Below are 113391 nucleotides of genomic sequence, written 5' to 3'. Positions count from 1 at the left end.
CTGGCCAGCGGCAGCCCGTCGAACTGCGGCGGCGCGAAGTTGCCCCGGTACAGGAGCCCCCGGCCCAGCTTCTTGCCCCGGGCCAGACAGTCCACCCACGCCATGGTGAACTCGTAGTCCTTCTCCGACGCGCGGGCCACGTCGAGGAACCCATCCAGGTTCCCGAACGGCACCGTCTCCTGGAGCACGTACGGGTTGCTGATGGGCGTGAGCTGCACCTCGGCCCACGTGACGAGCCCGGTGAGGCCCAGGCCGCCAATCGTCGCGCCGTACCAGTCCGGATGCTCATCCGGCGCGCACACCCGGCGGCTGCCGTCCGAGCGCAGCAGCTCGAAGCGGCGCACGTAGCGGCCGAAGGAGCCACCCCGGTGGTGGTTCTTCCCGTGCACGTCGTTGGCGATGGCGCCGCCCACCGTCACGAACTTGGTGCCCGGTGTCACCGGCAGGAACCAGCCGCGCGGAGCAGCCAGGCGCAGAATCGTGTCCAGCGACACGCCCGCTTCGCAGCGGACCACGCCGGTGGCCGGGTCGAAGGCGATGAAGCGGTCGAGCCCCGAGGTGAGCAGCAGCGTGCCCCCCGCGTTGAGGCACGAGTCGCCGTAGCTGCGCCCCAGCCCGTGGGGCAGCACGCTGCCGTCCTTCCGGGGCAGCGCATCCGTGTGCCACACCAGGGCGTGCGTCTGTTGTTCGACTTGGGGGTAACGCCCCCAGGACTCCCGTGACTTCATCGCGCCAGACCTCTCACGTGGCGGCCCATAGCACCAACGCACACACGAGGCCTACTGCGTAGCTCACCCGGTCCCTCAGGGCGAAGACGAGCGGATCCTCGTTCACCAGCCCGCGGTGGGCCAGCAGCCACACCCGGCCCACCCAGTACAGCATCACCGGGCAGATGAGCCACAGCCGCTCCGGGTGAGCGTACAGCGCCGTCACTTCATCGGAGGTGATGTAGAGCGCCAGCACCAGCACGGACACCTGCCCCGAGGCCGCGCCCAGGCTGGCGAGCTGCTCGTAGTCCTGGGCCAGGTAGCCACGGCCGTGCGCGGACGTCTCGTTGGACAGTCGCAGCCGGCGTACCTCGCTCAGTCGCTTCACCAGCGCGAGCGAGAGGAAGAGGAACATGCTGAACATCATCAGCCAACTGGACGTGGGCACGTTGACCGCCAGCGCGCCGCCGAAGATGCGCACCGTGTACAGCCCGGCCAGCACCAGCACGTCCAACATCACCACCTGCTTCAGCCGCAGCGAATAGGCCAGCGTCAGCACGTAGTAGGCGCCCAGCAAGGCGGCGAAGGCGGGCGGCAGCAGCAGGCACACCGCGGCGCCGGCCAGCAGCAGCACGGGGGCCAGCATGACGCCGGTGCTCACGGGGAGCGTGCACGCCGCGAAGGGGCGCTTCTTCTTCGTCGGGTGGCGCCGGTCGGAGTCCAGGTCCAGCAGGTCATTCAGCACGTACACGCTGGAGGCGCACAGGCTGAAGGCCGCGAAGCCCAGCAGCGCCTGGAGCAGCTTGTCCGGCTCGGTGGCCTTGTGGGCGGCCAGCAGCGGCACGAAGACGAGCGCGTTCTTCGCCCACTGGTGCACGCGCAGCGCCTTCACCCAGGTGCGGAGGCGGGTGGCTGGGCGCTCGAAGACGCGGTGGACGGCGCGGCCCAGGCCCTGTGCTTGTTTCAGCACCCCGGCTGGCGCGTGGACCACGATGATGTGGCGGCATTCACGCCATAAGGGCAGGTCCACCGCGTCGTTGCCCGCGTAGTCGAAGGTGCCCAGCAACTCCTTCAGCTTCGCCAGCTTGCGTGCGCCGGACAGGTTCACTGTCGCTTCGCTGGCGACGACGTCGGAGAAGAGGCCCAGGTGCGCCGCCACGGCTTCGGCGATGCGCCGGTCCGCCGCGGTGGCCAGCACCAGCCGGCGGCCTCGGGTTTTCTCCTCGTTCAGGTACGCCAGGAGCTCTTCGTGGTAGGGCAGGCTGGCGGCGTCCAGGGCCGCGCGCCGGGCCACCTCTGCCTTGAAGAAGGCCTTGCCCTTGAGCACCCAGAAGGGGGCCAGCAGCAGCAGCCAGGGGGCACGCTTGAAGAGGACCAACAGGTTCTCATGCAGCGTATCCGTGCGCACCAGCGTTCCGTCGAGGTCGACGGCGAGCGGTACGTCCGGAGAGTCCTCGGGAATGGGTGTTTGGGGAAGCATGGGCAACGATGTGACGGAGGCCATCGGAGGGCGGGCAGGGTAGCGCAGACGCCCTTCGCGTGGAAAAGCCACATCTGGGGAAGCCTGCTAGAACTGCGGTCGGGTAGACGCTCAGTCCAGTCGGGCCACCAGGAGCGTCTGCAAGGGCAGGTGCCGGATGGGGCGGCTGGTCTCGATGCGGAAGCCCGCGTCGTCCAGGAAGCCTTCCACCTCGGCGGGCGTATAGGCGGCCGCGCCGGAGGTGAGGAAGTAGTGCAAGCCAATCAACGGCGCCGCACTGGTGGGCGTGTCGGCATTCTCACGCAGATACTCCAGCACCGCCAGCGTCCCCCGGGGCGCCAGCGAGGCGCGCACCCGTCGCAGCAGGGCCACGTTCTGTGCGGGGGACAGGTGGTGCATCACCTGGAAGAGCATCACCCCGTCGTACGGGCCGCCCAGCTCCGCGGTGAGGATGTCGCCTTCGCGGTGGGTGACGAGGTGGCTCAGCCCCGCCGAGGCGATGATTTCCCGGCCCACGCGGGCGCTGCCTTCCAAATCCAACACCGTGGCCTTCAGGCCCCGGTTGCGCAGGCACAGCTCGGCGGCGAACCAGCCGTGCGCGCCGCCCAGGTCCAACACCTGCTTCGCACCCCGGGGCAGGGGGATGGCCGCAACGACTTCCGGAGCCGCCAGCCGTGCCATCTGGTGCATGGCGTGGATGTAGTCGCGCCAGCGCGCGTCGTCGGGCGCGAAGCCGTGGATGTCCACCGCCTGGCCGGTGCGCACCACGCCCTCCAGCCCGTTCCACCAGTCCCACTGCGCGTAGTTGAACTCCAGGAAGGCGCCCACGTAGCGGGGCGAGCGCGGGTCCAACCATCGCCTGGCGCGAGGGGCCAGCCGGTAGCGGCCACCGCGCTGACGCTCCACGGCCTCGCACGCGATGAGGGCCTCCAGCAGCGTGCGAGTGCCCTCCTGGGACAGCTTCAGCCGCGCCGCCAGCGTCTCCGCCGACACGGGCCCGTCCGTCAGGGCTTCATAGACGCCCAGCCGCACGCCGGCCATCAGCGTCCGCGACGCCATCATCCCGAAGAAGGCATGGGCCACCGGCTGTGGGGCCAGGTTGAACCAGTCCGCCACGCGCTCCAGCAGGTTGTCCGCTTTGAGCCCCAGCCTCATGCGTGTGCTCCTAACGCCTGCGCCTGTAGCCGCCCACAGCGGCCAGGCCCACGACGAGGAGCGCGGCCTGGCCACCCAGCACGCAGCCTTGCTGGTCTGCCTTGCGCACGCCAGTGTAGCGGCAGAGCCCGTCATCGCAGGAGAAGCGGGGGGAGCAATCCCGGCTGCTACGGCAGGACGTATTCACCCTGCCTGTACCGTCTTCCCCCTCGGGGTTGTCCCGGTCCGCGCCGCCCTCTCCCACGGAGGCGTCGGGGAGGCCCGCGTCGAGCCCCCCGTCGGACTGGGCCATGGCCCCGAGGGGCAGCAGGAGGGGAAGGCAGGCCAGCAGGTGACGCAGGTGGGAGCGGAAGGGGAACATCGAGGGCGTCACCCTAACCGCATGGAGGGTCGGATGCATCTTCCGCGGTGGCTGGAGCACCCGGGGGCAGATTGTCTGACCCTTCCCTTCGCATCTGGTACGGTACGCCCCGCGATGGCACCCCGAATCCTCGTCGTCGATGACAATCAGGAGCTGTTGTCCCTCCTCACGCAGCTCTTCGAGGAGGCGGGCTACGAGGTCATTGGTGCGAGCCGCGGCAAGCAGGCGGTGGAGCTGGCCAAGGCCCAGCCCCCGGCGGCGGCCGTGCTCGACATCCTGCTGCCCGACATGATGGGGTACCACCTCGCGGACGCGCTGCGTAAGGACAACCCCCAGCTCCCGCTCCTCTTCATCACCGGCGTCTTCAAGGGTGGCAAGCACGCCGTCGAGTCGCGCACCAAGTACCAGGCCGCCGGCTACTTCGAGAAACCCTTCGAGGCTCAGAAGCTGCTCGAGGCGATGACGAAGGTGCTGCCTCCGGAGAAGCCCGCCGCGGCGGCCGCGTCGCTCCAGGACGCCTTCGAGGTGGAGCTGGACATCGACGTGGAGGAGGAAGGCCCGCAGGACGCCATGGAGCTGACCGGCCGCATCAAGGTGACGGGCGGCGGCAACATCACGGCGGAGATTCGCGGCGCCAACCTCACGGCCAGCCCCATGCAGAAGGTGCCGGCCACGCAGGTGCGCCCGCCCACGCCGGGCCGTCCGCCGGACCCGCCGCCCGCGGGCGCGCCGGGCAGCCGCCGTGGTGAAATCCGCGACAACCTGCCTTCGCTCCTCACCGCCTTCTATCTCTCCCGCGAGACAGGCGAGCTGGGCGTGCAGAAGGGCAAGGTGAAGAAGGTCGTCTACTTCGAGAAGGGCACGCCGGTGTTCGCCCTCTCCAACCTGCTCGCGGACCGCTTCGGTCAGTTCCTCGTTCGCGTGGGGAAGATCAAGCCGGAGCAGCTCCAGGACGCGTCGGCGGTGGCCGCGCAGTCCAACCGCCGCACCGGTGACGTGCTGGTGGAGCGCGGGCTGCTCAAGGACACCGAGCGCCTCTACTACGTGGGCCAGCAGGTGAAGGCCGTCATCTACTCGCTCTTCGCGTGGGATGAAGGCACGTACGTGCTGAGCTTCCGGGAGAAGGCGAGCGCGGAGTCCATCAAGCTGGACGTGCACCCGGCCAACCTCATCGTCCGGGGCATCAAGAAGCTCTACAAGCCGGAGCGCCTGCGGCGCCTGCTCCAGCCGGAGGACCGCCTCATCCCCGCCGTGGCTCCGGCCTACCAGCTCAACGAAGTGGAGCTGGAGCGGTGGGAGGCGGAGCTGCTGCCGAAAATCGACGGCAACCGCACCGTGGCGGAGCTGCTGGCCTTCGCCAACCGCCCCGAGCACGTCGTCTACGGCTTCCTGGTGGCGATGATGTCGCTGGGCATCCTGGACAAGCGCGGGTAGCCGCCGCGCCGTCCGTCCCCGCCGTCCTGGGCGGGGACTCCGCGCCGGGGCTCAGCCGCCGACCAGCCGCGAGCCAATCCAGAACAGGCCCAGCGCGCCGGAGCCCACGGCCACCACGCGCTGCACCCAGCGGGTGATTTGCGCGTTCAGCCGGGCGATGCCCTCCGCGAAAATCAGCCCCACCACGCCCATGCCGATGAGAATGCCCAGCGCGAAGCCGGGCAGGTACATCCACGCGGCCGCGCTCATGCTGCCACCCACCAGCAGCGGAGGCAGCGCCAGCAGCAGCGAGCGCACGCCGCTGACGGCCATCAGCGCGCCAGCGGTGGTGCTCACCGTGTGCACGTGCTGATGCGGCTCCTGGGTGTGGCCAGGCAGGTGCGGGTGTCCGTGGTCCAGGCTGCTGGGGAACAGCAGGGCGGCCACCGCGAGGGCCACCAGCACGGCGCCGCCGAAAATCTCGGCCCAGCGCTCGAAGGTTTCTGAGAGGCCCACGCCCGCCAGGATGCAGAGCGCGGCGATGCCGCCCAGCATGACGGCGTGTCCCAGCGCGAAGCGCACGGCGGTGGCGATGGCGGCGCGGCGCCGGCCTCCCCCAGGGTTCCGAGGGTGGCCATGGCGGCGCAGTGGTCCGGGCCCACGGCGTGGAGCATGCCTTGGGACAGGCCAAGCAGGAAGGCGAGGAGAATGGGCTGCACGACGCGGCACCCTAGCCGTGCTTCAATCGGGAGGCCAGCAGGAGAGGAGAACCGACCCTTCATGAGGATGATCACCCGACGGCTGTCCGCCGTCATGCCGCTCGCGCTCTGTCTGCTTCTGTCGCCTGGCTGCGACAAGGGACCCGATCAGCTCCGGGACGCAGAGAAGTCCTACCGCGACCTGATTGACCGCCGCGTGTCCCCCCTGGACCCGGCATGGGACCCCGTCATCAACGCCTTCGAGGCGATTCCCAAGGACTCCAAGGTCCGCCCGGAAGCGGAGCAGCGGATCGCCGCCATCCGTCGCCTGCGGGGAAAGCTGCCGCCGCGCCCCTGGCCACGCCGGGCGCCACGGGCCCTGGGACGTCGGACGTGGATACCAAGCGCGCCGCGTGTGAGGCCCTGGCGATTCGGCTGGGCCAGACGCCGGAGGGCGCGGACCGGGAGCCCTTGCACCAGGCCCTGACGGACTGCCGGACGGAGCTGGTCCGGCTGGAGGCCCACAGCCATCCGCCCGGGGAGCATGGTCATGACCATGGCGGTGAGCCGGGGCACCCCGCGCACTAGCGGGACGCTGTCGCTGGGCGTTGAGTGGCGCGGGCTTTGTGGTTAATGAGCCCGCATGCCCATGCCCCAAGCAGGTGACCAGGCCCCCGCCTTCCAACTCGCCGACCAGGATGGAAACCCGGTATCGCTCGCGCAGTTCGCGGGCCGGAGTGTCGTCCTCTACTTCTACCCGAAGGACGACACCCCCGGATGCACCGTGGAGGCGTGTGGCTTCCGTAACGAGCACTCGGCGCTGGAGGCCGCGGGCGCGGTGGTGCTGGGCGTGTCCGCGGACAGCACCGCGAGCCACCGGAAGTTCGCGACCAAGTTCAACCTGCCCTTCCCGCTGCTGGCCGACGTGGACCACACGGTGTCCGAGGCCTACGGCGTCTGGGGGGAGAAGTCGCTCTATGGCCGCAAGTTCCTGGGCATCACCCGGGCCACGTTCCTCATCGGCCCGGACGGCGTGCTGAAGCAGGTGTGGCCCAAGGTGAAGGTGAACGGCCACGTCGCCGAGGTGCTGGCCGCGCTGAAGGGCGAAGCTCCGGCGGCGGACAGTGCCGTGAAGAAGCCCGCCGCGAAGAAGGCGCCCGCGGGGAAGAAGGTGGCCGCCGCGAAGAAGGCTCCGGCGGGCAAGACTGTCTCAGGGAAGTCCGCCGCGACCAGGAAGGCGACGGCGAAGAAGGCAGCTCCGGCCGCCAAGGCACCCCGTGCGGCGAAGAAGGCCGCGACCGCGAAGAAAGCCCCTGTGGCGAAGAAGCCTGCGGCTGCGAAGAAGGCCCCGGCCGCGAAGAAGTCCGCGGCGGTGAAGAAGGCCGCGCCCGCGAAGAAGTCCGCGGCTGCGAAGAAGGCCTCCAGGAAGTAGCGCTCCGGGCCTGGGCGGCCTTGGGAGGACGTCGGCCCAGACGTCTTCCAGCAAGCAATCCGCCATGGGGACCTGAGGCTCCGGGCGAGGAAGCGGCCCGCGACCTCGACGTGGGCTTCCTCGACGAAGAAGAAGCCCTCCGCGGGGCGGGCGCCGGGAGCGCCGAAGATGGCTGCTCCCGGCCGCCGCTGGGGCTATATGTGGGGTTCGGGCGGTCCGTCGTCATGCGGACATGGAGTCACCCCGTGGTGTCCATGCCCGGCGTGCCCCATCTTCGGGAAGTACGAGCAACCAGATTGAAGGGACTCGGAGGAGTCGACATGCGCGAGCGGAATATTCGGCGGTGGGGTTCGGCGGCGGCATTGGTGGCGGGCGCGGTTCTGGCCGTAGGCTGCCGGGGGCTTCCGGAGACCGGTGGCAGTCAGCCGGATGAGCCACGGGGCAGCCTCGTCGCCCAGCGCGGTGACCAGCCCGATGCGATGAAGAACATCGAGGGTGGCAACACCAACAAGCCGCTGCCGCCTTGGACGCTGCCGGCGAACCGGGGCTACAACGGCACCATCGACCAGATTGGCTCCAGCATCGACCCGCGCACGCCGAAGAACGACGGCACCCAGGGTCGCTCCATCGTGGACGACGCCGGGAAGATGATGAACGACCGGTACCACGCGGAGGGCGGCGCCGCGTACTCGCCCGCGGCCCATGGCTTGGGTGGTGAGGACGGCGCCACGCTGGGCGGCAAGCGCGGCGGCCACTACAGCGGCTACAGCCCGCTGGGCTGGCAGGACCGCAGCGGCCCCTACCGCCGCTGAAGTCACACCGGGGCGGTCTCGTGCCGCCCCTTCCAACTGCTCCCGGTGCAGGGCGCCGGGAGCGCGTGGCACCCCGGCCCCGCGCCTTCAGCGAGAGGCCAGCATCACCTCGGTCGGGTCGCGGCCGGTGAAGGTGCTGACGAGCCCCTCGGCCAGCGCGTGATGCTCCGGGCTCCCCAGCAGGGCGAGCCGGTCCTCCGCCGGGTGCGCGAAGCGGGCACTGAGCGCGTCCAGTCGCCGGTGCGCCTGCGCGATTCGCTCCCGTGACACGCGACCGGACTCCACTGCCTTCACCAGGGCTTCGATGGCGCGGCGCTGCACGTCCGCGTTGTGGCACACCAGGAACAGGTCCACGCCCGCGAGCGTGCCCTGCACCGTGGCCTCCTCCACGGAGTAGTGGCCGGCAATGGCCTTCATCTCCAGGTCGTCGCTGACGAGCACCCCGTCAAAGCCCAGCTCCTCGCGCAGCACACCCTGGAGCACGCGCTGACTCATGGTGGCGGGCACCCCCGGGTCCAGCGCGTCGAAGAGGACGTGCGCTGTCATCAGGGACGCAAGCCCCGCCTGGGCGAAGGCGCGGAAAGGCACCAACTCCACGCTGCGCAGCCGCTCCAAGTCGTGCGGCAGCCGCGGCAACGTCAGGTGGCTGTCGGTGGTGGTGTCGCCGTGGCCGGGGAAGTGCTTGCCACACGAAGCCACGCCGCCCGCCTCCAGTCCCCGCGCGAGCGCGATGCCCAGCCGCGCCACTTCCTCCGCCTCGCGGCTGAAGCTGCGGTCGCCAATGACGGGGTTGGCCGGGTTGGTGTCCACGTCCAGCACCGGCGCGAAGTCCCAGTCGAAGCCCAGCGCGCGCAGCTCATACGCCAGCAGCCGGCCCACGCGCTCCACCTGGACCGCGTCGCCGCGCTGCCCCAGCTCCCGCATGGGCGGCAGCGCGGTGAAGGGCGCGCCGCGAAGCTCGGCCACGCGGCCGCCCTCCTGGTCCACCGACAGGATGAAGGGCCGGCCTGCGCGTGTTTTCAACGCGTGGCACAACGCGGCCGTGTCCGCGGCGCTGCCCACGTTGCGCTTGAAGAGGATGGCGCCGTAGATGCCGTCATCCATCAGCGCGGCCAGCTCGCTGTCGATGTGAGTGCCGGGAAAGCCCACCATGAAGAGGCGGGCACAGTCGCGGTAGAGGCTGGAGGAGGTCGTCACGGCGCGCAGTCTGGCAGAAGCCAGGGGCTGGGCGCTCGGGGGGAACGCGGTTCTCCTGGAAGCGTCGGCTGCCTGTCAGGCCTCAGGCCGGTGAGGCGCGCTACTGGAGGATGGCGCTCTGGGCGAAGCGCTTCACCATCACCAGCAGCTCGTCCAGGGAAAAGGGCTTGGGGAGGAAGGCCGCGCAACGCAGGTGCTTCCAGTAGTCCGGCGGGCTGGCGCTCATCATGACCACGGGGATGTCACGCAGCAGGGGATTGCGCTCCATGGCCTCCAGCAGGGCCGGGCCGTTCATCACCGGCATCATGTAATCGAGCAGCACCAGGCAGGGGTGCTCCTCGGCCATCCGCTCCAAGGCCTCCTTCCCATTGAGCGCGATGGCGGTCCGGTAGCCTTCGTCGCTCAGGAGGTCGCGCATGGCCTCGACGATGCCGAATTCGTCATCGACGATGAGGATGGGGCCCATGCTCAAGGCTCCTGGCGCCCGCCGCCGGGATGCCGGGGCTCGGACCACGTGGTCGACCGTGGCACGCCGGTCATCATCGCCTCGACATCCGTGAAGGCACCCATCACCTCCATCCCCTTCGTGCTGATGCACAGCTCGCGCAGGGACGTGTCGTGCGGGCTGTTGCGCAGCTTCAGCACCGTGACGAAGCGGCGCAGCCGGGAGTCCAGCTCGGCCTGGCGGAGGAAGAGGATGTTCTCCGCCACCATGGAGATGCCCTTCATCGGGAAGGTCACCTCCGGGCCAAACACGGAGACCGATTCGACGGAGTAGAGCAGCGTCACGCCGCGCATGCGGCACTCGTTGACCAGCGCGGCCAGGAAGCGGGACACCCGGGCCTGCCGGATGGCCGCCCTGCGGAGCGCGTCGTAGCCGTCCAGGAAGAGCCGGCGCACGCCGTGCGTCCGGATGATGTCCAGCAACTGCACGCCGAGCTTGTCCAGCAGGTTCTCCGTGGGCGGCCGGAAGCTGACCTCGAAGTCGCCCCGGTCGATGAGGGGCTTGAGGTCGAGCCCGATGCCCGCCGCCTGCACCACCATGCGCTCCGGGGAGTCGTAGAAGGCGAAGTAGTGGACGCGCTCGCCCCGCCGGGCGCCTTCCGCGAGGAAGTTCAGTCCCAGCAGCGTCTTGCCGCTGCCCGACGGCCCCAGGAGGATGGTCGTCGAGCCCTGGGCCACGCCCCCGGTCAGCATCGCGTCCATCCCGGGGATGCCAAACGCGCACCTCGCGTCCTGCGGCGGCCCCGGCGGAGGCCCGGACTCCGCGAGCGTCTCCAGGCGGGGATAGATGATGATGCCGTCCTGGGTGATGTCGAAGCTGTGCTTGCCCAGCAGATAGGGGCTGCCCCGGAATTTGCGCACGAACAGCTCGCGCACGGCACGCGCGCCGAACATGCGCTGCCGGAGCAGCATCAACCCATCCACCATGGTGTGCTCGGCGCGCAGGCCTTGTCCGCGGCCGGTGGTGAGAATCAACGTCGTGCAGCCCATGAGGCCCGTCACCACCTGGAGGCCGTGGATGAACTTCTTGATGGCCTGCTGTGACGGCGCCACCTCCTCCGCGGCCACCAGCCCATCCAGTACGAGCAACGTGGCCTGGTGGTTCTTCGTCTCCTTGCGGATGAGCTCCGCCAGCGCGTCCAGCCCCCCCTGCTCCAGCACCGTGAAGGCGCTCAGATAGGTGATGGCGTTGGGCAGCAGCGTGGGGTCGAAGTAGGACAGCGAGGAGAGGTTGCCGACCAGCTCCGTGTGCGACTCCGCCAGCAGCGTCAGGTAGAGCACGCGCCCGCCGTGGCGCTTCGCGTGGTGGAAGCACACCTGGTTGGCGAAGATGGTCTTCCCCGAGCCCGGAAGGCCCATCAGCATGTAGGTGCGGGCCTTGCGGAAGCCTCCGTGCAGCACGGTGTCGAGGCCTGGAATGCCCGTGGAAATCCGCTCAGCCACGCGTGGAGTGCCTTCGGTCATTTCGCGTTCCCTTTCCTGGGCCCGGCCCGGGTGTGGCCCCGCTGGAATGATGGGAGCAGTGCGCTCGCCTTCTCAGGGGAACACTTCTTGCCACAGCGCCTCTTCCGAGATGCCGCTGAATCGCGCGGGCCCCAGCGGCATTCAACAGAGGTGGACCGTCTCAGAAACTCCGCTGCACGGTCCGCGCGGCGCCACCCGTGGGGCCAGCGCCGCTCGCGATGCGATACCAGCTCACGCCATCCGTTGAATAACGGAACCCGAATGCATAGGCGCTCCACGGCGTATACGCGAGCGGTTCCGCGGCGAGGTTCCAGCGGTACCGGTAGTTGTTGCCCACCCGGCCCTGATAGGCCAGCCACCGGTGCTGCGTGGCCGCGCCGTCCACGCTGAACTCCACCTGCGCCTGGATGAGCTCCGGACGCGCGGTGGCGGCGTCCGTCACGCCGGGCACATACACGTCCGCGTCCACGAACTTGCAGGCGCGCTCCATGACGTAGCTGTCGATGACGATGGGGTCCGCCAGCCCGTCGCGGTGCTCGCAGTCTCGCGCGAAGCTGCCGCCCCAGTCACCGGCCCACACCACGGCGGAGGGCGACTGCGCCTCCACGGGGAAGACGTAGTTCTGGCCGTAGTTGCTGTCGTACTTCGGCGCGCAGGTGCGGCCGGAGGTGAAGAACCATGTCTCCACGCTCGTGGCGTCCGAGGGCACCGTCACCTCGAAGGGCTTGTTCACGAACGAAGTGCTGCCCGTGGCCTGCTTCACGCTGCCGCTGAAGAGCTGGCCGCTGGGGAGGAAGCGGACATAGGCCAGCGTGTCCCACGCCTGCTGGCCGGCGTAGGTGCTGTGGTGGCAGTCCGTCATCCGGTACAGGTCGTAGTCGACGACGAGCGTGCCGCCGCGGACGATGGCGCCGTGCTGCGAGTGCGTCCAGCCGTTGAGGAAGCGCACCGTGGCGGTGGGCGTGGTGAGCGGCGCCTGCTGTGACTCCGTGGTGCTGGCAGACGTCTCCTCCTGCTGCTGAGGCGCTTCGCCACAGGCCGCCATCAGCGGCAACGCGAGGGCCAGATGCTTCCAGACAGACGTCTTCATGCGGGGTTCTCCAGGAAATTTGGATACCGCCACTTAGCAGGACTTCCTGGCGCATTCGCTGCCGGCCGCTCGCCCTGTCAGGGAGCGTGCGGTTTCGCTCCTTCAGGCCGCCACCGGCGGTGGCGAGCACAAGGGTGGACAGCATGGCCAGTCCGCTGCGGCGGGAGGGCATGGAGGCTCCAGGCGGGGTTGGTGATTTCAGGTAAAGCTTGATTTTCCACGGGAGGTGCGCCGGGCAAGCCGGTGCGGGCGGCCGGGAGAGGTCGGCGGCTTCACTTGTCCTGCCTTCGCTGGGTGTGACATGGGGCCTGCAGAACCCGAGGCTCCTTCCGTGCCTCCGCTCATCGAGGCCCCGAATGGACTTTTCCGCGCTCGCGCTATCTCCCCCCCTGCTCCAGGTCCTGGAGGAGCTCGACTTCAAGACGGCCACGCCTATCCAGGCGCAGAGCATCCCGGTGCTGCTCCAGGGCAGGGACCTGGTCGGCCAGGCGCAGACGGGCAGCGGCAAGACGGCGGCCTTCGCGCTGCCGCTGCTCCAGAAGGTCCAGTTGCAGCACCGCAAGGTGCAGGCGCTGGTGCTGTGTCCGACGCGTGAGCTGTGCGCGCAGGTGGCGGGCGAGATTCGCAGGTTGGGGCGGCGGCTGCCCGGGCTCCAGGTGCTGGTGCTCGCGGGAGGCCAGCCCATCCGCCCGCAGCTGGAAGCACTGGAGAAGGGCGCGCACCGGCGGTGGGAACGCCGGGCCGGGTGCTGGATGTGCTGGACCGCGAGGCGCTGGAGACGCGGCAGCTGTCCACGGTGGTGCTGGACGAGGCGGACCGGATGCTCGACATGGGCTTCCGCGAGGACATGGAGCGCATCCTCGGGGCCATGCCGCCGCGGCGGCAGACGGTGCTCTTCTCCGCCACCTTCCCGCCGGACATCGAGGCACTCAGCCGCGCCTTCCAGCGTCAGCCCGTCCGCGTCACGGTGGAGACCACCACCGCGGGGCCCGACATCCAGCAGGTGCGCTACGACTGCGAGCCGGAGGAGAAGCAGGCCCTGTTGCTGCGCATCCTCCGGCACTACCAGCCGGCGTCCGCCATCGTCTTCTGCAACCTCAAGGCGACGGTGGTGGAGTTGAAGAAGTCGCTCTCCGCGTCGGGCGTCAGCGTGGACGGGCTCCAGGGGGATTTGGAGCAGTTCGAGCGCGACCGGGTGATGGCGAAGTTCCGCAACCAGAGCACGCGGGTGCTCATCGCCACGGACGTGGCGGGACGCGGCATCGACGTGGAGGCGCTGGATGCCGTCATCAACTTCGACCTGCCCATGCAGGCCGAGCCCTACGTGCACCGCATCGGACGCACCGGACGGGCGGGGCGCGCGGGCCTGGCCGTCTCCATCGTCACGCCTCGGGATGGCCGCAAGGTGGACGACATCCAACTGGCCACCGGCGTGAAGCTGGAGCGCGGGGACGTGGAGTCACTGCCCTCGGCGGATCCTCGCAACGCGGTGTCCTTGGAGTCGACGTGGGACACGCTCTACATCTCCGCCGGACGCAAGGACAAGATGCGGCCCGGGGACATCCTGGGCGCGCTCACGGGCGAGGCGGGCGGGCTCGACGCGACCGACGTGGGCAAGATTGAAATCCAGGACCACGTGGCCTACGTCGCCGTCGCCCGGCGCGTGTCGCGGGTGGCCTTCCAGCGGCTGAGCGAGGGCCGCATCAAGGGCCGCCGTTACAAAATCGAGCGCGTGAAGTAGCCCGGGCGTCTACGCGGCGCCTCGCAGGGACATCTCCTCGCGGAAGGCCTGGATGACCTCTTCCTCGGTGGGCAGCTCGCCACAGCGCTTCTCCATCAACTTGGAGAGGACGGCGACGTAGGCCTCGCCGAACAGCGTGGTGAGCGCGGTGGCGGTGGTGGCGGAGATGAGCGCGCCAATCGCCGTGCCCGGGCCGGGGACGAGCTTCAGCAGGCCGGAGACGATGGACTGGCCGGTGAAGGTGGCGCCCAGGCCGGTGATGCTCGCGCCCACCAGCGTGGAGAGGAAGGCCTCCGTCAGCGGGAGGCCGAAGACGCTACTCACCCCCGCCAGCATTCCGACCTGCGTGGGGACGAGCAGGGCGGCGTCGGCGAAAGGGATGGGGACGGCTCCAATGAGGCCGGCGGCGGCCGCGGCGCTGGCGACGATGCCGTGCGCGCGCTTGCGCTTCTGGCTGATGCTCACGCGCTGGGCGGCGGCGAAGGCGTTGCGCTGGGCTTCGGGGACCAGCTCCATGGTGAGCTCGATGAGCTCCACCAGGCCCTTGGGCTGGAGCGTGTGGCCCTCGTCGTCCGTCTCCTGGAGCGCGCGCACGCGCATGACGTTACGGGACATGGGCAGCAGCTTCTGCACCTCCGCGCGGAAGCCCTGGTCGCTGCGCGCCTTGGTGACGACGACCACCACCGGCATGTGCCGCGCGAGCATCTCCGCCGCCTTCAGGTCACCGTCCTCCACGCGGCGCGAGTCCTCGCTGATGCACAGCCAGGCGCAGTGCAGGTGGCGCGTGGCGTCCGCGTCCTTCGCGCGCGCGGCCACCAGCTCCTCCAGCAGCTTCAGCGTCTCTTGAAAGGCGCCCAGCTCCAGGCCGCGGGTGTCGAGGATGCTGACGGGGATGCCGTCCTTCGTGTACTCGCGCGTCTCCTTCGTGACGGGGCGGCCCTGGCCGGTGTCCGCGATGCGGCCGTGGAACACCGCGTTGACCAGCGTGCTCTTGCCCACGCCGCTGCGGCCCGCGATGACGATGTTGACCCGGCCGCGCTTGCGGAAGGCCTCTTCGACCTGCTTGCGGATCTCCTCCGCCAGATGGATGTCCATGGGCTGCCGCTGCCTCCGCTGTTGAGCCCTCCCGCGTTGACGGGAGGGGGCTTCAGCGTAGCGGAAAGGCCGCGCGGGTCGACGATGGACCCACGCGGCGCGGAAGGCTCCTGGACCCAGGACGGACGGACATCCAGGCCCTGCCCGTGGCGACGTGTGCCTGCCTGAGGGCAAGAGAGCGAGAGAGCCCTCGTGGCCCGCTCACCGTGACGCGAAGGCCGCAGCCTTGGGGGTGCCAGGGCGGCGGCGACGTCGCAGTGCTTCATGCGCCGTCGGTGGGGGCACTGACGCCACCTGCACCGCGACCGGCTCCAGGGACGGCGTGGCGGTGGGCACGGGCGGGGTCCGCATGTGTCGCACCCAGGCGCGGAGGCCCTCGAAGCGGAAGCGTTCGTCGAACGGACGGAGCAGCAGAATGAGCGCGCCGCACATGACGAGCACGAAGCTGATGAGCCCATGGAACACGGCGATGCCCAGGTGGAAGCTGATGCCCAGGGGCAGCAGCACGCGGCGCAGGGACGGGTTCAGCAGCGGGCCCAGCGCGAGCCCCAGCTCCAGCAGCAGCACGGACCAGGTGAGCAGCGCCACCACGGGACTGCTCAGGACGGGGAGCATCACGCCGGCCAGCCAGTCCGGTGCACCGACGCTGGGGTCCAGCAGCCAGTAGTACAGGGCCGTGCCGTCCACCCACTCCATCACCTTGAACTTGCCGACGGAGGCGTGGAAGTAGATGCCCGCCACCTGGAGGCGGAGCATCACCCAGGCCGACCGGGCGATGAGCCGCTTCGCCTCGTCGTTCCCCATGGATTCGCGGGGCGCGTCCCAGTGCCAGCGCCGGTCATCCGTGAGCGCCAGGGGCAGCATCAGCAGCGCCAGGATGGCGGCAATCTGGTCACCGCCGTCCGTCAGCGACGCGGACCACGGCATGCTGACGGCCACCCACCAGTGCACCAGTCCCGTGACGCGCGGGCGCCAGCCGGAGGCGACGACGAGCAGCAACAGCACCGCCGCCCACCGCGCCACCTCCAGCCAGCCGGAGGAGCACGCAGAAGAAGGACGCCGCGCGGATGCCCTCGCAGACGGGGGCCTCGGGGATGCCCGCGACGGGCCGGAACAGCGTTGTGGTGTCGCTGAAGGCCAGCGTGCCACCCGTCCCCAGCGCGACCAGCGTGCGCGCCAGGCCATAGGTATTGCTCCAGGGGGAGGGGCCCGCCACCCAGGCGCGGGCACGGTTTCCAAGCACGGTCAGCATTCGACGTCCAACCTCAGGACCTTCGAGGGCATGGTGATGGGCTTCCCCTGGTTGGTGCGGCTCCAGGCCCAGGGAACGGCCCGCTGGAAGACGATGCCCAGTTGGCCGCAGTACGTGGGCCGCGGGCTGGTGTTGCGGAGCGTCTTGGCCACGGGGGCGCGCTCCAGGCAGGCGGAGGGGGCTTCCTTGCAGTCCTCCCGGGGAAGGGTCGCTGTGTCGTGGAGGAGCAGCCCCAGTTCCACGCCCTGCGCCCGCGCGGCCCGGTTGATGCCGAAGGCGTTCTTCCACTGGAAGTTGGGCGTGTCGCTTCCCCAGGTCCACTGGCCGTCCGCGGTGCGGAGGTAGGGCAGCATCCGGTCATCACGCGGGTCGCGGGTGAAGAAGGCCCACCCCTCTGGCAGCAGCAGCTTGATGTTGAAGTGCTTCTCGAAGGGCAGCTCGATGGGGTTGTAGGGCAGCGCCGCGTGCAGGGCGTAGACCGTGAGCGTGGTCCAGCCCAGGATGAGTCCCAGGGCCAGCAGGCCCAGGCGGCGCGTGGGGGAGGTCTGGGGAGAGGGAGGAGTGGACTCGGTCACGGCCGTGCTCGGGGAAGAGGAAGAAGGGGAGTGCCCACCGGTGAGGGCGATGGACACTCCCCGGAGTGCTCCGACTACTCAGCGGCGGCGAACCGCTTCGCCAGCATGTCCACCCACACGTCACGCTGGAGCTGGCTGGACTGCGGGCCTTCCATGACCGGGGTCATGTCGATCTGGGTCAGGATGAGGATCAGCACGATGGCGACGGCCACGGCCGTCTCCACGTACAGGTACAGGCCCGCTTCGACCTGCTGCAGGGCGGCGGCGTTGATTTCACCCGCCTGGCCCGCGTCCTTGCGCAGCGCGTTCGCCGCTGCAACCGTCAGCTCCCGCGTGTCCGTCAGCAGCTGGTCGATGACCAGGTGGTTGCCGCTGCGCAGGTCGTTGCCGAAGCGCTCGAAGAATGCCGGGTCCAGCGCGCTCATCTTCGCGATGACGGCCTCGGCGGCCTCTTCGCGCTTGGCCAGCGTCTCGTCGCCCAGCTTCGCCTTGATCTCCGGACGCTGCCAGAGGTCGTCGAAGTAGTGCGCCGCGGGGCCCAGGCCGAAGGCCATGCCCTTGAACAGGTTCTGCCCGGACAGGGCCTGGTTCTGGGTGATGCCGGCCGACGGGCCGCTGCTGCCATCCGCGGGACCGCAGCCGATACCGAAGGTGGAGAAGGTCATGAAGGCCGTCACGGCCGAGGTCAGCTTCAAGGTGGAACGCTTCAAGGTGTGCTCCAGGGCAACGGGGTGTTTGCCCGCGAGGCACGCCGGCCGGCCGGGTGCGTCACAGGCAAGTCACGATTTTTGGTTAAGCTGGATTTGTGTGCAATCCATAGAATTACTTAAAATTATACGCTCGCGTATCAGTTTCGTGGATGTCGATTATTTCAATTTGAGTGCGCTAGGCGGACCTGGCGGGTCTGGTTCCAGGCTTGGTTCCAGGCATTCCTCCGTCAGAGCGGCCAGCCAGGACAGGGGGCACACACACGAGCGCCGCTCCCGCCTTGCCGCATCGGTGCGCGGACCCCACCCCTTTACCCACAAAGGGGCAGAACTCGCATGCGCGCACGCAACGCGTTCGCCGGCGTCGTGGAGGAGGCGGGCCCGGGCCTGGTGACGGCTACTTGCGCAGCAGCGTGCCTTCGAAGAAGAACGCCAGGCACGCGGCCAGGATGAGCCAGGTCCACAGCGGCACCGTCGGCTTGTCCGCGTCACCCGTGGAGGCCTTCACCGTCTCTTCTCCGAAGTAGGCGGTGAGGGTGTCCGTCGGCACACGTCCCAGGTCGCTCTCGGAAGGATCGAGCACGGCGGCGAAGGACAGGTCCGGCTGCACCTTCCCGTCCGCGCCCAGCACCGAGTACACGCCCGGCTCCGTCACCGGCCCGGCGACCAGCGTGCCTTCCGGCTGCTCCTTCACGGTGACCTCGGTGCCGTCCGGCGCGCGCACCGAGGACACCTTCTGGGCCCCTCCGGGCGCAGCGTGGCGCTTTCGCCCACGCGCACGCGCACCTCCTCGCGCTCGTCCAGGGAGCCGGTGAGGTACGCGGCGAAGCGCTGCATCAGCGGCAGGAAGGAGGTGCGGATGGAGAAGTCGCTCCAGTCGCGGTCCACCGTGCTGGTGAGCAGCGCCACGCGCCCTTGCCCTTGCGCGCCACGGCCACCGCCGGCGCGCCGTCCTCATACGTGGCCAGCACCTGACTGGCGCCGGCCGCGCCCGGGGAGTCCGCCTCCAGCAGCATGTACTTGTAGAAGCGCGCCCCCACGAGCCCTTCCTCCGCCTGCCCCGTGAAGGGCGAGAAGAGGACGTGCTCCACGGAGACCTGCGCCAGCCGCGCGCTCTTGGTGTCCGCGTCCGGGTCGTCGCGCTCGGCGCTGGTGCGCACCAGGCGCAGCGGACGCGGCAGCACCGGGCCCAGCCGCTGGTTGTACGCCTCCGGGTTCACCCGGTCGCCCATGCTGATGAAGAGGCCGCCGCCGTTCTCCACGAAGGCCGCCAGCTTCTGCGCCTCGTCGGCGCTCGGCGCGGGCACGTTGAGCAACAGGACCAGGTCGTAGGCGGAGAAGTCCTCGCGCAGGCCCACCTCCGCGTCGCGCGTGGCCACCTCCACCGGTGAGCCCGGCGCGGTGAGGGCCGCGTCCACGAAGAAGGCTTCATCCCGGTAGCGCGTCGCGTGGGGTGAGCCATTCACCACGAGCGCCTTCAGCGCGCGGGGCACCGGCAGCACGAACGAACGCCGGTCATCCTCAATCAGCGCGTCCGGCGCCAGCGTCACCTGCCCCAGCACCGTGCCGCCCTGCGGGAAGCGCACGGTGAGCGTCTTCTGCGTCGTGCCGCCCGGGGGATGTCCACGAAGCCCTTGGCCAGCGTGGACTCGCCCACGCGCACCGCGGCCTCCAGGTCCTTCACCGGCTCCGCGCCGAAGTTGCGCACCGTGAAGGTGAACTGGAACGTGCGTGGGCCGGCCTGCAGCGCGGGCTCCACCTTGAGGTCGACGATGGCGCGGTTGTTCAGCACCTCGTGGCCCTCGGCCGCGTCGCGCAGCACCACCTCCGGCTTCACGGGGGCGCCCGTGGGGCCCTTCACCGTGGGCGGCGGCGCCTCCAGTCGGAAGGCCGCGGCCGTCATGTCGGAGACCAGCACCAGCCGCTTGGCCGGCATGGGGTTCTCCTCCAGCGCGCGGGCCGCCATGTCCAGGCAGCGCGACAGGTCCGCGGTGCCGTGGGTGGCCTTCGCTTCATCCACCAGCGAGCGCAGACGGCCGCGGTCGAAGCCCGGCGGCGGCGGCGCGGCGGGGGACTGCGTGCACACCAGCACGGTGGCGGGCTCTTCGGGCAGCAGGTCCTTCAGCGCGTCGCGGGCCTCGTCGCGGGCGCGCTCGAAGAGCGGCGTGCCGTCCGACCAGCGCATGGACAACGATGCGTCCAGGATGATGGCCGTGGCCGCGGGGCCCTTCACCACCTGCGCGGCGGCCGCGTCACGCGTCAGCTCGGGGCGCGCCAGGGCAATGGGGATGGCCAGCAGGATGAGCGTGCGCAGCGCGTACAGCAGCAGGCGCTTGAGCTTGAGGCGGCTGGCGGTGCGCTTCTGGCTGCGCATCACGAAGGCCAGCGGCCCGAAGGGTGTGGCCGGGGACGGCGCCGGTCGAACAGGTGCACCAGCAGGGGGATGAGGGCGCCCAGCGCGCCCAGCAGCATCCACGGATTGCCGAAGGTCACCGGCGCCTCCCGCGCCGCGACAGGTACCGCAGCAGCACGTCATCCAGCTTGTCGTCCGTGCGCACCAGGTCGTAGTCCACGTCCGCCTCGGCGCACGCGGCCTTCACGTTCGCCAGGAAGCCGTTGAACTCCTCCAGGTAGCTCTCCTTGATTTCGCGCGGGTTCACCTCGATGCGGCCCTGGCCCTCCATGTCGATGAAGAGCGTGGGGTCGTCGAAGGGGAACGTCAGCTCCGCCGGGTCCACCAGGTGGAACACGGACACGTCGTTCTTCCGCTGGCGCAGCGCGAGGATGCGGCGCAGGGCGTCCTGATTCTCATCCAGCAGGTCCGACAGGACGATGACGCTGGAGCGCCGGGGCAACACCTCCGCCAGGTGGTCCGCCGCGCTGCCCAGGTCCGTGGTGCCGGTGGGCTCGGTGTGCTCCAGCGTGTCCAGCAGCACGTTGAGGTGCCCGGCCGACGCGCGCGGCGGCACGTCCTTCCACTTGCCGCCCGCCATCAGCGCCAGGCCCGCCGCGTCCTGCTGGCGCACCAGCAGGTAGCACAGCGCGCCCGCCAGCGTGGTGGCCACGTCCAGCTTGCTCAGCGCGCCGCTGCGGTAGCCCATGGAGGCGGACGCATCCACCACCATGACGGCGCGCAGGTTCGTCTCGTGCTCGAAGCGCTTGACGTAGTACTTGTCGAACTTGCCGTAGGCCTTCCAGTCCAGGTGGCGGAGCTCGTCGCCGGGGGCGTACTCCTTGTGCTCCGCGAACTCCACGCTCTGCCCCTGATGCGGGCTCTTGTGGAGGCCGGACAACACGCCCTCCATCACCGCGCGGGCGCGCAGCTTCACTCCCTGGAGGCGGGCCAGTGTCTGGGCGTCGAGCAGCATGGCGCGGGCTTGGCTAGCCCTTCACCACCGTGAGGAGCTGGTCGATGAGCTTCACGGAGGTGATGCCCTCGCTCTCCGCGGTGAAGTTGGGCAGCACGCGGTGGCGCAGCACGGGGCGGGCCAGGGCGCGCACGTCCTCGACGGTGGCGACGAAGCGGCCGTGGAGGATGGCGCGCGCCTTCGCGGCCACCACCAGGTACTGGCTGGCGCGGGGGCCGGCGCCCCAGGACGCATTCTTCGCGATGAAGTCCAGCGCGCCCGGCTCCTTGGGCCGCGTGTGGCGCACCAGCTCCACGGCGTAGCGCACCACGTGGTCCGGCACCGGCACGCGGCGCACCAGCTCTTGTAGCGCGAGGATGCGCTCGGGAGACAGAATCTTCTCCAGCTTCGGCTGCGGACCGCCGGTGGTGCTCTTGACGATTTGCACCTCTTCGTCGGCGGTGGGGTAGCCCACGTCCACCAGGAACATGAAGCGGTCGAGCTGGGCCTCGGGCAGCGGATAGGTGCCCTCCTGCTCGATGGGGTTCTGCGTGGCGAAGACGAGGAAGGGCAGCTCCAGCGGGTACGTGCGGCCACCGGCGGTGATGCGGTACTCCTGCATGGCTTGCAGCAGCGCGGCCTGCGTCTTCGGCGGGGTGCGGTTCACCTCGTCCGCCAGGATGATGTTCGCGAACAGCGGACCCTGGAGGAAGCGGAAGGTGCGCCGGCCGGTGGTGCGGTCCTCTTCCAGGATGTCCGTGCCGGTGATGTCCGACGGCATCAGGTCCGGCGTGAACTGGATGCGGTTGAAGGACAGGTTGAGGACGTCCGCCAGCGTGGAGATGAGCAGCGTCTTGGCGAGGCCCGGCACACCCACGAAGAGGCAGTGGCCGCGGCTGAAGAGGGAGATGAGGAGGTGCTCCACCACCTCGCGCTGACCGACGACGCGCTTTTCAATCTGGGCGACGATTTCGTTGCGGGCCTGGGCGAGCTCCTCGACGGCACGGAGGTCGTCGCTCGAGGCGTCGGGCACGGGCAGAGAGTCGGGGGCGGCGCTTTCCATGGAAGGGTTCTCTTAATTCGTGGGCGGCGCTGGGACCAAAGGATTCCGCCACCCCTGCGCCAAGGCGTGCGCTGCCAACCGTTCGGGGGGAGACCTATTCCGCTGCCGCACACCCCGGCACGCTGGGGCACATGGGCGCGCTGATCGCCTGGATGCCCCCCTGCCATGTGACAGTGCCCCTGGGCTGGGGGGGAATGCCGGGGGCTGGACACGCTGCTTAGGTTCCCAGGGCCTCGCTTCCGGTGGACGGGAGCAGGCTCCTTGGAGCGTGTCATGGGGTCATTTCGGCGTGGTGGGCGTGGCAACCTCTGGACGGGGCTTCTTCCAGTCGCCCTGCTGTGGGTGGCGGGTGGGTGCGGCGGGAGCAGCGGGGACGGGGGACCCTGGCCGAAGCGCCGCATGACGGCGACGAAGCCACGCCGGGCGTGGCCGTGGCCCCCACGGCGCCGCAGGACTCCAACGGCGGGCTCCCGCAGCGTCCGGTGCCGACGGCGGCGTCGCCTTGGAACCAGGTGGTGGGTGGGCCCCAGGACGACGTCGGGACGGGCGTGGCCACGGCTCCCTCGGGAGATGTGGCGGTGGTGGTGTACAGCACGCCGCGCCAGGACGAAGAACGCGAACCCGTGGAGGGCGAGAAGCTGGCGCTGACGCTTGCGCGTTACGCGGCGGATGGGGCGCCGCGCTGGTCGCGTGAGTGGGCGCGCAACCGCTTCTCCGACACGCGCGTGGCGGCGAGCGAGGCGGCGACGTTCCTGTCGGGTAATGCGTTCCTCTACTCGGCGGACTTCGGACTGGGTGAGGCGCAGGACGGCTTCCTGGTGAAGTTCGACGCGGCGGGTTCGCCGGTCTGGCAGCACCGCGTGGGACAGAAGGTCTACGCCATCGCCGCGGACGCGCAGGGCGGCGTGCTGGCCGCGGGCGAGGAGTGGGAGGGGAGTTCATCGAGGACCCCGTGCTCACGCGCTACGCCGCGGATGGCGCCGTGCTGTGGTCGCGGCGCTTCCATGGCGCCAACATGGACACCGCGCTGCACGCGGCGGCACTGGCGCCTTCGGGACAGTCGATTCTGGCCGGACAGCTCGTGGACGCGCTGGAGGTGGACGGCCAGACGTTCGGCGCGCCCGGTGTGCGCGGCTTCGTGGTGCTGACGTTCGATGCGTCCGGGCGCTTGCTGTGGGGCAAGGAGCTGCCGGGTGTGAAGGGCCGCATCACCTCGGTGACGGCGGCGGCGGATGGCACGCTCGTGGCGGCGGGTGACTTCATCGGTCTGCTGGTGTGGGGGATGCGTCGCTCGGTTCCTCCGGGGCCTTCGTGCTGACGGCGGGCGCGGATGGCAGCGCGGGTTGGGTGCGCCAGCCCCTGTGCGGGCCGGTGACCGAGCTGGGCGCGTCCGTCGCGGTGGAGGATGCGGGCGGCGTCGCGGTGACGTGTGGCAGCGTGCTGACGCGCTACGCGGCTTCGGGGGCGTGGCTGGGGGAGCAGACGCTGGAGGCGCAGCCCTGCGCCAGCGGGGTGTGCTCGCTGACCACCGCGGGTGTGGCCACGGTGCCGGGCCGCGGGCTCGCCGTCACCGGCTGGCAGCGCGACGGGGCGGGCGACAGCTGGAATCAGGACGCCTTCCTCAGGCTCGTGGTGCCGTAGCGGCCAGGGCCGCTACAGTGCGCGGCCATGTCCGCTCCTGCCGCAGAGGTCCTTCTCGAGGTGGAGGGTGCCGTCGCCACGCTCACCCTCAACGATACCGCCCGACGCAACGTGATGACGCCCGAGCTGGGAGACGCGCTGTGTGCGCGCGTCGCCGAGCTGAAGGGGCGTGACGATGTCCGGGCGGTGGTGCTCACCGGGGCGGGAGGCGCGTTCTCCGCCGGTGGGGACCTGAAGATGCTGGAGCGGCTGCGCCAGGTGTCCTTCGAGGATGCGCGCGCGTTCATGCTCGGCTTCTACGCGCGTTACCTCAGCGTGCTGGACCTGCCGGTGCCCGTCATCGCGGCGGTGGACGGGCCCGCGATTGGCGCGGGGCTGTGCGTGGCGCTGGCGTGTGACGTGTGCCTCGTGGCCGAGGACTCGAAGCTGGCGCTCAACTTCGTGCAACTGGGCCTGCATCCGGGCATGGGCGCCACGTACCGGCGCCACGCCGCGCGGGGGCGCAGGCCGCCGCGGAGCTGCTGCTCACCGGCCGCCGCTTCGATGGCAAGGAAGCGGTGAAGCTGGGACTGGCGCTGGAGGCGGCGCCGGCGGGACAGGTGCTCAGTCGCGCCAGGGAGCTCGCGGGACGGATTGCCGCGAACGCGCCGCTTGCCGTGCGTGCGCTCAAACAGCGGCTGGGGCTCGACAGGGCGGAGCTTCAGCGCGCGCTGGAGGAGGAGGCGCGCTTTCAGGCGGAGAGCTACGGCAGCCAGGACCTGGGCGAGGGGCTGGCCGCGGCAGCCGCGCGGCGCGCCCCCGTGTTCCAGGGGCGCTGAGTTGATGCCTCAGTACACGTTGTACTTGCGGCGGAGCGCCTCGTGCTCCTCCGCGTTGCGCGACGGGCGGAGGATGCGCTGCGCGTCGTGCAGGTAGTACCAGTACTCGCTCGGCTTGGGCATCATCGCGGCCTGGAGCGAGGCCACGGTGGGCGCGCCGATGGGGCCGGGCGGCAGGCCCTTCTTGTGCCGCGTGTTGTACGGGTCCTGCGGATCCCGCAGGCGCTTGAGGAAGGCGACGCGGTCATTCCACTGCGCCAGCTCGTAGCGCGACGTGGCGTCCACGCCGAGCGGGAATCCCTTGTCCACGCGCTTCCACAGGATGCCGGCGACCAGGGGGCGCTGGTCGGGCAGCGGCTCCTCGCGCTCCAGCATGGAGGCCATCACCACCACCTCGTGCAGCGTGCGTCCGCTCTTCGTGATGGCATCGCGGTTGGGCGTGTAGAAGCGCTGCGCGAAGGCGTCCAGCTGACGCTGGATGAGCGCCTCCACATCGAACTTGCCCGGAATCACGCCGTAGGTCTCCGGGTAGAGGTAGCCCTCCAGCGTGCCCGTGGAGGGCAGGGGGAAGGGCGCGGTGAAGTTCTTGGGCTTGCTGGCCGCGGCGATGTACGCGCCCGGCTTGATGAAGCCCGCGGCCACGAGCGCCGCGTCCGTGTCGCGCAGGCGCCAGCCCTCGACGACGACGAACGGGACGTCCTCGGGAATGGGGTTGCCTTCCAGCTCCGTAGCCAGCTCGGCCAGCGTCATCGACGCGCTGACCTCATGGCGGCCCGCCTTGGGGGCGAAGTTGCCGCGCCGGTACAGATGCCAGCGCCACACCCGCGCGTCGCGGATGAGGCCTTGCGATTCGAGCAGCGTGCCCAGGCCGCGCCCGGACGTTCCCTTGGGCACGGTGAACTCCACCACGTCCGCGCCAGGAGGCGCCGCGGCCGTGCGTGCCTGCTGCTCAATCCAGAAGACGGCGCCCGCGCCGGACGCCACCAGCAGCACGAAGGCTGCACCCAGGACCCAGAGAATCCGCTTCATTCGCGGCGCACGCTATCACCGGATTCGGGCCGTGCCTGGGTTCCGGCATGCAGATGTCACCTCCTGGGCGCCAGGTTGGCCGGCGGCTAGGCGGCCGGTGTCGTCCCGAGCTTCAAGTCCCGGTTCAACCCGGTGTCCCGGCTCACGCGCCAGATTTTTTGATCCAGGTAGTAATGGTGCAGCGCGAAGCCCCAGATGAAACATTCCATCAGATTGCGCAGCGTCAGCCCCGCGCCCAGCGGAACCTTCAAGTCGAAGCCGCCGCAGCCCGGGTGCGCGCCGAAGCCGCAGCCCAGGCCCCGATACAGCAGCGTGAAGACGACGCCGCACACCGTGTAGATGACGAAGCGCTGGCTCACCTTCGGCGCCCAGCCGAACGGCGCCGGGTCCACGCCCGCCGCGTGGTAGCGGTTGCGGTGATAGAACCAGACCACGCCGTGGTACTGCACGTTGTGGAACGCGGTCACCGCCACGGCGAACATGATGAAGTCCATGCGTGCCGCGAACGGAGGCCAGAACACCACGGCCGACAGGCCCATCGCCGCGCCCATCATCAGCAGCTTGGGGCCATTCACCTTCAGACCCGCCCGGTGTCGCTGCACCTGCCGGCCCGCGTAGAGCACCACCAGCGCCAGCACGGTCGCGAAGCAGGCTCCGGCCACCACCGGCTCCCAGGTGGGCGGCCCCAACAGGCCCAACTGCTTGCGTGCGCCCGGATGCGACACCGCGAACGCGACGAAGGGCGCCAGCAGCCCCGTGTACAGCGTCACGCTGTCGAGCCGCCGGTCCAGTGGCAGCGACTCGCCGCTCTTGCGCTGGTACAGCACCATGATGCCGTAGTGCTGCCGCACCACGTGCCAGTAGGCCCAGAGCGCCGCCGCCGTCATGAAGAGGGCGAAGGGCAGCTTCGTGCCCAGCAGCGCCGACAGTCCGAACGACGCCGGGCCCGCCGCGAACCACGCCAGGCTGCCCAGCAGCAAGCGCCGCCGTGTCTGCCATTCTCGCGCATCCAGATAGGTCCGCGATACCGTGGCGAACAGGTGCGGCCCATCCAGTGCCAGCACCCATGCCCACCACAACAGCAGACTGCTGACGCCGCCCCAGACATGGAGTCCGACCAGCGCCAGGCTCACGCCGAGGCCGCCCCCCGTCGAAATCAGGTCGTGCCGCCGGTCGACGAGCCAGCCCGCGCGTGCGGGGCCTGGGACTGCGAGAGGGATGGCGCTCATGAGGCCTCCGAGGGACGCCGCGGAGGATATAGGAAGGTGCAGGTAGGTGGTCTGCCCACCTGTTGGCGCCATTCGCCGGGCAGGGGACCGAGGGGCCAAAACCTACTTGAGCGGCGGGTCGCGTACCGCGATTGTCCTCGCCATGGATCAAGGCAGGCGCACCACGGACAGGAAGGCAGTTGGCCTGCTGGTGAAGCTGAAGCATGAGAGCGTGGGGAGCTTCGCGGAGGAGTTCGCCACCAACCTGAGCCCGGGTGGGATGTTCATCCGCTCGCGCACCCCGCAGGCAGTGGGGACCCCCGTCAAGTTCGAGGTGCAGATTGCAGGAGGCGTGCGGGTGCTGCGTGGCTCCGCGCTGGTCCGCTGGGTCCGCGAAGTCGGTGATCCCGCGGGGCCTCCGGGCATGGGGCTGCAGTTCGAGGAGTTGGATACGGCGAGCCGCGCGCTCGTCGAAATGATGTTGATGCGGAAGACCGTCGCGGATTCCAGCGCGCCCGCCGTTCAGCCCCTGCCCGCCATCGCGCCGTCCGTGGCGCCTGCGATTGCACCGTCCATCGCGCCTTCCATCGCGCCCGCGATTGCGCCGTCCATCGCGCCCGCCGTCGCGCCCATGGCGCAGGCCCGTCCCGCGCCTCCGGTCCAGGCCCGTCCCGCGCCCCCTGTGCAGGCGCGCCCCGCCGCGCCCGCGGAGGTGGGTGGCATCGCGCTCGACTCCCTGTTCGATGACCTGGAACCGGAGGGGGGCCTCCGCGCCGACCCTGGACGAGCCGTTCGGCCTGGTTCCGTCGGTGGTGGAGGAGCCGAGGACACCGCCTCCGAGCCGCGTGCCCGTCTCCTATTCGCCGCCGCCTCCGGTGGCCGCGAATGACGTGGACATTCCGCTCGACGAGCTCATCGCGAGCACGCCGCCTCCACCCGTGGCCGCGCTGGACATCGATGAGCCCCTGCCGGGCTTCGAGTTCGAAATCGAGAGCCCGTCGGGTGAGGCGCCCGTGGCCATGGGCGCGCCGCTCGACGAGCCGCCCATCGAGGTCGGCATCTCCCTGGAGGTCGAGCCGTCGTCCTCGTCGGCGGGCGGTGGGGCACTGGAGTTCGAGCTCGACCTGGGTGACACGGTCGCTGAGCCGCCGCGTGCGCCCGCGGTTCCACCCGTGCGCGTGGCGCCACCGCCAGCGCCTGTTTCCAGTGGCGGCACCTTCGAGTTCGACCTGGACCTGAGCGAGGCCGAGACCGCACCGCCGCCTCCTCCACGCGCCCCGGTGGCCCCCAAGGCCCCGCCGGCTCCCTCCGGTGGCATCGAGTTCGACTTCGACCTGGCCGAGGACGTGAGCCCCGCTCCGCCCGTCGCGCCTCCATCGCCGCCGCGCGCCCCAGTGGCGCCTCCTCCCGCGCCTGTCTCGGCCGGAGGCGTCTTCGAGTTCGACTTCGCCCTGTCCGAGGACACGGGCAAGGCGGCATCGCCGCCGCCGCGCGCACCCGCTTCGGCCAGCCCTGGTGGTGGTGGCATCGAGTTCGACTTCGACCTGTCCGAAGACACGGGCAAGGCGGCACCTCCGCCGCCTCCTCCTCCGCGCGCACCCGCTCCGGCGAGTTCCGGGGCGGCGGCATCGACTTCGACCTCGACCTGTCCGAGGACGTGGAGGAAGCACCTCCCGTCGTGCCTCCACCGCCGCCGCGCGCGGCGATGGTTCCTCCGCCCGCGCCGGTGCAGCCGCCCGTGGCGGCCCGCCCATTGCCTCCGCCGCCCCCGGCTCCGCCGCCTCCCCTCAAGGGCTTCCCCAGGTGCGCCGTGAGGCGCCTCGGGGACCGGCGCCGGCGGCGACGCCCTCGGTGCTCGCGCCCGCAGTGGCGAAGGCCGCCGCGCAGGCGCCCGGCCTGGATGAACACGGCCTGCCGAAGACGGTGTTCCTGCCTCCGCCGGTGCCGCTCAGCGGTACGGGGCCCGTCATCGGCATCGACCTGGGCACCACGAACTCGTGCGTGGCGTTGCTCTCCAACGGCCGGCCGCTCGTGCTGCGCTCGCGCGAGGGCTACAACACGATTCCCTCCGTCATCTCGCTCAACGCGCAGAACAAGCTGCTGGTCAGCCACCGCGCGAAGAACCAGTTGGTGCTGCGTCCCCAGCACACCATCTACGGCGCGAAGCGGCTCGTTGGCCGTCCCTACGACAGCGCCGTGGTGAACCAGGTCCGCGAGCGCTTCCACTACGACATCGTCCCGGACTCCGCCGGCCGCGCCGCCGTGCGTCTGGCGGACACGGCCCTGTCGCTGGAAGAGGTGCAGGCCCTCATCCTCCGCGAGTGCAAGGAGATGGCGGAGGCCCACCTCAACCAGAAGGTGGAGCGCGCGGTGGTGACGGTGCCCGCGTACTACTCCGAGCCGCAGCGTGAGGCCGTGCGCAAGTCCGGCATCCTCGCGGGCCTCAAGGTGGAGCGCATCCTCAACGAGCCCACGTCCGCGGCGCTCGCCTACGGCCTCAACCGCGAGCTCAACAAGAAGGTCCTCGTCTACGACCTGGGCGGCGGTACCTTCGACGCCACGATTCTGAAAATCGAGAAGAACGTCTTCGAGGTGCTCGGCACCGGCGGCGACGTCTTCCTGGGGGGTATCGACTTCGACAACCTCATCGTCGACTACCTGCTGGCGCGCTTCCAGGAGAAGGAAGGCATCACCTTCACGGGGGACGGCATCGCCTTGTCGCGCGTGAGTGACGCGGCCGAGCGCGCGAAGATGGGGCTGTCCGAGCGCAGCACCTTCGAGGTCCACATCCCCATGCTGATGATGGACGACTCGGGCAGGCCGCGTGACTTGCGCGTGGTCCTCAGCCGGCAGGAGCTGGAGAAAATCTGCGAGCCGCTCCTCAGCCGCACCATCGACGTGGTGCGCGACGTGCTCCTGGACGCGAAGCTGAAGGCCGCCGAGGTGGACGACATCATCCTCGTGGGCGGCATGAGCCGCATGCCGCTGGTGCGCGACAAGCTCAAGTCGCTCTTCGGCAAGGGCGCGCAGGCCAGCGTCAACGCGGACGAGGCCGTGGCCCTGGGCGCGGCGCTCTACTCGGGCTCCGTGGACAAGGTGAGCAGCGTGGTGCTCATCGACGTGCTGCCGATGACGGTGGGCGTGGCCATGCCCGGTGGCGCCTTCAAGCGCGTCATCGAGCGCAACAGCCCGCTGCCCGCGCAGCGCTCCTTCGCCATCAACACGACGAAGGACAACGAGGCCTTCCTGGAGCTGTCCATCTTCCAGGGCGAGGACAGCCACATCTCCGCCAACGAGTACCTGGGCACCGTGCGCATCGAAGGCCTGCCCAAGGGACCGAAGGGCTCGGTCCGCGTGGCGGTGACGCTCAAGCTGGACTCCGAATGCGTGCTGCACGTGGAGGCGCGTGAGTACTCCACGCGCAAGGAAGTGAAGGCCACGCTGGCCACGCGCTACTCGCCGGAGGAGCTCCAGAAGCAGCTCCAGGTCAGCAAGGAGTCCGTGAAGGCCGCCGAGGAGCGCCGCGGCGCCGACCTCAAGGAGCGCGCGGGCGGCTTCTGGAGCTTCGTGAAGAAGGCGCTGGGCAGGAAGTAGCGTGTCGCCATGACGGCCACCGCACCCCGGTACATGACGCGCTTCAGGTGCCTCGCGGATGCCTGCGAGGACACCTGCTGCGCGGGGCTCGTCGTCCTCGTCAGCAAGCCGCGCTTGCAGCGCCTGAAGCAAGCGGTGGCGGGCACGCCGGACGCGGAGCGGGTGGAGACCTTCATCCGGCCGGAGCCCGACGCCAGCCCTGGCGACGAGGCCGTCATCGCGAAGCGCGAGGACGGGCACTGCGTGTTCCTGGATGCGCGGAAGACGTGCTCGCTGCACCGCGCCTATGGGGAGGCCGCGCTGCCGGATGCATGCGCCACCTTTCCGCGCGTCGCCACGCGCTGGGCGCACGGGCTGGAGGTGACTGGCTCGCTCGCGTGTCCAGAGGTGGCTCGCCTGTGTCTGCTGGCGGAGGACGCCGTGGACACCGGGCCCGTGTCCGAGGACCTCGCGCTTCGTCCGGAGATTGCGCGCGCTCTGAGCGGCGGCGATTCCGAGGACGCGTGGACGCAGCACGCGGCGGCCGTGCGTTCCACCGCGTTGTCGGTGCTCCAGCGCCGCGAGCTGCCGTTCGCCGCGAGGCTCTTCGCGCTGGGGCAGCTGGGCCTCAGATTGGATGGGTTCTACTGCCGGGGCACGGAGGTGTTCCACGGCGACGCGCGCGAGGGCGCGGAGGCCCTGCTGGCGGAAGTGCTGCGTACCTTCACCCTGCCCGAGACGCTGACGGCGCTGCACGGTGGCTTCGCGGCGCTGTCGCTGCCGGGAGGCCCGTGGGTGGGCATCTGCGCCGCGGTGCTGAAGTCTCGCCTGGGCGCGGTCCGGAGCGAGCGGTTCCACACACTGGTGGAGCTGGTGCTGGAGTCCTACGGCGGCGTGGACCTGCTGCCCGACGACGCATGGCGCCGCTACGCGGAGCGCCGTGAGCGGCTGTCACCCGGCCTGTCACAGCGGGTGGAGCAGTACCTGCGTCACCACGCCGTGAATCACTGGCTGCGCCACCCGTTCACGGCTGCGCCGCGCGTGCTGGACTACGTGTTCCGCATGGCGCTGCGCGAGGCCGTCCTCTGTTGGACCCTCTTCGGCCACCCCACGGTGGTGGCGCTCTGCGCGGAAGGCGCGGCGGACACGGCCGAGTCACGGGCCCGGCTCGACGCCGCCGCGGTGGAGTGCTTCCAGCTCATCGCCAAGCACGTCGAGCAGGCGCCCCAGCTCCACGCCCTGGCCCAGGGGCTGGCGGGGAGCGGGGGCGACGAGACGCTCGGCCGGATGCTCGTGCTGCTCAAGGGGCTCTGACGCTCAGGGCTGCGCGTGGGGCGTCGCGCCGAGCCGGCGCATGGCCTCCTGGAACACCGGGTACTCCTGCGCGCCCTGGAGGCCGAAGCGCTCCCCGAGCACGAAGGTGGGCACCGCGTTGACGCCGATGGCCCGCGCCTCCTGGATGGAGTCCTCCACGGCCTTCGTGTAGCGGCCCTCCTCGACGACACGTTGCACTGCGTCCGGGTCCAGGCCCGCCTCCTGGGCGGCGCCGCGGAGCGTGTCCCACTGCCAGAGGTCCTGGCCCTCGCTCCAGTAGCGGCGCAGGAGGGCGGCGTGGAACGGCTCCAGCCGGCCCTGCTCCCGGGCGTACTCGGTGGCCTCGTGGGCCCGGCGGGTGGACGGAGTGAGTTCCCGCATCACCAGGGTGAGCCCGGCTGCCTGGGCGCGGAGCTTCAGCGGGTTGTTCGGGTCCTTCATCTTCTCGCGCACATGGTCCGGCAGGGGGAGTCCCTCGGGGGGCGTCTCCGGACGCAGGTAGAAGGGACGCCAGTCGACCTGGACGTCGTACTCCTTCTTCAGCTTCTGGACCTCGGCGTAGCCCACGTAACACCAGGGGCAGACGTAATCGGACCAGACGCGGACGGTGATGGGCTCGCTCATGGGCTCGTGTCTAACCGCGTCGAAGCGCCGCGTCATGGCGGAGTGCGCCGGGGATGCGCGTGGGTGCTACCCCGGGTACGCGGAGGTGGACAGCGCGGGCCGTAGCAGGCAGCGTCCACCCCCCGACAACCGTGCCCGTGACGCACCCCTCGGGTGGGGTGGCGGCGGGGCGACTGAACCAGGAGACTCCCTTGCCGCTGTCGCTTCTCGCGGCCCTGGCCCTGAGCGCCACTCCGGCGCCGGCCCGGCCCCAGCCGTTCACCCACCACGACATGATTTCGCTGCGCCGGCTGAGCAGTCCGCGCGTCTCGCCGGACGGCAAGCAGGTCGCCTACGTCCTGCGCACCACGGACATGGAGGCCAACCGGGGACGCACGGACCTGTGGCTCGTCGGCGTCGACGGAAACGCCGCGCCGCGCCAGCTCACCTCGCATCCGGACGCGGACTCCGAGCCCACCTGGGCGCCGGACGGCAAGAGCCTCTTCTTCCTGTCCTCGCGCGGCGGCTCCTCGCAGGTGTGGCGGCTGGCCGTGGACGGCGGCGAGGCCGTGCAGGTGACGAAGCTGCCCCTGGACGTGGGCGCCTTCCGCGTGTCGCCGGACGGCACGCGGCTGGCCGTGGCGCTGGAGGTCTTCCCGGATTGCCCCACGCTGGAGTGCACCCCGCAGCGCGAGGAGGAACGCTCCAAGCGCAAGGCCACCGGCCGCACCTACGACAAGCTCTTCGCGCGTCACTGGGACACGTGGAAGGACGGGCGTCGCTCGCACGTCTTTGTCGTCCCCGTGGCCGGCGGCGCGCCCGTGGACGTGATGAAGGGCATGGACGCGGACAGCCCCTCCAAGCCCTTTGGTGGCGCGGAGGAGTTCACCTTCACGCCGGACAACAAGAGCATCGTCTTCGCCGCGCGGGACGTGGGCCGCTCCGAGGCCTGGTCCACGGATTTGGACCTCTTCGTCGCGCCGATTGATGGCAAGGCGAAGCCGCGCAAGCTGACGGAGAAGAACCGCGCCACCGACACCAGCCCGGTGTTCAGCCCGGACGGCAAGACGCTGGCCTACCTGGCCATGTCGCGCCCCGGCTTCGAGGCGGACCGTTACCGCGTCATCCTTCGCACCTGGCCCGGCGGTCAGGAGCGCGTGCTCACGCAGGACTGGGACCGCTCCGTGGGCAGCCTCGCGTGGAGCGCGGACGGCAAGACGCTCTTCGCGAGCGCCGGGCACGTGGGCCAGCAGCCCATCTTCGCGCTGGACGTGGCCACGGGGAAGCCCACCCAGCTCACGAAGGAAGGCGCCGCGGACGCGCCGCAGCCGGCCGCCGGGGGCCGCATCGTCTACGTGTACGACGACCTGGATTCGCCCGCGGACCTGCACGTGATGAACGTGGATGGCTCGGAGTCGCGCCAGCTCACCCAGGTGAACCAGGACGCGCTGGCCCGCATCCGCTTCGGTGGCTTCGAGCAGTTCTCGTTCCCGGGCTGGAACAACGAGACGGTCCACGCCTACGTCGTGAAGCCGGTGAACTTCGACCCGAAGAAGAAGTACCCGCTGGCGTTCCTCATCCACGGTGGGCCGCAGGGCTCGTTCGGCAATCACTTCCATTACCGGTGGAACCCGCAGGTGTACGCGGGGCGTGGCTACGTGGCCGTGATGGTCGACTTCCACGGCTCCACCGGCTACGGGCAGGCCTTCACGGATTCCATTTCCGACGACTGGGGCGGCAAGCCGTTCGAGGACCTGCAGAAGGGCCTGGCCGCGGCGCTCAAGCGCTACAGCTTCATCAACCCGGACAAGATGTGCGCGCTGGGGGCGAGCTACGGCGGGTACATGATCAACTGGATTGCCGGTAACTGGCCGGACGGCTTCAAGTGCCTGGTGAACCACGACGGCATCCTCGACGAGCGCATGGGCTACTTCGACACCGAGGAGCTGTGGTTCCCGGAGTGGGAGCACAAGGGCACGCCGTGGGAGAACCCGGAGGGTTACAGCAAGCACAACCCGATTGAGCACGTCGCGAAGTGGAAGACGCCGATGATGGTCATCCACGGCGGGCAGGACTTCCGCGTAGTGGAGACGCAGGGCCTGGGCACCTTCACGGCGCTTCAGCGGAAGGGGATTCCCTCCAAGCTGCTCTACTTCCCGGAAGAGAACCACTGGGTGCTGCGCCCGGCCAACAGCGTGCAGTGGCACGATGAAGTCCTGGGCTGGCTGGACCAGTGGACGCGCAAGTAGCCGCTGCGTGATGTCGTAGGACTCGGGGCTCGCATCGTGAGATGCGGGCCCCGCTGTCGTTCAGGGCTCAGGGAACGCCGAAGCAGGCGCCGATGCAGGCGGTGCGAATCTGCGAGCACGTCTTGCTGCCGACACAGTCCCCGCACGCGGCGAGCTGGTCCCTGCGGCGGTCCTGGTCCTGCCGCTCCATCCAGGCTTTGAGGTCGTCCTCGCACGACTGGACGTTGAGCGTGTCCGTGAAGCACTCCTTCCGTTTCTCGCAGATGGTGTCCGTGTCGCTGAAGCAGCCGGTCAGCAGCGCGCTCACGGTGACGACGAAGGTCAGGGTCAGCGTCCGAGGCATCATGCGGACCATCATGCCCCGTGCGCGTGCCCGGCTTCATCATCGGGATTCAGGTGTGTACGGCGTATGAATGCGCGCCGCGCTTCGGGTCAGGGCTTCGGCGGGGACGGGGGCGGGTGCGCCGGGCCGGAGCCGCCCACGCCCGTTTCGCCTCCCAGCTTGCCCAGCATGTTCCAGGCCTGGTGCCGGTGGGCGGGCACCTGCTTGCTGAGGTCCTCGAGAATGGCGGCGAGCTCGGGCGTGGCCTTGGGCATGGCCTTCTGGGCGGTGAGGACCATGCCCAGGACGGCGTCATGTCCTGTCACCTGTGAGGCCAGATAGGCGGAGTCGAAGGGCGCGCCGCGGATGACCTGGAGCTGCTCCATCGTGGCCTTGTCCTTGGCCATGGAGGCTTCTTCCGCGTCGTTCATCGGCTTGGGTGATTCGGCCAGCTTCAGGCCCTTGCTGCGCGCGTAGGACGTGAGCTTCTGGTCCAGCGCGGTGTGCGCCTTCATCATGATGGTGCCGAAGGCCTTCACGTCCGGATTCTGGGAGCGTTGCTGGGCGAGCTGGCCCGACTTGATTTCGTGCTGGTTCGCCAGGTGCAGCCGGTCGAGCAGCGCCTTCTCGTCCGTGGGGGCGGTGTAGCCGCGGTACGTGGCCATGCCCTTTTGAACGGAGACCGTGTCCTGTTGGGAGGGCGGGCTGTCGGGCATGCCGGACTGAGCGAATGACGCGCCCTGGGTGAACAGCGAGGCGGCGAGGACGAGCCCCGGGAGGGGATGCTTCATGGGGTGCTGCTCCTTGTGCGTGAGGAAAGGCGGGCGCGCACGTTGGAGCGGCGTCGGAGCGGGATGCACGGCGCGAGAAGACGCGTCCGTGCGCCACTTCACGGGAGGGGAGGGCAGGGTACGGCGGATGACGGTAGCGCTGCCCACGTGGCCGACCTGCTGCGTTCAGTGCTTCACCGGACGTGGTGCGTCGGGAGCGGGCGGCACAGGGTGCTGCGGGGTGGACGACGTTGGCGGGGGATGCGCAGGACCGGCGATGTCTTCGCGATGTTGCCAGGGCCAGCGTCCCTCCAGTTCCACGGTGAGGGTGAAGCTGAGGAAGGTCCGGATGAGGACGATGAGCCCGAGCACCAGCACGCCATCCAGCGTGGGGCGCTGGCTCACGGTGCGGATGATGTCGGCGGCGACGAGGAACTCCAGGCCCAGGAGGATGGCGCGGCCCAGGTTCAGCCTGAAGCGGCGGTAGGCCTCACCGGCGGGAAGTGGCTTGCCCGTGACGAGCAAGACGAGGGCGAGCACCGCCCCCAGCACCATGCTGCCCACGCCGGCCCACTCCATGAGTTGGGCGGCAAGCGAGACGAGGGATCCGACCTCCATCGAGCCTCCCGTGCGGGAAGCTAGGCATGGTGGAGAGTTCAGTCATGGAGCGGCCTGCGTAAGAGGCGCATGCCCGCTCCCGTGGAACTCCAGGGATGGAGGCGAAGAGTAGGTTCGCCGAAGCCGCGAAGCCGTCGTCATGCCATTGGCTGTCGAGGCGTAACAAAGCCCGTTTCAGTTCCCCGCGTCCGGCTTCTCGGGCTGCGCTTCCTTCGGTGCCTCCGCGTCCGGCGTGCCCGACACGTTCATCTCCGACAGCCCGCTCTCGTCACGCAGGAACTGCTGCGCCACGCGATCCACCTCTTCGACCTTGAGCCCCGTGAGCAGCGCGCTCGCCTGCCGCGCGCGGTCCGCCAGCGCCGTCTCACCCATGGAGCCGTGGATGCGCGTCAGGGCCAGGTGGATTTCCGGGTCGAACGGGTCCGACGCCAGCGCCTCCAGGTAGGCCGTCTTCGCCTTCGGGTAGTCCTTCCGGTACAGCAGGATGCGGCCCAGGTGGACGTTCGTCGACGGTGAGCCCGGGTGCACGCGCAGGCTGCCGCGTAGCACGCCCTCCGCCTCGTCCAGCCGCCGCAGCTCCAGCAGCGCCAGCGCGTACTTGTTGGACACGGATTCGTACTTGTCGCCCACCAGCTTGTGCGCCTTGGCGTACTCCTCCGCCGCGGCCTTCACGCGGTTGCGCTCGCGCAAGAGCTCGCCCAGGTGCGCGAACTTGCGCGCCAGCACCTCCGTCACCTCCTGGAAGTCGCCGAAGGAGATTTCACGCCCCTTCTTCTCGCTCTCGTCCTTCACCTTGCCCTTGGCGTTCTCCTTCAGCACCACGCGGTCCTCGCGCGGCAGGAGTTCGGTGGGGAAGGGCTGCTTCTTGATGTGCGCCAGCCAGGACTTCTCGAAGAGGGCGAAGGGCATTCCCATGGCCGTCTCCACCGCCTTGCGGTCCTTCTGCCCGGCCTTCAGCTCCTGGATGATGGCGCGCAGACCCGCCGTGCCCTTGACGCTGTGCACGTAGTCGATGGCGTAGAACACCTCCGCGAACGCGGTGGCCGCGTCCTCCGCCGTGGGCAGCAGCGCGATGGACGGGTGCATCTTCTCGAACGGGATGAGCGTGTCCGCCTTCACCCGCTTGCCCAGCAGCGCCTGCGTGGACGGCGTCATCGCCAGCCCCGCCTTGCCGCGCCAGCGCGACTCCAGGAACTTGGCCAGGCCCTCATGCAACCAGATGGGCACCGTGTTGCGGCTCATCTGGCTGATGACCAGGTGGATGTACTCGTGCGCCAGCGTGTCCTGCCAGTCGTAGCCGCGCGCCACCGCCTTCGGACTGGTCACCATCAGCTTGTTGAACTTGCAGATGGCGATGGTGCCCGTGGTGCCAATCTGTTTCTCCGTCAGCGTGCTCACCCGCGCCAGCTCGCGCGCGTTGCTCACCACCTCCACGCGAATCTTGCCGCCCGGCGGCGTCCAGCCGAGGTCCTCCTTCATCGCCCGGTGGATGCCCTCCAGCGTCTCCAGCGCATAGGGCACCAGCACCGCTTCCTTCCCCTTGGGGTACTGGAAGATGAAGTGCTCGCTCTCCGCGCGCTCGTGGTCCTTGACGATGGCGCGCGTGTCCTTGGCCAGCCGCAGGTAGCTGCCCGGCTTGTCCTCGATGTTGGCGCCCTCCAGAAGCGCCACCGCGTCGTCGTAGCGGCCTTCCTCGAAGGCCACCCGGCCCTGGAAGTACTTCAGCGGCTCCACGTCGGCGGGGAGGAGCTTCTCCACCTCGGACAGCTCGCGCCGGGCGCCGGGCACGTCCCAGTCGTCCAGCTCCGTCTCCACGCGGCCCAGCCGCTCCTTCACCTCGTCCTTGAGCGAGCTGGACTGGGCCCACGCCGCCTGAGGCACGCAGAGGAGCCCCACGGCCATCACCGCGACGAGGGCCCCGAATCCGGAGGAATGCTTCAGCGCGTGGCGGCTCACTTCACCAGCTCCTCGTAGTAGCGCTTCACCTGCTCCCGGTACTTCTCCGGAGCTCCCTGCTTCATCGCGTCCAGCAGGTCCTTGCGGAACTCCTTCGGCGCCTGGAAGGCATCCTCGTCCGGCAGCTCCACCTTCTGCTTCGGGTCTCTCCCGTTGCCCTGCTGGCGGCGGCCCATGCCCATGGGCAGCGGGAGCCCGCCCTTGCCGCCGCGCTGGCCTTCCTGCATCTGCTGCTGGAACTGGCGCAGGCCCTCCAGCGCCGCCTGCTGTTCGCTGTAGCCGCGGCCCGGGTCCTTGCCCTGCATCCGCCGGGCGGCCTCACCCATGCGCTGGCCGGCGCCCTCCATCTGCTGCGTGGCCTCCTCGCCGAAGATGGGCGCCATCTGCTGCATCTCGTCCATCTGCTGACGCAGGCCCTGCGCGCGCTCCTCCAGCTGCGACTGCTGTTCGCCCAGTTGCTGGAGCTGCTGTTTCTCCTGCTGCGACAGCTGCGAGCCCGGAGGCGGGAAGAGCGACTGGAGCTGCCGGTTCACCTCCGACACGTTGCGCGCGTCGCGGTTGAGGCGCTGCGCCAGCTCCGTGGACTGCTTCACCACCTCTTCCGGGTTGCCGAACATCTCGTCCAGGTGGCGCTGCTGCTCGCCCATCATCGCCAGCTGCCGGGCCGCGTCCTCCGCCCGCGCCGCCGCCTCCGCCGCCAGGTCGTAGTCGTTCACCTTCAGCGCGTTCTCCACGTTCTGGAGCTCCGCCTGGGCCTCCTCCAGCGGACGCGCGGCGCGGCTGTTGAGCTGGCTGGGCTCCAGCGCCTTGTAGTCCTCCTGCGCCTGCTGCACCTTGCGCATCAGGCTGTCCTTGATGGCCTCGCCCTTCTCGGACAACCGCTCGCGGTTCTGCGAGCGAGCCTGGTCGCGAAGCTGCTTTGTCTGGTCCGCGACGCGCTGCTGCTCCTGCACGGTGCTCTGCAGCTCCTCCATGAACTTGCCGAACTTCTCCGCCAGCTCGGGGTGCTGCTCGCCGCCGAACTCGTCGCTCGCCTGGTCCAGGTTCTCGAGCATCTCATCCATCTGCATGCCCAATTCCTGGAGCTTCGCCAGGGCCTCGTCCGCCTTGCCCTCGCGCATCAGCTTCTCCACGTCGTCGAGCGCGCTGCGCAGGTCCTGGTCCTTCATCATCTCGGACAGGGCTTCGGCGTTGAGGTGCTCGTCGCGGATGCCCTTGCGCATCTCCGCCATGCGCTGCATCAGCTCCTGGATGCGGGACTTGAGCTGCTGAATCTGCTCCATCACCGCCTGGCGCGCGGCCTCGTCCGGGTTGGACTTGTACTGCTCGATGAGGTTCGCCAGCTCGCGCCGCTCGTTGGACAGCTGCTTGGCCATCTCCTGGAGCGCCTCCAGCTTCTGCCGGTCCAGCAGCGACTCCAGGTAGAGGATGTCCTTCTCCAGCTCCGTAATCTCCTCGTTGACCACGGCGGTGAGGCGGTTGCCCGTGCCCCAGTCCTCGCCGCGGGCGCGCTGGGTGCGCAGGTAGAGCCGGCGCAGCTCCGCGGTGCCGCGGATGTGGCTGCCCAGGGACTCGGAGATGTTGCTCAGCGCGGAGACCAGCTCGGTGGGCACGTCGCGCTCGCGCGCCAGCTCCTGCGCCAGCGTCTTCATGTCGGCGACGAGGCTCTCCCCGCTGGTGTCCACCGTGGCCCCGGCGGTGATGGCCTGCGGGTCCTTCTGCTTCGCGCGCTCCGGGCCTTCCAGCCGGTCCGCGAGGTGGTCCACCATCCGGCCCCACAGCTGCTCCGCCTTCTCCAGCGCTGCGCGGCGGTGCTCGGCCGCGGAGTACACGCGCAGCACCTGCGTGCGGCTGACGCCCTTCTTGGGGCCCTCCACCGCGTCGTTGTCCTGCGCCTCCACGTAGTAGGTAATCCGGTCACCCGGGTCGAGCTTGAGGTTGTCCAGGCTCCACGAATAGGTGCCCCGGTGGCGCCGGCCGTCCTCGCGCGGCAGCGGCACGCGCGTCTCCTGCTGGGCGCCGGGCGCGCGGAACACGAGCGCCATGCCGGACAGCCCGTAGTCATCCGACGCCTCGTACTTGAGCGCCACCTGGTCGCCCGGGTCGATCTCCAGCTCCACCGTGGGCGTGAGCAGCGACACCTCGGGCGCCTTGTCCGCCTCCACGGTGAGGGCGATGTCCGGCCCCACCGCGAGCGCCTTGTCCCGCGCGCCGTAGAAGGCGAAGCGGTAGTGGCCGGACTGCTTCGCGACGAAGCTGCCCTCCAGGTCCCGGTTGCCCGTCACCTTCAGCGGCAGCGCCTGGCCGTTGACCACCAGCTCCGCGCGCTCCACCGGACGGTCCGAGCGCGTCTTCAGCAGGATTTCCGTCCCCGCCGGCGCGCTGATTTCACCGTTCGTTCCGGGCACCGTGCGCGGGGCCAGCCCCGTGTACGCGGGGTAGCGGTACGTCAATTCGATGTCGCCGGTGATGGGCTCCACCTGCGCCTGGGCCTTGGGGCTCGCCGCCACTTCGCGGATGCGCGCCACGCCGGCGGACCAGCGGTCACCGAGCACGACCATCAGCACCAGCAGGGCCAGCAGCGCGCCGCCCGCGCCCAGGGCCACGTGACGCACCGGGCGGCTGTCCACCACGGTGCGGACATCCACCGTGCGCGCCCGCGCGTCCATCTCCCGCAGGAAGGCGCTCGCGAGCGCCGGAGAGCCGCTGCCCGGCGCGTCCGGCTCGCGCATCAGCTCCACCGCAGCCAGCACGTCCAGCGACAGCTCCGGACGCTTTTCGCCCACCAGGCGCGCGGTGAGGACGTCGTCTCCCACGCGGCGGCGCACCAGCCACAGGCCGAAGACGCACGTCACGGCCACGCCCACCGGCAGCGCCGTCCACAGCAGGGACGCGCCCGCGCGCGGCGCCACCAGCGCCAGGAAGCCGCCGGCCACCAGCAGCAGCGCCACGGTGGCCACGCCCAGCATGCCGCCCTGGAGCCACAGGTACCGGCGCTGGCGGCCCTGGACGGTGGCGAGCAACGCCTCCACGCCCGGGGCTTCCAGGGGAGGGCGGGCTTGTGACGCGGGAGGTGACGGAGGGGGAGGGGGCGGAGGCGGGAGCTCGGGGCCTGGAGTCTGCGGTGTGTCGAGGTTCACGCTGTCCTGTCCGCTCAGTGACGAGGCAACCCCTGGTGGGGCTGCCTATTTCCCGATTTTCTAGCAGCCGGCCTCTTCTTGCGAAGCATAACGACCCAGGAGCCCACTCGAAGGGCTCCAGGTGTCTGGCGCTGGAAGGAGACACCAGGGCGAGGGTCCGGGAGGTGACGCGGTCCACCGGGCTCGCCCTTTCTACGAAGCCCACCACACGCTTCCCCGGCAGCGGCAAGGGAGCGGGCGGGCCGCCGGCTCATCGGACGACTTGCTTACGGGCGCCCGCCTCGTCGTACTCGACTTCAGGCATGGGGACGCCGCCCAGCTCCCGGGCCAGCGCGGTGAGCACTTCCTGCGTCGCGACGATGTTGGACCGCGAAAGGCGTGCCAGCACGCGCTGCACCGACGACTCCACCGTGCCCTCGGAGGGGATGTCGAGCGCGCGCCCCTCGTCCGTCAGGGAGAACAGCGCCTTGCGCCCGTCGAGCGGATCAGACTTGCGCTCCAGCAGGCCCCGCTTCTCCAGGCGCTTGAGCACGCCGGTCAGGGTGCTGGGATGGACGTGGAGGATCTGCGCGAGCATGCCCGCGGTGATGTCGGGGAAGCGCCCCACCAGGCGGATGACCAGGCGCTGCGGACCCGTGAGTCCCAGCGAGGACTCCATGCGCTTCGACGTGGACTGGAGCCCGTGGTCCACGGCCCAGAGCAGTCGCATGAATTCGAGCACTTCACCCAGGGGCGGTCCTTTGTAGGTCCGCTCGCCTTCGTGGGGTACCAGCGGCTCATCTGCCGGTCCCTTCGGGGATTCTTCTGCTGTCACCTGCTGCCTCCGTGTCTCAAGCCAATGGTTTGAGTCGCAGCAGGTCTATCGCGTCGCCGTCCGACCTGCTGCTGAAAAACCGTTGGCTGTTGACCGCTCGCAAGCCAGACGTCAAGCCGGAGGCTTTTCGAAGGCTCAGGCAGGCCCCGGGCGGCGGCATGGGCCCCAGCGGGCCCGGTGGGGAGGGCCGCCGTGGGCCATCCCCATGAAGGCCGGATGCCGGGCGGGCGGGCGCTCAGCGTTCCTCGAGCGTGAGCCGGAGGATGGCCCCCGTGTCATCCCGCTCCAGGACGGGGTGTTACGGCGCGGGGGCCACGGTGGGCTTGGGCGCCGGCTTCTGAGCAGGGGCGGGCGCCGGAGCCGGAGCGGCGGCGGGCTCCGCGGGCTTGGCGGGCATCTGCAGGGCCTTGCCATGCTCCTGGACGATGCGCCGGTACCAGGCCTCCTGGAACTTGGGATGGTTCACCGTGCCCATCTCATCGCGCACGTTGCCGTCGATGTACTTCACGAGCAGCGTCTCACCGAGCTTGCGCCAGCGGGTGTGGACCTTCTCACCCTGCTGGAGCGAGTAGTCGGTGAGGTACTGGCGCGCCTCCTCGGGGCTGCGCTTGAACTGCTCCTGGGCGCGCTTCTCGATGTCGGCCTGGTCCGCGAGGAACTGGCCTTCCAGTGCGCCCTGCTCCTTCTGCACGTCATTCACCATGTCGCTCCAGCGCCCGTAGGCCTGGTTCGACACCCAGTTGAACACCCAGAAGGAGGAGTCCCAGGAGAACTCTCCGCGGCTGGCCACGCCCTGCGCGAAGTTGCGCGGCACCTGCCGGATGCCGGCGTACATGGGCGTGTAGACGGTGGTGAAGGTGTCGTCCACGCCGAACCAGAGCACGCCGCCAATGGGCGCCGGCAGCCAGTCCCGCATCTGCGCGACGAAGGAGAAGCCCGTCTGCTGCGTGGAGATGGCGCGCTCGTGGAGGTACTGCTTGCCGTCCACCTCCCACGTCATCGGCCGCCAGCGGTACGGCGCCGCGTAGGGGCCCGCGCCCACGTCCTTCGTCATGTCCAGCGGCGTGCCCGTGAAGTGGTCCCGCATCAGCGCCATGGCGTCCTGCACGGACAGCTTCTTGTCCGGCTTCACCCACAGCGGCAGCCGCTTCTGGGGCGCCGCGCCGTTCGCGTACTCCGCGCCCAGCTTCATCGACGGCGCCGCGCGCCGGAAGATGCTCCACACGCGCGCCTCGGAGAACCGCTGCCCGCCGAAGTCGATGGGGTTGTACGTCTCCGCGAAGTTGAAGTCCTTGTCCGCGCCCTTGAACCAGCCCTTCGCCCGGGCGAAGGAGATGACGTCCGGCGAGTAGAGCGTCGTCTGCTTCTCGTTCTGCGGGAACGTGCCGATGCGCGACTGGTTGGCGTGCGCGGAGAGGTACCCGTCGGGCAGCTTGCGGGCCACCCACACCGCGCCCTTCTCGCCCTTGCCCTTGCCAATCATCTCCAGCAGCCAGGCCTCCTTCGGGTCGGCGATGGAGAACGACTCACCGGTGGAGGCATAGCCGTGCTCGGCGACCAGGGTGGTCATCACCTGGATGGCCTCGCGCGCCGTCTTCGCGCGCTCCAGCGCGATGTACATGAGCGAGCCGTAGTCGATGATGCCCGCGGGGCCCGCCAGCTCCTCGCGCCCGCCGAACGTGGACTCGCCGATGGAGAGCTGGTGCTCGTTCATGTTGCCCACCACCGAATACGTCGCGGCGGGCTGGGGGATGCGGCCCAGGAACTTGCCGGTGTCCCACTCGATGATGTCGCGCATGGCGCCCGGCGCGTGGCGGCGCGCGGGCGTGAAGTACAGCTCGCCGTACAGCTCGTGCGCGTCCGCGGCGTAGGTGATGAAGGTGGCTCCATCCGCCGTGGCTCCCTTGGAGACCAGCATGCTGGTGCAGGCGAGCACGGGCGGAGCAACCAGCGCGGCGGTGACGGGCAGCGCGGTGAGCAGGTTCGTCAGGCGTCGGTTCATGGCGGCGGATGGTACCAATCCACTCCAGGATGGCTACCGCTCCCAAGGGGCGCTCCCCTGTTTGCCCCTCATGGGGCCCGTCCACGACAGGGCCGCCGCACCAGGCCACGAGAGAAATCCCGGGCGGCGGCCCCCCATTGTCGGAGCTTTCAGTCTCAGTCGTTCGTCGCGCTCACCTCCTTTCTCTCAGGAGGGGCGGGCACCTGTTCGACTCGCAGCGTCGTGGGCCCGCTCAGCGCCAGGTGCGCCTTGAGCTTGAGGAACTTCTTCTTGCCGAAGCCCTTCACGCGCACCAGCTCCTCCACGCGTTTGAAAGGCCGCTTCTGGCGGTGCGCGATGATGCGCTGCGCCGCCTTCTCACCGACGCCCGGCAGCAAATCCAGCTCCGCCGCGCTGGCCTCGTTGAGGTTGACCGTCCCCGTGTGCTGCGTGCGCAGCTTCGCCGCCTCCGCCACCCCGGGCCCGCACAAGAGCAGGCCCACCACCACCGCGCACAGCGCCCTCACGAGTGGCCACCCACCGGCGCCGCGTCCAGCCCCAGCTCGCCCGCGTAACGGCCGCCGCTCATTCCCGCCGTGTCGCGCTTCTCCGCCGCCTCGCGGACGTGCAGCTTCCCGTCCAGCGGCAGCACGTCCAGCAACACGTTGAGCGAGCCGTCCTTGTTCACGAAGGCGCTCCCCGCCCGCACCCAGATGCTCCCGCCCTTGCCCTCGCGAATGGAGAAGACCGCCAGTCGCTTACCCGCCGTCAGCATCATCCACCTCCACACTCCGCATCGCGCCACCACGGCGCGGCTGCCTCGTCGGCTTGACCGCCTGAGGTCGGGGAGCGCTTGAGCAGCCGGCGTGCCAGCGGTGTTCTCCTCGGGGTGCTCTCCGCACACCGTGCGCGGATGTGAGAACCGTCCAGCGGCGAGGACGGACAGCGACGCGCCAGTGGCTTCTCAGCGGACGAGAGCGCGGCGCCGGGCACGGGAGGGCGCGAGCGCGCACTCAGGCATGGTTCGCGTCCAGGTGCATGTCCGCCGGAGCCGGCCGCGGCGCGGCGGGTCCGCTGCGTGGAAGCAAGACCGTGAAGATGGCGCCGCGTCCCGCCTCGCTCTGGACCCGGACCGCCCCTCCCAGCCTTTCGACGAGCTGACTGACGATGTGGAGGCCCAGGCCCAGCCCTCCGTAGTGACGCGATGACACCGCCCGCTCGAAGGCCCGGAAGATCAACGCCTGTTGTTCCGCCGGGATGCCGATTCCCTGGTCCCTCACTTCCAGGAGCGCGGTCCTGGCGTCTCCGCCGACCTGGATTTCGATGGGCTTGCTCTCGCCGTACTTGATGGCATTCGAGAGCAGGTTGGTGACAATCTGGTCGAGCCGCGACCGGTCCCAGAGCCCTGGCATCGGCGTGTCGGCATGAACCTGGAGCGTGGCGCCGGAGAGGGCCAGCTCGGGTGCGAAGCGTGCCGCGATGTCTCGGACCAGCGCGGCGAGGTCCACTTCCTCGAGCTCGAGCTCGAGCCGCCCGGCATGGATGCGCGAGACATCGAGCAGCGTGTTGACGAGCTTCGCCATCCGCATCGCCTGGCGTTCGATGCCTTCGACCGATTGGGTCACGGTCTCCGCCGACGCGGTGCAGAGCGCTCCCGACCGGGCGCGGCGCAGCAGGCCCTGCACGGACAACTGGAGGGAGGTGACCGGGGTCTTCAGCTCGTGAGAGGCAACGGAGAGGAACTCATCACGAAGGCCAATGGCCTGCTGGGCTTCCCGATAGAGCCGGGCGTTGTCCACGACCATGGCCGCGCGGCGGGCCAGCTCCTGCGCGACGGTGAGCTCGGCCAGGCCATAGCGGCTCCCGTCGTCCATCCGGGCGAGGGTGAGCGCGCCGAGCGTCCGTCCACGCGCGAGCAGCGGCACTGACAGCCAGGACTGGAACTCGAGGGCGCCGGACTCGAGGGCCGCGGAGCCGCAACCCTCCAGACAGAACTCCGGCTCGCCGCGGCGGAGCACCCGCCCAGGGCCATGCGTGGCATTGAGGTCCGGTGGCGCGTGGGCGTCCTTCGCGGGCCACCGGCCCGCAGTGTCTGGGATTGGGCCACCGCGATTCGCTGGGGGAATGGTCGTTGTCCAGCAGGTCGACCGCGCACCAGTCCGCGAACCGCTGGACGGTCAGCGCCGCCACGTTTCGCAGCGCGTCCTCGGGGGCGAGCGAGCCCGCGAGCAGTCCCGAGGCCTCCGCCAGGAACGCGGACCTTCCTTCCTGCTCCTCGGCGCGGGTCCGCGCTTGCTGCTCACGCAGGAAGGTCTGGTCTCGCTCCCGCTCGGCCCGGCGTTGCTCGGTGATGTCGATGCCCGTGCCGATGATGTACTCGACCGCTCCCGTCGGGCTGCGGAGGATGTTGCTGGACCATGCGATGAGTCGGCGCTCTCCCGCTCGCGTGAGCCAGCAGCTCTCGTACTCCTCGTGCCCCTTGCCCGCGGAAAGCTGGGCGAAGTCCCGCTCGACCCGCGCCGCGTCTTCCGGGGCCTGGAGCTGCTTCCAGAACCGCGCGCCGCGAAGCTCCTCGAAGGAGTAGCCGGTCATCTCCTGGCATGCACGGTTGAAGCGGACGATTCGGCCCTCCACATCCAGGACGATGAACAGCGCGCGGGCTGTATCCAGGACCGCCGAGCTGAAGTCCCGCTCGTGCTGGAGGTCCCGCTCCGTGCGCCGTCGAGCGGTGACGTCCCGGAAGTAGACGGCCCGCCCATAGTAGACGCCGTCAGCACTCACCACCGGGGCGTCGTACTGCTCGAATATCCGCCCATCCCTGAGCCGAAACTCGTCGTGCCCCGACGCGTCGCGGTGCTCGATGAAGAAGGATGCGCGCGCCGTGAACCGGGCAGGCTCCTCCACGAGCTCCGCCGCCGCACGGACCCACGCCTCGTAGGATGCGGACAGGAGCGCCTCCTCCAGCCCCCACATCTGCACGAGGCGGCGGTTGTGCGTGAGCGTCCTTCCTTCCTGGGTGGAGATGAGAATGCCCTCGTCGGAGGCTTCGCTCAGGGACTCCAGCAGCGTCTTCTGCTGGTGGAGCGCGCGCTCGCTCTCCAGGATGCGGGTGAAGAGCTGCCGGTGCATGAGCGCGGTACGGAGCACGCCGCCGAGGCGCTCCATCATGCCGCGGTAATGTCGCGGCAGCTGCGGCTCGCGGTCGAAGTACAGCAGCAGCACGCTGGCGCTGTTCGCCGCGTCCGCCCCGATGATTGGAATGGACCAGCGCACGAGCCCCGGCAATTCCAGCTCCGGAAAGGGCAGGTTCACCTCGGCGGGCCCTTGCTTCCCCTCGGGCTCGGAGCGGGCGGGAATCGGAAGCTGGCGGGACGCAGCGGAGAGTCCACTCGCGCCCTGAAGGATGACCTGCCCCCGCGCGTTCACCTGGACCCAGAGCGCGACCATGCACCCCAGCCGCTCCGCGACACGGTCCATGAAGGCGTCCGCGGGCTTGCTCGGGTCGAAGAGGTCGAGCGCCGCGACGGTGAGCTCCTGGAGCACGCTCAGCAGCGCGAGTCGCTCCTCGGTGAGCTTCCGGTCCTCGTCCTCGCGGGGGTCCGCCATGTCCGACCTCGTCCCATCACCCTGGAAGGGCGAGCACCACCACCGTCTTGTTGTGGAACTGCGGAACGCCACCTCCCATGGCCCCCACCTCGCCAAGGGTCAGACAGCCCACGAGCGGCGTGGCCTCCCCGAGCGCTCCCTGGACGCGTGAGAGCTCGTCCTGGATTTCCTCGCCCAGGATGGGGTAGCGAGAGAAACAATCGAACACGACCGCGCCGCCCAGCGCGCCAGGGGTTCCTTTCCGAGCCAGGGTGGCCGCACCCTCGGCCGCGTCCATCAGGTCCGCGCGCGCTCCCTCCATCACCCGGACCAACGAGCCATCAGGTATCTCGGCGACGCAGCGGACCGAGCCGTCGGGTCCGATGGAGATTAGCTCGCGAATCACGAACTCGCCATTGGCCTGGGGAATCCCCAGCGGGTGGGTCATCGCGAAGCGGGCGAAGCCCTGCACGTCCAGCGCGTCTCCGCGGCTCGCGGCCGTGCGCCGGTAGACCTCGAACGCGCTCTCGTAATCGAGCTCGATGGCGGTCGCGCCGTGGGCCTTCGTGACCTGGGTCGGTGGGCCGTATGGATACCAGCCGTGCTGAATCCCGACGCCTATCGGCGCCTGGGCATCAAAGGCAATCACCACCGCCCGGTCCCGGTATGCGTGCCCACCCATGAACTGGGGCGTCGAGGCGCTCCGGAGGTTGCCTCCCGCTCCGCCCCCCGCCCAGACGACACCCGCCCCCGCCTCCTGCTGCGCCCCGCGCACGACTTCCGTTGGATTCCCGCTCAGCGCGTCCGGGAAGACGAGCAGCGCACGGCGGCGCCCCGGCCGCATGGGAGGCAGCTTCTCGATGGCACGCGCCACCGCGTCACGTCCGGCCGCTCGGGGGTCCTTGCTCACGGGGCCACCCATCCCCGTCCCGACCTGCAAGTCCATCCCGCGAAACAGCGCGACCACCAGTCCCTGGTGCAGCAGCTCGGTTCCCGCGAAGACACCCGCCGCGCAGCATCCGGCCCAGGGAAGGTCCCCGAGTTCCCGCCGGAGCGCCGACGCCAGGTCATCCGCGTCATATTGGTCCGTGCAGAGGACCAAGGCGAAGGTGGGCGCGTCCGCGCCTCGCAGCGCCTCCGCGCCCGCCTCCCGGGCAGCGACTTCGCAATCGGGCGAGCAGCTCTTTCCAATCTGCATCCGCATCCCACTGGAATCGATATTCACGCGCGGACTGGCGTGCAGGTGGAGCTGGCGTCGTTTGGCCGAAGCAGGCGCCTTTCGGGCCTGCCTCGGTTGACACCTCCCTCATGCGCTCGGTTGTATCTCCGTGCTCATCGAGTGAGCGCAGCGTGCGCTCGAAAGGGGGACCTTGTGAGACGCGGAACCATTCTCTTCGTCCTGGCCGTCGTGACTTCCGTGGGGTGTGGCGATGCCTCGGACCCGGACCCGGGCGGGTGTCCCGAGACAGGCACGGGGACGTTGGAGTTGGCCATCGAGGGACTGCCTGCCTCCGCCAACCCTCACGTCATCATCCGCCGGGGCAGTGAGTCCCGGGAGGTGCGCGCGGGCGGCCGGCTGGCGGGGCTCGCGGCGGGCATGTGGACGCTCTCCCCGAGCCGGTGGCGGGGAGCGGCGGCCGGGTTCGCGCCGCCTATGAAGCGCCGGCCCGTCAGGTATGCGTCCTGGATGGCGAAGCAGCAGCGGCGGCCATCCAATACGCGCTCATCCCCAGCAGCCAGCGGCTGTGGCTGTCCACCAGCAACGGGGCGGCCGAGGTGGAGGCCTTCGCCGCCGAGGAACTGGAGGTCACGGGCGCGCCGCCGGCCACCGTCCGGCTCGGTTCGAGCCCGGGCATTCCCCGGGCTTCAGGGCTCGCGTTCGACAGGCGTGGCAACCTCTGGGTGGCGCTGGGGTCGGGGAGCTGCGGCGCTACCCCGCCGGCGACCTGGGCGCCTCTGGCGTCAAGAGCCCCGACGTCATCATGAGCGGCGGCGTGTTGAGCGCCGGGAGCCCGGGCCCCATTGCCATCGCATTCGATGCCGCCGGCGACCTGTGGACCTCCATCGGGTTCAGCAACACCGTCATCCGGTTTGGCGCGGCCCAGCTTGTCTCCGGCACCGCCCCGGCGCCGCAGGTCGTGCTGAGCGGGCTGGGAGACCCCTCCACGCTCGCGTTCGACGCCATGGGCAACCTCTGGGTGGGAGACGTGACGGCCGGGGCCTCCCGCGTCCACAAAGTGGCCGCATCGAGCCTCCAGGCGTCCGGCGCGGTGACGCCCGTCACGAGGATCGAGGTACTGGAAGCCGCTCCGGGCAGGAGCTTCGCGGGCCCCGCGGGGCTCGCCTTCGATGGGGAGCGAAACCTGTGGGTTTCGTATGGCGCGAGCGGCGTCATCGTGCGGCTCACGCCCGAAGACCAGGGCGGCTCCGGCGCGGTGAGCGTCGTCCCGGGTATCCAGATTGACGCGGGCGGTCCCAAGGAACTCGCCTTCGACGAAGGAGGAGGGCTCTGGATGGCCTACAACTCCGGGAGCATTTCCCGGCTGAGCCCGAGCCAGCTCAGCGTCTCTGGCGCGCCCACGCCCGACGTCGTCATCTCCAGTCCCGACCTGGGGGCCACGCATGGCGTCGCGGTGTATCCCGCCCCCGCGAACCTGCCGCTGTTCCACCGGCTGCCGTGACACGGGCGGTTTGGCCGCTCCGCGTTGGGGCCGAGCGGCTCAATCGCCCGTTCCATGCTCGGACCACAATGCGCCACCCACTTTCGACTTGCCGATTCGCAAGCTCATGACCGCTAGAGACTCGCCCCACGCGAAGTCAAGGTTGCTTGAAGCGCGCACCGGAGGCGGCCAACGCAGTGATACACCTGACGACTCAGGAGGGCACCAGCGCGCTCTTGAGGTCTTGGGTCAATATCCAATACCCCTGCGTGCTGAGTCTCAGAGTGAAGGTGCGCTCATACTTCTGTCGTGCCTGCGCCTCCACGAGGTCGTCTGCGGGTAATAGACCGAGCATCGCTGACTCCCCAGGGAACTCAGGCATGTCAGTGAGAGCCGTCCGGGCTCGCTCGGGTGCGAGAGGATGAAACCCAAGCTCTGGGTGTCCATACCCCCCGTAAGCATCGACCGCTGCGCAGATTGTCGCAAGCGCACCGTAGAAAGCGCCCTCCTCATGATTGGCCAAGAGCTCTGTCAGAGGGCGCAAGGAAATATCGACCCAGACGTTGACATATGCGCCGTGCCCCAGCCTGCCGACAAGCAGGTAAAGTGTGAATGATTCATTCCAGAACTCGCAGGAAAGTCCCTCCCATCCTGAAACCTCGCTAGGCAGTTCATCGAATCCGGAGCGGACTCGGACCTCCTCATCCGGGGAGACTTCGTCGAAGGTCCCACGCCTGGCATCGTAAGCCGCGCGCAGGATGGTGTGGTCGTGCCTGAGCCCTGCCTTGAGGAGTTCTCCTTCAATGCGAACGAGAAGCTCTCGAAGAGGCGCCTCCGGGGCTGAGATGACAGTGGTGAAGTCCATGAGGTTCACCTATGGGACAATTTCCACGTCGAAGCCACGTTCTAGATACTTGCCGGCCGACTTCTCGTGATCTTCCAGTCCGCCGTCGAGCTTCGCCAGCGGGTTTTGGTTCTTGTCGAAGAGTTTCTGCTGGATGTCCCGAATTCGGCGCGCCTGTCTCGACTTCTTCTTGACGCCCTCGAAGTTACGGCTCTTGGCTTCGGCGATCCGTTTGTCTCCGACGATGTCCACGTCCTGTTTTTGTTTGCAGAGTTCGCATATGTACTCCCGGCCAACTGTTTGGATGCTCATGAACGTCATGTTGGCCTCCACTGCCTTGTTTTCAAATGAATAGCCGCGCATCGTGTTCGCCATGGATGGCTTTCCTTGGTTTCGCTGCACAAGGGCGTCGTTGTCGGAAGCCGCTTCCGAAGGGGTTTTCCCAGGCTTGCTTTCGAGTACCTTCCAGACGTGATTGCATGGGTCCATTTCGCCGGAGGCAGGAGCCTCGGGAAGCAGTGGGGACTGGAGCAATCCCATCAAGGTGGCGGCGTTGGCTGGGCCCCCATGGTTATTGCTCATCGCGTCGCCGAGAAGTTGGACGTTTTTTCCTTCGAACTTCACATCCATGGAGCCCGGGGCGATGAACTTTGTCTCGCCATGGGTGTTTCCTGAAACAACCCCGCCGCCGGTTCCCTTGCTGGCCATGTCTCCCTGGCTTCCGAAGCTCGCCCCTCGAATGGCGACCTTCTGGCCCTCAATGGTGACACTCTGGCTGTATCCGCTTGGGCTTAGGTTCGACCGGCCGATGTTTGGCAGAGGAGTTGGTACGAACGGTGCGGGTGGCCCAGGCATTTTACAGACATTGGGGACCGTGGCGGCAGCTACACCTTGACTGCCTGTCGTCACAGGGGTCCGTGGTGGATTGACGGCGACCTTCATGGGAGGACCTCCGCATTTTTGTTCTTTGGCACGAGGCTTTCTAGGACGAATGCTGTCCGATGGCCCCCTTCCGCGCTGGTCCACCCCAGGAATCGTCTGGCGTGCGCATACCTTCGGCGGATGGACTCCTGGACGAGAGCCACGAAGAGGGGGCCGGAGGCAGCGCCAACATCTCCCAGGATCGAGGCTGGTGCCTCGTAGCGGCTCGCATCGGAAATGACATCTGACAGACGTAAGCTCGCCATCCCCCATTCCTCATTGCGATAGCGTTGCCCGTTGATGTCACAGAACACTGCGTCGACGGGCGCTCCAGCGGTGGCTGCCCGGATGGCTACCGCCAGTCCTTCTCCAACGCACACTCCCTTCCGCTTGATTGCATGGGGTTCAATCGCCGTGCTGGCGCTGCTGACGGCCAGCAACGGGGGCAGCGCGAGGGCGCGGGCAACGGATGGACGGCACAGCAGGCAGAACGCGGCGGCCTCTCCGGGCACCATGCCCGAGCGCCGGCTTGAGGACTGGAGTTGGCCGCTTCGGTCTAGCCAGGTCAACGTCTTGTCGTGCATATGCGAATCGACGCCGCCAGCAATGCAGAACTCGAAACGCCCTGTCGTGATGTCCTCGTGCGCTCGCTGTATGGCCATGGCTCCCCCGCAGTGCCCATGGCGGATGGACTGGAATTCCGCATCCACGATATCTCCGAGTGCCTCCTCAATGATGCGAACATCGGCTTCATCGAAGCCAGGGCGTGGCTCTGGGAGGCCCAAGTACAGGCCAATTTGGCCTCTACGCAAAGGTCGTGAGGCCAACGGCTTGAGAACCTCATGAAGCGCAGGACCGGCGAGTGCGGCGAACCTCTCGATTCCCGATAATGGTGACTGGATGTGCTGGGCCGACGCGATTCTGAGGGGTTCACCCATCCTGTCGATGATGTAGGGGTGCATAGACATGCGTGTGATGCCCGCACGGATTGAGGCTGCCGTCATTGCCGCGTGGACACCGACGGAAGTGTGCGCCCCGATTGCCGCTACCACCACCTGAGCCCCTATTTCAGTCATGTGCGATGCCGTCCCCTGGTTTCGGTGATCGTGGTTTCATCCAACGCCTCTGCGTCGTGGTGGCATGGTAGTGCGGTATGCCAAGTCATCAGTAGGCGTGCGGCATCCGGTTCAATAACCACCATGCTGAGCTGGGATGCGTGCTCGACGCGCCGGTGGCCAAACCGAGTTTGGAAGCGCAGTTCAACCTTCGGTAAGTCGAATTCGAGTTGACCTGCAGGGGTCAGATGCAAGAGCCGGACTCGCTCGCCTCCACGAAGATATCCGGTTGGGCGCTGATCGATAGGTGAACACATCAGGGCTTGGGAATTATAGTCAACGGGCAGGAGCGGTCGCCGCTTCTTCATCCACGCTTCGTCGAACGTGCCCCATAACTCACGCCGTGGTGACCAGTAACTGGCGAGGGCTCCGAACCCTGCAGGCCGAGATATCGCATCGTCATCGGGATAGGTTACATTGGGGACAGGCTTTCCGACCAAGTGCTCCTTGGTGATGGCAAACCCGCGCCCCACCGGGTTCTGATTCTCCATCCGATGCTTTAGAGGTGCCGGGTTTGATGAATCCATGCCGCCAAATGCTTGCTCGTATGTTATTTTTATGCAGGAGAATGGTCTTGGTTCGGACGGGTGGATGCCTCGCAGCAGTCCAGATTCCCAGATGCGTTCTCCGCGGACGTTGAGCAGTTTTTTCACAGGTCCAAGCCGGAAGCCTGCCAGGAGCTCTCGTGTGGGTTTGCCGCCCCGTGCGTATGCGGAGGCATTCAGGATGATGTCTGTGCCAGGTTTCGTGTCTGTAAGGTCCACGTCATACAAGAGGCTTGAGGACCCTGGGTCTCCTCGATACTCTGGTGCAAGAAGGGGAGGTAGTTGCTTGTCCGCGATCTTGAGCTTTCCGGATTCCCCAAGTTCGTAGGTTGCCTTGACCGCTACGATCCACAGATGCTGGCCATCGTGAGAGCGCATCCATGTTCGTTCGGCGGCGTATGGGGTACGGTTGAGCAATCTCCACATGAGCTACTCCCCAAGCAACTGGAAGAAGTTCGATGCTGGTAGTCGCGTTTGCGCTATGTGAGCCTGCGCGAGTGCTTTACGTTGATGCCAGGAGAAGCCTCTCGTCTGAATCATGCAAGCTCCCTGGCTCCGAATCGCGAGTTCCAGGGCGTACACATGGCGGCGCCTCATGGGGCCCTGGTCAAGTTCTTCCAGTAAACCCTTGATGGTAAACGCCCGCCCTCTCAGATAGCGGACTCCTGGTGCGAACTCCTTGCGCGCCTCCTTCCACCAGTTGGATACCGCGGTACGATCTGGGATTGGCAGGTCGTCCTCGGGTCTGTATTCCAGCGGGTGCTCCAGTTCCTCTTCCAACGGGGGCAGCGATTCCCAATCCTCCTGGGCGGAAATCGTGTATGGCTCCTCCAATTTTAATCCAGTGATGGCGCTGAAGGCTTCGCCCGCCAATGCCGCCAAGGGTTTTTGGTTCATCAGGTCCAAACACACATCCGCAGCTTGTCGTTGGCCACTGAAGCCCAGTGCCCAGAGTGCATTCGCTTGAGTGTCAACCTTTCCAGCACTCTCCAGGAGTCGCTGGACAGTCCGCTCGTTCCCTCCGAGCGCTTGGAGTACCAGCAGTTTCCGGCCCGCAGCGGTTGGCACTCCCACTTCCTTGCTGCATACCGCCCATGCCTCGCGCGAACCGGACACCAGCCCTGCCTCGATGGCGGCTGTCCTGACATCAGTGCGTACATCTGCTAGGAGCCGGTGCAGTTCTCCCTGTAAGAACGCTCGGGGTAGGGGCTGCAGGCCGCGAAGTGCCGCCGTTATTACTGGAGGCGCTGGGTGATGGAGAAGTTCGACGGCAGAGGCTTGCGGCGTTTCTCTGCGGAACGCAAGTATCTCAAGCACCATCGCTTGGCGGGAGGCTTCCTGGGTCTTCAGCAGCGGAAGAACAGCTTCTCCCACTCGCGCACTCCAGCTCAGTTGAATCGCCCGCTGGAGGGGGGCGAGCATTTCGAGGGGAGTTGACTCCCATAATTGCGTAGCCTCCGAAGGTTCCATGCTCCCCGGGTCAGCTAGCATTGTCCACAGTGCGGCGGAGACACGTAGGGGCTCTGCGGATGCAAGCGCAGGTCGGAGCAGTTCATGCGCCACAGGAGTTCCTCCCACTGTCAGCCCGTCTAGATGTGACAGCAGGCGTTGTTCCAGGATGGCTGTCTGTGAAAAGTTGTAGCCTGGAGAAACAAGCGCCCGCTCCCACTGCCCCCAAAGAAAGGTGGCTTCGTCCAGGTGCTCTTCGTAGATGTCCATCAATGGGAGTGTCATTCTTGGTGTCCCATTCGAGCTCATGGGTTTGGATAGCGCAGGTCGAGGCGGGAGAGGTTACTGGGGGTGGTGTGGGCTGTCTAGATTGTCTTGTGATTGGGGTTGTTGTTTGTCTGTGGTTTTGTGTGGTGTGGTGTGTTTGGTTGCTGATGCTCCTTGTTTGAGGGGGCCACTTGGTATGGACGCCATGGGGAAACAGCATCGGTAGGGGCACTGCTCCATGTATGGCCTGAGCATGCAGGCGCCAGGCTGTGCAGCAGGTTCGGGTGGGCATCGTTTCGTGCCGAGGTTCGCTGGTGTGATGGTTGCGCAACGTCCTCTGGGCTCACGACCTGCCGCGCACTGTGGCCTGGGCAGTACATGGCTGCCCCAGAGTGATTGTTCAGATTTCGCGGAGGCAGCCTGCTGAGGTCTCTGTAGGACGGCAATTGTCCCTCGCAACGACCTGCCGAATCGCCGGGCGGGGGGGCTTCCTTCGCCCGTAACCAGGACGGTAGCGTTGCTCGCATGGCATCGGGCACCGTCTTGCTGCGACTCGGCGTGTTGGGAGGGCTGCTCGCGGGTTCCGCCTCGCTGGCGGCGGACACGGCGGATGTGCCCCGGGCGGAAGCCGCTCCGGTGGTCCCGGAGTCCTCGTCCGTGCAGTGGCAGCTCCTGGCGGGCGGCCTCGCCTCGCTCGACGGCTACGCCTCAACGGGTTACCAGGGATGGTTGCTCGGGGCCGGCTGGGAGTTCCCCCGGCTGCGCTTCCGCTTCCAGTTCCTGGCGGGCCTCCCGTCGAGCATGGTGGAGACCCGCACCGAGGTGAAGCTGGAGCAGTACGTCTTCGGCTTCTGGCTGGACACGCCCATGCTCCGCTCGGGTGCGTGGCGTTGGAGCGTGGGCGCGGGGGCGGGCTTCCTCCTCTTCGGCCGGACCGCTTTTGCCCGCGTGGGCGGACTGGACACCGCGGGCCCCCGCTTCGTCCCCGCGCTCCTCACGGGGCCGGATACCTCCCTGCGCTGGCGTTTCTCGAAGTACTTCGCCGTGGAGGGCTCGCTGGCGATGGACGTCGTCTTCGGCCGCCCCCTCATCGGCTTCCAGAGCGCGCAGGGGTTCGAACCGCTCCATGAGGGCTGGGCCGTCCGGCCGCGCCTGAGCGTCGCGATGATGGTCTTCCCGTGAAAGGTGGCCGCCCGATGAACCGCACTGACTTCACATCGCACGCGCCTCGCGGGACGTTCCGGCACCTGCTCGTCCTGGCACTGCTGGCCTGGAGCGGAGGCTGCGCCGTGGAGGACCCCATCGCGCGGCTGCGTGTCGCGGACGGTGGGACGGGCACCTTCTCCACCGATGACGACGAGGCCCTGCTCCTCGGTGAGGAGGACCTGGAGCTGGCGCTTCCGGATTGCGCGGAGGTCGAGCCGGATGCCGGCTCGGGCGCGGCTTGCGAGGACGCGGGGACGCCGGACGTTCCGTAGTCACCTGGTGGCAGGCGTGGGTGGACATCCCACGCGGTGGGACCCGGCGGTGAATCGCACGCCCCGAGGCTCCAGGAACTGGCGCCGCCGGCGTCTCGTGTCCATGTTGCGTGCGTCCATCCGGTGAACAGGAAGGTGCGCGTGTTCCAGCCAGCTCCTCGCGATGCGCGAGCCCATGATGGGAGCTGGCCCGTGTTGCTGTGGGAGCCTGCTGCCACGCGGCCACGCGGTGGAGCGTCCCGGTCATCGGAGAGGGTATCGACGCCCTGCGCCATGGCGCCCGTGGTGCTGGAGGTGCGCCCGCGGTTCCGCACGGCGGACGCCGAGGTGACGGTGGGCAGCGGCGCCGAGTGCGACATCGTCCTCGCCGAGCCCACGGTGTCCCGCCTGCATGCGCGCCTTCGTCGTGAGCCGCACACCGGGCTGTGGTGCGTGACGGACCTGGAGAGCGAGCGGGGGACGTACCAGGATGGGGTGCTCATCCTGCCGGGCCGGCCCGCGCCGCTGCTGTGCCGCTCCCGGCTCACGCTGGGGAACGTGGAGCTCCTGTTCCTCCAGACGTATGCCTTCGAGCAGTCCGTGCGCGTGTCCTCGCTGACGCCCCCGGTGAGCTTGACCCGCCGGAGGTGACCTCCTACAAAGGGCGCGCCCTTGGGTGCCCATGTCGGGCTTTCAAGAGGGAAGCCGGTGAGAGTCCGGCGCGGTCCCGCCACTGTGAACGGGCAGCCCTGAGGTCAGGGCCGGGGGCTTCGGTTTGTCGCCACTCCATCCGCGGCCGAGCGCCGCTCAGGGGGAAGGCGGAAGTCCTCTTCTGGCATGACGCAGCGTGCGCCAGTCGCCAGAGCCCGTCAGCCAGGAGACCTGCCCAGGGGTTCGGCCGAGCCTTTCGCGGGCCCGGGCGGTTGGCCTTCTCTCTTCGTCGGAGGGAGCGGAAGGCGGAGCATGCGGTGGACCTTCCTCGCTGGGCCTGTCGTGTGCCTGGTGCTCAGCCTTCCATGTCCCGTCACGGCGCAGCCTTCCGAGGCCGAGCCCGCCCCCGCGCGCACCACGGTGGTTCGCGGCAGGACACCCCCTCCGTCTGAGTCTCCGGAGCGGAGGGACCCGACGGGCGCCATCACCGTCATTGATGCGCGAGAGCGAGCGGGCGAGGCGCGCGACACGGCGGAGCTGCTCGTGGGCTCGGTGGGGCTCGCGGTGCAGGACTCCGGCGGCTACGGACAGAGCAAGAGCCTGGTGGTGCGGGGCGCGTCGTCCAACGGCGTGCTCGTGTTCCTGGATGGCATTCCGCTCAACGGCGCGGGCGGCCTGTCGGACCTGTCGCTCATTCCCGCCGCGCTGGTCGAGCGCTTCGAGGTGCTGCGAGGTGGCGCGGGCGCGCGCTATGGCTCCGGCGGCCTGGGCGGCGCCATCAACATCATCACCCGCGCGCCGGGGCCGAACCTGCGCACGAGTGGTGAGGTGACCTACGGGAGCTGGAACACGGCGCTGGGCCACGTCGCCGCCACGGGGCCGATGCTGGGCGGGCAGGCGCTGCTGCTGGTGCATGCGGGCCGCTCGGATGGTGACTTCGCCTACGACGTGGACGAACTGCCCGCCGTGGACGGCAATCCCCAGGTCTCCGAGCGGCGTGCCCGCAACAACGCGCAGGGTGGTGGCGCGCTCCTGCGCTACCGGCGCCGGCTCGCGGGAGGCTCGCGGCTGGATGCGCTCGCGGAGCTGTCCCTGGAGGACCGCGCCATTCCGGGCACCGTGCAGAATCCCCAGTCCACCGGAGACCAGGAGCTGGGGCGGCTGGCGCTGGGCCTTCGCTGGTCGGGCGTGCTCAGCGGGCTGGGGCAGGGGAGCGCGCGAGGCTTCTTCCGGCGTGATGGCCTGGAGGTGACGGGGCACATTCCCGGCGCGGGCGGCGCGCAGCGGCACTCGGTGGGCGGCGTGGAGCTGGAGGGCCGCAGGCCGCTGGGAGAGCGCCAGTCGCTGACGGTCACGGTGGCGACCTCGGGTGAGACGGTGACGCAGGAGGAGGGCGCACAGGCCTCCTCGTGGTGGCGCGCCAGCGTCATGGCCATGGATGAGGTGCGGCTCTTCGGAGGCACGCTGGACGTGGTGCCTTCGATGCGGCTGGAGCGGGTGGGGCCGTACTGGTTGCTGTCGCCGAAGCTGGGCGCATCCGTCGAACTGGGAAGCGGCTTCGGGCTGCGCGCCAACGCCGGGCAGTCCCACCGCGCGCCGTCCTTTCTGGAGCTGTACATCCGGCAGGGGACGCTGCTGCCCAACCCCGGGCTCAAGCCCGAGCGCGCCTTGTACGCGGACGCGGCGGTGATGTGGCGCTCCGGTCCGGAAGACTCCGAGGACGCGGCGCCGCGCTGGGGCCTCACGTTGGGCGGCTTCGCGGCGCTGTACGAGAACCTCATCGCCTATGAGCTGTATCCGCCGCTGATGGCGCGCCCGTACAACTTCGACACCGCGCGCGTGTGGGGCCTGGAGCTGGAGGGCGAGGCGCGGCCCTTCTCCTGGCTCCTGGCCAGCACGGGCTACACGTACCTGCGCACGGAGAACCGCTATGGGGACCCGCGCTTCTTCGGCAAGGACCTGCCGTACCGTCCCAGGCACAAGTGGGTGGGGCGGGTGCGCGCGGGGCCGGACTGGCTCAACGCCCGCGCGGAAGTGCTCTACCAGTCCGCGCAGCTCATCAACCGCACCGGCTCGCTCGATTTGCCATCACGCACGTTGGTGAGCGCGGGCGCGTCCAGCACCTTCCTTCAGGGGCCGGACCTCACCCTGTCCGTCGAGCTGAAGAACCTCCTCGACGTCCGGACCTTCGACTTCACGGGCTTCCCGCTGCCGGGACGCGCCGTCTACGTGACGCTCGCGGTGGCGCTCGAGCCCGGCGCGTCACCGTCATCCTCATCCACTCGGGAGCCCCATGACTCGCCCGCGTCCCCTGTCCCCTGAGCCGTTCCTTCCGACCTTGCTGCTGACGGCCGTGGCGGCGCTGCTGCTCACCGGGTGCCCCGAAGAGGGTGCGGTGTGCACCTCCGGCCTGTCCGTCTGCGGTGACGCCTGCGTGGACCTGAGCGGTGACGTCGCGAACTGCGGCGCCTGTGGCAACACGTGCGGCGATGGGCAGACGTGTCAGGCCGGCGTCTGTGACTGTCGCCCGGGGACGGAGGCCTGCGGTGGCGCGTGCGTGGCCACGGCGAGCGATGTCGCGAACTGCGGCGCCTGTGGCAACGCGTGCGCCGCGGGGCTCGTGTGTGAATCCGGCGTGTGCCGCGAAGGCTGCTCCGAAGGCAGCTTGCGGTGCGGGGACTCGTGCGTGGACGTTCGCGCGGACGTGCTCAACTGCGGCGCCTGCGGCAACGTGTGTCCGGACGTGCAGACGTGCCACGAGGGACGCTGCGGCTACGACGTGGTGGCGGCCTGCTACACCCACGGGCAGCTCGTGGGCATCCAGGCGGGGACGGACCAGCTCGGGCCGCGGCGTCAGTTCGGCTCGGGCGTGCAGACGCTCGCGTCCTGGGACGGCCATGTGCTGGCCGCGGACGCCACGGCCTCGAAGCTGCTCCAGGCGGCGGGCGGCGCGCTGGGGACGGTGGTGGAGGAGGACTCGCTGGGCGGGGTGGCGGGCTCGCCCAACGACATCCTGGTGGACCCGCCTTATGTCTACGTCGTGGACTCGGTGAACAACACCTTGCAGGTGCTCAAGCGAGAGGGCCCTTCCCAGGGCGCGGGGCTGGGCCTGCGCACCGTGACACAGGTGAACCTGGGGGCCAACACCAGCCCGCAGGCGCTGGCGAAGTGGGGCACCACGCTGTACGTCCCCTTGTTCGGCACGGGCGGCTCCATGTTCCAGTTCGGCAATGCCGTCGCGCGCGTGGACATCTCCAACCCCGAGCAGCCGCGCAAGGTGGACACGATTTCGCTCACCGGGCTGGACCTGAAGCCCTTCGACGGTGGCACGGTGTTGCCGCTGCCCTACTCCGTCGCGGCGACGGAGGCGGGGGTGTACGTGAGCCTCACCAACCTGAATCCCTACAACGGCTACAAGCCCAATGGCCCGGGCATGCTCGCGAAAATCGACCCCGCGAGCGGCAGCGTGAGCGCCATCGACCTGGGCGCGGCGGATTGCCTCAACGCGGGCTACGTGGAGGCCGTGGGTGACCAGCTCGTGGTGGCCTGCCTGGGCGAGGCCGAGTACGACGAGGCCAACGGGCACAGCGCCAGCGCCGTGCGCGCCTCCGGGCTGGTGCTGGTGAAGAACGACGCGCCCGTGGCGGCGTACGCGCTCAAGGCGGGGTGTGAGCCCGGAACGCCGGGCTGCAACCTCTCCGTGGCCAGCCGCTTCGCGGTGGCGGAGGGCGCGGTGTACCTGGCGGACACGAACGCGGGCCGCGTCTTCGTGGTGGCGGTGGAGGACGGGCGGTTGGTGGAGCGCCGCGGCTTCTCTTCGCCCCAGGCGCTGGGGCCCGCCCTGGAGGCGTGTCCCACGGACCCGCGCCGGCCCGTGTCCAATGCCATTGACGTCACCGCCCTGCACTGAGGAAGCGCACGCCATGCCGATGAACACGACTTCCACTTCGCCTCTCTGCTCGGGCATGTCCGTCCTGCTCGCCACGGTGCTGTGCCTGCTCACCGGGACGGTGCGCGCGGCGGAGACGTCGAGCCTGAGGACGCTGGGACCGCCAGCGCCTTCCAAGGTGCGGCGGGTGGTGACGCTGGCGCCCTCGCTGTCGGAGATGGTGCTGTCCCTGGGTGCGGGGAGCACGCTGGTGGGGGTGTCCCGCTTCGACGAGGCGAAGGAGGTGGCGAAGTTGCCGCGCGTGGGCGGCTTCACGGACCCTTCCGTGGAGGCGGTGATTGCGCTCAAGCCAGACCTGCTCCTGGTGCAGCCCGGACCGGGCAACCAGCGTCCGGTGGAGAAGATGGCGGAGCTGGGCGTGCCCGTGCTGCTGCTGCCGCTGCACTCCGTGGCGGACGTGCTCGCGGCCATGCGCGCGGTGGGGAAGGCGCTCGGACGGGAGAAGGAGGCGGAGGCGGTGGTGGTGGGCATCGAGGCCACGCGCACGCGCATCCGGGAGGCGGCGAAGAAGCTGCCCGCGCCGCGGGTGCTGTTCGTCTATGGCTTCGAGCCGCTCGTGGTGGCGGGGCCGGGCTCCTTCGCGGACGAGCTGCTCCGGGACGCGGGCGGCATCAACGTGGCGGCGGACGCGAGCTCCGCGTACCCGGTGTACTCGGTGGAGCGCGTGGTGCGTGCCCGGGCCACCGTGGTGGTGGATGCCGCGGACGTGGACGTGGGCAAGGACAAGTTGCGGGCACTGCCCGGTCTGTCCAGCGCGCGCTGGGTGGACCTGCCCTCCATGTCGCTGTTGCAGCCAGGACCTTCGCTGGGGCGGGGACTGGAGGAACTCTTCCGTTTGCTGCATCCGAAGGGAACAGGTAAGGCCGCGCCGTGAGCGAGCCGGCGACATCCCAGCGTGCACATGGCGGAGCGGGAGGCTTTCGCGCCTCGCGCGCGGTGATGTTGTTCGGGGGCTTTCTCGTGTTGGCGGTGGGCTGCCTGGCCGTGGCGGTGCGCTTCGGTGAGCAGTCCATCTCCCTCACCGCCGCGCTGACGGAGCCCACGTCCACGGACGCCGTCATCTTCTGGTCGCTGCGGCTGCCGCGCGCGCTGCTGGGGGCCATCGTGGGCGCGGGGCTGGCGGCCTCGGGCGCAACGCTCCAGGGGCTCTTGCGCAATCCGCTGGCGGACCCGTTCGTGCTCGGCGTGTCCGGCGGGGCGGCGATGGGGGCGACGCTGGCGCTCGCGGTGGGGCTCGCCAGCGTGGGGGACGTGGCACCGGGCCTGGGCGGCGCCATGGCGCGTCTGTCCGCGCCCGCGCTCTTCTCCTTCCTGGGCGCGGGGGCCGCCATCCTCTTCGTCCTCTCCGCCAGCCGGGGCTCCGCGTCGCGCGCGCCCTACGCCGCGTTGCTCACCGGCGTGGTGTTCAACGCGTTCGCCTCCGCGGCCATCACCCTGGTGAAGACGCTGTCCGCCCCCGACCGGCTGGGGGAAATCCTCTACTGGCTCGCCGGAGCGCTGGGGTACGAGCGCGGCGGCACGCTGCTGCTCTCCGCGCTGCTTCAGGCCGGCGCGATTGGCGTCATGTGGGTGTTCTCCGCACGGTTGAACCTGTTGTCGCTGGGTGACGATGACGCGGCGTCCCTGGGGGTTCCGGTGGCGGCGACGCGCCGCTGGTTGCTGCTGGCCGCCAGCGCGAGCGTCGCGGGCGCGGTGGCGCTCACGGGGTTGATTGGCTTCGTGGGCCTCATCGTCCCGCACCTGCTGCGGCTGGCCTTCGGGCCGGACCAGCGGCTGCTGGTGCCACTGTCGGCGCTGGGCGGCGCTGCCTTCCTGGTCCTGTCGGATTTGCTGGCGCGGCTGGCCTTCCCCTTGTTCGGGGCCGAGCCTCCCGTGGGCGTCGTCACCGCGCTGCTGGGCGGCCCGCTGTTCCTCGCGCTGCTGCGGCGGCGGGTGCGTCTGGGGACCAGTCATTGACAATGGCTTGCACCCGCCATATCCCCGCTCGCGTCCTCGGTGTCGCCGTGGAGCCACGGTGACTCAAGGGAACCCGGTGTGAATCCGGGACTGCCCCGCAGCGGTGAGCAGGAACGAACGCCGTCACGTGAAGCACTGGCCCGAAGCGGGCTGGGAAGCGACGGCAAGTAGATGGGTGCTCCGTGCACCCGCGCCTGCGAGTCCGAAAACCTGCCGAAGACCCGTGCCCCTGGCACGGACATCACCGAGGCCTCCGAGGGGAGGCGGCGGGGGCGGTGCTGTCCGGCGCGAAAGGTCCGCCGGGGCTTTGCCTTCGGCCGTGTCCTCCTGGAAGCCCATTCGCCCGTGGGGGCGGAAGAGGGAGCGAGGACACCGATGAAGTACGCCGATGTGAAACGCGCAGGAGCCCGCACGAAGTCCCTGATGTTCGCCACGGCCAGTCTGGTGCTGGCGGTTGCCACCACGGGCTGTGGCTCCGAATGCGTGGATGTCTACGACTGCCGCAACGAGAACGGCCCCGCTCCCGCGGGCCAGGAGTGGACGTGCGCGTCGGAGAAGTGTGAGACGCGGCCCATTCAGCAGCTCCCCGGGGAAGACGCGGGCACGGAGCCGGACGCGGGCACGCAGCCCGACGCGGGCACGGAGCCGGACGCGGGCACGGAGCCCGACGCGGGTACGGAGCCGGACGCGGGCACGGAGACGGACGCGGGCACGGAGTACACGTGTGAGACGGCGCCGTATGACCCGGTGCTCGGCACGCTTCAGCTCCAGGCGGGCTTCGAGACCGCGGGCTCCGCGCCCATGCCGGACGACGTGCTGGCGGTGGCCGTCACGCCGGGCCCCACGTACGCGGTCTATGCCGTGCAAGGGGATACGAGCGCGGACGTCTATTCGCTGGGAATCTGGCCGGACCTGACGCCTTCCGCGTCGCCGCTGTTCAACGTCCTGGCGCCCGAGGACCGTGGGGCCACGTCGGGTATCTACCCCAACCGCTTCCTCGTGCATGGCGCCGAGCGGCTGCTGGCCGGCTACACGAAGTCGGGTGGCGCGGGCACGGTCTCGCTCTATGACATCGCCACCCCTGACAACTCGAGCTACGTCAACTCGCCGGGCAACATGAGCGCCGCCGCGTTCACGTCCGGCACGACGTCCGCCTTCCTCATCAACAGCATGGGGCTGTCCGCCATCAACGGCTTCGGAATCTATGCGCTGGTGACCTCCGCGGAGCCCATGGCCTCCGTGAAGGTGGCTGACTTCCCGGAGACCGCCGGCGGAAATGGCTTCAGTGCCGTGGCGAACAACGGCGTCGCCGTGCTCGGTTTCGTCGTTCCGCCGGACTACTCCAACGTGGTCTACGCGGTGGCGCCCTCCGTCGTGAGCGCGGCGCTCTCCTCCAACACGCCGTTCGCATTGGACGCGCAGCCCCAGATTGACGTGGGCAGCGACTTCAACGCGGCCTCCGCCTTCGGTGACGGCGTCGCCGTCAAGCGGGGCGCCTACGATGACACCTGGCAGTTCATCACCACCGACGTGTCCCGCTACGCCCTCTCCGCGGACGCGACCCCGGGTGAGGTCGTCATTGGTGAGCGCACGCCGGTGCTGACGCTCGTGGACCAGTGCACCTCCGTGACGCAGCTGACCCACCTGGGCTCGGACCTGCTGGTGGGTGTCGAGGACGTGAACGGCGAGCGGCTGGTCCGCATCCGGGCCGTGCCATGAGCCATCACCGCCTCCATCACTTCGTCTGGGGCACGGCGCTCGCCGTGCTCCTGGGCACCTCCGCATGTGGTGACGATTCCTCCGGCGTCAGCGAGGACGCGGGAACGGACCCGGTGCGGGATGACGCGGGACAGCCGGATGGCTCCACACCGCTGGAGCCCGATGCCGGACTTCCGCCCGAGAATCCATACGCGGACGAAGTCGTTCTCTTCGAGCCCGGCGACTTCGCGGGCTTCGGGCAGGACCGCTTCCCGGACGTCGTGCTCGGGCCCCCGTCGGGGCTGGGGCCGGACAACGGCTCGCTGGATGTGCTCTCGCTGGGCCGGGGCGGCAGAATCGAGCTGCGTTTCACCGACATCGCCGTGGTGGATGGGCCGGGCGTGGACCTGCTCGTGTTCGAGAACGCCTTCCTCGTCGCGGGCGGAGCGGCCACGCACTCCGAGCGGGGCATCGTCTCCGTCAGCGACGACGGCGTCACCTGGTACGAATTCCCCTGTGCCACCACGGACGCCGCGGGCGGCTACCCGGGATGCGCGGGCGTCGCCACCGTCCAGGCCAATCCGGCCAACGGCGTCAGCGCCACGGACCCCGCGGTTGCGGGTGGAGACGGGTTCGACCTGGCGACCTTGGGCCTCAAGCGAGCGCAGTACGTGCGCATCGTCGACGCAGGCAACAACCGCTACGGCGGCACCTCCGGGGGCTTCGACCTGGACGCCGTCGCGGTGGTGAACGGTGTGTCGCTTCGGAGCGGCACCCCGTGAAGCGGCTCCCGCCACGGCCATGTCCCCTGTCCATGACGGGGGAGGTGGACCGCCGCGCCGCGCTCGGCACGCTGCTCAAGGGCACCTGTGCCCTGGCGGCGTTCGGGGCGGGGTGTGGTGACGGGTGGCGGGAAGCCGTGGTGCTCGACCCTCCCGATGCGGGAGGGCCGGGCCCGTCTTGTGCGCCGCCGGTGCCGTCGGGCCCGCCCGGCGAGGGCTGGGTGGAGGTCTCCCTGGTGGATTACCCCGCGCTGGAGGTCCCTGGCGGCGCCGCGGAGGTCCGCATTCCCCAGGCGCTGCTGGACGTGGTGGTGGTCCACACCTCACCCGGCTGCTACGCGGCGGTCTGGCGCATCTGCACGCACGGTGATTGCGCCGTGGACTGGGTGCCGGCCGACGGCGTCATGGAATGCCCCTGTCATGGCTCCCGCTTCACCCAGGAGGGGCAGGTGCTGAATGGCCCGGCGACTCGACCGCTCGCGGCCTTCCCCGTGGTGAGACAGGGCGCGTCCCTGTTCATCCACCGGCCCCGCTGAGCAATCGTTCGGACATTCGCACCACAGGTGAAATGACGCGGTGCGGAGAGACGTGTCGTGGCACCGGGTTACGGGATACCCGCACTGAGTCCGTGTCTCCTTCTCTCAACAGGCGGGAGAGTCGTGTAATGTCGGGCATTCGATGTGGCAGATCATCATCAACGGGCCCGGCTACTTCGACACGTCGTACGATCTGCCTGAGGGCGTGACGAGCCTCGGCCGCGCGGACGAGAACGATATCGTCCTGGGCGGCGATCTCGTCTCACGCCGGCATGCGCGGCTGTTCGTCGACGGTGACGTGCTGCGAATCGAAGATCTGGGCAGTCGCAACGGCAGCCGCATCAACGGCGCGCCCTTGCAGGGCTCTCGGCAGCTCGTCGCCGGAGACTCGGTGGCGCTGGGCGAGAACGTCCTCTCCGTGCGCCAGCCCAACACCGTGGAGAACGCGGCCACGGAGATGGTGGACCTGGGCGCGGGCGGCGTCGTGCGCTTCGGCCACGGCCAGGACGTGGGCCCCTCCGTCCTGCTGGCGAAGAACGTGCGCGACGCGGACGTGCTGCGGCTCCTGGACAACGTGGGCCCGGTCTCCTTCGACGACAGCTTCTCCGCGTCCGCGCCGCTGCCCGCCGCGAGCCCGCGCGTGGGGCAGGAGACGCTGGTGCTGTTGTTCCGCACCGCGGAGGCGCTCTCGTCGGCCAGCACGCTGTCGTCGTTCCTGGACACCACCATGGACCGGCTGCTGGAGGTCACGGACGCGACCACGGCGGTGGTGCTGCTCAAGCACGCCACGGGTGCCCTGGTGCCCGCCGCCGTGCGCCACCGCGGCCGGCTGGCCAAGGGCGAGGTGCCCGTCTCGGATGCCATCGTGGAGGAGGCCCTGCGTCAGGGCCGCGCGCTCGCCGTGGGCGACGTGCGCGATGATCGCCGCTTCGCGGGCCGGGAGAGCGTCATCCTCTACGGTGTGGACCGGGTGCTGTGCATCCCCATCGGCACCGAGCCGCCCTACGCGGGGTGCTCTACGTCAACCTGTCGGCCAAGGGTGGCGCCAGCGTGGAGTCGATGCTGGATACCTGCACCGCGGTGGCGCATCTGGTGGCCACCGGCGTGCAGAAGTTCTCCCCGCGCGAGGGCAGTCCCGCGGCGGACAGGCTGCGGCGCGACCTGGAGCGCTTCCACCCGCCGGAGGTGGCCGAGCGCCGCGCCGCCGAGGCCCAGAAGCAGGGGGCAAGCTGCCCGGCCTGGAGGAGCGCAACCTCACCATCCTGCACGCGGAGCTCGTGGGCTTCTCCGTGTTGTGCATGCGCATCGGCGCCGCGCGCGCCACGCAGATGCTCAACGACTTTCACGCGCGGATGAGCGGCATCGTCTTCAGCTTCGAGGCCACCGTGGAGGGCTTCCGGGGCGAATCCCTGCGCGCCCTCTTCGGCGTTCCCTACGCGAAGGGCGAGGACTCGATCCGGGCCGTCCGGGCCGCCCTGGCGCTGCGCTCCGAGTGGGAGCGGTCCATGTCGCGCAGGCCCCTGGACGAGCGGTGCGAGCTGCGAATCGCCCTGCACAGCACCCGGGCCCTGGTGGGGATGATCGGCACCGAGGTGCGCCCGGACTACACCGTGGTGGGGGACGGCGTCGGGATTGCGGGGTGGCTCGCCGGTACCGCCAGCCCGGGCCAGGTGCTCATTACCGGCAAGGTCCTGGCCACGGTGGGGGCACGCTTCGACGTCCAGCCGCTGGGCGAGCGCCTCATCCGCCCCCCGAAGGACAAGGTAGCGGCCTTCGAGGTGCTGGAAGAGGATGTAGGCCAGTTGACCAATCCCGGCTTCCGCTGAGGGGGCCGCGTCCGGTTGACGGGTTGCTGGGACGTACCGGGAAAGGGTTCAATGCGGACCCCGTCGTGGTGAACCCCCGCACCGCATGAACTCGCCCACCCAACCCGCCCGGTTGAGACCCTTCCGGCCCCAGCCCTTTGGCCGGTACACGCTCCTGTCCCAACTGGCGACGGGGGGCATGGGAGAGATCTACCTCGCGCGGTTGGAGGGGGCGCAGGGGTTCGAGAAGCTCTGCGTCATCAAGAAAATCCTCCCGCAGCTGGCCGCGGACACGGACTTCGTCGAGCGCTTCGTGGGCGAAGCCCGCACCCTGGTCCGCCTGAGCCACGGCTCCATTGCCCAGGTGCTGGACATGGGCCTCCACGAGGACGAGGCCTACATGGCGCTCGAGCACGTGGACGGCAAGGACCTGCGCAAGGTGGCCGCGCGCGTGCGGGACCGGCAGATGCCGCTGCCGGTCACGTTCATCCTCTACACCATGGGCCGGGTGCTGGACGCGCTGGCCTATGCGCACCGCAAGAAGGACGACGACGGGGAGGACCTGAAGCTCGTCCACCGGGACATCTCGCCGCAGAACATCCTCATCTCCTACGAAGGGGAGGTGAAGGTCATCGACTTCGGGCTCGCCAAGAGCCGGCTGTCGGCCGCGAAGACGAACCCCAGCATCATCCTGGGCAAGTTCCTCTACATGTCGCCGGAGCAGGCGCGGCACCAGCCGGTGGACCGCCGCAGCGACCTGTACGCGGTGGGGCTCTGCCTCTACGAGCTCATCTGCGGGAAGAACCCGTTCGACGGGGTCCACCCGGGCGAGCTCATGTCCCTGGTGGCGAACCCGCGAATCGCGCCGCTGGACCAGGTGGAGCCGCTTACGCCGCCTGCAGTGACGGCGCTGGTGGCCAAGGCATTGGCGGTGGACCCGTCGCAGCGCTTCCAGACGGCGGAGGAGTTCCGCGGGCGGCTCCAGGCCTGCCTGATGGAGATTGACGCGAGCGCGGGCCCGGAGAGCGTCAGCCGCTTCATGCGCGAGCTGTTCTCGGCGGACTTCCAGTCCGAGCGGCGTCTCCTGGCGAGCCTCAAGGAGGTGCCGCGCCTGTCCACGGCAGAGGTCCGTGCGCTGGCCTCGATGCCGGATGATCCGCTGGCGCCGAAGACGGCGCACGCGATGCTGCCGGCGAAGACCATCCGCCTGGATGGCCCGGTGGAGCCGCTGTCGTTCTTCCCCACGCCCCGCAGCCGCGAGGGCGGTGGTCCGGTGACGGACGGCGAGACGCGCCCGGGTGTCCCGATGGACGAGTCCACCCGGCCCGGGTTCCCCATCGAGGCGCTGGAGGAAGAGGCTCGGACGCGGGGCGTGCGCCAGGACACGGCGCCCTCGGTGGAGGTGGGGCCCGAGGCCTTCGTTCGCGGCGGCGGGGTGAGCCCTTCGTCTGCGCCGATTCCTCGTGCGCCCGCGCTGACGCGCGAGGTCCAGATGACGTCGATGCCGCCCGAGGCGGTGCCGCCGGGTGTGGCCGCCGCGCGTGCGCTGCTTCCGTCGCACATGCGGCCGACCGAGCTGGCGATGCCGAGCCTGGGGGGCCGTCTTCTCCCGAGGAGGCGTCCGTTCAGGTGGAGTCGACGGCCGCGAAGGCCGAGTCGCTTCGGGGCAGGGCGTTCGAGGCGAGCCCGAGCGTGATTGCCTCGGTGGGATCGCCCACGCCCGCGGTGCCGCCGCGTGGGTCGCAGGGCACGGTGAGCTCGCGACCTCCGCCGCCAGGGGCCGAGCCGCGCGCGCCCGGAGCGGCGCTGCCGCGCAGCGGCGTGGTGGTGATGCCCGCGGTCAACGTGCCTGCTCCCGCGCCGTTGCCTCGCACGCCGGCGCTGGAGTCGATGCCGGCCGTTGAGGTCTCGGAGGGGGTTGCCGGAGACGAGGACTCCGCCTCGGAGCACGAGGGCGCGTTTGGGAGTGCGACGCCGGACGAGGCGGCATTCAGCGAGCCGCATCCTTCTGGCCCGATGCCTCGAACGGCATCGATGGTGATGGCGGCCGTCCAGCCGCCTCCGTCGGGCTCGACGCCGTCTCGCGCGACGCCCGCGGTGGGCTCGCCGGATGAGGCCTCGGCTTCACGCTCCATGTCGTCGGCGGGCATGCCCGCTGTGGGCGCGCAGGCGGGGGTTTCGACTCGCGCCATCTCCTCCGTGGAAGTCGCTGCGTTGGATGCGCGGGGCGAGGCCTCTTCGGACCCGGTGTCTTCCGTGGACAGGTCCTCGGAGGACGGGACGCCACCGCGCAGGGCGTCCTCGGCGGGGATGGCCGCGGTGTCGCCAGCCCCGACTGGCATGACGCCCTCGCGGGGCATGCCTTCACTGGGGACACCTCCACCTCCGAAGGGGGCAACGCCATCGCGAGCCATCCCCAGCGCGCCTGCATCGGGAGCGACGGCTTTCCGCTCCGCGCCCGTGGTGGACGAGCCCGTCGTGGACGCCACCCCCGCTGATGGCGGGCGGGCCCTCCCCCGGAGGACGAAGCCGAAGCCGCGCACGAGTCCGAGGCGGGCGTGTCCGAGGACGAAGCCGGCCTTTCTTCGACCGACGCGCCGTCACATGAAGGCGCCTCGTCGGAGCTGCCCGTGCTCTCCACCGAGGATGTGGGGCACGAGGAAGCCGCGCCGAGCATCGCCGACGTCGACACGCATCCGCGCATCCACCGCCCCTCGCGAACCGAGCGCCACGACGACACCCAGCCCCGCGTCGCACATCACGCGGACACGGACCCTCGCGTCACCCGTCCTGACGACACGCATCCGCGCGTGGTGCTGGACGCGGGCCTCTTCAAGGATGTGGATGGCTCCGAGGACGAGGAGCGGTCCGGCGCATCCCGGCCCAGGTCTCGGCGGGTCCGGTCGTCTTCGCCGGGGATGGCACCGGCCAGCACCGCGCGCAGGACAGGTTCCGTCTCCGCCGTGCGTCCCACCGCGCCCGCCCCCGTCGTGACGGACGAAGAGGAGGACGAGAGCGACGACGATGTCCGCGTCTCCCTCACGCCCAACGAGGAGACGCGGCGCACGACGATGCCCGTCCGCCCGGAGACGCGCTCGGCCGAGCGAATCGCGAAGGAGGACACCCGCCGCACGACGATGCCCGAGCGCCCCGAGCGTCGCCGCAAGGGCCCGCTGGTGCTCGTGCTGGTGTTGCTGTTCGTCATCCTGGCCGTGGTCGGAGCCTTCTTCCTGGGCCCCCGGAGCTCCGCGCCCAGGTGCTGAGCCAGTTCATGCCGGAGAAACCCGCAGGGCCGCCGCCCGCGCAGCCCCTGCGTCCCTCCGCTCCCGAGGAAGCGCAGACGGGCAAGGCCGCCAACGAGAATGGCCCGCCTCCCGAGGGGAACGCGGCGCAGGCGCCGGGAACCCCCGCGCCCGACGTCGCGCCGCCCTCCGGTGCCACGCCGGGAACCCCCACGCCCAACGCCGCGCCGCCCGCCGATGCCACGGAAGGCCGAGGCTCGCTCGACGACTCCTTCCTCGCGCCGCTGGACGCGCAGCAGAAGAACACCGAGGTTCCCGAGAAGCGCACGGCGCCGGTCCGCAAGATTCGCTCCGCGCGCTCCCGTCAGCTCACCGTGCTGGAGAGGGAGTGGCGTGAGACGAACGCGCTCTTCAACCAGCTCAACGCGGAGCACTCGTGCGTGGTGCTCGGCCTCTGGTGCACGCGGTACGCCGAGGTGAAGAGCGAGGTGGAGGCCGCGGGCAGCAGCGACAACCCGGAAGCGCTGCGCAAGGTCCGGGCGATGAAGCGCTACCTGCTGCAGAAGCAGAAGGAGCTGTACTAGTCCCGTGGAGCCCCTGCTCGTCACCCGGGCGCTGGTCGCTGGCTACGGTCCTCGTCCCATCTTGCAGGGTGTGACGTGCGAGGTCCGGCCCGGTGAGCTGTGGGCGGTGCTCGGCCCCAACGGGACGGGCAAGAGCACGCTGCTGCGCGCGGTGCTGGGCCTGGGGCCCTGGACGCGCGGAGAAGTCCGCCTGCTGGGGCGCGAGCGCGCCGCCTGGGAGCCCCGGGCGCTCGCCCGCAAGGTGGCGTGGGTGCCGCAGACCATCGAATCCACGGAGGGCTTCAGCGGCCTGGAGCTGGTGTTGATGGGCCGCAGTCCGCACCTGGGCCTCTGGGGCCTGCCGTCCGCGGGAGACGTGGCGCTCGCGCGGGAGGTGATGACGGAGCTCGGCATCGCGCACCTGTCCGAGCGGCCCGCGGAGGCCCTCTCTGGCGGCGAGCGCCGGATGTTGATGCTGGCGCGAGGACTGGTGCAGCAGCCCGAGTTGTTGCTGCTGGATGAGCCCACCGCCTTCCTGGACGTGGCCCATCAAGTGGGCTCGCTCGACCGCGTGCGCGCGCGTGGACGCGGGGCTGGGCGCGGTGGCGGTGCTGCATGACGTGAACCTCGCCGCCGCCTTCGCCACCCATGTGCTGCTCCTCCGGGATGGCGGTGCTCGCGCAGGGGCGGGCGGACGAGGTGCTGGAGCGTGGCTCCCTGGAAACGCTCTACGGGCTGCCCATGGAAACCGCGCTGGCTCCGTCCGGCGCCCGGCTCTTCGCGCCCCGAGCACCCTCGCGCTGAACCTTCTTCGCCCCTCGGACGCCGGACAGTTGACCGGACGTGCCGGGCGGGAAAGCCTGGACCGCCTACATGTCCCGCTACGCCATCGCCATCTTCGCCAGTGCGTTCCTCTTGTTTGGCGTGCAACCCCTGGTGGGGCGCTATTCGCTGCCGTGGTACGGCGGAACGCCCGGCGTGTGGACGGCGTGCATGTTGTTCTTCCAGGCGGTGCTGCTGGGGGGCTACGCGTACTCGCACGGACTCGCCTCGCGGCTGGCACCTCGCACGCAAGCCCGCGTCCACCTGGGACTGCTCGCGGTGGCGGTGCTGCTGCTGGGCGCTCGCGCGTTGCTGGCGGGCTCGCCGGTGGCGCCCGGGCCTGAATGGCGTCCGGAGGGCACCGCGCTGGCCGTGCCCCGGCTGCTGGCGATGCTGGCGGTCACCATCGGCCTGCCTTTCTTCGTGCTGAGCACCACCGGTCCGCTGCTCCAGTCGTGGTTCGCCCGCGCGCGACCGGGCCGCTCGCCCTATCCGCTGTATGCGCTGTCCAACGCGGGCTCGCTGCTGGCGCTGCTCGGCTATCCCTTCCTGGTGGAGCCGTGGGTGGGGCGCGGCGCCCAGGCGTGGGGCTGGGGCGTGGGCTTCGTCTTCTTCGCCGTGGCCTGCGCGGTGTGTGCGCTGGACGTGATGAAGCAGCCGGACACGGCGCCCGTCGCCACGGCCGCGCCCGTGACGGCCACGCCGCTGACGGCAGGCACTGGGGTAGAGGCCGGCGCGGAGGTGGCACGCCCCACCATGCGCGCCACGATGACGTGGCTGGGGCTGAGCACCTGCGCGTCGGTGCTGCTGCTGGCGACGACGAATCAGCTCTCCCAGGACGTGGCGGCCGGCCCCTTCCTCTGGGTGCTGCCCCTGGCCGTCTACCTGCTGACCTTCATCCTCGCCTTCTCCCGCGAGTCCTTCTACTCGCGGACCGTCTACGCGGTGCTGCTCATCGCCTCGGGCGCGGGCGTGGCGCACGCGCAGACGCAGGGGCCGCAGTCATCGCTCGCGCTCCAACTGGCCGCGTACTCCGTGGCCCTCTTCGCGGGCAGCATGGTGTGCCACGGCGAGCTGTACCGGCTGCGCCCACCGCCGCGCCACCTCAGCGCCTTCTACCTGTGGGTGTCCGCGGGCGGCGTGCTGGGCGGGCTGCTCATCAGCGTGCTGGCCCCGGCCGTCTTCAGCGCCTACTGGGAGTACCCTCTGTCGCTGGGCGCGTGCTGCGTCGTCGCGCTGGTGGGCATGGCGAAACAGGCGGGCGAAGCGACGCGGACGCAGCGGATGCAGCGTGTCCTGCGCGGCGCCATGCTGCTCCTGGTGGCCGGACACCTGACGTACACCATGGCCCGCGAGCAGGGCCGCGCGCGCTTCGCCTCGCGCAACTTCTTCGGCGTGGTGCGGGTGATGGAGCAGGGCGTGGGCTCGCCGGAGGACCACCGCTTCACGCTGCTGCACGGCGCCATCACCCACGGGCTCCAGTACGTGACGCCCGAGCGCAGGGGCGTGCCCACGACGTATTACACGCCGGAGGCGGGCCTGGGACTGGCCATCGCCGAGCAGCGCCGGCTGCGCGAAGCCGTGGGGCTGCCCGCGGGGCTGCGCGTGGGCGTGCTGGGACTGGGCGTGGGCACCAGCGCCGCGTTGCTCGAGGCGGAGGACACCGGGCGCTTCTACGAAATCGACCCCGCGGTCATCGCGCTGGCGCAGGGCGAGGGCGGCTACTTCTCCTTCCTGGGAGACACGCCGGCGAAGGTGGAGCTGGTGGAGGGGGACGCGCGCATCTCCCTGGAGCGGGAGCTGGAGGCGGGCGGCGCGCAGGGCTTCGACGTGCTCGCGCTGGACACCTTCTCCTCGGACGCGGTGCCGGTGCACCTGCTCACCCAGGAGGCGGTGGCGCTCTACCGCGCGCACCGCGCCCCATGGCGTGCTGGCGCTGCACATCAGCAACGTCCACCTGGACCTGGTGCCGCTGACGCTGGCGCACGCGCGGGCCCTGGGGCTGCACGCGGCGCTGGTGGTCAACGAGACGCAAGGGGACGCGCTGCGCAGCAACTGGATGGTGCTGAGCCCGGACCGCGAGTTCTCCTGGGGACCCACCTTCACCCGGGCCTCCGCGCGCGTGCGCCGGCTGGGCCTGCGGGAGGACCCCGACTTCACGTGGACGGACGAGAAGAGCAGCGTGCTGCACGTGCTCCGCCGCGGCAGGCCCTCGGCGAGCGTCAAGGACGTGGAGGCCTCCTCCGGCCCGCCCGGCCCCGCGTCCGCCCAGCCCGGGACGGAGTGACTCAGGCGCGCGGCATCGCCTGGGGGCCGGAGGTGGCGACGGCGCTCAGGTCGAGCGCGACCAGCATCACCAGCACGCCGCAGGGAATCGCCAGGGTGGCCGCGCCGAGCCGGGCGAAGAGCAGCGGCCCCAGCGTGCAGCCGCCCAGGAAGGCGGAGCCGAGCCCCAGGTGCAGCCGGGTCCGCTCGAATTCAACAGCGGTGGGCAGCGCCCAGAGACGGCGTCGCAGGCCGGCAAGCCCTGGCCCCGCGTTCCCTCGCGCAGCCAGGAACCCAGCCGCACCACCTGGATGCCGATGTCGGTGAGGATGCCGGTGATGTGCGTGGTGCGCACCACGGCGCCGGAGACGCGGGTGACGAGCGCGTTCTGGAGCCCCATGGCATAGGCCGGCCCCACATGAGCGTCGGCTCGTGGGTACTGGGGTGGTACGACAGCCGGCGCCGATGCCACCCAGCGTGAGTGCCTCCAGCAGCAGCGCGGAGGAGTGGCGGCCCCGGGGGCGCTGTTGGGAGAGCTCCAGCAGCACCGACGCGGACACGGCGCCCACCACGAAGGACAGCAGGAGTTGCGCGGCCAGCAAGGCCAGGGCCACGTTGCCCGAGGCCAGGGACTCTCCCAGCGTGGCCATGGTTCCGGACATGTGCGACGTGTGCAGGCCCAGCGCCACGAAGCCCGTGGTATTCACCAGGCCCGCCACGCCCGCGAGCAGCACTGACAGCAGTGTGTAGGCTCTCCGGTTCCCGGGAGACGATTCCGATGAGAAGGGCATCGCAGTGCCCGAGGCTAACACCGGCCTCGGGCAGGGGCGCGCGGAACTAGCCCGGCGGCCAGCCCAGCGGGCGCCCGGCCAGCAGGTGCAGGTGGATGTGGAAGACCGTCTGGCCGGCGTGCGCATGGGTGTTCATCACCACCCGGTAGCCGTCGTTCGGGTCCGCGTGCCCGCGCTCCTGGGCCACCTTGGCGGCCGCGGTGAAGAGGTGGCCCACCAGCTCGCGGTCCTCCGCCGTGATGTCGTTCACGGTGGGGATGTGCTTGTGGGGGATGAAGAGCACGTGGGTGGGGGCCTGGGGATTGATGTCCTCGAAGGCCACGCACATGTCGTCGCGGTAGACCACCTTGGCGGGGATGAGCCCGTCGCGAATCTTGCAGAAGAGACAGTCGGACATGTTTTCCGGCTTACCAGCGGCCGGAGCCCCACGGAATGGCTTCCGTGGCCTTCCGTTGCCTGCCGGAACCCGCATTTTGCCTCCCGGTGGGGCGGCCGGGCCCCGGGTCTCCTACCTGGGCCCCTCTCGTTGAGGGCCCAAGGAAGGCTGTCCCCCTCAAAGGGCCCCACCGGTGATATCCACGCCCTGACGATGAAATCCATCCGCATCTCCCAGCTCCTCGAGGACCGCGACTACGACATGCGGCTCAGTCTCGTCGCCGGCGGCGGCGGACTGTCGCGCATCGTGGTGTCCTCGCGCATCCAGAAGCCGGGGCTGGCGCTTGCGGGCTTCACCGAGCACCTGCATCCGCACCGCGTCCAGGTGTTCGGCAACACGGAGATTTCATACCTGGCCACGCTGCCGGAAGAGCGGCAGCGCGCGTCGCTGGCGCAGCTCTTCGGCGAGGAGGAGCTGGCGTGCGTGGTGGTGACCAAGGACCTGGACATTCCCCAGGCCCTCATCTCCGCGTGTGAAGGCGCGGGGCTGGCGCTGATGAAGACGCCGCTGCTCTCCAGTGAGTTCATCATGCGGGTGCAGACCTTCCTGGATGAGGCCCTCACCGAGTCCAGCAGCCTGCACGGGGTGTTGATGGACGTGTTCGGCGTGGGCATCTTGCTGCTGGGCAAGAGCGGCATCGGCAAGAGCGAGATTGCCCTGGACCTGGTGATGCGGGCCCACCGCCTGGTCGCGGACGACATCGTGGACGTCACCCGCCGCAAGGGGGCCGTCTACGGCGCTGGCAACCCGGTCATCAAGCACCACATGGAGATTCGCGGCCTGGGCATCATCAACATCAAGGACCTGTTCGGCGTGGCCGCCATCCGCGAACAGAAGAAAATCGAGCTGGTCATCGAGCTCCAGGAGTGGGACCCCCACCAGGAGTATGATCGGCTGGGCGTGGAGGACAAGCACCTGCAGATTGTGGGGGTGGACATCCCCCTGTCGGTGGTGCCCGTTCGTCCGGGCCGCAACATGGCGACCATCATCGAGGTCGCCGCGCGTAATCAGTTGCTAAAGCTACAGGGCCACCACTCGGCGAGAGAGTTCGCCGAGCGACTCAACCGGGCCATCGCCGAAGGGGCGATGCGCCGCACCCTGGGAGAAGAGGTCGAGTGACCGCCCCCGCGAAACAAATCGTCATCATCACCGGCATGTCCGGGTCCGGTAAGTCCACCGCCATCCGCGCGTTGGAGGATTCGGGCTTCTTCTGTATCGACAACCTGCCGGTGTTGCTCTTGCCCAAGCTCACGGAGCTGGCGGGCGGCGGCCACTTCGAGCGCATGGCGCTGGTGGTGGACGTCCGCGAAGGCGTCTTCCTCAAGGACGCGCCCCGCATCCTCGCGGAGGTCCGCCGCGCCGGGCACCAGGTGGAAGTGCTCTTCCTGGACTCCAGCGACGACAGCCTCATCCGCCGCTTCAGCGAGACGCGCCGCCGCCACCCGCTGGCGCCCAACGGCACCGTCGCCGAGGGCATCAAGGCGGAGCGCCAGGCGCTGCGTGACTTGCGCGAGCTGGCCGACCAGGTCATCGACTCGTCCACGCTGAACGTGCATGACTTGAAGCGCATGGTGCAGGCGCGCTTCAGCCCGGAGCCCGCCGCGGGCCCCAGCCTGTCCATCATGTCGTTTGGCTACCGCTACGGCGTGCCGCCCCAGGCGGACCTCGTCCTGGACGTGCGCTTCCTGCCCAATCCGTACTTCGTCCCGGAGCTGAAGGGGCTCACGGGCAAGGTGCCGAAGGTGGCGGCCTACGTGCTGGAGCGTGAGGAGACGCAGCAGTTCCTCGAGAAGGTCGTGGACCTCTGCCGCTTCCTCTTCCCTCGCTACCAGAAGGAGGGGAAGGCGTACCTCACCGTGGCCCTGGGCTGCACCGGTGGCAAGCACCGCTCCGTCGCCATCGCCGCCGAGCTCACCCGGCGCCTGACGGACGAAGACACCCGCGTCCAGCTCTGGGACCGGGACATCGAGAAGGAATAGCGCCGCCAAATTGCAATGTAACTATGTTGCAGTTTGCTCCAGTTGAATGCGGGACAAGGACTCTGTCAGCTTTTGGAGAGGTGGGGATGAGTCCCCATCCTCTCCGTCCTGGAGTCCCGACATGCGAGTCTTCAAATCCGCCGTCTGGTGTTGTTGTGCTGCCGTGTCCCTGGCCGCTTGTGGCGCCCCCGAAGAGGCCCCCGAGCAGGAGGCGCTGGCGCAGCAGGGGGCCGCGCTGGTGACCGGCACCACGCAGGGCTGCACGTACACCATCTCCTCCGTGCCGGTGCCCGGCTCCATGCCTCCGAGCCTGGACATCGTCGTGACGCGCGCGGCGTCCGGCACGTGCGCCCATGGCGCGGGCAGCGTGACGCTGGGACGGTCCTACAACACCCCGTACCTCGCGCTCCTGGCCAACAGCTACGGCGTGGCCACGGCCTTCTCGTACAAGCCCACGCCCAGTGGCAGCTCGATGAATCGCTGTCAGGTGAACCACATCGACCCGGCGACGCTCGGCATGGTCCGCTCACATGACATCGTCGTCATGTACGGGACGAACCATGTGAACTCCTGCGCGCTGGACCAGACGGACGGCGGCGCGACGCTGGTCGTCTACGGGACGAAGGGTGGCCCGCTGCCGGGTGAGGTCGGCAACCGCCCCAACTACGTGGCGACGTATTACGACTTCTTCACCAGCACCACGCCGCCTGTCTATTACACCTACTGAGACAGGCTCCGGGCGCGCGCCTCAGCTCGACTCGCCCAGGCTGAGGCGCTTGCTGCCCACGCCGTTCTTGTCCGCGAAGGACGCGGTGCGCTCGCGGTTGAGGTGGGCCAGGGCGTCACGCTCCTTCTGTCCGCCCACGTCCGGGCGGTTCTCCAGCGCGAAGATGCCGCCGCTGCCGTGGTGCTCCTTGCCGGCCTGGACCGCGCTCTCCAAGTCCCTGGCGGACACCCAGTACTCGCCATTGACGGGGTCCTTCACGCGGAACAAGTCGTCCGACGTGTCGGCCGTCCCGTTGCTGTTGACGCCGTCGATGGTGACCCAGTGGAGCTGGCCCGGCCCGTTGCGCCGTTGCTCGGGCGCGAGCGCGCCATTGAGGATGGCATTGGCGTCCACGAGCGCCAGGCCGAACTGACCGGCCTTCATCACCTTGCTCATCGCCGCCGCGTCGAAGTCGGCGAAGCCGTCCGTGACTTCGATGCCCAGGCCCCCCAGCGCGGTCGCCATCTCCGTGGGCGTGGCGCCATCATCCAGGTTGACGTCCACCGGGGCGTGGACGGACCGGGCGCCGCTGACCTGCGACGCGCGCTCGCGGACCGTCGCTCGCTCCCGCTGCTCGCACAGGCTGCCCTTCGTCACGCTGCGGCTCGCCCGGCTCAGGAAGGCCAGCGTCGCCTCGCCGCAGCCCGTGTCCGAGTTCTGCGCGATGACCGACGCGGTGGGCGCCCAGCCCTTGTCGGCCTGCGCCTGCGCCGCTTCATTCTCGGGTGCCGGTCTCGCAGGAAGGGGAGCTCGCTGGTCCCCGTGGCGTCCGGCACCGACAGCCGCGGCACGCCCTTGGCCGCGGGCTTCGTGTCCTGGAAGGTGTCCCGCTCCGGACGGGGCGCCGCCGGGGCGGGGCTGCTCACCGGCCTGGCGGGCGACGTCTCCATGGGCGTCCTGGCGTCCTTCAACACGGCCGGCTGGATGGGCTTGGACAGGGCCTGCGGCGCTGAGTTGAACACGGTGGTGACAATCCTGGTCACGGCGGACCCTCCCGGACTTCCTTCGCCTGTTCGCATTATCGGCGGCATGTGTGTGTTGTTGCGCGTGAATCCTTCATGGGCGCAGGGAGTCGCTCGCTTCCCGGTACACTTGCGTCATGGCCAACACCGATGACCGGGGCTCGGGTGCTGATGATTCGCCAGAGCTGTCCACGCAGGTCGTGTCAGCGGATGTGCAGGGGACGCCGCATGCGGCGGAGCCTTCCTCCGCGCGCGACGCGCCTGGGGATTGGCGTTCGCGGAGCCGGCTGGGCCAGCGGGTGGGGCGCTTCATCCCGTTGAAGCTGCTGGGGCAGGGCGGCATGGGCGCGGTGTTCGCGGCCTATGACCCGGACCTGGACCGCAAGGTGGCGCTCAAGTTGTTGAGCGTGGAGGCCCGCTCCGCGGACGAGGAGGGCGGGCGTGCCCGGCTGCTCCGCGAGGCGCAGGCCATGGCGCGTGTCTCCCATCCCAATGTCATTCCCATCTACGAGGTGGGCACCTGGGACGCGCAGGTCTTCTTCACCATGGAGTGTGTGGCCGGTGGCACGCTGGCGGACTGGCGGCGGGAGAAGCCCCGTTCCTGGCGCGAGGTGCTGGAGAAGTACCTGCAAGCCGGACGCGGGTTGGAGGCCGCGCACGCGGCGGGGCTGGTGCACCGCGACTTCAAGCCCGCAAACGTGCTGGTGGGGCGTGACGGGCGCGTCTGCGTCACGGACTTCGGCCTGGCGCGGCCCGTGGACAACCTGCCTCTGGACGAACAGCCCACGCTGGCGCGCGTGCGCGACGCCTCGGAGATGTCGCGCCCGCTGCATGACCCGCTCACCGAAACGGGTGTCGTCCTGGGCACGCCGCCGTTCATGTCCCCCGAACAGTTCCGCGGCGAGTCCCTGGACGCGCGCTCGGACCAGTTCAGCTTCTGCGCGGCGCTGTACCGGGCGCTCTACAACCAGCGTCCCTTCGACCCCGACGAGCTCTCGCGGGCCGCGAAGGCGCTGCGGTCCGCACCCGCGAAGGTGACGGCGCCGTTGGAGCGAGCCGGGCGGGAGCCCTCGCCCATCCACGAGCCGCCGAGCGACGCCCGCGTCCCCGCCTGGGTGCGGCGCGCCGTGATGCGGGGGTTGTCACTCGAGCCGGAGGCGCGCTTCGCCTCCATGGGGGCGCTGTTGGAGGCGCTGTCGCAAGAGGAGCAGCGCGCACGGGCCCGCAAGGCGGGAGGCATGGCCGCGGCCACGGTGGCGCTGGTGGGGGCGGTGGGCGGCGGGCTGTGGTTTCAGTCCAGCGTCTGCGCGGGCGCGGAGGGGCTGCTGGCGGACAGTTGGGGGGCTGAGGCGAAGCAGCGACTGGCCTCGGCCTTCGCGGCCACGGGCAGCCCCTGGCGGGGGACATGGCGGCCCGGGTGGGGCAGGTGTTGGATGCCTATGCCAGCAATTGGGCGCGGCAGCACACCGACGCGTGCGAGGCCACGCGCCTGCACGAGGTGCAGCCGGAGGCGCTGTTCACCCAGCGCGTGGTGTGTCTGGAGCGGCGGCACAAGGATTTGCGCGCGCTGGTGGGCGCCCTGTCCCAGGTGGACAAGGCGGGCGTGGAGAAGGCGCTGGACGCGGCGTATGCGCTGCCTTCGCCCGAGGACTGCGCGGACGTGGAGGCCCTGGCGAGCCAGCAGCCCCGGCCCGCGGACCCGGCCATGCGCGCGGAGCTGGAGTCATTGGAGGGTGCGCTGTCGGAGGTGAAGGCGCTGGTGGACACCAGCCGTTATCCCCAGGCGCTGGCGGCGGCGAACGCGGTGGAGTCGCGGGTGTTGGCCGCGCGGTACGCGCCGCTGACGGCGGAGCTGCGCTTCCACCAGGGATGGCTCCAGGCCGTGCTGGGGGAGAAGGAGAAGGGCGCGGGGCTGCTGGAGCAGGCCGTCTATGACGCCACGTCGGGCCGGGCGGACCGGCTGGAGGTCTCCATTCTCAACAAGTTGCTCTACGTGGAAGGGGAGCGCGAGCGCTTCGAGCACGCCCTTCAATGGTCACGCCTGGGCAAGGCGACCCTCCAGCGGCTGGGCGGGGACGCGGTGCTGCGGGGCGACCTGCTGGTGAACGAGGCCAACCTCGCGTTGATGCGCGGTCAGGCGGACGACGCCCGGGCGTTGCTGGAGGAAGCCAACACCGTGCTGGCGGACGCGCTGGTGTCGGGCCATCCGAAGCGCGCGCGGGTGACGTTCTCACTGGGGCGGGTGCTGCTGGAGGTGGGGGCCTTCCCGGAGGCCGTGCGGGTGATGGAGGAGGCGCTGCGCCAGACGGAGGCGGCGGTGGGGCCTCGGCACCTGGACGTGGCTCGGCGCCACCAGGGCCTGTCCATGGCGCTGCGCGAGCAGCGGGAGTTCGCGCGGGCCTTGGCGCATGCCCGGGCCTCCGTGGCGCTGCACCGCGAGCTGCTGGGCGACAGTCACCTGAAGCTGGCGGAGGCGCTCGACGAGGAGGGCATGAGCCTGCTCGCGCTGGGCCGCCACGAAGAGGCGCTGAAAGTCTATGAGGCGGCGCTGGCGGTGAAGCACGCCCAACTGGGGCCCGACGACGAGGACCTCCAGTACTCCTACGACGGCGTGGGGCAGGCCCTGCTGGGACTGGGGCGCACGCGCGAGGCGCTGGCGCCGCTGCGCAAGGCGGTGGCCTTCACGGGCGCGCAGGAGGACTCGCTGGGGGAGTCGGGCTTCGCGCTCGCGCGGGCGCTGTGGAAGGAAGGGCAGGGTGTGGAGGCGCGGACCGAGGCGGCGAAGGCGCGTGAGCGCTTCACGGCCTCGGGCCGGGCGCTCCAGGCCGAGGCGGTGCGGGCGTGGTTGGACGCGCTGCCTCCGGAGACGAAGGCGAAGCCCGCCCGTCCCCAGCAGCGGAGGCGCCGCTAGGGACGGGAGGTGCCGTGGCTCACGGCGTGGTGAACAGGGAGCTGATGGTGTCCGCCGTGTGGAGGGGCAGCTTCTCGAAGATGGTGAAGGGCTCTCGCGTCACCTCCTGATGCGGGCTGTCCAGGGCCGTGACCCTCACCGAGTAGATGGCGTTGGGCGCCAGCGTTCCCACGGGCAGCCGGACCTCGGTGGCCGTGCCCGGCAGGTAGAGGGCCGTCTGGGTCGACGCGCTGGTGTTGACGTAGCGAATCAGGCTCACCCGATAGGCGGTGGGCGCGCCGTTCGCGGGTGGCTTCCAGGTGATGATGGGGCTGGTGTTGCCCACCACGCGCTGGGACGTCGCCGGAATGCCGTCGATGGACAGCGCGCGCGGAGGCGTCAGCGCGGGCGTGATGGGGCTCGCCACCAGGTTCTCCACATAGTCCGACGTCAGGAGCGAGCCCGCCACGCTTCGCGTGATGGTGGTGTCGCCCGGCAGGGGCTCCAGGATGCGGTACTGATAGGTGGCGGTACCCACGGGGCGCCACGACGAAGGGTAGGGGTTTCCATACGGCAACCGGTCAGCGATGGTGTGCGAGGTGCCAGGCGGGAGCACGAGGCTGAAGAGCTCCCCCGAGTAGCCGACCCAGCCCTCCTGGGGGCCGTGGGCCGAGGGCTCGATGTAGAAGGTCGGCAAGCGCGCCGTCGCGGCGGGGTGGATTTCGGTGGCGACGGAGGCGTAGTTGCCCAGACGCCACTCGAAGGAGACGTCCGTCATGGGGACGTCCTGCATGGCGCCGATGATGACGAGCGGCGTCACCCCATCCGCGGTGAAGTTGAAGGCAGGCAGTTGCGCGCTGCGGACGAGGGCCGAGGCGACCAGGGGTTCACCGTTCGGAAGCGGTTTTCCGAAGACGTTCGTGAGTTGATTCACGTACAGCCGGTCCCCCTTCGCCGCCTCGAAGACGGGGAAGTTGCCCGACAGGCCGTAGGCCTGCGCGTCCTGCACGTCCAGTTGCGTCTGGCCCGCGGCGACGTAGTCGTTGGTGTACACCTCCCCCGAGAGGTCGACCTGCCCGGAGACAATCTGCAGCCGGCTGCCACCGCTGTACCCGGCGGGATCCTGCCAGGGGGCGAGGTTCGTGAGGTTCAGGTACGCGGGCGTCATGGAGTGAGACGTCGCGACGGCATCCTGACGTCCCAGATAATGACGGCCAATCTCCACACGCCGCTCGTCGGTGACGACATAGGCGCTCCCCGTCTTCAGGTAGTACTCCCCCTGGGGCACGCTGGGAAAGCGGTAGCCCTCCGACGAGGGCGCGCCGGTGTAGCGCGTGAAGCCGGTCCGGGTGCGGACGAGCAACTCGGGAGGATTGGAGGACAGGTCCTTGCTCCGGACCGCGACGCCCACGGAGGTGTAGAAGCGCTCGGTGTGGGTGATGATGACGTCGCCCGAGTCGACATCATCCATTTCGCCGGGGGCATCGTCTTCGCCAGTGGGCTGACCCGTCCAGGTCCCGTCCTCCCCTGGGATGCCGTTGGGTGACGCTGGTGGTGGATTGTCTTTGGGTTCGTTGGTGACATCCGGTCCATTGTCGGCACAGCCCGACAAGACAAGGCACATCGAGACACACGCCACTCCGAGGCGATACATGCGCATGAGTTCCCACGCTGAAAGGTGATGAGGGACAACTGGCGCGGGAGTCTCGGGGAAGTCAGGCGATGTCTGCAACTCAACGCAAGGAAGGCCCATCTTTCCGCCGGGGCTTTAATCCGAAGCCCTGGCGGAAAGTGGACGCGCTCCTCAGGAGTCGTAGCCGTGGTTGCCCTTGAAGACGAGCACCTTGCCGCTGTCTGGATAGAACAGCACCGCCCACGCCTCGTTGTCGTGGCAGTTGTGGCAGGGCACTTCATACGTCGAAATCCAGGCCTGCACTTCGCCGCCGCCGGCAAAGGCATCCACCGCGGCCAGCAGTTGGTCTCCGTCCCGCCAGGGATTGAAGAACAGCACCTGCGACAAGCCGCTGCGGCCGACGAAGCTACCCGTGTCCGGGTATGGCAGTTGAGGGTTCAGCGCGGTGAGCTTCGCCATGACGGACTGAATCGTCCTGGGCTCGGTGGGGCACTCCGGGATGCTGTACGCGTCCACGGGCTCCAGGTGGTGCCAGCTCATGCCCGTGGAGGTGGAGTTCCACTGGAGGCGCTCCGGCTCCAGGACCGAGGCGTCAATGGCCGTGAGGGTCAGGGGCGAGGTCGCTCCATCCTCACAGACGCCCGCGTACATGCAGCGGGACACCTGCCGGTAGGTGCCACACGCGGAGAAGTCCAGTGCGCCCTGTGGCTGCGAATAGACGCACGCGTGCACGGAAGGCAGGCAGGGCTGGCTGGGCCAGACCTCGTAGGCGTCGCCGGAGGTGAGCGCCAGCTCGGTGACGCGCGCGACCAGCCGGGCCGTCTTCTGCGCCGTACCGCCGCCGGTGAGCGCGGCGTTGAAGGTGAGCGGCACGGTGTGCGGGTCGATGGCCTGATAGACGGCCGGGTACCGCCAGTCGAGCAGGAACTGGCCCGCGCTCACGCGGGTGACCGTCGGGGTCCCATCGGGCGCGGTCACCAGGAGCGAGTTCGCCGCCGCGCTGACGTGCCCCCGGTAGACGAGGACGTCATCACCATTGCGCACGTAGACGGGGTTGACCTCCGTCTCCACGGAGATGTCGCTGGCGCCACGGAAGTCGTAGAAGCGCGGCGCCACCACGACATGACATCTCCGTGAAACCCGGACCCCGAAGCGGGCCGGGCTCCACGGAGGGGCTGGCTCAGTCCGCGGTGAAATACACGTTGTCGAGCAGGAGCGTGTCCGCGGCCGGGCCCGCGCCAGCGATGAAGACGAACGGCGCCTGCACCGCGTTGAGCTGCAACCCGCCCGCGACGAAGTCCGCCAGCGGAATGGCCAGGTGGTGCCACTGCCCGTCATTCGTGTAACCGTACCGTGACGCGGGGAGCTGGACACTCTGGTCGTCGTTCATGCCAATGGACACGTTGGCGAAGCCCGGGTCGGCCGAGTTGAGGCTCACGTGCAGCGTCGTCCAGCCATCCAGGTTGCGCGGGGGGCTCCAGTGCACGCCGAAGCCCAGCCACGTCTTGCCCGCGTGCACCACCAGGTCGGACTGGCGGCCCTCGATGCGCGTGGTGGAGGGCTCCAGGGAGAGCGTGCCCTCGTAGAGGTGGATGTGCACGGTGGTGTTGTCCACCGGGATGTCCTGGGAGCGGCCCCCCTCGTAGAAACCCACGCCCAGGCGCCGCTGACCTTCCACATAGGGGAGGGGCCCGGGAGCGCCTCGTCGTTGGGTGCTCCGCCCGCGTCGGGCCGGTTGTAGCCCTGGTCCGTGTAGTCCGGCACGCCCGGGTCGGGACGGCAGCCCGCCAGGAGCATGAGCACCGCGAAGCCCGCGCGCCTCATGGCCGCACCGCCCTATCTCCGCCGCCAGCCGTGCTCATCAACACCCAACCGCCTTGCACCGCGCCCCCCATCTCCACGATGCCCTTGTACGCGGGCGTCGCCAGGTCATAGGCGTAGGTGCCCGTGGCGTCGTACGTCACCGCGTCCGGGAAGGAATCGAGCATCGTTTGATAGGCGCGGATGGCCTGGAGCCGTACCTGCGGCAGGTCCTCCTGACGCGCCTCACCGTTCTGGTAGATGGCGAGCAGGTTGTTGCCTACGTAGAACTGGGCCTCGCCGCCCGGCTCGCGGGCCAGCAACGTGGCCCACGAATAGAACGCGGCCACGTTGCCGGCGCGGGATTCGATGTCCCACTTCGTCTCCGCGCCGGGCGTGCTGCTTCGGAACGGATTGTTCGGGTCGTCCAGCACGGACTGGTCCGGGTAGATGCCGATGTCCGGGCTGTGGAACTGGAGCGTGAGCCCGTCCAGGGATTCGCCATACACGAAGCTGGCGGGGTCGTAGCAGCCGGTGACGACTCCGGCGCAGGCCAGCAGAAGCCACGTCTTCATACGTCCTCCGTTAGAGAGACAGGATGGCATACGCGCCCACCTCGAATTCGCGGCCTTCGAGTCCCTGGTCGAGCGCCGTCTGACTGAGTCCTTCCGAGTACTGGTCCAGCATGCGCACCAGTCCGCGCACGCCGAAGCGCGTCGTCACCGTCCCCATCACCGGGCGCTTGAGGCCGTAGGACAGGTCTCCACCGAGCTGGATGGGGTAGGTGAGGTTGAAGACGCGGTGGTAGTCGTACGGGCCCCAGTTGTTGAAGTGGAGCTGCGTGGTCAGCATCAGCGTGTCCCACAGCACGGAGGCATCCACGCCGAAGCGCCGCACCTGCCGGTCGTCCTCGCCGGAGGACTGGTTGCTGCCGGCGAAGGCGGCGCCGAAGATTTTCAGCCGCTGCATCGGGTTGGTCACCAATCGCAGCGTGGCCTCCCATTCGTCCCGGGCAGACGGCGCGTTGCCGAAGGCCACCATGCTGCCATCCGCGAGGATGGCGATGCCCGCGTCGCGAGACGTCGGTTGCCGCCGGTACACCAGGTCCAGACCCGCGGCGAAGGGCGCGTCCTCGCGCATGTCGCGGTCCCACTGCCAGAACCAGGTGCCGGGCGTGGGGTCGAAGGTGAGGAGCAGCTCGGCGCCCAGCGTCTCGCGGTTGTCCAGGACGGTGAAGGCGTCCACCAGCACGTTGCGCGGACGCACGCCGGCGAAGTACCGCCCCGACTCCGGGTCGAACGCGTCCTCGATGCGTGGGTTGGGCCCGATGAGGGGCTTCTGGTACAGCAGGTTGGGCGACACCTGGAACGCGCTGCCGACCTGCACCACCGCGCCGGCCTGTCCACCGAAGTGGTTGCCACGGCCGCTCTCGCGCAGGCTCCAGCCCGTCAGCAGGATGCCCTGCTCCGGACCGCCGTCCGCCACCAGGCCGCGGTAGGAGCCCTGGAGGAACGTTCGCACCGCGCCCAGGTCATATGTGAGGCGTGCCTTGGCACCCAGGGTGTCGAGCATCCGGATTTCGTCCCGCATCACCTCGTAGCCGCTGTCGAGGTAGCTGGGGCCGTCCGTGGGGCGCGACCAGGTGAACGCCTCGCCCACGCGTTGCGGGGCCGCGAGGATGCCGCCCACCTCAAGCGCCATGGGCCCCTTCGTCCATCCCAGTGACACCGTCGACCTGCGCGCCACGCGCTCGCGGATGACGGAGGCGGTGAGCTGGGTGGAGCCCCGGGCGATGTCCTCCTGGTGCATCAGCGTCAGCGTCACCGGCCCCACGTTCCGGCGGTACTTGGCGACGATGGACGGGTTGGCGCCCCAGTAGAGCTCCGGGCCCACCGCCACCTTGAGGCCCTCCAGGTTGTTCTTTCCGGTGAAGACGACGCCGAAGGGCGCGTTGCCCTTGTAGATGTCCAGGGCGGGGCCGTAGTTCGCCTCTCGGTAGAGGCCGAAGAAGTCGCCTTCCTCGCCCCAGTGGTAGTGGGCGGTGCGGTAGAAGCCCTCCAACTGGAAGTCCGCGCGGTCCAGCTTGAACTCGGCCTGGTACAGCGCGAGCCGGTCCAGGCCCAGCGGCTGCTGCCCCGCCGGGTTGCCCCCGCCGGGCACGGGGGCCGGCCCACGCCGCCGTTGGCCGTCGCGGGCGCGGGGGCGTGCCGCGGTTCTCATAGAAGATGTTGTTGAGGCGGTTCTGCGCCACGTTGCCCACGACGTTGAACGAGGCGCGCCCGTACACGCCCGAGGTCGGCTGGAGCGCCAGGTCGAAGAAGATGGACTCCGTGTGGTCCGCGGCCACCTGGTTGGGCCGCACCGTGGCGATGCTCCCGCGCGACAGCGAGCTGTCCATCAACAGGCGCAGGTTGGAGACGCGCACCGCGCTGAGGTCATCCGCCCGGGCCAGCGCCATGGACGACTCATAGCCGCGTGACAGCTCCGTGGGGCGGATGGCCGCGAAGTGCTCGCGGATGGTGTCGGGGTTGGTGGTGGGGGCGTACGGGTCCATGCGGAAGGCCGCCTGGAGGACGTAGTACGCGGTGCGCGGTTGGATGCGCGCGATGCCGGCCTCGTCCTCGGGGCCCAGCGCGCAGATGCCGAACCACTCCTCGTTCATGTTGTTCTGGCCCGGCACGAAGTCGGATTCGTAGCCGCCGTTGGGCCAGGACGCGGTGGTGTCGTGGATGGAGAGGTTCGCCTCCTGGTTGTACTTCCACCAACCGTCCACCCACTGGAACACGAAGCCGCCCAGGGCGTTCTGCGCGCGGCCCTGTCCGTAGGCCTGGGAGTAGATTTCCTCCCACTGCTTGCGCAGGTACTCGGCTTGCGCCAGGTGGTCCTCGCGGCCGGCTTTGGCGTCGTAGGCGTCCGCGCCGAACTCGGTGAACATGACGGGCTTGTTCAGCTTGCGCAGCACTTCGTCGAACAAGTCGCGGGCGGACGGGCCGCGGTAGACGTTGGAGCCCAGGATGTCCAGCTCGGGCATCAGCCGCGCGATGAGGTCGATGTACTGCAAGTCGCCATTGGCGATGGAGACGGGGTGCAGCGTGTCGCGCTGCTTGATGGTCCGCACCGCCTCGCCCATCAGCGAATAGAGGTGCTCCGCGCGGGCGGTGTCCTCCTGGCCGGGCAGCGCCTCGATTTCGTAGCCGGTCCAGTGCAGGCCGTAGTTGTTCTCATTGCCCAGCATCCACATCAGCACGCCGGGCACGTCCCGGTACTTCTCCACCTTCTGCGCCAAATCGTTGAGCAGCGCGCGGCGGTGGTTCGGGTTGGAGTAGTCCGTGTTCGGCACCATGACGCCGTCCACGTTCGTGCCGTAGCGGCCCATGAGCGGGTTCACCACGGTGTAGATGCCGTAGTTCTTGTGGATGTACGTCACCCACTGCGGCGGGATGTCGTCGAACTGCCGGATGGCGTTGACGCCCATGTCGCGCAGCAGTGTCATCTCGCGGTGCAGCACCGCGCGGATGAAGTCCTCCTTCTGCGTCCACAGCGAGTACCGGTAGTTCTCGCCAATGGGCGTGTAGCCCCAGTTCATGCCGAAGATGGGGAAGTCCCGGCCGTTGACCTGGAGCTTGAAGCCGCGCTCGTCCCGGTACACGCGGACGGACTGCGCCGCCGCGTTGATGGTGACGGGGGACACCCGCACCACCGGCGCGTCCGACGGAGATGGGGGCGTCTCCGGCCCGCTGGGCGGCGGCACCTGACCCAGCGTGAACGCGAGGCTGGTGACGAGGATGAGGGCGTTCACGCGGCGAGCTCCACATCGAGCCCGTTCTTCTCCACCAGGGCCTTGTAGAGGTGAGCGCTGTCCTTCGGGATGCGGCGCTGCGAGTCGTAGTCCACGTAGACCATGCCGAAGCGCTTCTGGTAGCCGAAGGCCCACTCGAAGTTGTCCATCAGCGACCAGGCGAAGTAGCCCGCAAGCGGCACGCCCTGGCGGATGGCCTCCAGTGACGCCTCCAGGTGCGAGCGCAGGTACGCCACGCGCTTGTCGTCATGCACCTTGCCGTCCTCGCTGGGGCCGGTGGCGTAGGCGCAGCCGTTCTCGGTGATGTAGAGGGAGCCGGGCTGGTAGCGGGTGTGCAGGTGCACGAGCAGCCGGGTGAGGGCGGGGGCGTACACCTCCCAGCCCATGTCCGTGCGCTCGGGCTCGGGGTACACGGTGCGCGGCGCGTTCTGCGACTCGGGGATGCGGTCGCTGCGCATGATGGCGCGCGAGTAGTAGTTGATGCCCAGGAAGTCGGTGGGCACGGCGATGGCGGCCATGTCGCCGTCTCGCACGAAGGGCAGCGTGGACGAGGCGAGGTGCCCGTCCTTCACGTAGTCCTCCACCACGTCCTTCGGGTAGCCGCGGCCGTAGAGCGGGTCCAGGAACCAGCGGTTGAAGCTGCCGTCATGGCGGCGGCACGCCTCCGCGTCCTCGGGGCTGGGAGACGCGGGCTCCGCGGGCGACAGGTTGAGGGTGATGCCCACCTCCGCGTTCTTCACGTTGGCGCGGATGACGGGCACCGCCTGGCCGTGGGACAGCAGCGTGTGGTGCGCGGTGGCCAGCACCTCGCCCCAGTTCTTGTGGCCGGGGGCATGTTCGCCGTTGCCGTAGCCGAGCACGCTGATGCACCAGGGCTCGTTGTGGGTAATCCACCGCTTTACGCGGTCGCCCAGCTTGCGGCTCATCACGTCGGCGTACTCGACGAAGGCGCTCGCGGTGTCGCGGGAAGGCCAGCCGCCCAGGTACTGGAGCGCCTGGGGCAAATCCCAATGGTAGAGCGTGACGAAGGGCTCGATGCCCGCGTCCAGCAGCCCGTCCACCAGCCGCGAGTAGAAGTCGAGGCCCGCGGCATTCACGGCGCCGCGCCCGGTGGGGAGCACGCGGGGCCAGGCCACGGAGAAGCGGTAGGACTTCACGCCCAGCCATCGCATCAGCGCCACGTCTTCGCGCCAGCGGTGGTAGTGGTCGCACGCGACCTTGCCGTCCGACCCGTCGCTGATTTTGCCAGGGGTGGCGGCGAAGCGGTCCCAGATGGACTCACCGCGCCCATCGGCGCTGGTGGCGCCCTCAATCTGGAAGGCGGAGGTGGCCACACCCCACAGGAAGTCATTGGGGAACTGCCGCATTTTCGGAGGCTCCTTTCGAGGATTCGAGATGGCAGCGGACCGTGTGGGCCGCGCCGTGGACGTGAGCGGGGGGGAGGGTGTCGTGGCAGCGCGCGTCCGCATGGGGACAGCGGGGCGCGAAGGGGCAGCCGAACACCGGCCTGGGGCCCGTGGCGGGCCGCACGGGCAGCGGGGTGTTGAGGAAGTCCGCGCCATCCGGCACGGCGGACAGGAGCAGCCGGGTGTACGGGTGCCGGGGCGCGGCGAGCACGTCCGCCGTCCTGCCAGACTCCACGACGCTGCCCGCGTACAGCACCAGGACGCGGTCGGCCGGTGGCGCGCGCTGGCCAGGTCGTGGGTGATGAAGAGGATGCCGATGCCGCGCTCGCGCGTCAGACCGCGCAGCAGTTGGAGCACGCCCCGTCGCGTGGACACGTCCAGCATGGAGGTGGGCTCATCGGCGATGATGACGTCCGGCTCCACGGCCAGCGCGCGCGCCACCGCCACGCGTTGCCGCTGGCCGCCGGACAGCTCATGCGGGTAGCGCTGCGCCAGTTGCTCCGCGGGCGTCAGGCCCACGGACTCCAGCAGGGCGTAAACGCGGTCCTCGAGTCCGGCGCGTGTGGCCCGGCCATGGCGCAGCAGCGGGCGCCCCAGGTGATGGGCCACGGTGTGGACGGGGTTGAGTGAGGCGAAGGGGTCTTGGAAGACCATCTGCACGCGGCCCCGGTACGCGAGCGACGCGCCGCCGCGCTCCAGGGTGAGTACGTCCTTGCCGCCCAGCCGCAGGCTGCCAGCATCCGGCGTGTCCAGCCGTGCCAGCACCCGGGCCAGGGTGGACTTTCCGCTGCCGGACTCGCCCACCAGCGCGACGATTTCGCCGCGCTCCAGGGTGAAGGACACGCGGTTGAGAAGGGTGCGGCGCGACCGGGAGAGGAAGCCGCCCACGGGCACCGTGCGCAGCAACTCCGTGGCCTCCAGCAGTGGGGCGCTCATCGGCCACCTCCCTGCGCGGCGGCCTGGGTCGTCACGCGCTCCGAGCTCGCCAGCGTCACGTCCGCCGGCACCTGCGCGTCCGCGGCGCTCAGGTGGGGGAACGACGACAGAAGCAGGCGCGTGTACGGGTGGCGCGCGTCCGTGCGCAGGCGATCGGCAGTGTCCACCTCCACCAGCTTGCCGCCCTGGAGCACACCCACGCGGTCCGAAAGCGCGAGCAGCAGTGGCAAATCGTGCGTGATGAAGAGCACCGCGAAGCCCAGCCGCTGCTTCAACTCCAGCACCCGCTGGAGCAACTCCTTCTGCACCACGACGTCCAGCGCCGTGGTGGGCTCGTCCATCACCACCAGCTTCGGCTCCAGGGCCAGCGCCAGGGCGATGCCCACGCGCTGCCGCATTCCACCGGAGAGCTGGTGCGGCCACGCGCCCACCAGCTGCGGTGCCAGCCCCACCATGGCCAGCAGCTCCCGTGCCCGGGCATGGGCCGCGGCGCGGGTGGTCCGCCCATGGGCGGCGAGGGTGTCGTGGAACTGGTCCTCCAGCGTGAGCACCGGGTTGAGCGCGCTCATCGCGCTCTGGAAGACCATGGACACCTGGCTCCAGCGGTATGCGCGCAGCGCGGTTTCATCCAGCGCCGTGACGTCCGTGCCATTCAGGAGGATGCGGCCCTGCGTGATGCTGGCGGCCGGAGGCAGCAGGCGCAGCAGCGCGTATCCCAGCGTCGACTTGCCGCTGCCGGACTCACCCGCAAGTCCGAACACCTCACCGGGTGCGATGTCGAAGGACACCGAGTCCACCACCCGCGCGGGCCCACGCTCCGTGGCGTATTCGATGCACACGTCCCGGAGGCTCAGCAGGGCACCGGACGGCGGCGCCGCGTCCGCCGAAGAGGACCGCGCCGAGCGGACCGCCGTGGTCGCCACCGGCGGCGCCTTCAGCGCCGGATTGGTCACCTCGTCGATGGCGGAGCTGAGCAGCGTCAGCGAGAAGCCGACCAGCGCGATGCACACACCGGTGGGCACGAAGACCCACCAGGAGCGCGTCAGCAGCGCCGCGTCGTTGCCGGCCCAGTAGAGGTTGGTACCCCACGTCACCGCGCCCACGTCGCCCAGGCCGAGGAACTCCAGGCCCACCTGCGCGCCCACCGCGTAGAGCGTGTTGCCAATGAACGACGAGCCCAGCAGCGACGCCATGTTGGGCAGCAGCTCCCGGACGACGATGCGCGAGCGGCTCTCCCCGCGACGAACGCGGCGGAGACGAAGTCCCGGTTGCGCAGGGCCATGGCCTCGGCGCGGAAGACGCGCGCGTTCCAGGCCCAGCCGGCCAGCGACAGCACCACCACCATGCGGAAGGGGCCGGAGGGCAGGTAGGCGCCCAGGACGATGGCCAGCGGAAGGCCGGGGATGACGAGGAAGACGTTGGTGGTGAGCGTCAGCACGTCATCCACGCGGCGGCCCAGGTACCCGGACGTCACGCCGATGAGCGCGCCCATGAGCGTGACGAGCGTGCCCACCGCGAAGCCGATGGCCAGCGTCTCGCGCGCGCCCACCACCGTCTGCGCCAGCACGTCCTGGCCCTGGCCCGTGGTGCCGAACCAGTGCGCGGCGGAGGGCGGCTGGTGGGGACGGCCCACCAGCTCCGTGGGGTCCATCACCAGCCAGGGCCCGATGAGCGCGAGCACGATGAAGCCCAGCAGGATGCTCCCGCCCACCGCCGCCTTGCGTTGGCGCAGCAGCCGTCGAAGAAGGTCACGCATGGGCGCGGGTCCTCGGGTCCAGCCACAGACACAGCAGGTCCACGGCGAAGTTCGCGGCGAGCACGGCGAAGGTGATGGTCAGGAAGAGCCCTTGCATGAGGGGGTAGTCCTGATTGCGCACGGCCAGGATGAGCAGGTAGCCGGTGCCTGGGTACGAGAAGACAATCTCCGTCAGCAGCGAGCCGCTCAGCACGAAGCCCAGCGCCATGCCGAAGCCCGTGACGTTGGGCAGCAGCGCGTTGCGCGCGGCGTAGCGCAGCATCACCTGCCGGGGCGGAAGTCCCTTCGCGTGCGCCAGCCGGAGCGTGTCCGTGCCCAGCGTGGCCACCATGGTGTTGCGCATGCTCAGCATCCACCCGCCCAGCGTGGCCGCAACGATGGAGGCCGCGGGCAGGAAGGCGTGCCGCGCCACGTCCGCCGCGAAGGTGAGGGACAGCGCCGGCTCCAGGTCGTGCGAGTACGCGTGCCGCAGCGGGAACCAGCCCAGCCCGAACCCGAAGAGGTACAGGGCCAGCATGGCCAGCCAGAAGTAGGGGAAGGCCCCCAGGAAGGCGAGCGCCGGCGCCACCGTCGCGTCCAGCCACCCGCCGCGGTTCCACGCGGCCAGCACGCCCAGCATGGAGCCCACCGTGAAGCTGATGATGACCGCGCACCCGGCCAGCCCCAGCGTCCACAAGAGGCCGGTGCCAATCACCTCGGACACGGGCGCCGGGTAGTACGCGTAGGACAGGCCCAGGTCGCCGCGCAGCAGGTGCTTCAGGTACGTGGCGTACTGCACGTACCAGGGCGCCTCCGTGAAGCCGAAGGCGGCGCGCAGCGCCACCATGGCCTCGGGCTGCACGCGGCCCTCGAAGCGCGCGAACATGGCGGACGCCGGGTCACCGGGCGCCAGCCGGGGGATGACGAAGTTGAGCGTCAAGGACGCCCAGGCCGCCAGCAGGTAGAAGCCCAACCTCCGCAGGACGTAGGCCATGGCGCTCAGGGCTCCCTGGGGACGAGCGACGTCAGCACCAGCAGGCTGTCGGGCTCGGCATGGGGGGACAGGCGTGCGTAGGGGTTCTGCTCGGTGGGAAAGCCGGTGAAGCGCCGCGAGTTGGACTCGCCCCAGGATGGGTTGGGGAAGAGGGGGATGGACGGCGCCAGCTCGGAGTAGCGCCGCTGCACCGCCGCCATCAGCGCGCGCTGCGCGTCGTCGGTGTCCGCGCGCTCGAAGCGCGTCAGCAGCGCGTCCGCCGCCTCATCACCGAAGCGGTGCCAGTTGGACGCGGCCACTTCGCCCACCGGGCGCACGGTGCGCGGGGACAGCTGCCACTTGTAGAAGGTGTACGGCGTGGGGCCGTCCAGGGACCAGGAGATGGCCAGTTGGAACTCACCCTTCTGGAGCCGCGCGTACCACGCGCCGAACTCGTAGGTGCGCAGCTGCGCCTGCACGCCCAGCTTCCGCAAGTCCCGCGCCACCACCTGCCCGGCGCGTACCCAGTCGGACCAGCCGCCCACCACCTCGATGTCCAGCGCGAGCGGCTGGCCATCCGCCTTGCGCCGCAGCCCGTCCGGGCCTTCCTTCAAGCCCGCCTCGTCCAGCAGCCGCTTCGCCGCCGCCAGGTCGTGCTTCACCCAAGCACCCTGGGCCGCGTCCGCGTCGCGCCACGCGGTGTATGCGTCGTTGAGCGCGGTGGCGTCCGCCGGCCGCGTGTAGCCGTACATGGCGATCTCCACCAGCCGCTCGCGGTCCAACGCCATGCTCAGCGCCTTGCGCACGCGCACGTCGTCCAGCGGCGGCAGGGTGGTGTTGGGGTAGAGGAAGACGGTGCTGCCGTAGAGCGGGAACCAGCGGCCATGGTGCGCCGGGTCCCTGGCGACGAAGGTGCGGTCCACGGCGGGGACGAAGTTGCCCGCCCAGTCCACTTCCCCCTCCACCAGCGCCAGGTTGGCCTGGTCATTGGTGGGAAAGGCCAGGAAGCGCAGCGCGGAGACGGCGGGCTTGCCGGGCTGCCAGTAGTGCGGGTTGCGGCCCAGCTCGTAGACCTGGTTGCGGAAGACGGTGACCTCGGTGAAGGGCCCGGTGGCCACCGGCTGCGGGTTGGTGAACGTCACCGGGTCCGCCACCTTCTCCCAGACGTGCCGGGGGACGATGGGCTGCTGCGCCAGCTCCGCGAAGCCGGGGATGTAGATGCGGGAGAACTGGAAGGCCACCGTGTGCGCGTCCTCCGCGCGCACGTCCTCCACGAAGCGCCACACGCCGCCCGCGTCCAGCGCCGCGTGCTGCCTGAGCAACTGGAAGGTGAAGGCCACGTCGTCCGCGGTGAAGGGCCTTCCATCGGACCAGCGCACGCCGGGGCGCAGGGTGAAGCGCAGCGTGCGGCGGTCCTCGGACCACGCGTGGCCGGTGGCCAGCCAGGGCGTCCACTGGCCCACCGCGGGGCTGAAGATTTCAAGGCACTCGTAGACGCCTGCGCGCGTGGGCCAACGAGCGCCCGCGCCCGCGAACAGCGGGTTGAAGTTGCGCACCCAGGTGCTCTGTTGCTCCACGGAGACGAACAGCACTCCGGGCGGCCGTGGGCGGGGTTCCACCTTGCAGGCCACCAGCAGGAGTGTCAGCGCCCAGAGCACGAGCCTCACGTGGGCCTCGCGTAGACGCGGACGTAGTCCACCTTCATCTGCTGCGGGAACACCGTGTCCCGGCCCACCGGGCCCACGAAGTTTCCCCCCACCGCGACGTTGAGGATGATGAATTGGGGCTGGTCGAACACCCAGCGGGCGCCCTCGGGGAGCTGGGCGGGCGTCGCCTCGAAGAAGGCGGTGCCGTCCAGGAACCAGCGGATGCGGTTCGGCTCCCACTCCACCGCGTAGACGTGGAAGTCCTCGTTCAGCCGGACGCCGCTGACGACGTAGTCCTGGCCGAGGTTGTCGCCGGCGGAGTACCCCGGCCCGTGCAGCGAGCCCCGGAGGATGGACGGCAGCTGGCCCCGGTACTCCATGATGTCGATTTCGCCGCACTCCGGCCAATCGACGCTGTGGATGTTCGCGCCCAGCATCCAGAAGGCGGGCCAGATGCCGCGGCCCACGGGGAGCTGGATGCGCGCCTCGATGCGGCCATACGTGGTTTCGTAGCGGCCCTGCGTCCGGATGCGCCCGGAGGTGTAGTCCCGGCCGTTGTAGGACTCGCGGCGCGCGGTGATGACCAGGTTGCCGGCGCCGTCGTGCGCGGTGTTCTCGGTCCGGTCGGTGTTGAACTCCTGCTGCTCGTTCCCCCAGCCGTGTCCCCCCACGTCGTGCACCCACCGCTCGGGTGAGGGCGGCGTCCCCTCCGGTCCATCGAACTCGTCCTGCCACACCAGCTCCCAGTCCGTGCTGGGCTGCGGATGGGTGAGGGGCGGCGGGGTGCCAGGGCGGTTCACCCGGTTGGCGGCCGGGTCACAGGCGAGGCCCGTCAGGGCCAGGGCCACGGGGAGGAGGCGCTGGAGCGTCATGCAGGTTTGCCGATGTGTTGGAGGGGAAGAGGGTTCGGTCACGCAGCGCCGCCTGGAGCACCAGGGTGGCCGCGCCCACGGCGATGGCGCGGTCTCCCAGCGCGGAGGTGACGATGCGCGTCTCCGCCATGGAGGTGGACAGCGCCCGCTTGCGCACCGACGCGCGGAGCGGGTCCAGCAGCAGGTCTCCCACCGACGAGATTTCGCCGCCGAGCACGACGATGGCGGGGTTGAGCAGGTTCAGCAGACCGGCCACGGCGATGCCCAGGTAGTGCCCGAGCCCGTCGATGACCTGACGCGCGGCCGGCTCACCCGCCCGCGCGCCTTCCACCAGCTCGCGCACCGTGAGGGCGCGCTTGTCCTTGCGGCCCATCAGCTCCCGCGCCCGCTCCAGCAGGGCCGCGGACCCGATGAGCGTGACGAGGCAGCCGCGCAGGCCGCACACGCACTGCGGGCCGGAGGAGTCCACCGCCATGTGGCTGATTTCGCCCGCGGTGCCGCCCGCGCCACGATAGACGTCGCCGTGGATGATGTGGCCGGAGCCGATGCCCGTGGCCAGCTTGATGTACGCCAGGTCCTCGCCGTTGACGCCCGCGCCCCAGTAGCACTCCGACAGCGCGCCCAGGTTCGCGTCGTTGTCCACGAACACCGGCAGGCCGAACGCGCTCCGCAGCGACTCCTGCACGTCGTAGTCGCGCCAGGCCGGCACCAGCAGCGGGGACAGCTTTCCGGGCGCGGACGGGTGGACGGGGCTGGGCACGGCGATGCCCATGCCCGCCACGGAGCGGCGCGGTACGCGTTCGGCGTCCAGGACCTCTTGAACCAGCTCGCGCACCTTCTGGAGCGTGCCCTTGGGGTCCTCGCGGACGGCATGGCTGGCGTGCCGGTACGCGCGCACCCGGCCGCGCAGGTCGGTGAGCGCGGCCGTCACGTGGGTGGCGCCCAGCTCCACGCCGATGAGGCTGAACGCGTCATCGCAGAAGCCGATGAGGGTGGGGCGACGGCCGCCTCGGGACACCCCGGCGCCAATGCTGCGCACCAGGCCGGAGCGCTCCAGGTCCGCCACGATGGCGGAGACGGTCGACGGACTGAGCTCCGTCCGCCGGGCGATCTCCGCCCGGGAAATCTGACGCTCGCGCCAGATCATGTTGAGCAGCAGGCTGCTGTTCTGCGCGCGCATGCCCGCCGCATCGACCGTCGTCACCGCCGTTCCCACTCGCATCGTCCTCTCGCTCCGTTCCGCCGCGAGGATGGGATGGGTGTCAGTGCCAGTGGATGTCGTCGATGAAGAAGACGAGCGGAGTCGTCCTTCCATCGGCGGTCCATCCGAAGCCACCCACCACCTGTCCATACCGGACGCGGCTGATGTCGATTGTGTACTGGGTCGGGGTGGTGGTGAGCGCCACGTTTGCTTCTTTCACCTCGAAACCGTCCGCGGCGTTCATTCCCACCATGAAGGAGACGACTTCGCCGCCCTCCGTGCCCCAGGCGTAGAAGGATACGGTGGTGGCGCCGTCCGGGACGCTGAAGCCGGGCTGGTCTCCCCAGTTGCCTTCCGGGTACTGCCAGTACACGCCCGCCCAACCGTCGCTGCCAGGCGTCCAGGTGAACTTGTGGCAGGCGCCCCGCTGTGAACCCGCCCGTCCAGGCAGACACTCGGTGCCGTCGTAGGTGACGCCGCCCCGCGAGCCGTCGCCCATGTAGCCGCTGGGAATCCAGGTGCCGTCCACGGCCAGGGGCAGGGTGGGGACGGTACCGGCGTCTTCCTCGGTGCCGGCGTCTTCCTCGGGCTCGGTGCCCGCGTCCGGCTCCGTGCCGGCGTCAGTCTGCGTGCCCGAGTCGGGCTGCGTACCCGAGTCGGGCTGCGTGCCGGAGTCAGGCCGCGTGCCGGAATCCGGGGTCTGCTGACCTGCGTCAGGCGTTGGCGTGGGGTCCTCTTCAGGGTCACATCCCGCCACCAGACCAGACACCGCGAAAACGCCCGCCGCCACCCACGCCCACGCGAAACGCTTGTTCGGATGCATGCGCTGCCCTCCACGGCTGGAAGACTTCATTCCCACTGCGAAGAAACAAGGGTGCTTCGAGAGTCGTCGTTTCCTGGGGCGGCGCGTCGGAAAGGCGTGGAGCAGCCGCGAACGAACGCTAGTTATTTCGAGTGGCGAAGAAAGTACCAGCGAGAATCCGGTGATTGCAAGTCTGTGACAGTTCATTTCCTGTGACGCATTGCTGCAAAGACAGACGGCCCACCCTCCCGAGGGAAGGTGGGCCGTGGCGGACGTCAGGCTTGGACGTGCTGCTATTCGTTGCTGACAGGGTCCAGCAGGTAGCTGATGCGCACCATGAACTCGCGGGAGAAGACAGGCATGGGCGCGTGGCCGCCGTTGTAGGGCTGGGCGATGCGGAAGTTCGTGCCGGTCAGGTTGTAGACGCCCGCGCCAATCTCCAGCCCGCGCGTGCCCACGTCCTGTGCGCGCACGAAGAGGTTGAGCAGCAGCTGCGTGGGGAGTTCCTCCACCGCTGCGTTGCCCTCGTCATCCGGCACGTCCACGGCGTAGCGCTTGCCCACGAGGACGGCGGTGGGGCTGACGGTGAGCCAGGGCAGGACCTTGATGCTGCCGGTGAGCGCGGCCTTGTGAGTGGGCATGCCCGTGAAGGCGTTGGGCTGTCCGGGGACCTGGTAGTCCTCCACGTCATTGCGGCCTGACGGCGTGTAGAACGAATAGTTGAGGGCGGCGCGGCCCCAGCTTCCGCGCACGTGGTAGTCCAGCTCGACGCCGCGGCTGCCCAGGCGTCCGAGGTTCCGGTAGGCCTCCGTGTTCGTCACCGCGTCGTATGAATAGATGATGGGGTCCGCCACGCCCATGTCGAAGGCGTTGGCGCTCAGCGCGTGGCCATCTCCCATGCGCAGCGTGCCCTCCAGCTCGAGCACCGTGGTGCGCTCGGGCCGGACGTCGGCGCCCAGGCTGATGTTCTCGATGCTCGGCGCGCGGAAGGCGCGGCTGAACAAGGCCTTGCCGCTGAACGGCCCGAAGCTGCGCAGCAGCACCAGCCGCGGCACGAAGGACTCACCGAAGGCGCTGTGGTTCTCCACGCGCGCGCCAGCCACCACGTTGATGAACGGATTGACGGAGAAGGCCTCCACGAAGCCCGCCAGATTCACGTAGGAGACGCTGTCGGCCTCCTCGGGGCCGAAGCCAGTCTGGAGGCCCACGCCCACCGGGCCGTTGACCCACCCCTGGTCGGACGTCACATCCACGCCGCCGGTGAGCTGCAGCCAGTCCAGCGCCGCCCAGCGCGCCAGCGTCCGCCCTCGCAGGCGCAGCACCTGCTTGTCGTAGAAGAAGGGCGAATCCTGGTCCGAGTCACTGAAGGGCTTGGAGAAGGTGAGGTTGAGGCGGGGGATGATTTCCACCCGCTCGTCCGGGCGGAACCTGTCGCTCAGCTCCGCGTGGAGGGACTCGAAGTTGGTGGGCGCGGGCGCTTCCAACACCTCGTCGAAGGCGACGATGGCGGAGGTGCCATAGCGCTGGTACAGCACGCTGAGCTGCAGGTCCTTGTAGCCCACGCCCGCCTGCACCATTGTCGGGTCCAGCCGCGAGTTGCCACCCAGTTGCGCGGAGTTGCCGAAGAAGTCCTGGAAGACGCCGCTGCTGCGCTGGGCCTGCGACAGTCCGGCGGACGCGAAGATGCTCAGGCCCGGCGCGGACTCGAAGACCTTGCGGCCGGAGACGGTGAGCCCCCGCCGGCCGTTCACGCTGCCCATCTGTCCGTACATGCCGGACACCATCAGGTCCGTGCTGCCCTGGACGCCGCGCGTGACGACGTTGATGACGGCGAGCTCCGCGTTGCCGCCGTAGATGACGGAGCCGGGGCCGCGCACCACTTCGATGCGTTCGATGAGCTCGATGGGGAACTCGTTGCCCAACTGCATCGTGGAGTAGAGCTGCTCGTTCATCTCCTTGCCGTCCACGACGAGCAGCACCTTGCCCTCGTAGCCCCACAGGCCGCGGAAGCCGGGGCCGACCGCGCCTTGGGTGTCCACGCCGAAGAAGAAGCCTGGAATCTGCAGCAGCAGGTCCATCAAGTCGCGGGCGCCGGAGTTGCGAATCTCCTCCGCGTTCATCGCCGTGACGACGGCGGGGGACTCCTGGAGCCGGGTGACGGCGAAGGAGGCCACCTGGCTGTGGACCTCCGGCTCCTCGTCACCCAGGTTCCCCGCGTCGGTGTCCTGGGCGAGCGCGGGACTGGCGCACAGGAGGAGCAGGGCTCCGATTGAAGGTTCGGACCACCTACGGCAGCGGCGCATATCGACCTCGATGCGGAAAGGGAGCGCGGCTCTCCGCGCGAACGGCCTTCAGGTCAGCGGATGCGGACGGCGGTGCTCTGGTCCGCTACGACGTCGACGGTCAGCTTCCGCTTCACCACGCCATTGACGCGGACCTCCAGGCGCGCGGGCCCCGCGGGAAGTCCCTGGGCGACGAGCGGCGGGAAGCCATACGGCCGGTTGTTGATCCACACCTCGCCGTAGAGGCCGGGAGACGTCACATCCAGGCGGCCCTTGCCCGTCGCCGTGGGAGCGGCGGTGGCCACGGACGGCTCGGCGGTGGGAGGCGACTCGGCGCGCGCCGCGGTGGCAGCGGGGCTGGTGGCCGCGGGCGTGGCGGCGGGAGGCGGCGCCTCCTCGGAGGCCGGTGTGGTCGCCGTGGGCCTTGGTGCGGGAGCGAGCTCGGCGGTGAGGTCGCGGTTGAGGGAGCGCACGTCGTCCTCGCCCAACGCCACCGTCTCCTCGGCCAGCGTGCGCTCACCCTGCGCGAGCGCCACGCGGTACGTCCCCGCGCGCAGCGGCAGCCGCGCCGGCGTGAGGTCCATGGGCTTGCCGTCCACCCGCACCATCAGCCCGGGGGCGTGGACGTCACCAGCAGCAACCCGCCGCGTGTCTCGTCCGCGGAAGTGGACTCCTGGCGAGGCTGAGCCCGGGCTGTCCCGCGCGCCGGCCGCGTGCGCTGGACGGAGCGGGCGGGGGCCGGCGTGGGCTCGCGTTGGGCGCGGGCCTGCTCGCCTTGCTGACGCGCCTGCTCTCGCGTTCGCAATTCGGCCGCGATGCGCAGCAGCTCCACGAGGTCGCCCTGGTCGTCCTTGCGCAGCCGCAGCGCCTCCGTGAAGTCGGAGACGGCCGCGTCGTAGTCGCGGTCCTCCAGCGCGGCCAGTCCCGCGGCGCGACGGGCCCGGGCCAGGCCGTCGTTCGGGTCCTCTCGCGGAGGTTCCTCGGGCGCGGTGGGCGGCGGGGTGGGCGGCGTGTGGGTGATGGCGCCCGGCGTGGCCTCGGGGGCGCTGTCGCGTCGGCTTCGCACCACGCGGTAGGCCACCGCGTTGGCGGCGAGCGTGCCCAGGATGATGACGGCAATCCACGTCTTCTGTTTCATCAGGGTCTCGTTGCCGCGCCGTCAGCGCCGGGCGGCAGCCGCTCAAGGGGCCAGTAACCAGAACAGCGCTGTGCCCAGGGCCGCGCAGCCCGCGGCCAGGGCGATTCCCCACGGAAAGCCTTGGGCGCCCGTGTCGAGCGGCACCTCCACGGCGCCATGCGCCCGCGTGGCTGCGGAGGTGCTGCTCAGCTCTCGCTTGGGCTCGGCGCTGGGGGCGGGCGTCCGGCCCGTGGCGGAGTTGCTGCCATGGGAGGTGCTGGAGGCGGGCAGCGCGGTGGGGGGCTGGCCCGTGATGCCGGGGGAAACAGCTCGGCGACGAGCGCCGCCATCTCATGCGTTCCCGACGCCCACTGCTGGGCGGCGCGGAAGCGCTCCAGGTCATCGCGCAGCTCCCGGGCGCTCTGGTATCGCGCGGAGGGGTCCTTCTGCAGCAGCCGGAGGATGATGCGCTCCAGCTCCGCGGGGAAGTCGGGCATCCCCTCCGACGGCGGCGGCACGTTCGCCTGGGACGCGGCCATGATGGTGGCCTCCAGCGTGTCGCGCTTGAACAGGCGGCGCCCGGTGGCGGCCTCGTAGAGGACGATGCCCAGCGAATAGAGGTCGGAGCGGTGGTCCAGCTCCTGGCTGGTGATCTGCTCCGGGGACATGTACGGGTACTTGCCCTTCACCACCCCGGCGACGGTGCGCTCCGCGTTGACGGCGCTCTTCACGATGCCGAAGTCCGCCAGCTTGATGATGCCGTCGCGCGACACCAGCACGTTGCCCGGCGTGACGTCGCGGTGCACCAGCATGAGGGGCGTTCCATCCGGCAGCGTCTTCGCGTGCGCGTACGCGAGCGCGTCCGCCACCGCGAGCCCCACGTCCACCGCCACGCGAGTCCCCACCACCCGGCCGCTCCGGAGGGCCTGCCGCAGCAGCCGGTCCAACGAGTGGCCCTGAATCCACTCCATGGCCAGGTAGTACTGGCCGTCCACCCGCCCGAAGTCGAAGACCTGCACGATGTTCGGGTGCGTCAGCAGCGCGGCGACCTTCGCCTCGTCCGCGAACATGCGGCTGAACGACTCCAGGCTGGCGTACTCCGGCAGGACGCGCTTGATGACGCAGGACTTGGAGAACCCGTCGGGGCCGTCGATGGAGGCCAGGTAGAGCTGGGCCATCCCGCCGGTCGCCAGCTGCTGGACAAGCCGGTACTTGCCGAAAGAGCTGTCCTCGTTGTCCAACGTCGTCCCCAGGTATTTGCTGGAAAACGAGGAAGATATTGTTAGTGCCCCTACCCCACAAGTTTCCAGCCACGTGGCAACTCTGTTGCAACCGTGGGCCTGGAGGCGGTGTGGGCTCAGCGGCGCTTGGGCCGGGACTTCTTGGCGGCGGTCTTCTTCCGGCGGGGTTTGCGCGGGGGCTTCGTCACCTCGGCGAAGCGCGCGCCGGCGATGCCGGCATGCTCCAGGGCCTCCTTGATGCCCTCGGACACGATGAGGCTCACCGGCCAGCCCCAGGTGCGGAACACCCGGGCGCCGTTCGTCTTCGTGGGATCGACCCGGAGTCCGCGGACGTTGCGGTAGTGCCCCACGCGCTCGGGGAGTCCGTCCTCGGCGGTGTAGTGGATGACCTCCTCGCAGGCCCGGTCGTCGATGCAGCGCACCAGCCGGGTGGCGACGAGGATGAAGTGGGGCTCGTCGCGATCCTCCACCTCCACAGGCAGCAGCTGCACGTCATCGGGGGCCAGCTCCCGGAAGACGGAGGCCACCCGCGCGGAGACGACGGGGGTGAGCCCCGCGCCCGCGAGCGAGAAGTCCAGCGGCAGTCCCGGCGGCGTCACCGCCAGGCGCAGCTTGCCCACGCTCCGCACCCGGGCGCCGGAGGTGAAGAGCCAGACGGAGTCCAGCTTCCGGCGGACATCCACCGCCACCGGGTCGCTCAGCTCGGGCCGGCCGGGAATGCGGAAGTCGTCGTGGAGGTCGAAGTAGCGCGCCAGCCGGGTGGTGCGTGGCGGTGAGCGGCGCGCGGCCGGCTTCTTCGTCCGGGGCCGCCCGTCAGCGGCCACGTCTGAGAGGAGCATCTGCCGGGGGCACCCGGCGTGGGGCCGGGGCCTCTTGTCGGGGAGCGTCGCGTCAGGACGCGGAGCGCCTCGGTGAGCCGCCTGAACATTCGCCAATGTTACTTCCCCCGCCCGCGGTATGGGGGAGGAAGAAGCGGCGGACCGGGCTCCCTGCCGCCTTCCTGCCCGCCCGCGGTCCCGCGGCTACCAGGTGGTGTGCAGCGAGTAGCTCGCGGCCCGGGTGTCCAGGCTGAGGAAGGAGAACTGCCCCTCCGAGCACGTGCCGCTGTTGAGGAACAGCTTGCTGCCGTGCTCCACCCGCAGGCCCAGGTGGGTGTGGCCGGTGACGACGACGTCCGCGTGATGCGCGTTGGCCCGCGCCATGGCCCAGCGCTGGAAGGTGCACCGCGCCGGGTCCGGCAGCGCGTTGGTGATTTTCAAGTCCAGCGCCTGGAACCAGCGGAACATCGCCCGCATCCGCATCCGCCGCAGCCACGCCCCGGCCCACACCGCCGCCTCCGACAGCAGGCGCGCCTTGCGAATCATCCAGTCGTGGTGGTGTCCGTGGGTGAACAGCATCCGCACGCCGTCCGCCTCCAGAATCAGCTGGTCGGGCGCCCCCAGCACGGTGCCCGCCACCAGGTCGTGGTTGCCGTGGATGTAGTGGTAGCGCGGCAGCTCGAAGCGCCGGACGATTTCCGGGTGCGCCGCGCGGGCCGCCAGCAGCTCGGCCACCTTCCGCCCCGGCGTGCGCGGGGTGAGCGTTTCGAAGATGTCCCCGAGCAGCACGATGTGCTCGAAGTTGCCTTCCAAGAAACGGAGGAACCGCAGGAAGCCGGAGTCGTCGTGCCCGAAGTGGTCGGCGGCATCACGCCGCCCGAGATGTAGGTCCGAAATCACCGCGATCCGCATGCGCTCTCCCAAAGTGCCCTGGAAAGGTAGGGGCTGCGTGCGGCGGCGGAATGGTCGGCGCGCGAAAATCTCGCTGCAACCGGATGCCATTCGTGTGTCGCCACGACGCGCCTTTCCTCTTGGCCCGGCATCACTGGAGCCAGAGCCGGGGCTCCCGCCACCCTGCGCACGACCGGCGCATTCGTCCATGAGACTTGTGTGCTTTGTGTCGCGACGCGGATGAACCGCGTTTCGGCACCGGACATCCGTGGGCCCACACCTCGCGCTTCCGCACATTGACTTGAATTCGTGTCTGTTTGACACTAACTATGTGTCCTGAGGACACGAAGCGGGGCGGAGGGCCCATGGTCATCGGCTACATGAAGGCGGCACCGACGACGTACGTGATGCAGTTCGAGGCGGGGAAGGTGGTCCGGGAGGGGGCGGGGCTCTCGTTCTTCTACTGGAAGCCGTCGGCGACGCTGGTGTCGGTGCCGCTGTCCAGCGCGGACGTGCCCTTCGTGTTCAACGAAGTCACACGGGACTTCCAGGCGGTGACGCTGCAAGGGCAGCTCACGTGGCGCGTCACCGACCCGCGCCGGCTTGCATCGTTGCTGGACTACTCCTTGGGCCCCACGGGGCGCTACCACTCGGACGACCCGGAGAAGCTCGAGGAGCGGCTGGTGCAGGTGGCGCAGGTGCGGGCGCGCTCGGTGGTGCAGGGGCTGACGCTGCGCGAGGTGCTGGTGCGCTCGGACGCCATCGAGCAGCAGGTGCTCGCGGCCCTGGCCGTGGCGGAGCCGGTGAAGGCGCTGGGCGTGGAGGTCATGGCCTTCTCGCTGCTGTCGGTGAAGCCGGCGCCGGAGATGGCGCGGGCGCTGGAGGCCGAGGCGCGCGAGGCGCTGCAACGCAACGCGGATGAAGCCATCTACGCGCGCCGCAACGCCGCGGTGGAGCAGGAGCGGCGCATCAAGGAGAGCGAGCTGGCCACGGAGCTGGCGGTGGAGGCGCGGCAGCGGCAGATTCGCGAGGCGAAGATGGCCGCGGACATCGCCGTGGAGGAGCAGCGCGCCGCGCTGATGACGCGCTGGAGCGACAACGAGCGGCAGGCCGCGGATGCCCGCGCGTACGCGCTGGAGAAGACGCTGGCCCCGGTGCGCGGGGTGGACTGGAAGACGCTGATGGCCACGTCGGCCAGTGGTGGGGACCCGGCGCTCAACATCGCCCTGGCCTTCCGGGAGATGGCGGAGAACGCGCAGCGCATCGGTGAGCTGAACGTGTCGCCGGACCTCCTGCACTCGCTGGTGGGCGCGGCGGGCCGCGAGCGCTGAAGCCGGGGAGGGGGCCATGTACGAGAAAATCGTGCTCGTCACCCGCCGCACACGGATGGCGGGCCTGGTGGAGCGCTTCAACACCAAGAAGCAGGCGAAGTTCTACGTGGAGCACGCGGGGCAGGACTTCGATGAGTTCACCCGCGAGGACGAAACCTACCGGCGCAACGTGGACTCGCTGCGGGAGTCGCTGTCCTTCGGGCTGCCGGTGCAGCAGGTGGACCGGAGCCTGGTGCCCACCTTCCTCTTCACCGGCAAGGAGGTGGTGGTCGTCGCGGGGCAGGACGGGCTGGTGGCGAACGTGGCGAAGTACGTGGGGGAGCAGCCGCTGGTGGGCGTGAATCCGGACCCGGAGCGCTTCGACGGCGTGCTGTTGCCCCATTCGGTTTCGGGGGCGCGCGGGGCGGTGCGGCGCGTGTTGGAGGGCAAGGCGGCCTTCAAGCGCGTGACGTTGGCGGAGGCGCGGCTGGATGACGGGCAGCGGCTGCTGGCCTTCAATGACTTGTTCATTGGGGCGCGCTCCCACGTGTCCGCGCGCTACCGGCTGCGCACCGGGGACCAGGAGGAGTCCCAGTCCTCCAGCGGCGTGGTGGTGTCCACGGGCGCGGGCGCCACCGGGTGGTTGTCCTCCATCTTCAACCTGGCGCGAAGCGTGACGGCCCACGCGGGTGGCGTGCCGTGCGCGCCCGTGCGCCTGGGCTGGGAGGACCCGCAGCTGATTTTCGTGGTGCGCGAACCCTTCGCCAGCCGTCACTCGGGCGCCAGTCTGGTGATGGGCGACGTGACCGAGGAGCGCGAGCTGGTGTTGGAGTCGCGAATGGCGTCGGAGGGCGTCATCTTCAGCGACGGCGTGGAGGAGGACTTCCTCCGCTTCGGCGCGGGTGCCACCGCTCGAATCCGCCCCGCGCGGCAGCGTGCCATGTTGGTGGCGGGCTGACGGCACGCCACCCCGCGCGGAAGCACGGTCCGCGCGAGGCTCGCGTCCTGGCCGTCAGGGCGTGACGGTGACCTCCACCACGGGGCATGGCACTTCCGCCGGGCGGAATCCGCCATTCGGAGCGGGCACCGGTTCGCCTTCCCGGGCGACGTCCATCAGCGGGCCTCGGAACGCGATGCGGTACGTTCCCGGCGCCTGCAAGTCATAGAAGCGGGCGATGTCCACCTTGCCTTCCACCGAGGTGCCAGGGGAGAGGGCGACGTAGCTGTCGGCCGTGGGCGGCCCGCGCTTCGCCATGGGCCCCCGGTACTCGAGCGAGTCACCGTCACGGGACACGTCGAAGATGTTGTTGCGTACGCCCTCCAGCGGCGTGTGCCAGCCGAGCACGCGCAGGGATTGCGCCGTGGGATTGCTGAGCTCGAACACCAGCTCCACGGGTTCGCCCGCGCGCACTCGCGCAGGGCCGCTCAGCGTGCACGTCAAGGTCGTTGCCATGGCCGGGGTCTCCTGAGCCGCTTCAGCGGATGGCGCGACGTCCTGCCGCGCCGCGCACGCGCTGCCCAGCATTCCCAGGGACAGCGCTGCGATGCCCCACCGCCTACCGGAAGAGTTGAACATGGGCCCACGATAACGCGCCCGGAACGCGCGCAGCCCGGTGTTCTGCGTGACGAAGCCGTGGCCGTCCTCCGCGGCGCAATCCCTGCGCACGGAAGCGGTGTGCCGCCACCTCACGACGGGTGGGCATAGGTGACGAGCAGCATCACCACGCCCACCACCTTGAGGGCTATCAACAGGCCCATGTTGAGCACCACTTCGTCGAAAAAGTTCTCATCGGGGAACATCATGACGGCGCTCCTTCCGCCTCGCGTGCATCGCGAGACAGAAAGACATTGAGCAAGGCCTGGGCCAACGCGCGTCCTCGCACGGCGGAGACGTGCTTCCTGCGTCCATCCCTCTGGGAGCGCCGGCGTTTTCGCCCAAGGGAAATGACGTGGTGACACACGCGGTCAGCCGCGTCCGTCCGCGCATGGGATTCACGCGTGCGGTGCTGGCACCCGTACGAAGCGTATCGGAACGCCGTGCGGGCCCTCTAGGATGCGGGCCATGCGAACGCTCATCTCCTCCCTTGCCTGCCTGCTGATGTCGGCGTGTGCCCATGCGCCGGCCTCCGCTCCCGAATCCGCGCCGCCCGCCGAGGCCCCCGCGGCCACGCCGTCCGCTGAAGCCCCGGCGACCCCCACGCCCGTCGCGGGGCTGCCCTACATGGAGCCGCCCGCCGCGCCGATGCCCGGCTGGATGCAGGTGCGCAAGGCGGATGCGTTGTCGCGGGAAGAGAAGTTCGCGGAAGCGCTGGCGCTCTATGAAGAGGCCCTGGACGCGGGGAATCGGGACCCGAACGCCGCGTACTCCGCGGCGTGTTCGGCGGCCCGGCTCGGACGGAAGGACGTCGCGTTGCGCAGGTTGTCCCAGGCCGTGGAGCTGGGCTTCCGGGACGTGGGGTGGTTGATGCAGGACTCGGACCTGGAGCCGCTGCGCGAGGAGCCGGTGTACCTCGCGCAGGTGGAGCGCATCACCACGCTCCCGGACCCCCATCCCACCTCGAGTTCAGAGCTGAAGACGCTCTTCGTGGAGGACCAGAGTGACCGCCAGAGGCCGCTCGATGGGGCGGATGCGTGGAAGCGGGTCGCCGAGCGGGATGCGCAGCGGCGCGAGCGCGTGAAGGCCCTGCTGGCCGAAGGCGCGTTGAAGGAAGGCGCGGACTTCCTGTCCGCGGGGTTCATCTTCCAGCACGGCAACACGCCGGAGGACTACGCCATGGCAAGGCAGATGGGCGCGGAGGCCGCGAAGCGGGGTCACCCTCGCGGCCTGTGGCTGGCCGCGGCGGCCTGGGACCGCTGGCTGATGAACGCCAACCTTCCGCAGCGCTTCGGCACCCAGTACCGCTTCAACCCGGAATCGAAGGAGATGACGCTCCACCCGGTGGACCCCAACGTCACGGACGAGGAGCGCGCGCGCTGGGGCTTCCCGCCGCTCGCGGAGATTCCGACCGTCCTCCAGCGCTAGCCGCGGTGGTGCTCCGGGGTGCTGAGGCCCGGAGCCACCTCGCGCGCCCCTCCGCCTGCTACTTCGCGGCGGAGGCCGGCGTGCCACCTTCCTGCGCCAGCGCGCGCACCAACTCGAGCGCGCGCCGTACGTGTTCGCTGACGCGAATCTGCGACTCGAAGCTGTCGCGGACGATGCCCGACCGGTCCACCACGAAGGTCACCCGTCCGGGCAGCAGGCCCAGGAACGACGAGGACACGCCGAAGGCCTCACGCGCCTCGCCGCGCGCGTCGCTGAGCAGCTTGAAGGGCAGCCGGTGCTTCGCCGCGAAGCCCTCGTGCGAGCCCACCGAATCTCCGCTGATGCCCACCACCTCCGCGCCCGCGGCGACGAAGTCCTCGTACTGGTCCCTCAGTCCACAGGCCTGCGCCGTGCAACCGGGCGAGTCGTCCTTCGGATAGAAGTAGACGACCAATACCTTCTGACCCACCAGGTCTCGCAGCCGCACCGACTGCCCACCCGCGCCGGTGAGGGTGATGTCCGGTACCGCATCGCCTTGCTTCAGCAGCTTCGTCTTGGCCATGACGTCCTCGCGTCGCCCCGGAGTCTGGCCGGTGCGTTCAACGCCGGGCTCATCCCATCTGGCCCGCTGCATCCCCACAAGTAATCCGCCGTGCCGAAAACGGGCGTCAAAGACGACCTCTGGATGCCTGCTTGCCTTTCGAGCGGTTGATACGGCGCCTAATGATGGGCGTCCTTCTCGACGCACCCTGGAAGTCGCCAGCGCATCTCATAGAGTGTGGGGAAGCGGTGTCGCTCCCCCGTCCGGCAGGCGACAGCCCTGTGCGCGGCCGGACCCGAAATTTCGGGCACCATCGCTGTGGTCGTCTTAGCTTTCGAGGCGGGAAGAGGAAGCTTAGGTCAGAGGTCAGGGCGGAAACTTTCGCCGGAGTTGCGCGCCGCACCGTTCAGGCGTAGGACGCAGCTTCGGGGGGTTGGTCAGGAGCGGACATGGTCGGCCTCGTCGTCGCAGCGCACGGACGTCTGGCGGAGGAGCTGGTCTCCACCGCGGAGCAGATCGTGGGAGAGCTTCCCGCGGTGGCAGCCTGTAACATCGAGCCTGGAACTCCTGTCGAGGACATCCGGGCGAAGATGAAGCAGGCAATCGCCCGAGTGGATGAGGGCGCGGGTGTCATCATCCTGGCCGACCTCTTCGGAGGTACGCCCTGTAAGGAGTCGCTGATGATGTGTCAGCGAATGAATGTGGAGGTCCTTGCTGGCGTCAACCTGCCCATGCTGCTGAAGGCGAACTCGCTCCGTTCGGAGCAGCTGTCGCTACCGGAGATGGCCAACCAGCTGGCTTCCCACGGCCAGCGCAACATCACCTGCGCATCCGCCCTGCTTCGCGAGGCACAGCAGCCGCGAACTTGACGGACCCGCGCGGGTCGGCGATTCGAGACTGCCGTGATCACCCTGGTCCGCGTCGACAACCGCCTCATCCATGGTCAGGTCGTCGAGGCCTGGCTCCCGTTCCTCAAAGTCTCCCGGGTGGTCGTGGCGGATGACGAGGCGGCTTCCAGTCCTCTCATCCGCGCCGCCATGGCCCTGGCCGTCCAGAGCGCCATCGAGGTGCAGATTCTGCCCCTGTCCCAGGTGGACTTCGCCGCCCTGTCCAGGGACGGTGTGCGCACCCTGGTGTTGCTGAGGGATGTCGCCTCGGTGCCCTTCGCGCACGCGCACGGGCTGGCCATGGATGAGCTGAATCTGGGCAACGTCCACTTCGGCACCGGCCGCAGGCAGGTCTCCCCGTCCGTCTTCCTGGCGGAGGCCGAGCTGACGACGCTCCAGCAGCTGGCCGACCAGGGCGTCCGGGTGGCGGCCCGCGCGGTGCCCGCCGAGAAGCCCGTGGACCTGCCGGACCTCCGCGAGCGGTGGGCGAAGGCCGGGTGAGCGCGTGAGCGTCGTCTGGACCCAGGTGGCGCTTGCGGGGCTGTGGGGCGGACTGGTGGCATTGGAACGCAAGGCGTTCCTTCAGGCCATGATGTCCCGGCCCCTGGTCGCGGCCACGGTCATGGGCGCACTGCTCGATGACGTGGCATCGGGTCTGGCCATCGGCATGCTCCTGGAGCTGTTCTTCCTGGGCACCGCCAACCTGGGCGCCGCGCTGCCGGAGAACGACACCCTGGCGGCCACCGGCACCAGCGCCGCCGCGGCCACGTTGTCCGCGGCCACGGGCGCGGGCTCCACGCCGGCCATCTGGTCGCTCGCCGTGCTGCTCTTCATCGGCCTGGGACGCGTGGGCCGCAAGGGGGACCGGCTGCTGGAGGGCTACACGGCGCGGCTGGCCCGGGTGGCGCTGGCCTCCGCGGAGGCGGGGAACATCACCCGCGCCATGCGGCAGAACCTGTGGGGGATGTGGCCCCACTTCGCCGTGTACGGCACGCTCACCGCGCTCTGCGCGCTGCTGGGCTTCTTCATCGAACCGCTGCTCCAGGCGCTGCCCCCGTGGTAGTGCGCGGGCTGGCGTGGGCCGGCCGGCCATGGCGTCCGTGGCGGCGGCCATCGCGGCGCAGGGCAGCCACGCGCGGCGCGCGCCGCTCTACGCGGGGCTGGGCGCGGCGGTGGTGACGGCGTCCGTCGTGTGCGTCATCCTCCTGGAGGGCCGATGAGCGCGCCCCCGGCCGCGCTTCCCTTCGGCGTGCTGCTGCGCGTCTTCTTGCGCTCGCTCTTCCTCCAGGCGTCATGGAACCCCAAGGGCATGCAGAACCTGGGGCTGGCCTACGCCGTCTATCCCGCGCTGGCGGCGCTGTACCCACAGGGGCCCGCGCGCGAGGAGGCGGTGCGCCGCCATCTCGTCTTCTTC

At 69.6% G+C, this 113391-nt stretch carries 100 protein-coding genes, 12 pseudogenes and 2 riboswitches (2 of these 114 cut by a window edge); of the genes and pseudogenes, 43 read left to right on the top strand and 69 right to left on the bottom strand.

The window, feature by feature from the left end; translation table 11 throughout:
- From QEG98_RS36465 to QEG98_RS36450, 4 genes are all read right to left on the bottom strand, one after another.
- Window positions 1-728, bottom strand: the 5' portion of a protein-coding gene (locus QEG98_RS36465; protein ID WP_316564598.1) for an FAD-binding oxidoreductase. 667 nt of this gene lie to the left of the window's left edge; only the first 728 of its 1395 coding nucleotides appear in the window; it begins with the start codon at window positions 726-728; the stop codon falls past the left edge of the window.
- Window positions 729-741: 13 nt separating this feature from the next.
- A complete protein-coding gene (locus QEG98_RS36460) occupies window positions 742-2187 on the bottom strand; it encodes a UbiA family prenyltransferase (RefSeq protein WP_316564597.1) in 1446 nt (481 codons plus the stop codon).
- A gap of 111 nt (window positions 2188-2298) precedes the next feature.
- Window positions 2299-3342, bottom strand: coding sequence for a class I SAM-dependent methyltransferase (locus QEG98_RS36455; protein ID WP_316564596.1), 1044 nt, complete (start codon window positions 3340-3342; stop codon window positions 2299-2301).
- A 10-nt stretch (window positions 3343-3352) separates the two neighbouring features.
- Window positions 3353-3634, bottom strand: a complete 282-nt coding sequence (locus QEG98_RS36450) for an MXAN_6627.5 family MYXO-CTERM protein (RefSeq protein ID WP_316564595.1) — start codon at window positions 3632-3634, stop codon at window positions 3353-3355.
- A gap of 183 nt (window positions 3635-3817) precedes the next feature.
- Between QEG98_RS36450 and QEG98_RS36445 the strand changes: the two genes are divergently transcribed.
- A complete protein-coding gene (locus QEG98_RS36445) occupies window positions 3818-5137 on the top strand; it encodes a response regulator (protein ID WP_316564594.1) in 1320 nt (439 codons plus the stop codon).
- Window positions 5138-5188: 51 nt separating this feature from the next.
- Here the strand turns inward: QEG98_RS36445 and QEG98_RS36440 are convergent.
- A pseudogene (locus QEG98_RS36440) lies at window positions 5189-5835 on the bottom strand (hypothetical protein).
- A 372-nt stretch (window positions 5836-6207) separates the two neighbouring features.
- On the opposite strand from QEG98_RS36440, the gene QEG98_RS36435 reads away from it, so the two are divergent.
- The 3 genes from QEG98_RS36435 (at window position 6208) to QEG98_RS36425 (ending at window position 8058) form a co-directional block, all read left to right on the top strand.
- Window positions 6208-6402 (top strand): hypothetical protein, encoded by a 195-nt coding sequence (locus QEG98_RS36435; RefSeq protein WP_316564593.1) that lies wholly within the window; start codon window positions 6208-6210, stop codon window positions 6400-6402.
- Between the two features lie 61 nt (window positions 6403-6463).
- Window positions 6464-7246 (top strand): thioredoxin-dependent thiol peroxidase, encoded by a 783-nt coding sequence (gene bcp / locus QEG98_RS36430; protein ID WP_316564592.1) that lies wholly within the window; start codon window positions 6464-6466, stop codon window positions 7244-7246.
- Window positions 7247-7566: 320 nt separating this feature from the next.
- Window positions 7567-8058: a hypothetical protein gene (locus QEG98_RS36425; protein WP_090488164.1), complete on the top strand. Its 492-nt coding sequence runs from the start codon at window positions 7567-7569 to the stop codon at window positions 8056-8058.
- 87 nt (window positions 8059-8145) lie between these two features.
- Here the strand turns inward: QEG98_RS36425 and nagZ are convergent, their stop codons facing one another.
- The 4 genes from nagZ to QEG98_RS36405 form a co-directional block, all read right to left on the bottom strand.
- Complete coding sequence (gene nagZ, locus QEG98_RS36420) at window positions 8146-9255, bottom strand: beta-N-acetylhexosaminidase (protein WP_316564591.1); 1110 nt, start codon at window positions 9253-9255, stop codon at window positions 8146-8148.
- 100 nt (window positions 9256-9355) lie between these two features.
- The gene (locus QEG98_RS36415; protein ID WP_316564590.1) at window positions 9356-9721 is read right to left on the bottom strand and encodes a two-component system response regulator; all 366 of its coding nucleotides are present in this window, start codon (window positions 9719-9721) and stop codon (window positions 9356-9358) included.
- A gap of 2 nt (window positions 9722-9723) precedes the next feature.
- Window positions 9724-11223 (bottom strand): ATPase domain-containing protein, encoded by a 1500-nt coding sequence (locus tag QEG98_RS36410; protein ID WP_316564589.1) that lies wholly within the window; start codon window positions 11221-11223, stop codon window positions 9724-9726.
- 160 nt (window positions 11224-11383) lie between these two features.
- Window positions 11384-12313 (bottom strand): DUF6209 family protein, encoded by a 930-nt coding sequence (locus QEG98_RS36405; protein ID WP_316564588.1) that lies wholly within the window; start codon window positions 12311-12313, stop codon window positions 11384-11386.
- Window positions 12314-12669: 356 nt separating this feature from the next.
- On the opposite strand from QEG98_RS36405, the pseudogene dbpA reads away from it, so the two are divergent.
- Window positions 12670-14054, top strand: a pseudogene (gene dbpA, locus QEG98_RS36400) (ATP-dependent RNA helicase DbpA).
- Window positions 14055-14063: 9 nt separating this feature from the next.
- Here the strand turns inward: dbpA and QEG98_RS36395 are convergent.
- From QEG98_RS36395 to QEG98_RS36340, 12 genes and pseudogenes are all read right to left on the bottom strand, one after another.
- Window positions 14064-15149 carry a YcjF family protein gene (locus QEG98_RS36395; RefSeq protein WP_316564587.1) on the bottom strand — a complete coding sequence of 362 codons (1086 nt, stop codon included), beginning with the start codon at window positions 15147-15149 and terminating at the stop codon, window positions 14064-14066.
- Between the two features lie 201 nt (window positions 15150-15350).
- Window positions 15351-16154, bottom strand: coding sequence for a sporulation-delaying protein SdpB family protein (locus QEG98_RS36390; RefSeq protein WP_316564586.1), 804 nt, complete (start codon window positions 16152-16154; stop codon window positions 15351-15353).
- Window positions 16042-16401, bottom strand: a complete 360-nt coding sequence (locus QEG98_RS36385) for a hypothetical protein (RefSeq protein ID WP_316564585.1) — start codon at window positions 16399-16401, stop codon at window positions 16042-16044. Before QEG98_RS36385 ends, QEG98_RS36390 begins: the two co-directional genes overlap by 113 nt.
- Entirely contained in the window at window positions 16395-16976 is a 582-nt protein-coding gene (locus QEG98_RS36380) for an SdpA family antimicrobial peptide system protein (protein WP_316564584.1), read from the bottom strand. The genes QEG98_RS36385 and QEG98_RS36380 overlap by 7 nt, the downstream gene beginning before the upstream one ends.
- A 74-nt stretch (window positions 16977-17050) precedes the next feature.
- Window positions 17051-17686, bottom strand: coding sequence for a sporulation delaying protein family toxin (locus tag QEG98_RS36375; RefSeq protein WP_011556539.1), 636 nt, complete (start codon window positions 17684-17686; stop codon window positions 17051-17053).
- A 394-nt stretch (window positions 17687-18080) separates the two neighbouring features.
- A complete protein-coding gene (locus tag QEG98_RS36370; protein WP_316564583.1) occupies window positions 18081-18407 on the bottom strand; it encodes a hypothetical protein in 327 nt (108 codons plus the stop codon).
- Complete coding sequence (locus tag QEG98_RS36365) at window positions 18374-18571, bottom strand: hypothetical protein (protein ID WP_316564582.1); 198 nt, start codon at window positions 18569-18571, stop codon at window positions 18374-18376. Before QEG98_RS36365 ends, QEG98_RS36370 begins: the two co-directional genes overlap by 34 nt.
- Entirely contained in the window at window positions 18520-19269 is a 750-nt protein-coding gene (locus QEG98_RS36360) for a hypothetical protein (protein WP_316564581.1), read from the bottom strand. Before QEG98_RS36360 ends, QEG98_RS36365 begins: the two co-directional genes overlap by 52 nt.
- The gene (locus tag QEG98_RS36355) at window positions 19230-19868 is read right to left on the bottom strand and encodes a hypothetical protein (RefSeq protein ID WP_316568025.1); all 639 of its coding nucleotides are present in this window, start codon (window positions 19866-19868) and stop codon (window positions 19230-19232) included. The genes QEG98_RS36360 and QEG98_RS36355 overlap by 40 nt, the downstream gene beginning before the upstream one ends.
- Before the next feature lie 129 nt (window positions 19869-19997).
- Window positions 19998-20155 (bottom strand): annotated as a pseudogene (locus tag QEG98_RS36350) (BatA domain-containing protein); the annotation flags it as partial.
- A gap of 17 nt (window positions 20156-20172) precedes the next feature.
- A complete protein-coding gene (locus tag QEG98_RS36345; protein ID WP_090488183.1) occupies window positions 20173-21051 on the bottom strand; it encodes a DUF58 domain-containing protein in 879 nt (292 codons plus the stop codon).
- A 13-nt stretch (window positions 21052-21064) separates the two neighbouring features.
- Entirely contained in the window at window positions 21065-22093 is a 1029-nt protein-coding gene (locus QEG98_RS36340) for an AAA family ATPase (RefSeq protein ID WP_090488185.1), read from the bottom strand.
- 353 nt (window positions 22094-22446) lie between these two features.
- Here QEG98_RS36340 and QEG98_RS36335 point away from each other — a divergent pair, with 353 nt between their 5' ends.
- From QEG98_RS36335 to QEG98_RS36320, 4 genes and pseudogenes are all read left to right on the top strand, one after another.
- A complete protein-coding gene (locus tag QEG98_RS36335) occupies window positions 22447-23241 on the top strand; it encodes a hypothetical protein (protein ID WP_316564580.1) in 795 nt (264 codons plus the stop codon).
- Window positions 23175-23411 (top strand): hypothetical protein, encoded by a 237-nt coding sequence (locus tag QEG98_RS36330; protein ID WP_316564579.1) that lies wholly within the window; start codon window positions 23175-23177, stop codon window positions 23409-23411. The genes QEG98_RS36335 and QEG98_RS36330 overlap by 67 nt, the downstream gene beginning before the upstream one ends.
- Window positions 23405-23734 carry a hypothetical protein gene (locus tag QEG98_RS36325; RefSeq protein ID WP_316564578.1) on the top strand — a complete coding sequence of 110 codons (330 nt, stop codon included), beginning with the start codon at window positions 23405-23407 and terminating at the stop codon, window positions 23732-23734. Before QEG98_RS36330 ends, QEG98_RS36325 begins: the two co-directional genes overlap by 7 nt.
- A 27-nt stretch (window positions 23735-23761) precedes the next feature.
- Window positions 23762-24552: pseudogene (locus QEG98_RS36320) on the top strand (enoyl-CoA hydratase/isomerase family protein).
- A gap of 9 nt (window positions 24553-24561) precedes the next feature.
- On the opposite strand, the gene mltG reads toward QEG98_RS36320, so the two are convergent.
- On the bottom strand, window positions 24562-25581 hold the full coding sequence (gene mltG, locus QEG98_RS36310; protein ID WP_316564576.1) for an endolytic transglycosylase MltG: 1020 nt from the start codon (window positions 25579-25581) through the stop codon (window positions 24562-24564).
- A gap of 86 nt (window positions 25582-25667) precedes the next feature.
- Complete coding sequence (locus QEG98_RS36305) at window positions 25668-26810, bottom strand: hypothetical protein (protein ID WP_316564575.1); 1143 nt, start codon at window positions 26808-26810, stop codon at window positions 25668-25670.
- 142 nt (window positions 26811-26952) lie between these two features.
- Here QEG98_RS36305 and QEG98_RS36300 point away from each other — a divergent pair, with 142 nt between their 5' ends.
- The 4 genes from QEG98_RS36300 to fliB are packed head-to-tail and all read left to right on the top strand — an operon-like array spanning window position 26953 to window position 31676.
- On the top strand, window positions 26953-27678 hold the full coding sequence (locus tag QEG98_RS36300; protein ID WP_316564574.1) for a TIGR02266 family protein: 726 nt from the start codon (window positions 26953-26955) through the stop codon (window positions 27676-27678).
- On the top strand, window positions 27635-28603 hold the full coding sequence (locus QEG98_RS36295; RefSeq protein WP_316564573.1) for a hypothetical protein: 969 nt from the start codon (window positions 27635-27637) through the stop codon (window positions 28601-28603). The genes QEG98_RS36300 and QEG98_RS36295 overlap by 44 nt, the downstream gene beginning before the upstream one ends.
- Before the next feature lie 37 nt (window positions 28604-28640).
- Complete coding sequence (locus QEG98_RS36290) at window positions 28641-30383, top strand: Hsp70 family protein (protein ID WP_316564572.1); 1743 nt, start codon at window positions 28641-28643, stop codon at window positions 30381-30383.
- Window positions 30384-30392: 9 nt separating this feature from the next.
- A complete protein-coding gene (gene fliB / locus QEG98_RS36285; protein ID WP_316564571.1) occupies window positions 30393-31676 on the top strand; it encodes a flagellin lysine-N-methylase in 1284 nt (427 codons plus the stop codon).
- A 3-nt stretch (window positions 31677-31679) separates the two neighbouring features.
- On the opposite strand, the gene QEG98_RS36280 is transcribed toward fliB, so the two are convergent.
- A complete protein-coding gene (locus tag QEG98_RS36280) occupies window positions 31680-32300 on the bottom strand; it encodes a DsbA family oxidoreductase (RefSeq protein WP_316564570.1) in 621 nt (206 codons plus the stop codon).
- A 191-nt stretch (window positions 32301-32491) separates the two neighbouring features.
- On the opposite strand from QEG98_RS36280, the gene QEG98_RS36275 reads away from it, so the two are divergent.
- Window positions 32492-34528, top strand: a complete 2037-nt coding sequence (locus QEG98_RS36275; RefSeq protein ID WP_316564569.1) for a S9 family peptidase — start codon at window positions 32492-32494, stop codon at window positions 34526-34528.
- Between the two features lie 67 nt (window positions 34529-34595).
- Here the strand turns inward: QEG98_RS36275 and QEG98_RS36270 are convergent, their stop codons facing one another.
- From QEG98_RS36270 to QEG98_RS36215, 12 genes and pseudogenes are all read right to left on the bottom strand, one after another.
- Window positions 34596-34874, bottom strand: coding sequence for a hypothetical protein (locus QEG98_RS36270; protein WP_225888226.1), 279 nt, complete (start codon window positions 34872-34874; stop codon window positions 34596-34598).
- A gap of 86 nt (window positions 34875-34960) precedes the next feature.
- Window positions 34961-35641, bottom strand: coding sequence for a DUF4142 domain-containing protein (locus QEG98_RS36265; RefSeq protein WP_316564568.1), 681 nt, complete (start codon window positions 35639-35641; stop codon window positions 34961-34963).
- 165 nt (window positions 35642-35806) lie between these two features.
- Window positions 35807-36238, bottom strand: a complete 432-nt coding sequence (locus tag QEG98_RS36260) for a DUF1622 domain-containing protein (protein ID WP_316564567.1) — start codon at window positions 36236-36238, stop codon at window positions 35807-35809.
- A gap of 174 nt (window positions 36239-36412) precedes the next feature.
- Entirely contained in the window at window positions 36413-38194 is a 1782-nt protein-coding gene (locus QEG98_RS36255) for a peptidase MA family metallohydrolase (protein ID WP_316564566.1), read from the bottom strand.
- A complete protein-coding gene (locus QEG98_RS36250; protein WP_316564565.1) occupies window positions 38191-41334 on the bottom strand; it encodes a DUF4175 family protein in 3144 nt (1047 codons plus the stop codon). Before QEG98_RS36250 ends, QEG98_RS36255 begins: the two co-directional genes overlap by 4 nt.
- A 250-nt stretch (window positions 41335-41584) precedes the next feature.
- Window positions 41585-42148: a MarR family transcriptional regulator gene (locus QEG98_RS36245; RefSeq protein ID WP_316564564.1), complete on the bottom strand. Its 564-nt coding sequence runs from the start codon at window positions 42146-42148 to the stop codon at window positions 41585-41587.
- Window positions 42149-42446: 298 nt separating this feature from the next.
- Window positions 42447-44150, bottom strand: coding sequence for a dipeptidase (locus tag QEG98_RS36240; protein ID WP_316564563.1), 1704 nt, complete (start codon window positions 44148-44150; stop codon window positions 42447-42449).
- A 155-nt stretch (window positions 44151-44305) separates the two neighbouring features.
- Window positions 44306-44656, bottom strand: coding sequence for a ComEA family DNA-binding protein (locus tag QEG98_RS36235; protein WP_090488214.1), 351 nt, complete (start codon window positions 44654-44656; stop codon window positions 44306-44308).
- On the bottom strand, window positions 44653-44904 hold the full coding sequence (locus QEG98_RS36230; protein ID WP_171410524.1) for a hypothetical protein: 252 nt from the start codon (window positions 44902-44904) through the stop codon (window positions 44653-44655). Before QEG98_RS36230 ends, QEG98_RS36235 begins: the two co-directional genes overlap by 4 nt.
- 238 nt (window positions 44905-45142) lie before the next feature.
- Window positions 45143-46147 (bottom strand): HAMP domain-containing sensor histidine kinase, encoded by a 1005-nt coding sequence (locus tag QEG98_RS36225; RefSeq protein WP_316564562.1) that lies wholly within the window; start codon window positions 46145-46147, stop codon window positions 45143-45145.
- A 364-nt stretch (window positions 46148-46511) separates the two neighbouring features.
- Window positions 46512-47102 (bottom strand): annotated as a pseudogene (locus QEG98_RS36220) (PAS domain-containing protein); the annotation flags it as partial.
- 649 nt (window positions 47103-47751) lie between these two features.
- A complete protein-coding gene (locus QEG98_RS36215) occupies window positions 47752-48939 on the bottom strand; it encodes an FIST signal transduction protein (protein ID WP_316564561.1) in 1188 nt (395 codons plus the stop codon).
- 374 nt (window positions 48940-49313) lie between these two features.
- On the opposite strand from QEG98_RS36215, the gene QEG98_RS36210 reads away from it, so the two are divergent.
- Entirely contained in the window at window positions 49314-49700 is a 387-nt protein-coding gene (locus QEG98_RS36210) for a hypothetical protein (RefSeq protein ID WP_316564560.1), read from the top strand.
- On the top strand, window positions 49697-50395 hold the full coding sequence (locus tag QEG98_RS36205; RefSeq protein ID WP_316564559.1) for a hypothetical protein: 699 nt from the start codon (window positions 49697-49699) through the stop codon (window positions 50393-50395). Before QEG98_RS36210 ends, QEG98_RS36205 begins: the two co-directional genes overlap by 4 nt.
- A gap of 193 nt (window positions 50396-50588) precedes the next feature.
- Here QEG98_RS36205 and QEG98_RS36200 read toward each other — a convergent pair whose 3' ends face one another.
- The 5 genes from QEG98_RS36200 to QEG98_RS36180 form a co-directional block, all read right to left on the bottom strand.
- The gene (locus QEG98_RS36200; protein ID WP_316564558.1) at window positions 50589-51239 is read right to left on the bottom strand and encodes a hypothetical protein; all 651 of its coding nucleotides are present in this window, start codon (window positions 51237-51239) and stop codon (window positions 50589-50591) included.
- Window positions 51240-51248: 9 nt separating this feature from the next.
- On the bottom strand, window positions 51249-52160 hold the full coding sequence (locus tag QEG98_RS36195; RefSeq protein WP_316564557.1) for a PAAR-like domain-containing protein: 912 nt from the start codon (window positions 52158-52160) through the stop codon (window positions 51249-51251).
- Complete coding sequence (locus QEG98_RS36190) at window positions 52157-52849, bottom strand: beta-ketoacyl synthase N-terminal-like domain-containing protein (protein WP_316564556.1); 693 nt, start codon at window positions 52847-52849, stop codon at window positions 52157-52159. The genes QEG98_RS36195 and QEG98_RS36190 overlap by 4 nt, the downstream gene beginning before the upstream one ends.
- A gap of 362 nt (window positions 52850-53211) precedes the next feature.
- Window positions 53212-54225: a DUF2169 domain-containing protein gene (locus QEG98_RS36185; RefSeq protein WP_316564555.1), complete on the bottom strand. Its 1014-nt coding sequence runs from the start codon at window positions 54223-54225 to the stop codon at window positions 53212-53214.
- Between the two features lie 3 nt (window positions 54226-54228).
- Window positions 54229-55518, bottom strand: a complete 1290-nt coding sequence (locus tag QEG98_RS36180) for a TIGR02270 family protein (RefSeq protein WP_316568023.1) — start codon at window positions 55516-55518, stop codon at window positions 54229-54231.
- Window positions 55519-56040: 522 nt separating this feature from the next.
- Here QEG98_RS36180 and QEG98_RS36175 point away from each other — a divergent pair.
- From QEG98_RS36175 to QEG98_RS36090, 15 genes and pseudogenes are all read left to right on the top strand, one after another.
- Window positions 56041-56697 carry a hypothetical protein gene (locus tag QEG98_RS36175; protein ID WP_316564554.1) on the top strand — a complete coding sequence of 219 codons (657 nt, stop codon included), beginning with the start codon at window positions 56041-56043 and terminating at the stop codon, window positions 56695-56697.
- A gap of 14 nt (window positions 56698-56711) precedes the next feature.
- A complete protein-coding gene (locus QEG98_RS36170; RefSeq protein WP_316564553.1) occupies window positions 56712-56993 on the top strand; it encodes a hypothetical protein in 282 nt (93 codons plus the stop codon).
- Window positions 56994-57266: 273 nt separating this feature from the next.
- Window positions 57267-57623: an FHA domain-containing protein gene (locus QEG98_RS36165; RefSeq protein ID WP_228565316.1), complete on the top strand. Its 357-nt coding sequence runs from the start codon at window positions 57267-57269 to the stop codon at window positions 57621-57623.
- A 6-nt stretch (window positions 57624-57629) separates the two neighbouring features.
- A riboswitch (cobalamin riboswitch) is annotated at window positions 57630-57877 on the top strand.
- Between the two features lie 58 nt (window positions 57878-57935).
- Window positions 57936-59945, top strand: a complete 2010-nt coding sequence (locus tag QEG98_RS36160) for a TonB-dependent receptor (RefSeq protein ID WP_316564552.1) — start codon at window positions 57936-57938, stop codon at window positions 59943-59945.
- A complete protein-coding gene (locus QEG98_RS36155) occupies window positions 59917-61533 on the top strand; it encodes an MXAN_6577-like cysteine-rich protein (protein ID WP_316564551.1) in 1617 nt (538 codons plus the stop codon). Before QEG98_RS36160 ends, QEG98_RS36155 begins: the two co-directional genes overlap by 29 nt.
- Window positions 61534-61588: 55 nt before the next feature.
- Window positions 61589-62446 carry a helical backbone metal receptor gene (locus QEG98_RS36150; RefSeq protein WP_316564550.1) on the top strand — a complete coding sequence of 286 codons (858 nt, stop codon included), beginning with the start codon at window positions 61589-61591 and terminating at the stop codon, window positions 62444-62446.
- A complete protein-coding gene (locus QEG98_RS36145; RefSeq protein ID WP_316564549.1) occupies window positions 62443-63528 on the top strand; it encodes an iron ABC transporter permease in 1086 nt (361 codons plus the stop codon). The genes QEG98_RS36150 and QEG98_RS36145 overlap by 4 nt, the downstream gene beginning before the upstream one ends.
- Window positions 63529-63548: 20 nt before the next feature.
- Window positions 63549-63761: riboswitch (cobalamin riboswitch) on the top strand.
- Between the two features lie 157 nt (window positions 63762-63918).
- Window positions 63919-65247, top strand: a complete 1329-nt coding sequence (locus tag QEG98_RS36140) for a hypothetical protein (RefSeq protein WP_316564548.1) — start codon at window positions 63919-63921, stop codon at window positions 65245-65247.
- Window positions 65244-66008 carry a cell surface protein gene (locus QEG98_RS36135; protein WP_316564547.1) on the top strand — a complete coding sequence of 255 codons (765 nt, stop codon included), beginning with the start codon at window positions 65244-65246 and terminating at the stop codon, window positions 66006-66008. The genes QEG98_RS36140 and QEG98_RS36135 overlap by 4 nt, the downstream gene beginning before the upstream one ends.
- Window positions 66009-66040: 32 nt before the next feature.
- A complete protein-coding gene (locus QEG98_RS36130) occupies window positions 66041-66544 on the top strand; it encodes a ubiquinol-cytochrome c reductase iron-sulfur subunit (RefSeq protein WP_316564546.1) in 504 nt (167 codons plus the stop codon).
- Window positions 66545-66686: 142 nt separating this feature from the next.
- Window positions 66687-68370 (top strand): annotated as a pseudogene (locus QEG98_RS36125) (FHA domain-containing protein).
- A gap of 178 nt (window positions 68371-68548) precedes the next feature.
- Window positions 68549-72175: pseudogene (locus QEG98_RS42475) on the top strand (protein kinase domain-containing protein).
- A 4-nt stretch (window positions 72176-72179) separates the two neighbouring features.
- The gene (locus QEG98_RS36100; RefSeq protein ID WP_316564541.1) at window positions 72180-72773 is read left to right on the top strand and encodes an ABC transporter ATP-binding protein; all 594 of its coding nucleotides are present in this window, start codon (window positions 72180-72182) and stop codon (window positions 72771-72773) included.
- Between the two features lie 47 nt (window positions 72774-72820).
- Window positions 72821-72958, top strand: a complete 138-nt coding sequence (locus QEG98_RS36095; protein WP_316564540.1) for a hypothetical protein — start codon at window positions 72821-72823, stop codon at window positions 72956-72958.
- Window positions 72959-73027: 69 nt separating this feature from the next.
- Window positions 73028-75263 (top strand): annotated as a pseudogene (locus QEG98_RS36090) (fused MFS/spermidine synthase).
- A gap of 66 nt (window positions 75264-75329) precedes the next feature.
- Here the strand turns inward: QEG98_RS36090 and QEG98_RS36085 are convergent.
- The 3 genes and pseudogenes from QEG98_RS36085 to QEG98_RS36075 form a co-directional block, all read right to left on the bottom strand.
- Complete coding sequence (locus QEG98_RS36085; protein ID WP_316568022.1) at window positions 75330-75641, bottom strand: DUF1275 family protein; 312 nt, start codon at window positions 75639-75641, stop codon at window positions 75330-75332.
- 112 nt (window positions 75642-75753) lie between these two features.
- A pseudogene (locus QEG98_RS36080) lies at window positions 75754-76032 on the bottom strand (DUF1275 family protein); the annotation flags it as partial.
- 46 nt (window positions 76033-76078) lie between these two features.
- Entirely contained in the window at window positions 76079-76429 is a 351-nt protein-coding gene (locus QEG98_RS36075; RefSeq protein ID WP_090488247.1) for a histidine triad nucleotide-binding protein, read from the bottom strand.
- A 192-nt stretch (window positions 76430-76621) separates the two neighbouring features.
- Between QEG98_RS36075 and hprK the strand changes: the two genes are divergently transcribed.
- From hprK to QEG98_RS36060, 3 genes are read left to right on the top strand one after another with little or no spacing between them, the layout of a single operon-like run.
- Window positions 76622-77587 (top strand): HPr(Ser) kinase/phosphatase, encoded by a 966-nt coding sequence (hprK, locus tag QEG98_RS36070; protein WP_316564539.1) that lies wholly within the window; start codon window positions 76622-76624, stop codon window positions 77585-77587.
- A gap of 35 nt (window positions 77588-77622) precedes the next feature.
- Window positions 77623-78447, top strand: a complete 825-nt coding sequence (gene rapZ, locus QEG98_RS36065) for an RNase adapter RapZ (RefSeq protein ID WP_237078477.1) — start codon at window positions 77623-77625, stop codon at window positions 78445-78447.
- Window positions 78448-78493: 46 nt separating this feature from the next.
- The gene (locus QEG98_RS36060) at window positions 78494-79174 is read left to right on the top strand and encodes a hypothetical protein (protein ID WP_316564538.1); all 681 of its coding nucleotides are present in this window, start codon (window positions 78494-78496) and stop codon (window positions 79172-79174) included.
- Between the two features lie 21 nt (window positions 79175-79195).
- Here QEG98_RS36060 and QEG98_RS36055 read toward each other — a convergent pair whose 3' ends face one another.
- Window positions 79196-79810, bottom strand: coding sequence for a hypothetical protein (locus QEG98_RS36055; protein ID WP_316564537.1), 615 nt, complete (start codon window positions 79808-79810; stop codon window positions 79196-79198).
- A 17-nt stretch (window positions 79811-79827) separates the two neighbouring features.
- Window positions 79828-80196, bottom strand: coding sequence for a hypothetical protein (locus tag QEG98_RS36050; protein WP_316564536.1), 369 nt, complete (start codon window positions 80194-80196; stop codon window positions 79828-79830).
- Between the two features lie 116 nt (window positions 80197-80312).
- Here QEG98_RS36050 and QEG98_RS36045 point away from each other — a divergent pair, with 116 nt between their 5' ends.
- Entirely contained in the window at window positions 80313-81926 is a 1614-nt protein-coding gene (locus QEG98_RS36045; RefSeq protein ID WP_316564535.1) for a serine/threonine-protein kinase, read from the top strand.
- Window positions 81881-83086, top strand: coding sequence for a tetratricopeptide repeat protein (locus QEG98_RS36040; RefSeq protein WP_316568021.1), 1206 nt, complete (start codon window positions 81881-81883; stop codon window positions 83084-83086). Before QEG98_RS36045 ends, QEG98_RS36040 begins: the two co-directional genes overlap by 46 nt.
- Before the next feature lie 19 nt (window positions 83087-83105).
- Here QEG98_RS36040 and QEG98_RS36035 read toward each other — a convergent pair whose 3' ends face one another.
- The 21 genes and pseudogenes from QEG98_RS36035 to QEG98_RS35935 form a co-directional block, all read right to left on the bottom strand.
- The gene (locus tag QEG98_RS36035; RefSeq protein WP_316564534.1) at window positions 83106-84536 is read right to left on the bottom strand and encodes a fibronectin type III domain-containing protein; all 1431 of its coding nucleotides are present in this window, start codon (window positions 84534-84536) and stop codon (window positions 83106-83108) included.
- A 333-nt stretch (window positions 84537-84869) separates the two neighbouring features.
- Window positions 84870-85817 carry a hypothetical protein gene (locus QEG98_RS36030; RefSeq protein WP_316564533.1) on the bottom strand — a complete coding sequence of 316 codons (948 nt, stop codon included), beginning with the start codon at window positions 85815-85817 and terminating at the stop codon, window positions 84870-84872.
- Window positions 85818-85878: 61 nt separating this feature from the next.
- Window positions 85879-86352, bottom strand: coding sequence for a hypothetical protein (locus QEG98_RS36025; protein WP_316564532.1), 474 nt, complete (start codon window positions 86350-86352; stop codon window positions 85879-85881).
- Between the two features lie 166 nt (window positions 86353-86518).
- The gene (locus tag QEG98_RS36020; protein ID WP_316564531.1) at window positions 86519-87073 is read right to left on the bottom strand and encodes a hypothetical protein; all 555 of its coding nucleotides are present in this window, start codon (window positions 87071-87073) and stop codon (window positions 86519-86521) included.
- Window positions 87074-88188: 1115 nt separating this feature from the next.
- The gene (locus QEG98_RS36015; protein WP_316564530.1) at window positions 88189-90297 is read right to left on the bottom strand and encodes a glycoside hydrolase family 2 TIM barrel-domain containing protein; all 2109 of its coding nucleotides are present in this window, start codon (window positions 90295-90297) and stop codon (window positions 88189-88191) included.
- On the bottom strand, window positions 90294-91664 hold the full coding sequence (locus QEG98_RS36010) for a GH1 family beta-glucosidase (RefSeq protein ID WP_316568020.1): 1371 nt from the start codon (window positions 91662-91664) through the stop codon (window positions 90294-90296). The genes QEG98_RS36015 and QEG98_RS36010 overlap by 4 nt, the downstream gene beginning before the upstream one ends.
- A complete protein-coding gene (locus QEG98_RS36005) occupies window positions 91645-91914 on the bottom strand; it encodes an oligopeptide/dipeptide ABC transporter ATP-binding protein (protein ID WP_316568019.1) in 270 nt (89 codons plus the stop codon). Before QEG98_RS36005 ends, QEG98_RS36010 begins: the two co-directional genes overlap by 20 nt.
- A gap of 233 nt (window positions 91915-92147) precedes the next feature.
- Window positions 92148-92639: pseudogene (locus QEG98_RS36000) on the bottom strand (ATP-binding cassette domain-containing protein); the annotation flags it as partial.
- Entirely contained in the window at window positions 92636-93832 is a 1197-nt protein-coding gene (locus QEG98_RS35995) for an ABC transporter ATP-binding protein (protein ID WP_316564529.1), read from the bottom strand. The pseudogene QEG98_RS36000 and the gene QEG98_RS35995, both read right to left, overlap by 4 nt.
- Window positions 93730-94395 (bottom strand): ABC transporter permease, encoded by a 666-nt coding sequence (locus tag QEG98_RS35990; protein ID WP_316564528.1) that lies wholly within the window; start codon window positions 94393-94395, stop codon window positions 93730-93732. The genes QEG98_RS35995 and QEG98_RS35990 overlap by 103 nt, the downstream gene beginning before the upstream one ends.
- Window positions 94388-95368, bottom strand: coding sequence for an ABC transporter permease (locus QEG98_RS35985; RefSeq protein ID WP_316564527.1), 981 nt, complete (start codon window positions 95366-95368; stop codon window positions 94388-94390). Before QEG98_RS35985 ends, QEG98_RS35990 begins: the two co-directional genes overlap by 8 nt.
- A 5-nt stretch (window positions 95369-95373) precedes the next feature.
- Entirely contained in the window at window positions 95374-97014 is a 1641-nt protein-coding gene (locus tag QEG98_RS35980) for an ABC transporter substrate-binding protein (RefSeq protein ID WP_316564526.1), read from the bottom strand.
- The gene (locus QEG98_RS35975) at window positions 97011-97841 is read right to left on the bottom strand and encodes a glycoside hydrolase family 16 protein (RefSeq protein ID WP_316564525.1); all 831 of its coding nucleotides are present in this window, start codon (window positions 97839-97841) and stop codon (window positions 97011-97013) included. The genes QEG98_RS35980 and QEG98_RS35975 overlap by 4 nt, the downstream gene beginning before the upstream one ends.
- Window positions 97810-99087, bottom strand: coding sequence for an ROK family transcriptional regulator (locus QEG98_RS35970; protein ID WP_316564524.1), 1278 nt, complete (start codon window positions 99085-99087; stop codon window positions 97810-97812). The genes QEG98_RS35975 and QEG98_RS35970 overlap by 32 nt, the downstream gene beginning before the upstream one ends.
- Before the next feature lie 40 nt (window positions 99088-99127).
- Window positions 99128-99889 carry a hypothetical protein gene (locus tag QEG98_RS35965; protein ID WP_316564523.1) on the bottom strand — a complete coding sequence of 254 codons (762 nt, stop codon included), beginning with the start codon at window positions 99887-99889 and terminating at the stop codon, window positions 99128-99130.
- Window positions 99890-100161: 272 nt separating this feature from the next.
- The gene (locus tag QEG98_RS35960; RefSeq protein ID WP_316564522.1) at window positions 100162-102171 is read right to left on the bottom strand and encodes a TonB-dependent receptor plug domain-containing protein; all 2010 of its coding nucleotides are present in this window, start codon (window positions 102169-102171) and stop codon (window positions 100162-100164) included.
- A gap of 53 nt (window positions 102172-102224) precedes the next feature.
- Window positions 102225-102758 carry a hypothetical protein gene (locus tag QEG98_RS35955; RefSeq protein ID WP_316564521.1) on the bottom strand — a complete coding sequence of 178 codons (534 nt, stop codon included), beginning with the start codon at window positions 102756-102758 and terminating at the stop codon, window positions 102225-102227.
- The gene (locus tag QEG98_RS35950; RefSeq protein ID WP_316564520.1) at window positions 102758-103288 is read right to left on the bottom strand and encodes a hypothetical protein; all 531 of its coding nucleotides are present in this window, start codon (window positions 103286-103288) and stop codon (window positions 102758-102760) included. The genes QEG98_RS35955 and QEG98_RS35950 overlap by 1 nt, the downstream gene beginning before the upstream one ends.
- A gap of 185 nt (window positions 103289-103473) precedes the next feature.
- Window positions 103474-104508, bottom strand: a complete 1035-nt coding sequence (locus QEG98_RS35945; protein WP_316564519.1) for a serine/threonine-protein kinase — start codon at window positions 104506-104508, stop codon at window positions 103474-103476.
- A gap of 116 nt (window positions 104509-104624) precedes the next feature.
- On the bottom strand, window positions 104625-105332 hold the full coding sequence (locus QEG98_RS35940) for an imm11 family protein (protein ID WP_316564518.1): 708 nt from the start codon (window positions 105330-105332) through the stop codon (window positions 104625-104627).
- 198 nt (window positions 105333-105530) lie between these two features.
- Complete coding sequence (locus QEG98_RS35935; RefSeq protein WP_316564517.1) at window positions 105531-106238, bottom strand: UDP-2,3-diacylglucosamine diphosphatase; 708 nt, start codon at window positions 106236-106238, stop codon at window positions 105531-105533.
- Between the two features lie 344 nt (window positions 106239-106582).
- On the opposite strand from QEG98_RS35935, the gene QEG98_RS35930 reads away from it, so the two are divergent.
- Both QEG98_RS35930 and QEG98_RS35925 read left to right on the top strand, forming a co-directional pair.
- Window positions 106583-107548 carry an SPFH domain-containing protein gene (locus tag QEG98_RS35930; protein WP_316564516.1) on the top strand — a complete coding sequence of 322 codons (966 nt, stop codon included), beginning with the start codon at window positions 106583-106585 and terminating at the stop codon, window positions 107546-107548.
- 16 nt (window positions 107549-107564) lie between these two features.
- On the top strand, window positions 107565-108485 hold the full coding sequence (locus QEG98_RS35925) for an NAD+ kinase (RefSeq protein ID WP_316564515.1): 921 nt from the start codon (window positions 107565-107567) through the stop codon (window positions 108483-108485).
- Window positions 108486-108539: 54 nt separating this feature from the next.
- Here QEG98_RS35925 and QEG98_RS35920 read toward each other — a convergent pair whose 3' ends face one another.
- Entirely contained in the window at window positions 108540-108980 is a 441-nt protein-coding gene (locus QEG98_RS35920) for a protease (RefSeq protein ID WP_316564514.1), read from the bottom strand.
- Window positions 108981-109589: 609 nt separating this feature from the next.
- Between QEG98_RS35920 and QEG98_RS35915 the strand changes: the two genes are divergently transcribed.
- Entirely contained in the window at window positions 109590-110549 is a 960-nt protein-coding gene (locus QEG98_RS35915) for a TPR end-of-group domain-containing protein (RefSeq protein ID WP_316564513.1), read from the top strand.
- 58 nt (window positions 110550-110607) lie between these two features.
- Here QEG98_RS35915 and QEG98_RS35910 read toward each other — a convergent pair whose 3' ends face one another.
- Complete coding sequence (locus QEG98_RS35910) at window positions 110608-111111, bottom strand: peroxiredoxin (protein ID WP_316564512.1); 504 nt, start codon at window positions 111109-111111, stop codon at window positions 110608-110610.
- 428 nt (window positions 111112-111539) lie between these two features.
- Here QEG98_RS35910 and QEG98_RS35905 point away from each other — a divergent pair, with 428 nt between their 5' ends.
- The 4 genes and pseudogenes from QEG98_RS35905 to QEG98_RS35890 all read left to right on the top strand — a co-directional run.
- The gene (locus QEG98_RS35905; protein ID WP_011556465.1) at window positions 111540-111959 is read left to right on the top strand and encodes a PTS sugar transporter subunit IIA; all 420 of its coding nucleotides are present in this window, start codon (window positions 111540-111542) and stop codon (window positions 111957-111959) included.
- Between the two features lie 33 nt (window positions 111960-111992).
- Window positions 111993-112478, top strand: a complete 486-nt coding sequence (locus QEG98_RS35900) for a PTS sugar transporter subunit IIB (RefSeq protein WP_090488294.1) — start codon at window positions 111993-111995, stop codon at window positions 112476-112478.
- A 4-nt stretch (window positions 112479-112482) separates the two neighbouring features.
- Window positions 112483-113197, top strand: a pseudogene (locus QEG98_RS35895) (PTS sugar transporter subunit IIC).
- Window positions 113194-113391 (top strand): annotated as a pseudogene (locus QEG98_RS35890) (PTS system mannose/fructose/sorbose family transporter subunit IID); it runs 569 nt beyond the window's last position. The pseudogenes QEG98_RS35895 and QEG98_RS35890 overlap by 4 nt, the downstream one beginning before the upstream one ends.

Origin of the sequence: Myxococcus sp. MxC21-1 (genome assembly GCF_032612255.1) — a bacterium.
Taxonomy (GTDB): Bacteria; Myxococcota; Myxococcia; order Myxococcales; family Myxococcaceae; genus Myxococcus; species Myxococcus virescens.
The sequence above is the reverse complement of the archived record's forward strand: the minus strand, read 5'-3'. Positions and strand labels throughout refer to the sequence as shown.

Coding starts and splice junctions, on each gene's coding strand:
- QEG98_RS36460 (WP_316564597.1), bottom strand. CDS start 2,187: ATGCTTCCCCAAACACCCATTCCCGAGGACTCTCCGGACGTACCGCTC.
- QEG98_RS36455 (WP_316564596.1), bottom strand. CDS start 3,342: ATGAGGCTGGGGCTCAAAGCGGACAACCTGCTGGAGCGCGTGGCGGAC.
- QEG98_RS36450 (WP_316564595.1), bottom strand. CDS start 3,634: ATGGCCCAGTCCGACGGGGGGCTCGACGCGGGCCTCCCCGACGCCTCC.
- QEG98_RS36445 (WP_316564594.1), top strand. CDS start 3,818: ATGGCACCCCGAATCCTCGTCGTCGATGACAATCAGGAGCTGTTGTCC.
- bcp (WP_316564592.1), top strand. CDS start 6,464: ATGCCCCAAGCAGGTGACCAGGCCCCCGCCTTCCAACTCGCCGACCAG.
- QEG98_RS36425 (WP_090488164.1), top strand. CDS start 7,567: ATGCGCGAGCGGAATATTCGGCGGTGGGGTTCGGCGGCGGCATTGGTG.
- QEG98_RS36415 (WP_316564590.1), bottom strand. CDS start 9,721: ATGGGCCCCATCCTCATCGTCGATGACGAATTCGGCATCGTCGAGGCC.
- QEG98_RS36410 (WP_316564589.1), bottom strand. CDS start 11,223: ATGACCGAAGGCACTCCACGCGTGGCTGAGCGGATTTCCACGGGCATT.
- QEG98_RS36405 (WP_316564588.1), bottom strand. CDS start 12,313: ATGAAGACGTCTGTCTGGAAGCATCTGGCCCTCGCGTTGCCGCTGATG.
- QEG98_RS36395 (WP_316564587.1), bottom strand. CDS start 15,149: ATGGACATCCATCTGGCGGAGGAGATCCGCAAGCAGGTCGAAGAGGCC.
- QEG98_RS36385 (WP_316564585.1), bottom strand. CDS start 16,401: ATGCTGACCGTGCTTGGAAACCGTGCCCGCGCCTGGGTGGCGGGCCCC.
- QEG98_RS36355 (WP_316568025.1), bottom strand. CDS start 19,868: ATGCGCTGGTCGGACGGCACGCCGCTCTTCGAGCGCGCCCGCGACGAG.
- QEG98_RS36345 (WP_090488183.1), bottom strand. CDS start 21,051: ATGCTGCTCGACGCCCAGACACTGGCCCGCCTCCAGGGAGTGAAGCTG.
- QEG98_RS36340 (WP_090488185.1), bottom strand. CDS start 22,093: ATGGAAAGCGCCGCCCCCGACTCTCTGCCCGTGCCCGACGCCTCGAGC.
- mltG (WP_316564576.1), bottom strand. CDS start 25,581: ATGAAGCGGATTCTCTGGGTCCTGGGTGCAGCCTTCGTGCTGCTGGTG.
- QEG98_RS36305 (WP_316564575.1), bottom strand. CDS start 26,810: ATGAGCGCCATCCCTCTCGCAGTCCCAGGCCCCGCACGCGCGGGCTGG.
- QEG98_RS36300 (WP_316564574.1), top strand. CDS start 26,953: ATGGATCAAGGCAGGCGCACCACGGACAGGAAGGCAGTTGGCCTGCTG.
- fliB (WP_316564571.1), top strand. CDS start 30,393: ATGACGGCCACCGCACCCCGGTACATGACGCGCTTCAGGTGCCTCGCG.
- QEG98_RS36280 (WP_316564570.1), bottom strand. CDS start 32,300: ATGAGCGAGCCCATCACCGTCCGCGTCTGGTCCGATTACGTCTGCCCC.
- QEG98_RS36270 (WP_225888226.1), bottom strand. CDS start 34,874: ATGATGCCTCGGACGCTGACCCTGACCTTCGTCGTCACCGTGAGCGCG.
- QEG98_RS36265 (WP_316564568.1), bottom strand. CDS start 35,641: ATGAAGCATCCCCTCCCGGGGCTCGTCCTCGCCGCCTCGCTGTTCACC.
- QEG98_RS36260 (WP_316564567.1), bottom strand. CDS start 36,238: ATGGAGGTCGGATCCCTCGTCTCGCTTGCCGCCCAACTCATGGAGTGG.
- QEG98_RS36240 (WP_316564563.1), bottom strand. CDS start 44,150: ATGAACCGACGCCTGACGAACCTGCTCACCGCGCTGCCCGTCACCGCC.
- QEG98_RS36230 (WP_171410524.1), bottom strand. CDS start 44,904: ATGCTGACGGCGGGTAAGCGACTGGCGGTCTTCTCCATTCGCGAGGGC.
- QEG98_RS36205 (WP_316564559.1), top strand. CDS start 49,697: ATGAGCGGCGGCGTGTTGAGCGCCGGGAGCCCGGGCCCCATTGCCATC.
- QEG98_RS36200 (WP_316564558.1), bottom strand. CDS start 51,239: ATGGACTTCACCACTGTCATCTCAGCCCCGGAGGCGCCTCTTCGAGAG.
- QEG98_RS36195 (WP_316564557.1), bottom strand. CDS start 52,160: ATGAAGGTCGCCGTCAATCCACCACGGACCCCTGTGACGACAGGCAGT.
- QEG98_RS36185 (WP_316564555.1), bottom strand. CDS start 54,225: ATGTGGAGATTGCTCAACCGTACCCCATACGCCGCCGAACGAACATGG.
- QEG98_RS36180 (WP_316568023.1), bottom strand. CDS start 55,518: ATGGACATCTACGAAGAGCACCTGGACGAAGCCACCTTTCTTTGGGGG.
- QEG98_RS36175 (WP_316564554.1), top strand. CDS start 56,041: ATGGCATCGGGCACCGTCTTGCTGCGACTCGGCGTGTTGGGAGGGCTG.
- QEG98_RS36170 (WP_316564553.1), top strand. CDS start 56,712: ATGAACCGCACTGACTTCACATCGCACGCGCCTCGCGGGACGTTCCGG.
- QEG98_RS36165 (WP_228565316.1), top strand. CDS start 57,267: ATGGCGCCCGTGGTGCTGGAGGTGCGCCCGCGGTTCCGCACGGCGGAC.
- QEG98_RS36160 (WP_316564552.1), top strand. CDS start 57,936: ATGCGGTGGACCTTCCTCGCTGGGCCTGTCGTGTGCCTGGTGCTCAGC.
- QEG98_RS36155 (WP_316564551.1), top strand. CDS start 59,917: ATGACTCGCCCGCGTCCCCTGTCCCCTGAGCCGTTCCTTCCGACCTTG.
- QEG98_RS36150 (WP_316564550.1), top strand. CDS start 61,589: ATGTCCGTCCTGCTCGCCACGGTGCTGTGCCTGCTCACCGGGACGGTG.
- QEG98_RS36135 (WP_316564547.1), top strand. CDS start 65,244: ATGAGCCATCACCGCCTCCATCACTTCGTCTGGGGCACGGCGCTCGCC.
- QEG98_RS36130 (WP_316564546.1), top strand. CDS start 66,041: ATGACGGGGGAGGTGGACCGCCGCGCCGCGCTCGGCACGCTGCTCAAG.
- QEG98_RS36095 (WP_316564540.1), top strand. CDS start 72,821: ATGGCGGTGCTCGCGCAGGGGCGGGCGGACGAGGTGCTGGAGCGTGGC.
- QEG98_RS36085 (WP_316568022.1), bottom strand. CDS start 75,641: ATGGGGCTCCAGAACGCGCTCGTCACCCGCGTCTCCGGCGCCGTGGTG.
- QEG98_RS36075 (WP_090488247.1), bottom strand. CDS start 76,429: ATGTCCGACTGTCTCTTCTGCAAGATTCGCGACGGGCTCATCCCCGCC.
- hprK (WP_316564539.1), top strand. CDS start 76,622: ATGAAATCCATCCGCATCTCCCAGCTCCTCGAGGACCGCGACTACGAC.
- rapZ (WP_237078477.1), top strand. CDS start 77,623: ATGTCCGGGTCCGGTAAGTCCACCGCCATCCGCGCGTTGGAGGATTCG.
- QEG98_RS36060 (WP_316564538.1), top strand. CDS start 78,494: ATGCGGGACAAGGACTCTGTCAGCTTTTGGAGAGGTGGGGATGAGTCC.
- QEG98_RS36045 (WP_316564535.1), top strand. CDS start 80,313: ATGGCCAACACCGATGACCGGGGCTCGGGTGCTGATGATTCGCCAGAG.
- QEG98_RS36040 (WP_316568021.1), top strand. CDS start 81,881: ATGCGCGCGGAGCTGGAGTCATTGGAGGGTGCGCTGTCGGAGGTGAAG.
- QEG98_RS36035 (WP_316564534.1), bottom strand. CDS start 84,536: ATGGATGATGTCGACTCGGGCGACGTCATCATCACCCACACCGAGCGC.
- QEG98_RS36020 (WP_316564531.1), bottom strand. CDS start 87,073: ATGAAGACGTGGCTTCTGCTGGCCTGCGCCGGAGTCGTCACCGGCTGC.
- QEG98_RS36010 (WP_316568020.1), bottom strand. CDS start 91,664: ATGCGGCAGTTCCCCAATGACTTCCTGTGGGGTGTGGCCACCTCCGCC.
- QEG98_RS35995 (WP_316564529.1), bottom strand. CDS start 93,832: ATGGCGTCGCTGCTGGGCTCGTCGTTCATTGGCAACACGCTCTACGCG.
- QEG98_RS35990 (WP_316564528.1), bottom strand. CDS start 94,395: ATGCGTGACCTTCTTCGACGGCTGCTGCGCCAACGCAAGGCGGCGGTG.
- QEG98_RS35985 (WP_316564527.1), bottom strand. CDS start 95,368: ATGGCCTACGTCCTGCGGAGGTTGGGCTTCTACCTGCTGGCGGCCTGG.
- QEG98_RS35970 (WP_316564524.1), bottom strand. CDS start 99,087: ATGCGAGTGGGAACGGCGGTGACGACGGTCGATGCGGCGGGCATGCGC.
- QEG98_RS35965 (WP_316564523.1), bottom strand. CDS start 99,889: ATGCATCCGAACAAGCGTTTCGCGTGGGCGTGGGTGGCGGCGGGCGTT.
- QEG98_RS35960 (WP_316564522.1), bottom strand. CDS start 102,171: ATGCGCCGCTGCCGTAGGTGGTCCGAACCTTCAATCGGAGCCCTGCTC.
- QEG98_RS35955 (WP_316564521.1), bottom strand. CDS start 102,758: ATGGTGCGGGTGGACGGCAAGCCCATGGACCTCACGCCGGCGCGGCTG.
- QEG98_RS35950 (WP_316564520.1), bottom strand. CDS start 103,288: ATGAAACAGAAGACGTGGATTGCCGTCATCATCCTGGGCACGCTCGCC.
- QEG98_RS35935 (WP_316564517.1), bottom strand. CDS start 106,238: ATGCGGATCGCGGTGATTTCGGACCTACATCTCGGGCGGCGTGATGCC.
- QEG98_RS35930 (WP_316564516.1), top strand. CDS start 106,583: ATGGTCATCGGCTACATGAAGGCGGCACCGACGACGTACGTGATGCAG.
- QEG98_RS35925 (WP_316564515.1), top strand. CDS start 107,565: ATGTACGAGAAAATCGTGCTCGTCACCCGCCGCACACGGATGGCGGGC.
- QEG98_RS35920 (WP_316564514.1), bottom strand. CDS start 108,980: ATGGCAACGACCTTGACGTGCACGCTGAGCGGCCCTGCGCGAGTGCGC.
- QEG98_RS35915 (WP_316564513.1), top strand. CDS start 109,590: ATGCGAACGCTCATCTCCTCCCTTGCCTGCCTGCTGATGTCGGCGTGT.
- QEG98_RS35910 (WP_316564512.1), bottom strand. CDS start 111,111: ATGGCCAAGACGAAGCTGCTGAAGCAAGGCGATGCGGTACCGGACATC.
- QEG98_RS35905 (WP_011556465.1), top strand. CDS start 111,540: ATGGTCGGCCTCGTCGTCGCAGCGCACGGACGTCTGGCGGAGGAGCTG.